This window comes from Gemmatimonadota bacterium (assembly GCA_040882465.1).
In the GTDB taxonomy this organism is placed as follows: domain Bacteria; phylum Gemmatimonadota; class Gemmatimonadetes; order Longimicrobiales; family Gaopeijiaceae; genus JBBEBG01.
Genome location: JBBEBG010000022.1, coordinates 3,027 through 108,015, shown reverse-complemented (window position 1 = coordinate 108,015; position 104,989 = coordinate 3,027). Strand labels below are relative to the sequence as shown.

Annotated in this window: 98 protein-coding genes, 1 tRNA gene and 1 riboswitch; of the genes, 78 read left to right on the top strand and 21 right to left on the bottom strand. The window is 66.5% G+C overall.

What is annotated here, in order from left to right; genetic code table 11:
- Window positions 1–11: 11 nt before the first annotated feature.
- From WEG36_07140 to WEG36_07115, 6 genes are all read right to left on the bottom strand, one after another.
- A complete protein-coding gene (locus WEG36_07140) occupies window positions 12–488 on the bottom strand; it encodes an ATP-binding protein (GenBank protein ID MEX1257374.1) in 477 nt (158 codons plus the stop codon).
- The gene (locus tag WEG36_07135; protein MEX1257373.1) at window positions 478–702 is read right to left on the bottom strand and encodes an ABC-three component system middle component 7; all 225 of its coding nucleotides are present in this window, start codon (window positions 700–702) and stop codon (window positions 478–480) included. The genes WEG36_07140 and WEG36_07135 overlap by 11 nt, the downstream gene beginning before the upstream one ends.
- Window positions 699–1,460 carry an ABC-three component system protein gene (locus WEG36_07130; protein MEX1257372.1) on the bottom strand — a complete coding sequence of 254 codons (762 nt, stop codon included), beginning with the start codon at window positions 1,458–1,460 and terminating at the stop codon, window positions 699–701. Before WEG36_07130 ends, WEG36_07135 begins: the two co-directional genes overlap by 4 nt.
- A gap of 702 nt (window positions 1,461–2,162) precedes the next feature.
- Window positions 2,163–2,738 (bottom strand): hypothetical protein, encoded by a 576-nt coding sequence (locus WEG36_07125; protein ID MEX1257371.1) that lies wholly within the window; start codon window positions 2,736–2,738, stop codon window positions 2,163–2,165.
- Between the two features lie 159 nt (window positions 2,739–2,897).
- Window positions 2,898–3,464, bottom strand: coding sequence for a hypothetical protein (locus WEG36_07120; protein ID MEX1257370.1), 567 nt, complete (start codon window positions 3,462–3,464; stop codon window positions 2,898–2,900).
- Window positions 3,465–3,713: 249 nt separating this feature from the next.
- Entirely contained in the window at window positions 3,714–4,094 is a 381-nt protein-coding gene (locus tag WEG36_07115; protein MEX1257369.1) for a helix-turn-helix transcriptional regulator, read from the bottom strand.
- 8 nt (window positions 4,095–4,102) lie between these two features.
- On the opposite strand from WEG36_07115, the gene WEG36_07110 reads away from it, so the two are divergent.
- Window positions 4,103–4,654, top strand: a complete 552-nt coding sequence (locus WEG36_07110; protein ID MEX1257368.1) for an ATP-binding protein — start codon at window positions 4,103–4,105, stop codon at window positions 4,652–4,654.
- A 132-nt stretch (window positions 4,655–4,786) separates the two neighbouring features.
- On the opposite strand, the gene WEG36_07105 is transcribed toward WEG36_07110, so the two are convergent.
- The 5 genes from WEG36_07105 to WEG36_07085 all read right to left on the bottom strand — a co-directional run bounded on the left by WEG36_07105 (window position 4,787) and on the right by WEG36_07085 (window position 6,874).
- Window positions 4,787–5,035 carry a type II toxin-antitoxin system HicA family toxin gene (locus WEG36_07105; protein ID MEX1257367.1) on the bottom strand — a complete coding sequence of 83 codons (249 nt, stop codon included), beginning with the start codon at window positions 5,033–5,035 and terminating at the stop codon, window positions 4,787–4,789.
- Window positions 5,032–5,268: a type II toxin-antitoxin system HicB family antitoxin gene (locus tag WEG36_07100; protein ID MEX1257366.1), complete on the bottom strand. Its 237-nt coding sequence runs from the start codon at window positions 5,266–5,268 to the stop codon at window positions 5,032–5,034. The genes WEG36_07105 and WEG36_07100 overlap by 4 nt, the downstream gene beginning before the upstream one ends.
- 223 nt (window positions 5,269–5,491) lie before the next feature.
- Entirely contained in the window at window positions 5,492–5,737 is a 246-nt protein-coding gene (locus WEG36_07095; protein MEX1257365.1) for a helix-turn-helix transcriptional regulator, read from the bottom strand.
- Between the two features lie 116 nt (window positions 5,738–5,853).
- Window positions 5,854–6,366, bottom strand: coding sequence for a hypothetical protein (locus tag WEG36_07090; protein MEX1257364.1), 513 nt, complete (start codon window positions 6,364–6,366; stop codon window positions 5,854–5,856).
- 16 nt (window positions 6,367–6,382) lie between these two features.
- The gene (locus tag WEG36_07085; protein ID MEX1257363.1) at window positions 6,383–6,874 is read right to left on the bottom strand and encodes a hypothetical protein; all 492 of its coding nucleotides are present in this window, start codon (window positions 6,872–6,874) and stop codon (window positions 6,383–6,385) included.
- Window positions 6,875–7,054: 180 nt separating this feature from the next.
- Here WEG36_07085 and WEG36_07080 point away from each other — a divergent pair, with 180 nt between their 5' ends.
- Both WEG36_07080 and WEG36_07075 read left to right on the top strand, forming a co-directional pair.
- Window positions 7,055–8,569, top strand: coding sequence for a hypothetical protein (locus tag WEG36_07080; GenBank protein MEX1257362.1), 1,515 nt, complete (start codon window positions 7,055–7,057; stop codon window positions 8,567–8,569).
- A 69-nt stretch (window positions 8,570–8,638) separates the two neighbouring features.
- A complete protein-coding gene (locus WEG36_07075) occupies window positions 8,639–10,039 on the top strand; it encodes an alpha/beta hydrolase (protein MEX1257361.1) in 1,401 nt (466 codons plus the stop codon).
- A 226-nt stretch (window positions 10,040–10,265) separates the two neighbouring features.
- Here WEG36_07075 and WEG36_07070 read toward each other — a convergent pair whose 3' ends face one another.
- The gene (locus tag WEG36_07070; GenBank protein ID MEX1257360.1) at window positions 10,266–10,715 is read right to left on the bottom strand and encodes a hypothetical protein; all 450 of its coding nucleotides are present in this window, start codon (window positions 10,713–10,715) and stop codon (window positions 10,266–10,268) included.
- Between the two features lie 248 nt (window positions 10,716–10,963).
- Window positions 10,964–13,123 (bottom strand): TonB-dependent receptor, encoded by a 2,160-nt coding sequence (locus WEG36_07065; GenBank protein MEX1257359.1) that lies wholly within the window; start codon window positions 13,121–13,123, stop codon window positions 10,964–10,966.
- A gap of 118 nt (window positions 13,124–13,241) precedes the next feature.
- Window positions 13,242–13,386, bottom strand: a riboswitch (cobalamin riboswitch).
- A gap of 185 nt (window positions 13,387–13,571) precedes the next feature.
- Here WEG36_07065 and thpR point away from each other — a divergent pair.
- From thpR to rseP, 15 genes are all read left to right on the top strand, one after another.
- Complete coding sequence (gene thpR, locus WEG36_07060; protein ID MEX1257358.1) at window positions 13,572–14,150, top strand: RNA 2',3'-cyclic phosphodiesterase; 579 nt, start codon at window positions 13,572–13,574, stop codon at window positions 14,148–14,150.
- A gap of 9 nt (window positions 14,151–14,159) precedes the next feature.
- Entirely contained in the window at window positions 14,160–14,795 is a 636-nt protein-coding gene (locus WEG36_07055; GenBank protein ID MEX1257357.1) for a hypothetical protein, read from the top strand.
- A gap of 3 nt (window positions 14,796–14,798) precedes the next feature.
- A complete protein-coding gene (locus tag WEG36_07050) occupies window positions 14,799–16,157 on the top strand; it encodes a sigma-54 dependent transcriptional regulator (protein ID MEX1257356.1) in 1,359 nt (452 codons plus the stop codon).
- Between the two features lie 166 nt (window positions 16,158–16,323).
- Window positions 16,324–17,127, top strand: coding sequence for a signal peptidase I (gene lepB, locus WEG36_07045; protein MEX1257355.1), 804 nt, complete (start codon window positions 16,324–16,326; stop codon window positions 17,125–17,127).
- Window positions 17,128–17,275: 148 nt separating this feature from the next.
- Window positions 17,276–18,130, top strand: a complete 855-nt coding sequence (locus tag WEG36_07040; protein ID MEX1257354.1) for a sigma-70 family RNA polymerase sigma factor — start codon at window positions 17,276–17,278, stop codon at window positions 18,128–18,130.
- A gap of 179 nt (window positions 18,131–18,309) precedes the next feature.
- Window positions 18,310–18,738 (top strand): 50S ribosomal protein L13, encoded by a 429-nt coding sequence (rplM, locus tag WEG36_07035; GenBank protein MEX1257353.1) that lies wholly within the window; start codon window positions 18,310–18,312, stop codon window positions 18,736–18,738.
- A 29-nt stretch (window positions 18,739–18,767) separates the two neighbouring features.
- Window positions 18,768–19,169, top strand: a complete 402-nt coding sequence (gene rpsI / locus WEG36_07030; GenBank protein ID MEX1257352.1) for a 30S ribosomal protein S9 — start codon at window positions 18,768–18,770, stop codon at window positions 19,167–19,169.
- 39 nt (window positions 19,170–19,208) lie between these two features.
- Window positions 19,209–20,132, top strand: a complete 924-nt coding sequence (rpsB, locus tag WEG36_07025) for a 30S ribosomal protein S2 (protein MEX1257351.1) — start codon at window positions 19,209–19,211, stop codon at window positions 20,130–20,132.
- Window positions 20,133–20,297: 165 nt separating this feature from the next.
- Complete coding sequence (gene tsf, locus WEG36_07020; protein MEX1257350.1) at window positions 20,298–20,894, top strand: translation elongation factor Ts; 597 nt, start codon at window positions 20,298–20,300, stop codon at window positions 20,892–20,894.
- Between the two features lie 70 nt (window positions 20,895–20,964).
- Window positions 20,965–21,690 (top strand): UMP kinase, encoded by a 726-nt coding sequence (gene pyrH / locus WEG36_07015; protein ID MEX1257349.1) that lies wholly within the window; start codon window positions 20,965–20,967, stop codon window positions 21,688–21,690.
- A gap of 10 nt (window positions 21,691–21,700) precedes the next feature.
- Window positions 21,701–22,252: a ribosome recycling factor gene (gene frr, locus WEG36_07010; protein MEX1257348.1), complete on the top strand. Its 552-nt coding sequence runs from the start codon at window positions 21,701–21,703 to the stop codon at window positions 22,250–22,252.
- A gap of 38 nt (window positions 22,253–22,290) precedes the next feature.
- Window positions 22,291–23,106 (top strand): polyprenyl diphosphate synthase, encoded by an 816-nt coding sequence (gene uppS, locus WEG36_07005; GenBank protein MEX1257347.1) that lies wholly within the window; start codon window positions 22,291–22,293, stop codon window positions 23,104–23,106.
- A 19-nt stretch (window positions 23,107–23,125) separates the two neighbouring features.
- Window positions 23,126–23,992, top strand: coding sequence for a phosphatidate cytidylyltransferase (locus WEG36_07000; protein ID MEX1257346.1), 867 nt, complete (start codon window positions 23,126–23,128; stop codon window positions 23,990–23,992).
- Entirely contained in the window at window positions 23,989–25,176 is a 1,188-nt protein-coding gene (gene dxr, locus WEG36_06995; GenBank protein ID MEX1257345.1) for a 1-deoxy-D-xylulose-5-phosphate reductoisomerase, read from the top strand. Before WEG36_07000 ends, dxr begins: the two co-directional genes overlap by 4 nt.
- Window positions 25,173–26,603: an RIP metalloprotease RseP gene (gene rseP / locus WEG36_06990; protein ID MEX1257344.1), complete on the top strand. Its 1,431-nt coding sequence runs from the start codon at window positions 25,173–25,175 to the stop codon at window positions 26,601–26,603. The genes dxr and rseP overlap by 4 nt, the downstream gene beginning before the upstream one ends.
- A gap of 70 nt (window positions 26,604–26,673) precedes the next feature.
- Here the strand turns inward: rseP and WEG36_06985 are convergent, their stop codons facing one another.
- The 4 genes from WEG36_06985 to WEG36_06970 are packed head-to-tail and all read right to left on the bottom strand — an operon-like array spanning window position 26,674 to window position 30,239.
- On the bottom strand, window positions 26,674–27,495 hold the full coding sequence (locus WEG36_06985) for an MBL fold metallo-hydrolase (GenBank protein MEX1257343.1): 822 nt from the start codon (window positions 27,493–27,495) through the stop codon (window positions 26,674–26,676).
- Window positions 27,492–28,772, bottom strand: a complete 1,281-nt coding sequence (locus WEG36_06980; protein MEX1257342.1) for a putative sugar nucleotidyl transferase — start codon at window positions 28,770–28,772, stop codon at window positions 27,492–27,494. Before WEG36_06980 ends, WEG36_06985 begins: the two co-directional genes overlap by 4 nt.
- Window positions 28,769–29,851, bottom strand: a complete 1,083-nt coding sequence (locus WEG36_06975) for a sugar phosphate nucleotidyltransferase (protein ID MEX1257341.1) — start codon at window positions 29,849–29,851, stop codon at window positions 28,769–28,771. Before WEG36_06975 ends, WEG36_06980 begins: the two co-directional genes overlap by 4 nt.
- Window positions 29,838–30,239, bottom strand: a complete 402-nt coding sequence (locus WEG36_06970; protein ID MEX1257340.1) for a response regulator — start codon at window positions 30,237–30,239, stop codon at window positions 29,838–29,840. The genes WEG36_06975 and WEG36_06970 overlap by 14 nt, the downstream gene beginning before the upstream one ends.
- A gap of 222 nt (window positions 30,240–30,461) precedes the next feature.
- Here WEG36_06970 and WEG36_06965 point away from each other — a divergent pair, with 222 nt between their 5' ends.
- From WEG36_06965 to gatB, 7 genes are read left to right on the top strand one after another with little or no spacing between them, the layout of a single operon-like run.
- The gene (locus WEG36_06965; protein MEX1257339.1) at window positions 30,462–31,022 is read left to right on the top strand and encodes a hypothetical protein; all 561 of its coding nucleotides are present in this window, start codon (window positions 30,462–30,464) and stop codon (window positions 31,020–31,022) included.
- A 19-nt stretch (window positions 31,023–31,041) separates the two neighbouring features.
- Complete coding sequence (gene serS / locus WEG36_06960; protein MEX1257338.1) at window positions 31,042–32,319, top strand: serine--tRNA ligase; 1,278 nt, start codon at window positions 31,042–31,044, stop codon at window positions 32,317–32,319.
- Window positions 32,320–32,337: 18 nt separating this feature from the next.
- Window positions 32,338–33,543 carry a HAMP domain-containing sensor histidine kinase gene (locus WEG36_06955; GenBank protein ID MEX1257337.1) on the top strand — a complete coding sequence of 402 codons (1,206 nt, stop codon included), beginning with the start codon at window positions 32,338–32,340 and terminating at the stop codon, window positions 33,541–33,543.
- The gene (locus WEG36_06950) at window positions 33,540–35,846 is read left to right on the top strand and encodes a UvrD-helicase domain-containing protein (GenBank protein MEX1257336.1); all 2,307 of its coding nucleotides are present in this window, start codon (window positions 33,540–33,542) and stop codon (window positions 35,844–35,846) included. Before WEG36_06955 ends, WEG36_06950 begins: the two co-directional genes overlap by 4 nt.
- A 10-nt stretch (window positions 35,847–35,856) precedes the next feature.
- Complete coding sequence (locus WEG36_06945; protein ID MEX1257335.1) at window positions 35,857–36,171, top strand: Asp-tRNA(Asn)/Glu-tRNA(Gln) amidotransferase subunit GatC; 315 nt, start codon at window positions 35,857–35,859, stop codon at window positions 36,169–36,171.
- Window positions 36,168–37,643: an Asp-tRNA(Asn)/Glu-tRNA(Gln) amidotransferase subunit GatA gene (gene gatA, locus WEG36_06940; GenBank protein MEX1257334.1), complete on the top strand. Its 1,476-nt coding sequence runs from the start codon at window positions 36,168–36,170 to the stop codon at window positions 37,641–37,643. Before WEG36_06945 ends, gatA begins: the two co-directional genes overlap by 4 nt.
- The gene (gene gatB, locus WEG36_06935; GenBank protein MEX1257333.1) at window positions 37,640–39,082 is read left to right on the top strand and encodes an Asp-tRNA(Asn)/Glu-tRNA(Gln) amidotransferase subunit GatB; all 1,443 of its coding nucleotides are present in this window, start codon (window positions 37,640–37,642) and stop codon (window positions 39,080–39,082) included. Before gatA ends, gatB begins: the two co-directional genes overlap by 4 nt.
- Here the strand turns inward: gatB and WEG36_06930 are convergent.
- On the bottom strand, window positions 39,009–39,581 hold the full coding sequence (locus tag WEG36_06930) for a hypothetical protein (protein MEX1257332.1): 573 nt from the start codon (window positions 39,579–39,581) through the stop codon (window positions 39,009–39,011). The genes gatB and WEG36_06930 overlap by 74 nt on opposite strands.
- Before the next feature lie 75 nt (window positions 39,582–39,656).
- On the opposite strand from WEG36_06930, the gene WEG36_06925 reads away from it, so the two are divergent.
- Window positions 39,657–39,986 carry a hypothetical protein gene (locus WEG36_06925; GenBank protein ID MEX1257331.1) on the top strand — a complete coding sequence of 110 codons (330 nt, stop codon included), beginning with the start codon at window positions 39,657–39,659 and terminating at the stop codon, window positions 39,984–39,986.
- Between the two features lie 77 nt (window positions 39,987–40,063).
- Here WEG36_06925 and WEG36_06920 read toward each other — a convergent pair whose 3' ends face one another.
- A complete protein-coding gene (locus WEG36_06920) occupies window positions 40,064–40,675 on the bottom strand; it encodes a hypothetical protein (GenBank protein MEX1257330.1) in 612 nt (203 codons plus the stop codon).
- Between the two features lie 207 nt (window positions 40,676–40,882).
- Here WEG36_06920 and murA point away from each other — a divergent pair, with 207 nt between their 5' ends.
- The 28 genes from murA (at window position 40,883) to WEG36_06780 (ending at window position 71,606) form a co-directional block, all read left to right on the top strand.
- Window positions 40,883–42,166 (top strand): UDP-N-acetylglucosamine 1-carboxyvinyltransferase, encoded by a 1,284-nt coding sequence (gene murA / locus WEG36_06915; GenBank protein MEX1257329.1) that lies wholly within the window; start codon window positions 40,883–40,885, stop codon window positions 42,164–42,166.
- Window positions 42,167–42,245: 79 nt separating this feature from the next.
- Window positions 42,246–42,824: a ribosome maturation factor RimP gene (gene rimP / locus WEG36_06910; protein ID MEX1257328.1), complete on the top strand. Its 579-nt coding sequence runs from the start codon at window positions 42,246–42,248 to the stop codon at window positions 42,822–42,824.
- Between the two features lie 28 nt (window positions 42,825–42,852).
- Window positions 42,853–44,277 carry a transcription termination factor NusA gene (gene nusA / locus WEG36_06905; protein MEX1257327.1) on the top strand — a complete coding sequence of 475 codons (1,425 nt, stop codon included), beginning with the start codon at window positions 42,853–42,855 and terminating at the stop codon, window positions 44,275–44,277.
- Window positions 44,252–44,620, top strand: a complete 369-nt coding sequence (locus tag WEG36_06900) for a ribosomal L7Ae/L30e/S12e/Gadd45 family protein (protein ID MEX1257326.1) — start codon at window positions 44,252–44,254, stop codon at window positions 44,618–44,620. Before nusA ends, WEG36_06900 begins: the two co-directional genes overlap by 26 nt.
- Window positions 44,621–44,631: 11 nt before the next feature.
- On the top strand, window positions 44,632–47,289 hold the full coding sequence (gene infB, locus WEG36_06895) for a translation initiation factor IF-2 (GenBank protein ID MEX1257325.1): 2,658 nt from the start codon (window positions 44,632–44,634) through the stop codon (window positions 47,287–47,289).
- Window positions 47,243–47,590: a DUF503 domain-containing protein gene (locus WEG36_06890; GenBank protein ID MEX1257324.1), complete on the top strand. Its 348-nt coding sequence runs from the start codon at window positions 47,243–47,245 to the stop codon at window positions 47,588–47,590. Before infB ends, WEG36_06890 begins: the two co-directional genes overlap by 47 nt.
- A gap of 48 nt (window positions 47,591–47,638) precedes the next feature.
- On the top strand, window positions 47,639–48,079 hold the full coding sequence (gene rbfA / locus WEG36_06885; protein ID MEX1257323.1) for a 30S ribosome-binding factor RbfA: 441 nt from the start codon (window positions 47,639–47,641) through the stop codon (window positions 48,077–48,079).
- A complete protein-coding gene (truB, locus tag WEG36_06880) occupies window positions 48,076–48,969 on the top strand; it encodes a tRNA pseudouridine(55) synthase TruB (GenBank protein MEX1257322.1) in 894 nt (297 codons plus the stop codon). The genes rbfA and truB overlap by 4 nt, the downstream gene beginning before the upstream one ends.
- Entirely contained in the window at window positions 48,966–49,937 is a 972-nt protein-coding gene (locus WEG36_06875) for a bifunctional riboflavin kinase/FAD synthetase (GenBank protein ID MEX1257321.1), read from the top strand. The genes truB and WEG36_06875 overlap by 4 nt, the downstream gene beginning before the upstream one ends.
- Before the next feature lie 16 nt (window positions 49,938–49,953).
- A complete protein-coding gene (locus WEG36_06870) occupies window positions 49,954–50,676 on the top strand; it encodes an LppX_LprAFG lipoprotein (protein MEX1257320.1) in 723 nt (240 codons plus the stop codon).
- Window positions 50,677–50,701: 25 nt separating this feature from the next.
- Window positions 50,702–52,276 carry an MFS transporter gene (locus WEG36_06865; protein MEX1257319.1) on the top strand — a complete coding sequence of 525 codons (1,575 nt, stop codon included), beginning with the start codon at window positions 50,702–50,704 and terminating at the stop codon, window positions 52,274–52,276.
- Between the two features lie 94 nt (window positions 52,277–52,370).
- Window positions 52,371–52,643, top strand: a complete 273-nt coding sequence (gene rpsO, locus WEG36_06860; protein ID MEX1257318.1) for a 30S ribosomal protein S15 — start codon at window positions 52,371–52,373, stop codon at window positions 52,641–52,643.
- 270 nt (window positions 52,644–52,913) lie between these two features.
- Window positions 52,914–55,052: a polyribonucleotide nucleotidyltransferase gene (pnp, locus tag WEG36_06855; protein MEX1257317.1), complete on the top strand. Its 2,139-nt coding sequence runs from the start codon at window positions 52,914–52,916 to the stop codon at window positions 55,050–55,052.
- 4 nt (window positions 55,053–55,056) lie between these two features.
- On the top strand, window positions 55,057–56,349 hold the full coding sequence (locus WEG36_06850) for a pitrilysin family protein (GenBank protein ID MEX1257316.1): 1,293 nt from the start codon (window positions 55,057–55,059) through the stop codon (window positions 56,347–56,349).
- Complete coding sequence (gene dut / locus WEG36_06845) at window positions 56,346–56,810, top strand: dUTP diphosphatase (GenBank protein MEX1257315.1); 465 nt, start codon at window positions 56,346–56,348, stop codon at window positions 56,808–56,810. Before WEG36_06850 ends, dut begins: the two co-directional genes overlap by 4 nt.
- A 200-nt stretch (window positions 56,811–57,010) precedes the next feature.
- Window positions 57,011–58,054, top strand: coding sequence for a rod shape-determining protein (locus WEG36_06840; protein ID MEX1257314.1), 1,044 nt, complete (start codon window positions 57,011–57,013; stop codon window positions 58,052–58,054).
- Window positions 58,055–58,112: 58 nt separating this feature from the next.
- The gene (mreC, locus tag WEG36_06835) at window positions 58,113–59,024 is read left to right on the top strand and encodes a rod shape-determining protein MreC (GenBank protein MEX1257313.1); all 912 of its coding nucleotides are present in this window, start codon (window positions 58,113–58,115) and stop codon (window positions 59,022–59,024) included.
- Window positions 59,021–59,509, top strand: coding sequence for a rod shape-determining protein MreD (gene mreD / locus WEG36_06830; protein ID MEX1257312.1), 489 nt, complete (start codon window positions 59,021–59,023; stop codon window positions 59,507–59,509). Before mreC ends, mreD begins: the two co-directional genes overlap by 4 nt.
- The gene (mrdA, locus tag WEG36_06825) at window positions 59,506–61,386 is read left to right on the top strand and encodes a penicillin-binding protein 2 (GenBank protein ID MEX1257311.1); all 1,881 of its coding nucleotides are present in this window, start codon (window positions 59,506–59,508) and stop codon (window positions 61,384–61,386) included. The genes mreD and mrdA overlap by 4 nt, the downstream gene beginning before the upstream one ends.
- Complete coding sequence (gene rodA / locus WEG36_06820) at window positions 61,383–62,618, top strand: rod shape-determining protein RodA (GenBank protein ID MEX1257310.1); 1,236 nt, start codon at window positions 61,383–61,385, stop codon at window positions 62,616–62,618. Before mrdA ends, rodA begins: the two co-directional genes overlap by 4 nt.
- 52 nt (window positions 62,619–62,670) lie before the next feature.
- Window positions 62,671–63,531: an acetyl-CoA carboxylase, carboxyltransferase subunit beta gene (gene accD / locus WEG36_06815; GenBank protein ID MEX1257309.1), complete on the top strand. Its 861-nt coding sequence runs from the start codon at window positions 62,671–62,673 to the stop codon at window positions 63,529–63,531.
- Between the two features lie 54 nt (window positions 63,532–63,585).
- Window positions 63,586–64,926, top strand: coding sequence for a folylpolyglutamate synthase/dihydrofolate synthase family protein (locus WEG36_06810; GenBank protein MEX1257308.1), 1,341 nt, complete (start codon window positions 63,586–63,588; stop codon window positions 64,924–64,926).
- A 9-nt stretch (window positions 64,927–64,935) separates the two neighbouring features.
- Complete coding sequence (gene hisS, locus WEG36_06805; GenBank protein MEX1257307.1) at window positions 64,936–66,246, top strand: histidine--tRNA ligase; 1,311 nt, start codon at window positions 64,936–64,938, stop codon at window positions 66,244–66,246.
- Window positions 66,239–66,517 (top strand): hypothetical protein, encoded by a 279-nt coding sequence (locus tag WEG36_06800; GenBank protein MEX1257306.1) that lies wholly within the window; start codon window positions 66,239–66,241, stop codon window positions 66,515–66,517. The genes hisS and WEG36_06800 overlap by 8 nt, the downstream gene beginning before the upstream one ends.
- An 18-nt stretch (window positions 66,518–66,535) precedes the next feature.
- Window positions 66,536–67,996, top strand: a complete 1,461-nt coding sequence (proS, locus tag WEG36_06795) for a proline--tRNA ligase (protein ID MEX1257305.1) — start codon at window positions 66,536–66,538, stop codon at window positions 67,994–67,996.
- Window positions 67,978–69,288 carry a diaminopimelate decarboxylase gene (lysA, locus tag WEG36_06790; protein ID MEX1257304.1) on the top strand — a complete coding sequence of 437 codons (1,311 nt, stop codon included), beginning with the start codon at window positions 67,978–67,980 and terminating at the stop codon, window positions 69,286–69,288. The genes proS and lysA overlap by 19 nt, the downstream gene beginning before the upstream one ends.
- 16 nt (window positions 69,289–69,304) lie before the next feature.
- Window positions 69,305–70,855 carry a glutamine-hydrolyzing GMP synthase gene (guaA, locus tag WEG36_06785; protein ID MEX1257303.1) on the top strand — a complete coding sequence of 517 codons (1,551 nt, stop codon included), beginning with the start codon at window positions 69,305–69,307 and terminating at the stop codon, window positions 70,853–70,855.
- 148 nt (window positions 70,856–71,003) lie between these two features.
- Complete coding sequence (locus WEG36_06780) at window positions 71,004–71,606, top strand: hypothetical protein (GenBank protein MEX1257302.1); 603 nt, start codon at window positions 71,004–71,006, stop codon at window positions 71,604–71,606.
- A 10-nt stretch (window positions 71,607–71,616) separates the two neighbouring features.
- Here the strand turns inward: WEG36_06780 and WEG36_06775 are convergent, their stop codons facing one another.
- On the bottom strand, window positions 71,617–71,868 hold the full coding sequence (locus WEG36_06775) for a hypothetical protein (GenBank protein ID MEX1257301.1): 252 nt from the start codon (window positions 71,866–71,868) through the stop codon (window positions 71,617–71,619).
- 393 nt (window positions 71,869–72,261) lie between these two features.
- On the opposite strand from WEG36_06775, the gene WEG36_06770 reads away from it, so the two are divergent.
- From WEG36_06770 to purH, 21 genes are all read left to right on the top strand, one after another.
- Window positions 72,262–74,802, top strand: coding sequence for a M14 family metallopeptidase (locus WEG36_06770; GenBank protein MEX1257300.1), 2,541 nt, complete (start codon window positions 72,262–72,264; stop codon window positions 74,800–74,802).
- A 61-nt stretch (window positions 74,803–74,863) separates the two neighbouring features.
- The gene (locus tag WEG36_06765) at window positions 74,864–76,327 is read left to right on the top strand and encodes a M48 family metalloprotease (protein MEX1257299.1); all 1,464 of its coding nucleotides are present in this window, start codon (window positions 74,864–74,866) and stop codon (window positions 76,325–76,327) included.
- A 20-nt stretch (window positions 76,328–76,347) separates the two neighbouring features.
- Window positions 76,348–78,969 carry an ATP-dependent chaperone ClpB gene (gene clpB / locus WEG36_06760; GenBank protein MEX1257298.1) on the top strand — a complete coding sequence of 874 codons (2,622 nt, stop codon included), beginning with the start codon at window positions 76,348–76,350 and terminating at the stop codon, window positions 78,967–78,969.
- Between the two features lie 68 nt (window positions 78,970–79,037).
- Window positions 79,038–79,649 carry a hypothetical protein gene (locus WEG36_06755; GenBank protein MEX1257297.1) on the top strand — a complete coding sequence of 204 codons (612 nt, stop codon included), beginning with the start codon at window positions 79,038–79,040 and terminating at the stop codon, window positions 79,647–79,649.
- Window positions 79,646–79,981 carry a thioredoxin gene (gene trxA / locus WEG36_06750; GenBank protein MEX1257296.1) on the top strand — a complete coding sequence of 112 codons (336 nt, stop codon included), beginning with the start codon at window positions 79,646–79,648 and terminating at the stop codon, window positions 79,979–79,981. Before WEG36_06755 ends, trxA begins: the two co-directional genes overlap by 4 nt.
- Window positions 79,982–80,149: 168 nt before the next feature.
- The gene (gene rsmI / locus WEG36_06745) at window positions 80,150–81,055 is read left to right on the top strand and encodes a 16S rRNA (cytidine(1402)-2'-O)-methyltransferase (GenBank protein MEX1257295.1); all 906 of its coding nucleotides are present in this window, start codon (window positions 80,150–80,152) and stop codon (window positions 81,053–81,055) included.
- Complete coding sequence (locus WEG36_06740; protein ID MEX1257294.1) at window positions 81,052–81,780, top strand: DUF4159 domain-containing protein; 729 nt, start codon at window positions 81,052–81,054, stop codon at window positions 81,778–81,780. The genes rsmI and WEG36_06740 overlap by 4 nt, the downstream gene beginning before the upstream one ends.
- Complete coding sequence (locus WEG36_06735) at window positions 81,777–85,121, top strand: hypothetical protein (GenBank protein ID MEX1257293.1); 3,345 nt, start codon at window positions 81,777–81,779, stop codon at window positions 85,119–85,121. Before WEG36_06740 ends, WEG36_06735 begins: the two co-directional genes overlap by 4 nt.
- Window positions 85,118–85,831, top strand: a complete 714-nt coding sequence (locus tag WEG36_06730; GenBank protein ID MEX1257292.1) for a hypothetical protein — start codon at window positions 85,118–85,120, stop codon at window positions 85,829–85,831. Before WEG36_06735 ends, WEG36_06730 begins: the two co-directional genes overlap by 4 nt.
- Complete coding sequence (locus tag WEG36_06725) at window positions 85,831–87,093, top strand: asparagine synthetase B (protein MEX1257291.1); 1,263 nt, start codon at window positions 85,831–85,833, stop codon at window positions 87,091–87,093. The genes WEG36_06730 and WEG36_06725 overlap by 1 nt, the downstream gene beginning before the upstream one ends.
- Window positions 87,094–87,176: 83 nt before the next feature.
- Complete coding sequence (locus WEG36_06720) at window positions 87,177–89,690, top strand: helicase C-terminal domain-containing protein (GenBank protein ID MEX1257290.1); 2,514 nt, start codon at window positions 87,177–87,179, stop codon at window positions 89,688–89,690.
- A 38-nt stretch (window positions 89,691–89,728) separates the two neighbouring features.
- Entirely contained in the window at window positions 89,729–90,013 is a 285-nt protein-coding gene (locus tag WEG36_06715; protein ID MEX1257289.1) for a hypothetical protein, read from the top strand.
- An 11-nt stretch (window positions 90,014–90,024) separates the two neighbouring features.
- Entirely contained in the window at window positions 90,025–90,696 is a 672-nt protein-coding gene (locus tag WEG36_06710; GenBank protein MEX1257288.1) for a fumarylacetoacetate hydrolase family protein, read from the top strand.
- A 78-nt stretch (window positions 90,697–90,774) separates the two neighbouring features.
- Complete coding sequence (locus WEG36_06705; GenBank protein MEX1257287.1) at window positions 90,775–91,620, top strand: hypothetical protein; 846 nt, start codon at window positions 90,775–90,777, stop codon at window positions 91,618–91,620.
- A 136-nt stretch (window positions 91,621–91,756) separates the two neighbouring features.
- Window positions 91,757–93,094 carry an HD domain-containing phosphohydrolase gene (locus tag WEG36_06700; protein ID MEX1257286.1) on the top strand — a complete coding sequence of 446 codons (1,338 nt, stop codon included), beginning with the start codon at window positions 91,757–91,759 and terminating at the stop codon, window positions 93,092–93,094.
- A 97-nt stretch (window positions 93,095–93,191) separates the two neighbouring features.
- Window positions 93,192–96,011: a valine--tRNA ligase gene (locus WEG36_06695; GenBank protein MEX1257285.1), complete on the top strand. Its 2,820-nt coding sequence runs from the start codon at window positions 93,192–93,194 to the stop codon at window positions 96,009–96,011.
- Window positions 96,008–97,222, top strand: coding sequence for an Ig-like domain-containing protein (locus WEG36_06690; GenBank protein ID MEX1257284.1), 1,215 nt, complete (start codon window positions 96,008–96,010; stop codon window positions 97,220–97,222). The genes WEG36_06695 and WEG36_06690 overlap by 4 nt, the downstream gene beginning before the upstream one ends.
- A 165-nt stretch (window positions 97,223–97,387) precedes the next feature.
- Window positions 97,388–97,720: an iron-sulfur cluster assembly accessory protein gene (locus tag WEG36_06685; GenBank protein ID MEX1257283.1), complete on the top strand. Its 333-nt coding sequence runs from the start codon at window positions 97,388–97,390 to the stop codon at window positions 97,718–97,720.
- Window positions 97,696–98,373, top strand: a complete 678-nt coding sequence (locus WEG36_06680) for an MBL fold metallo-hydrolase (protein MEX1257282.1) — start codon at window positions 97,696–97,698, stop codon at window positions 98,371–98,373. The genes WEG36_06685 and WEG36_06680 overlap by 25 nt, the downstream gene beginning before the upstream one ends.
- Window positions 98,370–99,032, top strand: coding sequence for a phosphoribosylglycinamide formyltransferase (gene purN, locus WEG36_06675; protein ID MEX1257281.1), 663 nt, complete (start codon window positions 98,370–98,372; stop codon window positions 99,030–99,032). The genes WEG36_06680 and purN overlap by 4 nt, the downstream gene beginning before the upstream one ends.
- Window positions 99,029–100,702: a bifunctional phosphoribosylaminoimidazolecarboxamide formyltransferase/IMP cyclohydrolase gene (gene purH, locus WEG36_06670; GenBank protein MEX1257280.1), complete on the top strand. Its 1,674-nt coding sequence runs from the start codon at window positions 99,029–99,031 to the stop codon at window positions 100,700–100,702. The genes purN and purH overlap by 4 nt, the downstream gene beginning before the upstream one ends.
- 6 nt (window positions 100,703–100,708) lie before the next feature.
- Here the strand turns inward: purH and WEG36_06665 are convergent, their stop codons facing one another.
- The gene (locus tag WEG36_06665; GenBank protein MEX1257279.1) at window positions 100,709–102,436 is read right to left on the bottom strand and encodes an NAD-binding protein; all 1,728 of its coding nucleotides are present in this window, start codon (window positions 102,434–102,436) and stop codon (window positions 100,709–100,711) included.
- Window positions 102,437–102,646: 210 nt separating this feature from the next.
- On the opposite strand from WEG36_06665, the gene WEG36_06660 reads away from it, so the two are divergent.
- From WEG36_06660 to WEG36_06650, 3 genes are all read left to right on the top strand, one after another.
- Window positions 102,647–102,730: transfer RNA gene (locus WEG36_06660), tRNA-Ser, on the top strand.
- A 140-nt stretch (window positions 102,731–102,870) separates the two neighbouring features.
- On the top strand, window positions 102,871–104,172 hold the full coding sequence (locus tag WEG36_06655) for an O-acetylhomoserine aminocarboxypropyltransferase/cysteine synthase (GenBank protein ID MEX1257278.1): 1,302 nt from the start codon (window positions 102,871–102,873) through the stop codon (window positions 104,170–104,172).
- 474 nt (window positions 104,173–104,646) lie between these two features.
- Window positions 104,647–104,937, top strand: coding sequence for a hypothetical protein (locus WEG36_06650; GenBank protein MEX1257277.1), 291 nt, complete (start codon window positions 104,647–104,649; stop codon window positions 104,935–104,937).
- Window positions 104,938–104,989 lie beyond the last annotated feature (52 nt).

Genomic DNA, 104,989 nt, shown 5'->3' with positions numbered 1-104,989 from the left:
GGGGGGTGGGGTCATGCTCGTGAGAACCCTGGGGTCATCCTCGTGAGAAGTGACATCACATCAAGATTCTCCTTGCCCCAAACCCGCGCGTAGAGGCCCACCAAAGCCCTGAACGAGAGCCCTTCCAACTCGATTCCGTAGTGAGCTCTCAGCAGGCCGGTATACTCATCCAGGGCTAGGACGGCTTCGGGCTGGAAATCTTCATCGCATCGATAGACATCGTCAGGCTCGAGAGTGCCTCGACGATAGCGCCTTTGGACACCATCGAAGTCAAACACGATGTCGTAGTGGTGATGTCCGAGCTCCTTGATCGCGTCCGCGTTATGCTCGACCAACGAGCTCCCTCCGAAGGCAAAGTCGATGACCATCAAGAGACTCGATTTGCCGATCGAGTTCGTCGCGTTGTCGTCGCCGAGGACAACGTTCAGGCCATCCGAGAATCGAATGGTATTCGTCCGGAAGCGCTCGCACCGGATCTCACGCAGCATACGACAGGAGTCCCTTTTCAAGATCGATGTCAATTCGGCCTAGCACATAGAGGACGTCTAACGCCAGCATGAACTGATCGAGATCCCGAACATCTCGCTCGACTCGGTGCAAGAGCTCCGAAATCGAAATGTCGTAGGGGCCTTGGGCCATAATAATGGGCGTCAGCGCCAGGGCCGATTCTTGGAGCGTCACGATCTTGTTGGGGGTGATCACTCAAAGACCTCGCAATTCTGGACGAAGAATGCGGCTACTGCTTCAGCCGCGTCGCGCGTGGCCGATGCTTCTTGGCGTGCCATCCAATCAACGACGCTTGCAAAGACCTCACCCTGTGTGAGGGCGATCGGCTTCTGGCTGAGGTAGAAGGTGCGAACCTGAGCGAAGATGAGCTCAGAACTCCCTGGGCTGTCCCGCTCCAGTTCCTTGAAATAGTTGCGGACACCCACGAAATAGTCGTTCACGGCATGCTGGATCTTCCGGCGAGTGGGCCCGGGCATCGTGTCATCCAGCTTCCGATCGACCTTCTGGGGATCGTAGTTCAGGTCGGTGTCGACCTCGCCCGTTAAGCTAACAGCGAGCCCAGCTAAGACTCGTCGAATCTCGACTTCGATGGGATATTCGATCTGGAGGTCACGCATTGCCGCCGCCCGGAGGAAATCCTCCTTCAGGTCCGCGAGTGTGACGTACTCCTCTAACGTCCGAGGCTTATCGAAACGACCATGGCAAGTCTTGCACAGAGGGATGAGGTTGTCTGGGTCGTTCGGATCCGTAGAGAGGCGGGGTGCCGTCTGCAGCTCCGCCTGTTCCAACAGCGTAGGGTTGAGCGGATAGATGTGGGCGGTGTCGTAGTCCTTGTAGCGGCGGCCCCTCTTCTTGTAAAAGAGCCGCTTGCTGCACAGAGGACACCTGCCTCCGACCTGTGTGAGCAACGCAAGTTCGTCCGCTGGTTTCAAGCCCTTGCGGTTTTTCGCCACCCTACCTCCTCGATCAGTCGCTGCGGACACTTCGTCCCGCGGCGATGCCAGGCAACGCCAGAGTTCGGACGACGCACAAAGAAGGCCATCCCGCAGCGGTGCTGAGCGCTCGCGTATTGATGGCAACGCAATGCGTCGTGAGTACTCCCAGCGTGCAAGGACGAAGTCGCTTATCGACACAACACGTAAGCTGCGCCCTGAGTGCCGAAGAATTCAGCGCGAGGGCCGACAGCGCCGACTTCACGCGCAAGTTGGCGCCGTCCCCCTAACGCGTCCGGGTCTGCGCAACGAGCGGAAACTGGAAGTCCGTCTAGTCTTTGTCTACATAGGTGTCCGGAACTCGTTCCCAGGTCGAACACTTGCGACCAACCGCGCGCTTGAAATCGCGGAATAGTTGGTGCGCGTCGGGTGTGCATCCTGGACAGGAATTCCCGACGGCATCCGCCAAGGCGCGCCGCATCTCGCTGGAGAGATGGTCAACGATGTCCTCAATTCTTACGCGAGCCACGAATCCACCTCCAATGAGTCTTTGAAGGGGTTGCATCAAGGTCACGCTAACGGCTCGGCGCGTAAGCTGCGCGCCTCAGTGCTGGAGGGATCATCTGACAAGCCCACCGCGCGAGCTTCCCGCGCCTGTTTATTAGCGCTCACCGCTCGAGAGAGGTCCTCCCACATGGAGAGACTCCCTTCCTACACCCGAAATCAGCTACTAATCCTAAGCTTTGCGATGCCGAAGTTGAGTTCGGCCTCAAGCTTTGGGACTCTCCTTGTTGGACGCGTCATGATACGGTTCAGATCGTAGCGCTCAAGGGAGTCGTCATCCTCCAGCTCACGGATCCAGAATCTAATCACCGCGGGGCCGCTCACCGCATAGCACAACACGAGATGGTTGTCTCGGATGTCAACAAATGGGTCTGCAGGGTGTTCGAATGGACGTTCCTTCGGTGCGGGGACGAAGCCCGCGGGGAGCGCAACGAAGAAGAGGACCGGCGAGTCGTCGGTCTTGGGTCGGAAGCCTTCTTCCACCAAGAACGCACCGGGATAGTCGTCAGCAGACGCTAAACACGACTCCCTGGGATAACCCGGGAGGCGTTCAAGCGGTTCACTGCTTAGGAGGTGGCCGCCCGCGTATGGATGCAGTCCAGGCGGCCTCGATCCGGGCTCCCAGGTCAAGAGGACCCGTTCTTGGCTAGTCGTCGAGTAAATCTCGCGAGTCGCCGTCACCCGGTCTTCGACACTCTTGTACCTCGATATGTAGGCGTAGGAGAAGAATCCCATCTGTCACCCCCTCAGGGTGGGATGCCAACTCTGCACCCCTCGTGTACCACGAGCTAGCCAACGTCTCGGCGCGTAAGCTGCGTGCCGGGGTCCTGAAAAGTTCAACCGCTAAGCCCACCGCGCCAGCTTCACGCGCCTATTAGACGCCCGCCCGGTGGGTCAGGATCCAGAATTCATTTGTCGCAGGACCGCTGCAGCTCGAGCCTTGGCGTCGGAGAGATCGGACCATTGCTCATTCGTCTTGAAGACCTCGTCTCTGGGTCGAAACGAGTATGTAAGGCAGCCGCCGCCAATGTCCACCAGCAATGGGTCTACCCTAGGCCAAGGTAGAGTGATCATGACCGGAGGAATGGTCACATCAAGAAGATGTCTCTCGAGCTGAATGATGGTCGGGTCCAATAGCAGGGCCATCGGCCCGTCACGAACGAGCGTCACGACATGATGCAGATAGCCGTCGAACGTCTCGGATCCGGTCTTGGCGATCATGGCGGGCGGCTCCAGGGCCCGGCCCTCTGCCATCTGTTGGATTGCCGACGCATTCGCGAACTCAAAGTCCACGCATAAGGGCTCGCTACGGACTCCGTACTCGTTGAACACGAGATCGATCACCCTGGACACGTAGATGCAGTGACCTGCATGGCCGGTCCGATTCATCTCGGCGAAGAGGGCGGGGAGAAGGCGGCGCGCGAGGGACTCCGCCCGGTTCAGGAGATGATTCACTCTCATGTCTCTGGGCGTGCTAACTGGTATTCGACGGACCCACATTGGCCCCCAGCGGGGCAGCGTCGTCACTATATGCATCCATCGAGTACGGGAGGCAATGCCGGCTGGACGCGGACGAGAGCAATGGAGAGTTGCGCACGCGACTCCAGCTCGGGGCCGGTGTCTGAATTGGAGTGGCCTACTTCTACGTCGATTGCGTGGCGGTTTGGCCCAACGCCGGACACGCGCGTCGTGATCAACTCAGGGCCAACTCTAGCCGCCGTCATTTCGTGGCTCGAAGCCGATGGTGGTAAATAGACCCTCGAGCCGCTTCAGGTTGCAAGGGTTGGGAAAGTGATTGCCGTGCTCCCAGCCACGGAGGGTGGACTCGTCGACTGCGAGGGTGTCTGCCAACCTGGCCTGAGAACGACCGGTCAATTGGCGAAGGACCTTCAGCCGGTCGGCAAGGGACGTACCTCCTTTCAGGGGCACATATCCGAGAAACTGAATGATCCCTGGCCAGTTCCGTAGGGCCGGCTCAGATCTTCGGATCTCCCAGTTCAGGACCGTTGTGAGATCCACTCCGATCGCCTCGGCGACCTCTCGCTGTAGGAGTCCCCGGTCCATCCGGACCTTCCGGATGTGCTCTCCCACCGTCCTCGGTGAGACGGGATAGCTCTTCGAGACCGGTTTCTGTCCTCTCAAGTGGACATGGCAATAGGGGAACGCAGGGGTGCCCCTGCGGCCACCTGGGCGATCCGCGCCACCCCTGCACCTGCGATCCCACCCAGGTGGCACGGTACCGGTCGCGGATCTCGGGGCCGCTCCGGGACCGGATGGATCTGCATCTGGACGTTCCGGCGATTCCCTACGCGGAGCTGGCCGGTCGCCCGGGAGGTGAATCGTCGCTCGCGATTCGGGAGCGGGTGACGCGAGCCAGGGAGCGGCAGCGGGAGCGGCACGGGGTGCGCCGGAACGGACGGGGGGCCTCGCTCCCGACCTGGAACGGGGCGTTGTCTCCGGCCGCGACGGCCCGGTGGTGCCGGCTGGATCGCGACGGCGCGCGGCTCATGGAGGACGCCGCGGACCGGCTCGGGCTCTCCGCGCGCGGAGTCCACCGCGTTCTCAAGGTGGCGCGGACGATCGCGGATCTCGAAGGGGCGGAACGGATCGCGGAGCCGCACTTGGCGGAGGCGATCCAGTATCGGGGGTGAGCGAGGGACCGACGAAGCTCAGGCTTGGACTATGGCACTCCAGAACAATTGCCTCCGGCAATCCCGGCGCGGTTCAATCTGCACGAAAAAACCACGCAGTTCATGCGTGGGTTTTTCCCATGCTCCGGTCCCTCAGCGCAGAAGTTCCAACCGACGAAGGTCTTCCTCGGTCCACCGGGCCTGAAGATCGATCATGCTTCGCAGCGTCCCGCGCCGAAAGGTGTCGGCGGAGTGGTGAAACGAAACTGTCACGCGGCGACCGTCGGAATGCTTGAAGTGCCGATGGCTTCCTTTCTGGCGAACGAGGGTGAAGCCGTCGGCGTGAAGTGCGGAGAGGATCTGGCGGGCGGTGAGGGTGGCGAGTTTGGAGTAATCGGTCATCCGACGTTGACGGCGACCGCCGGCTGCTCCGAGACCCTCGCATTCTCGGGCAACGACTCGCCGTCTTCGAGCAGATCCTCGATCACCATCTGAAGCACTTCCTGAAGGTTCTTCAGTGCCTCTTCACGAGTGTTGCCCCAAGCCGCGGCACCCTTCTCCTCCAACTCGGGCACGTACGCACGCCAGACATCTTCGTCCGGCTCCACGACGGCGTTGAATACATAGGATCGCATCGAATCTCCTCTTGGTGTTTTTGATAAGGTAAGCTTTCGCATGGGATTGGATCAATTTCTGGTCCCGCACTCATGCTTCCATATTTTTCGTAATTTTCGCACCTAGCCTTGACTGCTGAAGTCACTCCTCACAGAGAGGTACCGTTTGGGGCTCCTGTCCCCAAGCTGCCAGTGCCGGACCGATCACTCGCTCCACATGCTCTCTTAGGCGCTTGAGCGGCACTCACCTGTGGCACTCCCACCCCCAGATCGTCGATTCGTCTACGCCGAGCGCTCTGGCGACGGATGGCTGGGACCGGCCTGTCATTACCCGATAGGCGGTGAGCCGTTCTCCGAACGACTCAGGACGGGGCAGGGGAACGTATCCGAGGAACCGGATGATCCTCCGCCAGTGCCGAAGCGCCGGCTCAATCCTCCCCACCTCCCAGTTCGCCAGAGACTTGTCATCCACCCCGAGGATCTCGGCCACCTCCTACGAGGCCTCCATCCTGGAGGTGTGAAGCGACCACGGGGTGGATCAGACCACGTCACGAAGCGGTGCGAGACTCAGGTGACGAGCCTCGCTGCTTTCGCGAGGCCGGCTCCTCACTCCGAGAGCAGCTCCTCGAGGGCAAGACGCGTCTTAGGCGGCAGGAAGTCTTCATCAAGGTATTTCGTGACGATGGACATGGCGTCGTCTGCGCGGTCAATGTTCAGATAGCGGAGAAGGTATCGGACGTCGCCGAGATCCTGGAACTCTTCTGCCAGCCGCATCGCGGCGCACTTCATTGCGAGGAGGTACTCGGGACGAGCGACGAAAACGAGGAGGTTCGGAAGGTCCAGATAGGGCACGAAGTCCCCCTGCGAACCGAGATATCCCTTCACGGCATCGTTCAGCCAGCCGTCCGGCACTCCTGCTCGTCCGGCGACCCGAGCCGCAGCTTCGCGCACCTGCCTGGTCGGCCGGAAGTAGGCGTCCACGTCACGCGTCGCGGGCCGGGCATCCAGTGCCAAGCACATCACCGCGCCGCCCACCATGTACAGCTCGCCCCTGATCTCCTCCTCGGCGAGCTCTTCATTCAGCAGCCCGAGGAGCCGCTCGATATCAACTTTCGTCAACTTGGTTGAGCCCAACTTAGACGCGCGCCCCGACGGTCGAATCCACGAAGAGGTTGCGCCGCTTGAAGGGCACGGGTGAGGACTGCAGGAGATGAAGACGGAGGCTCCTCAACGGGGTCGTGAAATAGGGCTCATCCAGGCCCTCGACCTTGGCTGTCCAGGGCGGCGGAGGCTGATCCTTCTGGCCGGCCGCCACTTCGACCATCGCGGCCACATAGCTCAGAAGGAAAGGAGACAGCGTATTGGGGGGAATCTCCTCGACCGCGAGCCGGAACTCGATCGGGGCCAACTCTGAAAGGAAGTCGTTGAGCTCGGCGAGAGGGTATGCTCGGTCCCCTTCCTCCGAGAGGGCCTTCACGACTCCAGCGAACCGCCCTCTTGCGGGCGGTAGCGCGCGGGACATCACGAACGTGGATAGGTCCTGACCCGCGTCCTTCGCTCGTCGCTTGAGGTCCGCCTTCTCCCGCGGAGTGAGCCGAATCTGCAGGTGCCGCGACTTGATCGCCATACCTCAATATGTGAAGCCCGGAACTCGATGTAAATACATCGTCATGACATTTATGTGCTGCACGATGGGAACGCTCCCCAACCCCGATTGGGTCTCGCCGAGAGTCCGTTGAACCGTCCATCGTCGGACCACCGTGGCCGTGGATGGGAACGAGCCGGCCGGCTCAGACTAATAGTGATCGTGAACGGACGAATCCACCCATCCGCCGGCGCCGGTCTCTGGGCGCGCTTGATTTCGGCAGCGGTCGCCGGGCTCGCCTCAATCCTTTTAGTTGGCACGGCGGCGGGGCAGGACGTGGTCCGGGAGGTCCAGGTTCCGCTCGACGCCGCGGGACAGATCCTCGAGATCACCCCCGAGCTGCGGCGTGCCGCGGCACTCTTCCCGGAGGTCCAGGGGTTTCAGGGCGCCCGGCTTTTCCAGCAGGAGGACGGGACACTCGTGCTCGAGGTGAGCTGGCTGGAAGGACCACGCCTGGCCCGAGAGCGGCGCGTCCTTGCGGCCGCCGAGATCGAGTCGTTTCGGACCGGGCTCTCTTCCGCCATCGCGGAAGCCGATACCACACCGGCCTTTACCCGTGAGGGAAGGGGAGGGCTGGTGTGGGGGGCCACCGGGATCGGGCTCGCCTTTTATGGCTGGGCCGTCCCGCTCTCGCTAGATATAGACGATAGCCGCGGCGCGGTGGCTGCCTACCTTCTCACGGCCGCGTCGAGTTTCTACCTCCCTTATCGCCTGACGCGGGATCGTTCGGTTACGGATGCACACCGTTCGATGTCCCTCTGGGGCGCGACTCGGGGCGCCCTGTTCGGCGGTGCTCTGGGGTTCGCGATCACCGACCGCGGGGGCCCGCCCGAGTTCGGTGAAGACGAGGACGCCGATTGGCGGGTGCGCGTGGGCGCAGCGACGGTCGGGAGCATGGCCGGGGGTGTCCTGGGGTTCAAGGCGGTGGATTGGACCGGGATCGGCCAGGGCACGGCGGATCTCCGGGAGACCCTCTCCGACTTCTCGACCGCGGCCGGATTCGGGCTGTCCTACGTCATGGGGCTCTACGATGACGAAGAGACCCGGGATATCGAGGGGGGCATCGTTCACGAGGACCCGGACCTCCTACCCGCGAACCTCCTCGCGCTCGCGGTGGCGGGTGCCGGCATCGCCGGATCCCAAAGGGCGGGCCGCGACGGCCGCTACACCTCCGGGGACGTTCACGTCCTGCGGTCCTTCGGGCTCATGGGCGCACAGGCCCTTCTCCCCGTGGCGAATCTCCTGGATGAGGACGGGGAGAAAACTCATGTGGCGGCAGCGATCCTGGGGGCGGCTCCGGGACTCTTTTTCGGGGACCGCACGCTCCGCTCGCAGAACTTCTCCGGCGGGGATGGCCTCCTCGTGGCGGCGGGTCACCTCGCCGGAGGGCTCCTGGGGGCGGGACTCACCTACCTCGTGGATCCGGACACGGAGCGGGACGAATTGATCTACATGACCGCCACTGCGGCCGGCTCTGCCGCGGGACTAATCTTCACCTACCGCGCACTGGCCGACAGAGGGGGGGCGTCCGGTACCGCCCTTCGCCCAGGAAACGACTCCGGCGTTTCGAGGGGAGCCGAAGTCTCCGTCAATCCGCTGGGATTCCTCCCGCTCCTGACCGGCAGCGGCGGCGGCTCCTCCTCGGTTCGGAGCACGGTGCTAAGTATTCGCTGGTAGGACGTCCTGGGGCCCGTGTTCTGCGGGTCGCCGGAGGTCCGTTCGACCTCAGCCGTGGAGGCAACGCCGATGCGTTCGACACCGATTCCGTGCGGTTTCCGCCGCCGAGCCCTCGCCACGCTCCTTGCGCCCATGTTCCTCCTCGTGGCCTGCATCGAGCCCGGCCCGGTGCCGGAAGAGATCCCTCCCGCGCCACCGCGCCCGCACGACACGAGGACCTTCTCCATTCCGGACGGACAGGCCGCCTTCGAGCCCCTGGAAGGAGCCACGGCCTTCCACGGGGTCGGTGAGGGGATTCACGGACCGGCGAGCTACCGCATCGAGGTGCCCGAAAATTGGAACGGGGTGCTCGTGATGTACGCCCACGGCTACCGGGGCACGGGCGACCAGCTCACCGTCGGGAATCCCGCCCTACGTGGCTACCTCATCGACAATGGATTCGCCTGGGCCGCTTCGAGTTACAGCGCGAATTACTACGACGTCCGCGCCGGTGTCGAGGACACCAACGCCCTCGCCCTCGCCTTTCAGGAGATCACGGGGCACCCAGCACCGACCAAGTACTACATCACGGGGCATTCCATGGGGGGGCATGTGACGGGCGCCGCGATCGAAGAGGAGACGCTCGCGACGGCGCTCCACCGAGTTCGGTACGCAGGGGCCGTCCCGATGTGCGGCGTCATGGGAGACAACGAGCTCTACGACTATTTCCTCGCATACAACCTCGCGGCGCATCATCTGGCCGGCATGCCGGTCGCCACGTTCCCCATCCCGGACCACGAGGAAAAGCTTCCCGCGATCCGCGCGGCGCTCTGGGAGGACTATGCGGCGGATATGGCCGCGATGACCGATCAGGGGGAGCCGCTCTGGTATGCCCTCATGCATCTCTCCGGAGGGCCGCGTCCAATTTTCGAGGGCTCCTTCCCCAACTTCCAGGATCTCCTCCTCGGGTACGGGACGATGGACGGTGCGTGGCGAGGCGTGCTCTCGGGCGTCAGCGTGAATACGACCGGGATCGTCTATCAGCTCGACGCGGATCCCGCTCTGTCCGAAGCGGAGCGCGCCTTCAACGAGGCCATCTTCCGAGTGGAGGGTGACCTCGAGTCGGCCAATCCCATTCGCCCGGACGGGGTGCGCGCCCTCCCGATCGTCGCGGGCCGATTCGACATCCCTGTCGTGAGCATCCACACGCTCGGCGACCTCTTCGTCCCCTTCCGGGTGCAACAGCTCTATGCGGAGCGCGCGGCGGCCAACGGGAATGCGGACCGGCTCGTCCAGCGGGCGATCCGCGGCCCTGCACACTGCGGGTTCGACGTCCAGGAGGAGATCGCCGCCTTCGAGGCGATGGTGCACTGGGAGGAAGACGGCGTGCGTCCCACCGGGGACGACGTCCTAGATCCGGAGGTCGTCGCGGAGCCCCGCTACGGGTGCCAGTTCACGGTCGCGACCCGGCCCGGGCTCCCGGCCTGTTAGTGTCCCGTCCCAGAAGTTCGTAGAGCACCGAGGGTACCGATGCGCCGCGCCGGCAAGGCGCGACGACGAGGAGTAGCAGGGCTACTTCGAGGAGGAGCAACGCTGCCGGGGCGGATGCAGCGGCGCACGAGCCGAGCGACCACATGCGTTGGCACGACCTGAACGGGTCGCCGCGAGACGACGGCACACAGTGCCGTCAATGCCAACGAACTTCTGGGACGGGACACTAGGAAGCCCTCTGGAATACGATGATTACGGGGGTCCCGTCGATGTCCCCGGTGAGCGTCAGTGTAGATCCCGCGATCACATAAGTGAAGGTGGTCGCGTCTGAGGTCGTGGGGTCGATCGTGAACTGCGCGCTCGTGCTCGTGTAGGTTCCCAGCTGAGTGCAATTCGGCTCCTCATCTTCGCAGGCTCCGATGAGATCGTTTTGAATCTGTGGCGAGAAACTGCCGGTCGACCCGAAAACGATCGTCAGCGACATCCCCTCGCCGATGAAGTCCATTCCCGGCGCGTTGAAGCTCGTCGCATTCCAGGTGCCGACGAGCGTCGCGCCACTCGAGGAGGAGGGGGAGTCGTCGCACCCTGCGGCGACTCCGAGAAGGGCGGCCGACACGGCGAGCGTGCGGAGCTTCGACCCCCCGGGGACAACCGGTGGTGCTCGATCAGGGCGCACGGGTCGAATTTCGGGGTGAGATCCCGGTCAGGGCGCCACCTCGAATCCCGTGCACCGCACCACCGGAAGCGGGGGGTATTTCGGGAACCGGGGGTCATCGCGCGCCCGCAGACAAAAGATGAAGCGGCTTCCCCGCCCGCTCGTGACCTCTCTTCGGTGGACGCACGAAGCGCAAAGGCCGGTGGGGGCGGCCTCCCGGGAGGGACGAGCGCCCGCGTCGTCCCTCCCGGACGTATCGGAGACCGACATCACGGGACCTCTCGGTTCCCTCCCACTCGCACCCGCGCGCCGAGCCGGACGATCCTTCCCGGCGCGGGAAAACGCGCGATCCCCTCGTAGTCCTTGTCGAGCGCGTTCTCGACGCGAAGGAGGAGATGCGTTCCGGACGTCCCGGGGACGAGGAGCTCTCCGGTGAGGTCCAGGGTCGCGTACCCCGGAAGGGTGACTCGCTCGCCGAGAAAGGTCTCCGCGAAGTCCACGTCCACCCGGCCTCCCACGAAGTGGACGGTGGCCCCGAGCGTCGCGTCCTCGAGCGGGAGGCGCGCGGCGAGCGTTCCGGAGCGCTCCGGACGCCGAAGGAGCGCGGCGCCCGCGACGAACGTGGCGTTGCTCGCGAGCCCGGGGTCGAGAACCTGCGTGCTCAGGTGCGTGAAGGAGCCGGACAACTCGACCGGACCGACCGCGGCCTCCACTCCAATCTCGAGACCCTTCGCTTCGGCCGACCCGACGTTCGCGTAGTTGGGATCGGTCGGCCCTTCGGTCGCGGAGGTGAACTGGATGAGATCATGAAAGGTCTGGTCGAACCAGGTCGCCGAAAGCAAGGCCGGCCCGATCGCCTGCTCGACGCCGAGTTCCCAGCTCTCGATCCGTTCAGGGACGAGGTCGGGATTCCCGTTGTCACCGAAGCCGCTCCCGTAGTTCTCGCCGAAGGTGGGCTCTCGAAAGGCTCGTCCGACCGAGCCTCGCAGTCGTCCACCTTCCCAGCCAGTCCAGGAGAACCCGGCGCGAAAGGTCTCGAACCGGCCGAATGCCTCGTTGTCGTCGAGACGCCCCCCGAGCGTGGTATGCAGACCCGCGAGGGGTTCGGAATGGAGCTGGAGGTAAAGCGCCCGGTTGGAACGCTCGTATCCGGCAGCTGCCGAATACGGTCCGAACTCGCTGTCCGAGTCGTAGTCCGTCTCCCCTTGTGCCGACTCGATCGAGGCACCGAGGGTCGCGATGCTCTGGAGGGCGGTGGCGTTCAACTGAACGTCCGCGGACCGCCTAGTGATGTCCGCGACAAAGTAGGAATAAAAGATTCCGCTGATGTCGTCCGGACCGTCCTGCCCGTCGCGGTTTACGTGCCGGCGCTGGTTGATCCCCACTTGCGCTCGCACCTCGATCCAGTCGGCGAACCGGTGGCCCGCGTCCAACGCCGTGGTCCAGAAGCGCCGGTCGAAGGACTGGTTCTCGTCCACGACGTTGCCGGCGGAATCGGTCGGGTAATGGGATTCGCTGTCGCTGAACCGGGTGGCGATCAGGACATCTGTCGTTTCGCCGACCTCCCAAGCGAGACGCGCGTTCGCCGTGTAAAGGGAGCGCTCATTGTTCACCGGGTAGGCGCCCTCGGTCCCCGAGCGGCCCGCCCCGACCATATAGGAGAATGACCCCGAGGCTCCGCTCACGGTCGCAGCGAGATCGGAGAGCGTGTATTCACCGTCCGCGTGCCGCTGCTCTCCGATTCCCCCGACCGTCTCGATCTCGAGAGAAGGCCTCCCCCTTCCGCGCCGCGTGAAAATCTGGATGACCCCCGCGGCGGCGTCGGATCCGTAGAGGACGCTCCCGGACCCGCGCAACACTTCGATCCGCTCGACCTGGTCGAGCGACAGATCGGTGACGTCCACGGCGCCTCCCGCCTCGTTCACCGGAACTCCGTCTACGAGGATCCGCACGTAGTCGCTTTCCCCGCCGCGCAGGAAGATCGAGGTCTGCGCGCCGGCGGAGCCCGCCTGAACTACCATGAGGCCGGGCACCGTGCGCAGCGCGTCCGACAGCGTCCGAATTCCCTGTTCCCGAAGCCTCTCGCCGACGAGGACGGTGACCGAATTCGGGAGCGTCCTCCGGTCGAGCGCCGTGCGGGTCGCTGTCACGACCATCGCGCTGAGCTCGAAGGGATCGTCCGAAGGGGGTGTCGCCTCCACCTGTCCCCGCAGTTCCGGCGGAGCCACCAGCGCCAGGAGCAGGAGAAAGGAAGTGAGTCCGCACACGAGCGTGCGGACCGCTGAGTTCGTCTTTGATGTAATGCGGGACATGTCGGGCTCCTTGGGTGTGTGGTGCGCCTGGAAAGGAGGCCCCGACGGCACGACGAGGTCGAGGGCGATCCGGCGGCCTTCGCCGGCGCCCTCCGCGGTGGAACCGCGAGAAAGCATGGATCCGTGACAAAACAAACGGCCCGCCTCCCTCAGGGGGAACGGGCCGCGCGATCGTCCGATCCACGCACCCGCCTCCCCCTCCCTCGAAGGGTTGCTGTCGGGCGCGAATGGGACGGTCTCCTGGCTCGAGGCGGCGTCGCTCGCCTTCCCAGGGGTTCTCCCCCCAGTGGCAATTTGAGCGATCCTTTTTCAGTCCCCGGGACTACGTGGGGAGGGGCCTCTTACAGTGGCGGGGCCGCGCCGGACTCACACCGGCTTCCGAAGGCCCCATTCGCAAGACTCTGTTGTGAGGCCGAAGTTATGCGGGGGGTTCCCAAGGGTCAAGCAGATGAGCGGGCGGTGCCCGATGCCGGTTGTCCCTCTGGAAGGGAAGGGATAAGATCGTCCCGCTCTTGACAGGCCGCCAACATTAGAGCCAAGTCCCTCCCCCTCTCCACCCGGGTCCATGCGCCTCTTTATCGCCCTCAACCTTCCCTTGAAGGAGAAGCGCAAGATCCACAGTGCGGCGAAGCCCCTCCGCGAGGCAGGATACCCTTTCCGCTGGCTCGAGCCGGCGGACTTCCATCTGACGCTCAAGTTCCTGGGCGACGTGAGGAACGATGTCGTTCCCGTCGCCGAGCGTGTGGTCGAGCGGGTCGCCGCGGAGACGAAGGACTTCCCGCTTTCGATCAGTGGGTTCGGCGCCTTTCCCACGATTCGGAGGCCGCAGGTCATCTGGATCGGCGTCGAGCCGACTCCCGCGCTCCGTTGCCTCAAGCAGGACCTGGAATGGGGGCTCGCGAATCACGGCTTCGAAAGGGAAACCCGCGCCTTCCACCCTCACATCACCCTGGGCCGGGCGGACGAGGAGGAAGGGGCCGGCTCCTTTCGGGGCCTCGACGAGCTCTCGGCGGGACTGAGCTACAAAGGAAAGGTTCCCATGAAGACGGTGGATCTCATGCGGAGCCAGCTCGCGCGGCAGGGCACTCAATACACGGTCATCGGCGGAAGCCCGCTCAAGAGCAGCTCCCGCCGGAAGAGGTGACGCGGGGCGATGAAGCTCTTCGGCTGCCTCGCCAAGTTCGTCGGCTTCCTCTTCCTCGTCGCCATACTCGGCCTGGCGTGGCTCCGCTTCAGCGAGATGCGGAGCGACCAGGCGTCCGAAGGTGACATCCCGGCCTCCTCCGCGGCGAGCGCCGAGGTCGCGGCGCAGGTCGAGGCCCGCTTCGAGGACGCCATTCAGTCCCGCTCGGAAACGGTGGAGCTCACGGAAACCGAGTTGGCGAGTCTCCTCCAGCACGCATTTAATGAGGGGCTCCCCGGGGGGGTCGTCGCCACCGGCGTGACGCTGAGCGACGGCGAAGCCCGGATTCGGGGCCGGATCGCTCTTTCCCTCCTTCCTCCCATGACCTGGCTGGACCCCGTCCGCCGCATCCTTCCGGAGCAGGTCCCGGTCGAAATCCGCTGCGCGGTGCTCGCCGTCGAAGAGGGTGCGGCGGTCCTCCTCATTCGGGGATTCAGCGTGGCAGGAATTCCGGTTCCCCGGCGCGCCTATTCCGTCTTCCTCCCGGAGCTCGGGACGGGGGAGTCCGGCGACCTCCCACCGGAGGTGATTCGCGTGGCGCTTCCCGCGGAGGTCAGCTCCGTGCGCATCGCCGAGGACCGGGTGGTCGTCGGGGTCCCGCGGTAGGCCATGGCGCGGATCCTCATCGTAGACGACGAGGGACCCGTCCGCGAGGTCCTGCTCCAGCTCTTCGAGTTCGAAGGGCACGAGGTCCAGACCGAGCCGTCCGGGGCGGCCGCACTCCGAGCAGTCGAGCGCGAGGCCCCGGACGCCGTCTTCCTCGACGTGAAGATGCCCGGGATGGATGGGCTCGAAACGCTCGAACGGATGAGGGAGATCGCGCCCGGAACCCACGTGGTGATGATCTCCGGCCACGGAACGATCGACACGGCCGTCGAGGCGACGCGGCGGGGCGCCTTCGACTTTCTCGAGAAACCGCTCGACACCGACCGCATTCTCGTCACGCTCCGAAACGTCCTCGAGCTGCGAGGCCTCTCCGAGTCGGTCGCGAAGCTCCGCTCGGAGGTCGAGGCGCACCACGAGATCATCGGGAATTCTTACCAGATCCGGCAGGTTCTCGACCGCATCGAGAAGGTGGCCCCGACCGAAGCGCGTGTCCTCATCACTGGAGAAAACGGAACCGGAAAGGAGCTGGTGGCACGGGCGACGCACCGCCTTTCCAAGCGCGCGGGCCGTCCTTTTGTCGAAGTGAACTGCGCGGCCATCCCTGCGGAGCTGATCGAGTCCGAGCTCTTCGGGCACATGAAGGGGTCGTTCACGGGAGCCGTTCAGGATCGGGCCGGGAAGTTCGAGCAGGCGCATGGGGGGACGCTCTTCCTCGACGAGGTCGGCGATATGTCGCTCGCCGCGCAGGCGAAGGTGCTCAGGGCGCTCGAAGAGTCACGCGTCACGAGGGTCGGCGGGCAAAAGGCCCGCGAGGTGGACGTCCGGGTCATCGCCGCGACCAATAAGGACCTCGCTCGTGAAATCGAAGCGGGAAAGTTTCGCGACGACCTCTTCTACCGGTTGAACGTCGTCCCCATCCACGTTCCGCCGCTCCGGGAGCGCCGGGACGACATACCCATGCTCGTGCGCCACTTCGCCGATGTGATGCGCGCCCGCGACGGCCTTCCGGTGCGGGAGTTCACGCCCCAGGCGATCGCTCGCCTCCAGGAGCTCGAGTGGTCGGGCAACGTGCGGGAGCTCCGGAACACGGTCGAGCGCCTCCTTATCCTCGCGGGGGGGGAGAGGATTGGCCGCGAAGACCTGGACCTTCTCGTCACCGGGAGATCGAACGTCGAGCTCGGATTGGGACTCCTGGACTCGAAAACGTTCTCCGAGTTTAAGGAGCGCTCCGAGCGGCTCTTTCTTCTCCAGAAGCTTCGCGAGCACGATTGGAACGTCTCGGAGACGGCGCGCATTCTGGACATGCCGCGGTCGAACCTCTATAAGAAGATCGAGAGGTACGGACTTCGTAGGGAAGAGTGAGGGCCTCCGGTCGGGATGGGAAGTCGCGGCGGAAGGGGCACCGCGGCCCGGAACGTGCTGTCTCTCGATCGGGTAAGTGCAAGTGGTGCCTCGAACGAGTACGGTCCACCCGCGCCGCCGAGCTTGGGGGATGAGAGGGGACCGGTCACCGAAGCGAAGGACCCTCGTGAACGCAGGTCAGGATCCAATCGAAGGGGCCGATCCGGTCGGCACCGACGGGGACGACTCCGCGGCAGCTGTGCCCGACGCCACGCCCCCCTTTCGGCCCGCGACCGCGGGTGCGCGCGTCTGGTTCAGAAACGCCTTCGAACTGGTGCGGTCGATCGCACTCGTCCTCGTTCTCTTTTTCCTCGTCCGGGCCTTCATCGTCGAGGCCTTCAAGATTCCCACGTCCTCCATGGAAGGGACGCTTCTCGCCGGAGACTTCCTCCTCGTGAACAAGGCGGTCTACGGGGCGGAGATTCCGGGGACCCACATCACCCTTCCCGGGTTCGCGGAACCGGAGCGTGGGGACATCATCGTCTTCCATCCGCCGCACGATCCCGCCAAGCACTATGTGAAGCGTCTCGTGGGGCTCCCCGGCGATACGCTTCAGATGCGTGACAAGGCGCTCCTCGTGAATGGTGAGCCGCTGGTCGAGCCTTACGTCCGCCATCGGGATCCCGGCGGAGACGCGGTCCACCCCGGGATGGTCTGGCAGTCGCCATTCCTGCAGAAGGATGCGATCCCGGGGCGGTATCGGCCCTCCCGCGACAACTGGGGTCCGCTGATCGTCCCGCCCGACCGCTTCTTCGTCCTCGGGGACAATCGCGATAATTCCGAGGACTCCAGGTACTGGGGATTCATCACGCGCGAGAGCATCAAAGGACGGCCCTGGAGGGTGTATTATTCGACCGACCCGGCGCACCCCGGTGCCTTTTCCTGGCTCCGCGACGTGCGGTGGGATCGGATCGGCGGCCTCATCGAATAGCGCCGCCGGAACGGGTCACGAGTTCTCGTGGTGCGAAGTGTCGGTGGGGTGTTGCGCGATCCGCGAGTGATCCCGATCATGACGCTTCGATCCGGTTCGAATCGTCTCGGCCTCGGCAGTTTCGCTCCCTGACGGACGCAGGTGCCCCATGAGCTTTTCGTCTCGTCGAAGAGCTGGAAAGGATGGGTCCCTCGACCAGTACCTGAAGGAGATCAGCCAGTATCCGCTGATCGACCGGGAGGAGGAAGCGCGCCTGGCGGGCGGGATCCGCAAAGGCGATCCGGAGTCGCTCGACAAGCTCGTCCGCTCGAACCTCCGCTTCGTGGTTTCCGTCGCGAAGAAGTATCAGAACCAGGGCGTCCTCCTCCCCGACCTGATCAACGAGGGAAACGTCGGCCTCATCCGCGCGGCGCACAAATTCGACGAGACGAAGGGGATCAAGTTCATCTCGTACGCGGTCTGGTGGATCCGGCAGGCGATCCTCCAGGCGCTCGCCGAGCAGAGCAGGATCGTTCGTGTCCCTCTGAACCGGGCGGGGGCGCTCCACCGGATCGGCCGCCGCTCCTCGAGCCTCCTGCAGGAGCTCGGCCGCGAGCCCACGGTGGACGAGATCGCGCAGGAGCTCGAGCTCTCGAAGGAGGAAGTCGCCTCCACGCTCGCGATCTCGCAGTCGCACCTCTCGCTCGACGCGCCCCTGACGCCGGGAGAGGACAACCGTCTCCTCGACTACCTTCCCGACCAGTTCTCTCCCGACCCCGAGGACGAGGCGTATGAACACGCCCTCAAGAACACCGTGGACCAGGCCCTCGCCACTCTCAAGGAGCGGGAAGCGAAAGTCCTCCGCCTCTACTTCGGCCTGGACGAGCAGGAGCCGATGACGCTCGAGGAGATCGGGTCGCTCCTCGGCATCACCCGGGAGCGGGTTCGCCAGATCAAGGAGAAGGCCCTCGCCCGCCTCCGCCACGCCTCCCGGTCCCGCTTCCTCGAGACCTTCACCCGGTAAGGGGACGCCGAGGAGCCCTCACCATGGGCCCGGTCCGCGCCTTCCGCCCGCCTCCAACCCTCGCGAAACCCGTCGCCGGGACGCTTCCACGGCTCCTGCTACGGCGTTGACACCCCTAAACCGCGCCAATATCATTCAATGCTCTGTATTCAAGGGATGGGTGTAGACCGGGTGCCTGGATGAGAACGCACACTCCAAAAGCGCATGAAATCGACCGCCACTGGTGGGTCGTGGACGCGTCGGGGAAGACGCTCGGCCGCCTCGCGACCGAAGTGGCTCGCATTCTGCGCGGCAAGCATAAGCCGATTTACACCCCGCACCTCGACACTGGGGACTACGTCGTCCTGGTGAACGCGGAGAAGGTCCGTCTGACCGGAAAAAAAGCCGACCAGAAGACCTACTTCCGCCACTCGGGCTACATGGGGGGTGAACGCTTCATCCCCTTCCGGCGGATGATCGAGACGCACCCCGAGCGCGTGCTGGAGCTGGCCGTCAAGGGAATGCTTCCCAAAAACGCGCTCGGCCGCGAAATGCGGAAGAAGCTCAAGGTCTACCGGGGAGAAGAGCATCCCCACCAGGGGCAGAATCCGCAGCCCCTGGAGCTCTGACGGGTTTCCCCGAAGACGAACTGGCGAAGATGGCAGAAAAAACAAGCGAAGAATTGCGCGCGGTCGGACGCAGGAAGACGAGCACGGCGAGGGCGGTCCTCCGCCCGGGCACCGGCGAGTTCTCCGTGAACGGGCGGGAACTCCGGGCCTATTTCCCCCGGCTTCTCCATCGCAATAGGGCGGAAGAGGCGCTCAAGATCACGGGGCGGTATGGCCAGTTCGACGTCACCGTGAAGGTGCGCGGCGGCGGCATTTCCGGGCAGGCGGACGCGATTCGCCTGGCGGTCGCGCGCGCCGTCCTCGGTACCGATGAGGAGATCCGGCCGCTCCTCCGCAAACATGGCCTCCTCACCCGCGACTCCCGCAAAGTCGAACGGAAGAAGCCCGGCCGTCCCAAGGCCCGAAAGCGCTTCCAGTTCAGCAAGCGTTAACCTGCGAAGCGAGGCAGAGCGAATCCTTTGAGCGAATCCATGATCCCTGAGCCGCCACTCGTAGGGCTGAACGAACTTCTCGAGGCCGGTGTGCATTTCGGGCACCAGACTCGCCGTTGGAACCCGAAGATGAAGAAGTACATCTTCAGCGAGCGGAACGGGATTCACATCATTGACCTGCGGAAGACCCTCGACCGGCTCCGTGCCGCCGAAGTGGTCGTCCGGCGGGTCGTTCTCGCGGGTGACCGCGTCCTTTTCGTCTGTACGAAACCCCAGCTCCGGTCCATCATCGAGCAGGAGGCGCTGCGGTGCGGCGCTTTTTTCGTGACGGAGCGCTGGCTCGGCGGGATCCTGACGAACTTCCAGACGATCCGTCAACAGATCCGTCGCCTGAAGGAGCTTGAACGGGGTCAGGAAGAGAACGCGTTCGAGTTTTATACGAAGAAAGAACAGCTCCTGCTCGACCGTGAGCGGCTGAAGCTCGAGAAGTACTTCTCGGGCCTGAAGGACATGGGCCGCCTTCCCGGCGCGATTTTTGTCGTGGACGCAAAGCGCGAGGTGATCGCGGTCAGGGAAGCGAACCGCCTCGGAATTCCCGTCATCGCGATCGCGGATACGAATGCCGATCCGGACCATATCGACTATCCGATTCCCGGAAACGACGATGCGATCCGCTCGGTGGGGCTCATCACGAAGGCGATCGCGGATGCGATCCAGGTCACCCGGAGGGAGGTTCCCGAAGAAGATCGCCGGCGGGCCGACGAGGTCGAGGCGACCACCTATTCGACCGAAACGGGCGAAAAGGCAGCCGCGGTGGACGACACTTCGCAGCGCCGCGTGCGCCGCCGCCGCCGGCCGCGCCCGGAAGTGATCGAGCGCCTGAGGGGAGACGCGCCGGAGGGAGAGGGCTCACCCGGCGGAGAGGCGGGGTCCGGGACCGAGGGGGGAACGGACCTCGAATAGGAAAGTCCAGGGAGGGTGGATCTCCTCCCGAGCTCTCGGCCGGGACCGGACGGGAGTCGCGAGGCGGTAGCCGAATGGCGGCAGGGGGCCGAGATGGATCCGGATCCTCCTCCCCCGTCGCTGCCGCCTCTTTTCACGAACTCAAGATTTCGAGTGGCGAGTAAGATGAGTGTGACCGCAAGAGAGGTGAAGGCGCTCCGGGATCGCACCGGAGCCGGAATGATGGACTGCAAGAACGCCCTCGAGGAGACCGGCGGAGACGTCGAAGCCGCCATCGACCTCCTGCGCACCAAAGGCGCCGCGAAAGCCGCCAAGCGGGCGGGGAAGTCGGCGAATCAGGGAACGGTCGGCCACTATCTCCACCATGGCGGGCGGATCGGGGTCATGGTCGAACTCCGGTGCGAAACGGACTTCGTCGCGAGCACCGACGACTTCCAGGGACTCGCCCGCGATCTCGCGATGCATATCGCGGCCGCGCGACCGATGACCGTGCGCGCGGAGGAAGTCCCGCCCGAGGTCCTCGATCGCGAGCGGCAGATCTATCTCGAGCAGGTGCGCGCGGAGGGGAAACCGGAAAACATTCAGGAGAAGATCGTCGAGGGGAAGCTCCGGAAGTTCTTCGAAGAGGCGACGCTCCTGAAGCAGCCCTGGGTGAAGGATCCGGAGCGCACGATCGAGGACCTCCTGACAGAGCTCTCCGCCAAGACCGGAGAAAAAGTGGAGGTCGCTCGATTCGCGCGCTTCGAGATCGGCGAGGTATAGCCGATGGGACCGGTCGTGCCCCGATCGCGATCGCGAGACTCATGCACGACGCGCCGCTTGTGAGCCACCGATGAGCCTGATCGCTCCCGAACTGCGGTACCGCCGCGTCCTCCTCAAGCTCTCGGGGGAGGCGCTTGCGGGAGAAAAGGGTTTCGGAATTGACCCTCCCGTGGTGGACCGCCTCACCGACGAAGTCAAGGAAGTTCACGAGATGGGGGTGGCGCTCGGGCTCGTCGTCGGGGGAGGGAACATCGTCCGCGGCACCGTCGCCTCGCAGAGGGGGATGGACCGCGTGACCGCTGACTACATGGGGATGCTCGCGACCATCATCAACGCGATGGCGCTTCAGGACATGCTCGAACGGAAGGGCGTCGAGACCCGGGTCATGACGGCAATCCGGATGGAGGAGCTGGCGGAGCCGTACATCCGCCGGCGGGCGCTCCGCCATCTCGAGAAGGGGCGGGTGGTCTTGTTTGCGGGCGGGACCGGGAACCCTTACTTCTCCACGGATACCGCCGCGGTCCTGCGAGCGATCGAGATGGAATCGGATGTGATCATCAAGGCGACAAAGGTCGCGGGTGTGTATACCGCGGATCCGAACTCGAATCCGGACGCCACCTTTCTCCCCACCGTTTCCTTTCAGGAGGTCGTGGCGCGGGAGCTCGGCGTCATGGACGCACCGGCGGTGTCGCTCTGCAAGGAAAACGACCTCCCGATCATCGTGTTGAGCCTGAACCAGCGGGGTTCCATCGGCGCCGCGATCCGGGGCGAGGCGGTCGGGACCCTCGTATCGTGAAGAGGACGAGATGCCCACGATCGGAAATGTAAAAAAACACATGGACGACGCGCTGGACGCCGTGCGGCGGGAGTTCGCGACCATCCGGACCGGGAAGGCGACGCCGACGATCCTCGATACCGTCCGGGTGGAAGCCTACGGAGCGCAGCTTCCGCTGAACCAGGTCGCCACCGTTTCGACCCCCGAGGCTTCCCTGATTCTGGTCCAACCCTTCGACCGCTCGATCATCGCGATGATCGAAAAGGGGATTCACCAGGCGGACCTCGGTCTGAACCCGGCCAATGATGGCCAGGTCATTCGGATTCCGATCCCCCCGCTGAACGAGGAGCGCAGAAAGGAATACGTGAAGCTCCTCGGAAAGATGGCGGAGGAAGGGCGCATTTCGATCCGTCACGCGCGGCGGGAGGGGAACGATGCGGTGAAGCACAGGATGAAGGACGGGGACCTGTCGGACGACGAAGGACGCCGGACGACCGACGAAATACAGACGCTCACGGACCAGTACATCGCCAAGGTAGACGAGCTCTTGGCGTCCAAGGAGCGCGAGGTCATGACGGTCTAGCAGTTCGCCGAAGACCCGGGGGCGGCAGTCGGATCCCCGTGTCCTCCCTGGATTCCCGGTCCCATCTCTCGCTTTTGACACTCCCCTCCGCCGCGAACATCTTCCTCTTGATGAACGACGTTCCTTCCGATTCGGCTCCCGCCGACTGTCCCGCGCCCCGGCACGTCGCCGTCATCATGGACGGAAACGGGCGCTGGGCCGCCGATCGCGGACTTCCACGAATCGCGGGGCACCACGAGGGGATGAAGGTCGTGCGTGAGACGATCGAGGCGTCCATCGAGGCGGGGATCGAGATCCTCACTCTCTTCGCCTTCTCCACCGAAAACTGGCATCGTCCCGAAGAAGAGGTCCACGCCCTGATGGCCCTCCTCAAGATCTACGCGGAAAAAGAGCGGGAGGAACTCCGCGAGAGCGGCGTGGAGGTGCACGTGCTTGGTGACCTCCGGCCTCTCGACGACGGCGCGCGCGAGGCGGTCCGAATGATCGAGGAAGCGACACGCGGGGGGGATCGCCTTCGCCTGAACCTCATGATTTCTTATTCGGGGCGGGCCGAGATCCTCGAGGCGGCCCGCGCGCTCGCGCGTCGCGTCGAGTCGGGCGAGATCACCGTGGAGGAAATCGACCTGGAGAGTTTTTCCGCCGCGCTCTTCACGGACGGGCTCCCGGACCCGGACCTTCTGATCCGGACTTCCGGGGAGTTTCGCATCTCCAACTTCATGCTCTGGCAGCTCGCGTACGCAGAGATTTACATCACGCCCGTGCTCTGGCCCGACTTCACGCGCGACGACCTCTTCGGAGCGGTCGAGGAGTTCCGTCGGCGGGAGCGGCGCTTCGGCCGCGTGTCGCCTTCCTGACCGGCGCCCGGGACCACAAATGGCCGGATCCGATCTCGCGCGACGCCTGGGGGTCGCCGCCGTCGGCGTGCCCATCGGGATCGCGATCACCTATTTCGGTACTTGGCCCGTGGCCTCGGTGGTCGCCCTGTTGGCCGGCGCGGGCGCCCTCGAGATCTTTCATCTCGCGGCGGCCCGCGGATGGAGGCCCTTCACCTGGCTCGGCGTCCCCGCCGCCGCGCTCCTCGTCCTCGCCGCGGCCTGGGGAGACGGGATCGAAGGTTGGGCGGTATGGGGATGGGGCGTGATCCTCGTCCTGGCGCTGAGTGCTCTCGGGGGTGCGGTCTTCGTCCGGGGCTCGAACGGCGATCCGCTCCTGGCCGTGGCGATCACCCTCTTCGGGGCCGTGTACGTCGGCGCCACACTTTCGTTCGCCGTACATCTGCGGAACTTCCCGGCGACGGGGGGAGGGGAGCCGGGATGGGAAGGCGCCCTTCTCCTCGTCTTCCCCTTCGCGGTCACCTGGATCGGGGACACCTTCGCGTATCTCGCGGGGCACCGCTGGGGACGCCGGAAGCTCCTCCCGGCCGTCAGTCCGGCGAAGACGGTGGAGGGGGGAATCGGTGGGCTCGTCGGCGCGTCCGCGGGCGCGGCGCTTTTCACCTGGGTGTTCCTCCTCCCCTACACGGGACTGGGGCTCTCGGTGGTGGCGGCCGCGATTTTTGGACTCCTGATCGGCGCCGTCGCCCAGGTGGCCGACCTCGCCGAGTCGGTCCTCAAGCGGGAGGCCGGCGTGAAGGACTCGGGAGCGCTATTTCCGGGGCACGGCGGCGTCCTCGACCGGTTCGACGCGATCTTTTTTACCCTTCCCCTGACTTATCTCCTTCTGCCGCTTTTCATTCAGTGACCGACGGCGGGCGGATTCGTGTGGCCCTCCTGGGCTCCACCGGCTCGATCGGCGTCGCAGCGCTCCGCGTAATGGCCCGGCACCCCGACCGTTTTCAGGTCACCGTTCTGAGCGCCAACGCCTCCGTGCGCGACCTCGAGCGCCAGGTCCGGGAGCACCGCCCGGCCCGCGTCGTCGTTACCGACCAGGCTGCGTTCACGGGATGCTCCACGAATGGCGACGAGTGGGTGGGGGGAAGGGAAGCGCTCCTCGATGCCGTCGCGCGTCCGGATGTGGACGTCGTGGTGAACGCCCTCGTGGGATTCGCCGGGCTGGAGCCCTCGCTCCGTGCACTTGAGGCGGGGAAGCGGCTCGCGCTGGCGAACAAGGAATCGCTCGTGACCGGGGGCGCGCTGGTCCTCGAGGCCCTCCACCGAGGGGGCGGCGAGCTCGTTCCGGTGGATTCGGAGCACTCGGCCCTCTTCCAATGTCTGGGGGGTCGGCAAGGGACCGGAGTGGCACGCCTCGTGTTAACTGCTTCGGGGGGACCCTTTCGGGGGTGGACCGCGGGGCGGCTGGCCGAAGCACGACCCTCCGACGCGTTGCGCCACCCCACGTGGGAGATGGGGGCGAGAATCACGGTCGCTTCCGCCACGCTCGCGAACAAGGCGCTGGAAGTGATCGAAGCCCACTACCTCTTCCAGATGGCGTACCGGGATATCACGGTCGTCGTTCACCCTCAATCGGTCATCCACTCCATGGTCGAGTTCGTGGATGGATCCGTGATGGCACAAATGGGGTTTCCCACCATGGAGCTTCCAATTCTTTATGCCCTCACGCACCCGGACCGGATCTCCGATCCGGAGCTCCGGAGCTTCGATCCGGTTCGATCGTCGCCGCTCACTTTCGAGCGTGTGGACGACGAAGCGTTTCCGCTCTTCGGAATCGGTGTGAGGGCCGGGCGTGAAGGGGGAACGGCGCCAACGGTGTTCAATGCGGCGAACGAGATCGCGGTCGGGGCCTTCCTCGACGACCTCCTCTCCTTCCAGGGGATGACCGAAGTCGTGGGAGAAACGCTCGTCCGCGTTCCCTCCGCTCCCGTGCGGGACCTCCATGACGTCCTGGACGCGGACCGGACCGCCCGTCAGGTCGCGCGGGAGCTCGTCGAGCGCCAACTCCCCGCCGTGCCGGGATCCGACGGATGACTGTCATCCTCTCCACGATCGTCGTCCTGGGCGTGCTCATCTTCGTCCACGAGTTGGGACACTTTCTCGCGGCGCGCTCCGTCGGGATTCGGGTGGAGCGCTTCTCGGTCGGTCTCGGGCCCAAGGTCTTCGGATTCCGCCGCGGAGAGACGGAATACGTCATTAGCGCCATCCCCCTCGGCGGGTTCGTGAAAATGGGCGGGATGGACGACGAGGTCATGGAGGCGATCGAGGGAGGGAAAGAGGCCCAGCCCGCCGCCCCCGGGGGAGAAGATGGGGAAGCCGAGATGCCGGGCGGCCCAAGCGTCGAAGCGATGGCGCCGCGGTCCCGCGCGCCCCGACAGGGCGACTTCGACTCGAAATCCGTCCCCGCGCGCGCCTGGGTGATCTCCGCGGGCGTGGTGATGAATATGATTTTTGCGTTTCTCGCTTTTACGGTCGTCGCCGCCGGATGGGGACAGGCGGCACCGGACACTACCCGGGTTGCCGCGGTGCATTCGGAGTTCCTCCCCGCCGGCGCCGGCGGCCTCGCCGCGCTTCCCATCGGCGCGACGATCACGCGCATCGGAGATCGCCCGGTGGCCCACTGGGGGGATGTCCGCGATGCCGTTCTCGAATCCCCGGACGGGCCGGTCGCCTTCGTTTACTCGGGCCCTTCCGGAGAGCTGACGGCGGTGTTGACCGGCGCCGAGGCTCGCCAAGGGGTTCTCTCCGCGCTGGAGTACTGGACGGAGCCGGTGGTCCAGTCGGTCGGACGCGGGTCGCCGGCGGCCCAAGGGGGGATTCAGCCCGGGGACCGAATCGTCGCCGTGAACGGGGAGGAAATCAGTGCCTGGCCCGAGCTTCGATCGAAGGTCCAGGAGAATCTGGAGAGGGAGGTGGAGCTCACCCTGAATCGCGGCGGTGGCCTGCTCGTGCGGCTAGTGACCCCCTCCGCGGAGCAAGTGCCGGATCCCACCACGGGTGAAACGCGGGCGTTGGGTCTCGGCATTTCCGGCACCGGACCGGACTTCGTCTTCACTCGGGTCCCCCTCCTGGCCGCGGTACGAACCGGCTGGAGCGATACGGTCTTTGTCAGCACGGAAATCCTTCGGTTCCTCCGCGACCTCGTCACGGGGAGGATGTCGGCCCGGAACCTGGGGAGCATCGTCACCATCGGCGAGCTCTCCGGTCAGGCAGCGGCCGAGGGACTTCCGGTCTTCCTCCGATTTATGGCCCTCTTTTCGGTTAACCTCGCCATCCTGAACCTCCTCCCGATTCCGGTTCTCGACGGTGGGCACCTCCTCTTCCTCTCGATCGAAGCGGTCCGCGGGCGCCCCCTCTCCGTTCAGCAGAGGGTACGTTGGAGTCAGGTCGGCTTCGCCGTACTCATCGGGATCATGGCGCTCGCCCTCGGGAACGATTTCCTCCGCCTCCTCGGGCGGTAGGACGGAAGGGGCGAGGGCCCTCGGCCCCCGCACAGGTCCGGGGCGGCGCCCCGGAAAGCTCCAGAAGCGATCAGAGGAAGGAGAGCTGGCCCGCGCTCCGAGCGCGGCGCAGCTCCGCGACGTCCACGAAAGTCGTCGGTTCGTCCTGGCTCGCCACCTCCAGGAACCCCCTCCATCCCGCTTTCCCGAGGGCGCCCGCGACGGTGGCGTGTGCGATCTCGGGGCGGTTGCACTCCGCGGAGAGGTGTGCGAGAAAGAGGCCGGCGAGCTTCGGATGGAGCAGCTCGCAGGCGAAGCTCGCCGCCGCCCGGTTGGAGAGGTGTCCGTGGGAGGAGGCGATCCGTGCCTGAACCGTGGAAGGGTAGGGTCCCCGCCTCAGGAGCTCCTCGTCGTGATTCGCCTCGAGGACGAGGAAGTCGCATCCCGCGAGGGAGTGGCGAATCCCGGCGGTCGGGCGACCGAGGTCGGTCGCGATTCCGATGCGGGTTCCGCATCGCGTCCCCGTGACGGTGACGGCCACAGGGTCGGTGGCGTCGTGGACAGTGAGGAAGGGATCCACCCGGAGGTCGCCGATCGCGAAAGGGCGGCCGGGTTCGTATAGGTGGACGGTCTCTCCCCCACGGAGGAGCGAAGCGCAGGCGTCGCGTGTCCCCTGGGTCATGTAGAGAGGCGTCTGGAAGCGGCGCGCGAAGACACCGATCCCGCGCGTGTGATCCCCGTGTTCGTGTGTGACGACCACGCCGTCCACTCCCTCGGGCGCGATCCCGAGCCGCTCGAGGCGAATTGCCAACTCCCGTCCGCTGAGACCCGCGTCCACCAGGATGCAGGTATCCTGGCCGGCGACGAGGACCGCGTTTCCGCGGCTCCCGCTCCCGAGAAGGGCGATTCTCATCGCTCTTCCCGCTCTCTCTCCGGTGCGTGCACCGAGCCCCACGCGCGGGCGAGGAAGTCGCGCTCTCCGGCACCGAGGGCGATCCCGCGACGCCCCATGGCCCGTTCCACCGTCGCGAGGAAGGGCTCGAGGCGATAGGGGCCGAAGGCGTCCGCGGTCCCCCAGCCGAAGGGTGGGATCCACTTCCAGGGAAACCGGCCACCGTAGATGTTGCTTCCGGCGCCGACGATCGTCCCCGCGTTCAGGAAAGTGCCGATCCCGGTCTTCGCGTGATCGCCCATGAAGACCCCCAGCTTCAGGAGCCCCGTCTCGATTTCCCCCACGGGGGCGGCGACTCGGACCGGCCCGTAGTTGTTCTTGAGATCGGAGTTCGTCGTGAAAGCACCGAGGTTCACCCACCGCCCGAGGAGCGAGTGCCCGATATACCCGTCGTGCGACTTGTTCGCATAACCGAGAATGAGCGTAGCCGAAATCTCCCCGCGGAGGCGGCACACGGGTCCGCAGGCGAGCGACTCGAAAACGCCTCCGAGAAGTGTGCTCCCTTTTCCGATGAACGCCGGACCGCGAAGGGTCGTGAAGGAATGGAGATGAACCCTGTCACCGAGGTGGATCGGCCCCTCCCGGGTGTCGAGGACCACGAGCGGGTCGAGCACCACGCCTTCGCCCGCGGTGACTGTGTGCTCTCCCACGCGGTGAACCTGTGGAAGCTCGGGGAGGGGGCGCGCACGCCCATCAGCGCCGGTGATCCCGTGTGTGAGATCGAGGGAGATCCGCTCTGGGTTCGCCTCGAGGAGCGCCCAGGGAGTCTCGAGGAGGCTCCCCGGAAGTTGGAGAGCAGGAAAGGGTACCGCGGCGCCGTTCGTTCCTTCGAGGAGCTCTCGTCCGGGAAGGGGCGCTCCGGCCGGGAGAAGCCACCCCGCCGGGCGGTCTCCGACGAGGAGCCTGTGCCCCCCACCGGGCAGGGGGACGGGGAGCCCGAGGCTCGAGGCTCCCTCTCCGACAGCGGAGTCCACCGGCAAGTAACGGGACGCGAGGAGGATGCGCGGACCCGTCGTGGACATCGTCTCGCCGGCGGCGATCGGCGGCGCGTTTTCCTCCCTGAAGCCTTCGAGATCCTTCGGCGCGAGGTAGCCTGCCGCCGGGCCCCGGAAGGCCCTTTCGATCCGCTCCCGCAGAAGGAGGGTGCCGAAGAGGATTTCGCCGACGGGGCGCGTCAGCGAAAAAGGGTGCCACTCTCGCGACACGCCGTCCTCGAGGAGATAGAGCTCGGGCTTCATCCTTCCCCTCCCGCCGCTCCCTCGCGGAGCTCAGCCGGGAGTTCGGCGAGGAGCTCCTTGAGCCGGGGAGCCCGTTCACGGGAGGTGACCAGGGTCACTCCGCCCGAACGCACGACGACCAACCCTTCGACCCCGAAGAGGACGATCGGCCCGTCCTCCGCCCAGGCCACGGTCGTCCGTGTGTCGAGAGCATGCACGTCGCCATGGAAGGCGTTTCCCATCGGATCGAGGGTGAGGGTCCGCGTCAGCGCCTCCCACCCGCCGACGTCGTCCCAGGAGAAACTCGCCCGCAGTGCGCCGGCTCGGCCGCTGCGCGCCATGACGGCCTCATCCACGGAAATGGAGGGAACCTCGTCGAAGAATCGCCCGTCCTCGTTGCCGTCCAGGAGCTCGAGCCGGTCCCCGATCTCCGGGGCGTGCAGTCGGATCTCTTCGAGGAACCGCGCGACGGGAAAGATGAAGATCCCCGTATTCCAGAGGTAACCGCGGGCTATGTAGTCCCGCGCCGTCGCCTCGTCGGGCTTCTCCACGAAAGCGTCCAAGCGGAACGCCTCCGGTTCCCCGGCATTCGAGGCGAGCGGCGCGCCCGGGCGAAGGTATCCGTATCCGGTCTCCGGACGGTCTGGGGTGGCGGCGATCGTCAGAAGCAGGTCCTCCCGCGCCGCGAGGGAGGCGCCCCCTCGCACGTCGGAGAGAAAGGTCGCTTCGGGAAATACGACGTGGTCGGAGTGCAGGGACACCATCACTCCCTTCGGATCGACCCGGAGGATCCGGTGGGCCGCCCAGGCGAGCACCGGGGCCGTTCCGCGGGCGCGAGGTTCGATCCAGAGCTGCTCGGACGGGAAACCCGGAAGGGCGCTGAGGAAGGGGGCGGCAAGGTGCTCCCCCGCGAGGATCGCGGCGTGTTCGACGGGCGCGAGGGCCAACGCCCTCTCGACGGTCTCGACCAGGAGCGGGCGGTCCGAACGGCCAAGGGCAAGAAGGGGCTTCGGTCGCGAAGGGAGACTGGCGGGCCAAAAACGAGATCCGATTCCGCCCGCGAGGATCACGACGCGGAGGTGAGGATCACCTTCGGGCAAGGAGCTCATCCACGCGGTTCAGGAGTTTCTTCGGGCTGAAGGGCTTGGTGAGAAAGTCATCCGCACCGAGCGCGAAGGCGCGCTCCCGGTCGGCGTCCTGCCCTTTCGCCGTCAGGATGATGACCGGCGTGTCCTTTCTTCCGGGGAGTGAGCGCACTTCTGTCAGGACCTCGAGCCCCGTCGCGCCGGGCATCACGATATCGAGGAGGATCAAGTCGTAGTGGTCGTTCCCGCGGACCGCGGCGAGCGCAGCGGTCCCGTCGGCGACCGGATGCAGGTGAAATCCCCAGCCTTCGAGGAGGGTCACGAGGACCCGGCGGATGTGGGGTTCGTCTTCGGCCAGGAGAAGTCGAAGGGATCCGGCCGGAGGAAGCGACGATTCCGCCATAGGCGTCCCGGTCGGGGGTCGGACGGTCAATTCTTGCGACGATCTGCTCGGACGGAGCGTCCGTCCGGCTCCGTGAAGACGCGGGGCGGAACCTACTCGGCGAACGGTGTAAAGTCAAGAAATCCGGGGCTTTCCGGGGTTGACACCGTCTCTGGATTCCGGGTAGTCTTGTCGCTCCTCCCTGGACTTCGTTTCCCCCGACCCGCGGGAGCCCAGCCGGCTGTGAAGAACCGGTTCATCGGATGCCTTGTGGCCTTGGGCCTTCTCCTCGCCGCGTGCGAGGGAAACGACTTCTTGGTGCGGTGGGAAGAAAACCCGCTCGAGCAGGTTCTCTACTCGATCGATCGAGAGCCCGAGGGGGTTCTCCGCTCCACGGCCTTCAACATGCTGGAACGCCGCGGCGTGATCTTGGAGGACCCCAATGCGCAGGGCCGATGGGACTTCGCGCTCGACCGGGTGGATGGGACGATGGTGCTGGTCCCTCCCCAGGGGCTCGGTGTCATTTCGCGGGCCGCGATCGCCCCGATCCCCGGCACGGAGTTCGCGAATGTGATCGAAGCGCCCTCCGATACGCTCGTGTATTCGACGCGGGAGCCCGTTCCCGTGGCCCTCGGCACCGTCTATGTGATCCGTACCCACCAGCAACCGGGATTTTTCGGGCAGTTCTGCTTCTTTTTCGGAAAGATCGAACCGATCGAGATCGACCTAGCAGCCGGCACCCTTCGGTTCCTCCACGACGTGAGCCCGGACTGTAACAACCGTAGCCTCGTCCCGCCGGATTGAGGGGAGCGGCGACCCACTGATGCTGGATCTGAAAGCGATCCGCTCCGACCCCGACCGTATCCGCGAGGGGCTCGGTCGGCGGGGCGAGGCCGGCGGTGCCCAGGCCGTAGCCGAGATCCTGGCCCTGGACGGAGAAAGGCGGGAGGCCATCACCCGTGGGGATACCCTTCGCGCAGCGCGAAACGAAGCCTCCAAGGGGATCGCCGAGCTCAAGCGTGCCGGGCAGGACGCTTCGGAATTGATCGCCGAGATGCAGGAGGTCGCCGCCGAGATCGGAGCCCTGGAAAAGTCGGTCGCGGGGCACGAAGCCCGGATCGACGAGATCCTCCTCGGGATCCCGAACCTCCCTTCGGAGGAAGTAGCTTCGGGCGGTCCGGAAGCGAATGTGATCGTCCGGGAATGGGGAACGCCGCGGAAGCACCCCTTTCCCGCGCGGCCTCATTGGGAGATCGGTGAGGCTCTGGGAATTCTCGACCTCGAGCGCGGAGCGCGTGTTTCCGGCTCCGGTTTTCCCATCCTCCGTGGCCAGGGCGCCCGCTTACAGCGCGAGCTGATCAACTGGATGCTGAACCTGCATGTGCGCGAGCATGGCTACGAGGAGCTGAGGATCCCGTACCTCGTGACCCGGGAAACCCTCACAGGGACGGGTCAGCTTCCCAAGTTCGAAGAGGAGTCCTACGTCACCGCGCGGGACGACCTCTGGCTCATCCCGACGGCGGAGGTCCCGGTCACCAACCTCCATCGGGGGGAGCTCCTCTCGGCCGAGCGCCTTCCGATGCGGTACACGGCCTATTCTCCCTGCTTCCGCAGGGAGGCGGGGGCGGCCGGAAAAGACACGCGCGGCCTTCTCCGCGTGCATCAGTTCGATAAGGTCGAGCTCGTCCGTTACGAGCGCCCGGAGCGGAGCGGGGAAGCGCTGGAGGAGCTCACGCGGGAAGCCGAAGCAGTCCTCCAACACCTGGGACTCGCGTACCGCGTCGTCCGCCTCGCGGCGGGGGACCTGGGCTTCGCGGCGACCATGACCTACGACCTCGAGGTGTGGGCTCCGGGAGTCGAGCAGTGGCTCGAGGTGTCGAGCTGTTCGAATTGCGGGGACTTCCAGGCCCGGCGGGCCGACCTCCGCTTCCGCCCGGCTCCGGGCGAGAAGCCCGCGTTCGTGCATACGCTGAACGGATCCGCTCTCGCCCTCCCGCGACTCATGGTCGCTCTCCTCGAGACCTACCAGGAGGAAACGGGGGGCGTGACGATTCCCGATGCCCTCCGCGACCGGATGGGGCTCGAGCGGCTGGCGCCCTAGCCCGCGGCCGCCCCCGCCATGTCAAGCCAGCGGTGGTCCCTGGTTCTGGCGACGCTCTTCCTCGCCATCCTCGGCTGGTATCTCGCCTATTCGGAGCAACTCGTGCGCGCCTTCCGGGCGGAAACCGCCACGATGACCCGGATGTACTCCGAGGTCCAGGCGGGGCTCGCCGACCCGAGCGCATTCGGCCCGGAACAGGCGCTTACCCGGCTCCAGACGATCGTGGTGGGTTCGGGGGTGCCGCTCGTCCTGACGGGGCGAGGGGACACCGTGCTCTCCGCCGTGAATCTCCCCTTCGAATTCGACCTTGCGTCCCCGGAGGGACAGGCCCGGGTGCGAGAATACGCATCATCCCTCGACGCACGCCGCCCTCCCGTGGGCGACCCCGGGATCCAGCTCGTGCATTTCGGGGATCCCCCCGAGCTTCGCCGGCTGCGCTGGGTGCCATGGTTCCAGGTCGCCGGACTTCTCCTCACTCTCGTGACCGGGTGGCTCGTCATCCGCGCGCAGAGGGAGGCGGCGACGGACCGTGCCTGGACCGCGATGGCCCGCGAGCTCGCGCATCAGCTGGGGACGCCGATCTCTTCGCTCAAGGGCTGGCTCGAGGTTCTCGCGCTCCAGGACACCGAGCGCCCGGGTCCGGTGGATGAAAAGGAGATCGCGGCGGAAATCGGTACGGATGTGGAGCGGCTCGAGCGAGTGAGCCGGCGCTTCGAGCTGATCGGGCGACGGACTCCGCTCGAGCCCCTCGCGCTCGACGACGTCCTCAACGCCACCGAACGCTACCTCGCGGCCCGCATCCCGCGGCGCGGCCCCGAGATCCACCTCCGCGTCATGGCCGAGCCGAACCTTCCCCCCATCCAGGGAAACGACGTTCTCCTGACCTGGGCCCTCGAGAACGTCGTGAAGAATGCCCTCGATGCCCTCGCGGGCCGCGGAGGGAGTATCACGGTGCGGGCCTTTCCCGCGGATCCCGGTTGGGTCACCTTGCAGGTGCAGGATACGGGACCGGGTGTGGATCCGGAGATCCGCGAGCGGCTCTTCGAGCCGGGCGCGACGACGAAGTCCGGGGGATGGGGCGTAGGCCTCTCCCTCGCCCGCCGGATCGTGGAGCGGATCCACGGGGGGCGCATCGAGCTATTGGAGAGCGGGCCCGGTGGGTCCACCTTTCAGCTTCGCCTTCCGGTCCATCGAACCGATTCCGAATCTTCCACTCGCCGTTGACTTCCACGATCGACACTCCGCATCGGTCCCGCGAGGCGCTGAATCCAGAACAGGCCGCCGCCGTCGAGCACGTCGAGGGGCCACTCCTCGTTCTCGCCGGAGCCGGGTCGGGTAAGACGCGTGTGCTAACCATGCGCGTGACGCGCCTGATCCGGGATCACGGCGTCCGCCCGGACCGGATTCTCGCGGTCACCTTCACGAACAAGGCCGCGGGAGAAATGCGGGACCGAATCGAGGGGCTTCTCGGATCCGAACCGGCAGGGGCCTGGATCGGAACCTTCCACTCGATCGGCGCGCGGCTCCTCCGCCGGCACGCCGGCCTGCTGGGATGGAACCCAACCTTCACGATCTTCGACGCGGAAGAGAGCCTCCGGGAGATTCAACGTGTGATGGAGGCCGCGCAGGTGGATCCGAAGCGGTGGAATCCCAAAGCGGTGCGCGCCCTCATCAGCGACGCGAAGAACCAGCTCGTCTCGCCGGAGAAGTTCTCCCAGAGGCACGGCGAGGGGTTCGACCTTCTGGCACGCACCGTCGCCGGGATCTATCCGAAGTACCAGGCCTCGCTCCGCGAGCAAAACGCCTTCGACTTCGACGACCTGTTGGTGAAGCCCGTCGAGCTCTTCCAGACGCACCCCGACGTCCTCGCGCGTTATCAGGAGCGCTTCGCCTTCATCCTGGTGGACGAATACCAGGACACGAACCACGCACAATTCCGTTTCCTCGAGGCGCTCGCGCGCGGGCACCACAATCTCATGGTCGTCGGGGACGACGATCAGTCCATCTACGGATGGCGCGGCGCCGACATCCGAAACATCCTCGATTTCGAGACGACCTTTCCGGGGGCGGCGGTCGTCCGGCTCGAGCGGAACTACCGCTCCACGGGAACGATCCTCCGTGCGGCGAACGAGGTGATTGGGCGCAACACCCAGCGAAAGGCGAAAACCCTTCACACGGAGCGGGAGGAGGGGACGCGAATCGTCCTCGTGGAGACCCGCGACGAACGGGACGAGGCGGGGTGGATCGCGGACGAGGTCGAGATGCGTCTCCGCGCCGGCGAGCTGGATCGGTACCGCGATGCCGCCATCCTCTACCGGACGAACGCCCAGTCGCGGGCGCTCGAGGATGCGTTTCGGACTCGGGGCATTCCGTACCAGATCGTCGGCGGCGTGCGCTTTTACGAGCGGAGAGAAATTCAGGACGTTCTCGGCTATCTGCGCCTGATCTCGAATCCCCGCGACATGGCCGCCTTCGAGCGCGTCGTGAACGTTCCGCGCCGCGGGATCGGCCCCACGAGTCTGGGCCGCCTCAAGGAGTGGGCCGCGCAACGTGGGCTCTCGTACCTGGAGGCCGCCGCGATGGGAAGCGAAGTTCCCGATCTCCCCGCAGCGGCGGCGCGAGGCCTGGCGCTCTTCGCGCGCCTCGTGGCCGATTTCGCCGCCCGCGCGAAGCGCCTCGCGGTGGGGCCCCTGATCGAGGAGCTGGTGGAAGCGCTCGATCTCATGACGATCCTCCGTGCCGAGGGCCCGGAGGGGACGGACCGGATGGAGAATGTGAAAGAGCTGATCGCCGGCGCGATGGAGTTCGAGGCGGAGGTGGTCGAAGAGTGGGAAGGAGCTCCCCCGGAGCACTTCACCGAGCTCGATCTTTTCCTACAGCGGGTTGCGCTCGTCACCGACATTGACCGACACGACCCGGAGGGGGATGCGGTCACCCTGATGACGCTGCACAACGCAAAGGGGCTCGAGTACCCCTCCGTCACCATCGCCGGACTCGAGGAGGGACTATTTCCCCTCGCCCGCGCCTACGACGAGCCCGCCCAGCTCGAAGAGGAGCGCCGCCTCTTCTACGTCGGAATCACACGCGCGCGGGACCGACTTTGTATGACCTGGGCGCGGGAGCGGCGTCGCGCAGGGGGATACATGGCCGGGACCCTCTCGTCCTTCGTCGAGGACGTCCCGGAGGCGCTTCTCGACTCCCGGGTTTCGCCGCGGGTCCAACGGGAGGACGCCGCCTATCGAATGCGCGGCGACTCCTCTTACCGGACGCGCGAGCCCGATGCCTTCGGAAACGCTGCGCGCGCCTCCGCCCGGCGCGCCTCCGAGGAGAGGGGCTTCGACGAAGAGTTGAATCAGGACCTTCCCCATCTTCGACCCGGAGAGCGGGTGAGTCACGCCACTTTCGGGTCCGGGAAGGTCGTCGAGGTGGCCGGCTTCGGGGACGACGTCAAGGTGACCGTGGACTTCGAAACAGTGGGGAGGAAACGCCTTCTCGCTCGTTACGCGGGGCTCGAACGCGACTTCTGAGGAGGGGGCCATGGGTGTTTCGCAGGAAGATGTCCGAAAGATCGCCGAACTCGCGCGGCTGCATCCAGGCGAGTTGTCCGTGGCGCGCCTCACCGACGAGCTGAACGGGATCCTGGAGCACATCCGGAGCCTCGAAGAGGTGGACACTTCGGCCGTGGAGGGGTTCGAGCCGTGGCGCTCCGGCTCGCTCCCCTTCAGGGACCCGAAGCTGGGACCGGATCACCTCTCGGCGGGCGCGCCGGGCGATCGTGCCCCGGAGTGGGTGGACGGCTTCTTCGTCGTGCCGCGGCTTCCGGCCCTCGACGGGGGGGGAGGCGCGGCTTGAGCGAGTCCCCTGGCGTACGGGAGATCGTGGGGGCGGTCGGGACGGCCGGAGGTGATCCCCTCCGGTTCGCGAACGCAGCCCTCGATCGCGCACGCCGGGCGGAGTCGGAGGACACACCGCTGCATGCCTTTTTGGCCCTGGCCGATTCGGCGGCCATGGGCGGGGGCGCCGCGACAGGGGATGATCTCGATGGGGGCGGCCGTTCCGGAAAGGGCGGGCCGAAGGGGCCTCCTCTCCTCGCCGGAGTCCCTGTCGCCGTAAAGGACAATCTCTGCGCCTTCGACTTTCCCACGACCTGCGCCTCCCGAATTCTGGAGGGATACGTCTCCCCCTACGAAGCGACCGTCGTGCGGCGACTCCGCAGCGCGGGAGGAGTCATCGTGGGGAAAACCAACATGGACGAGTTCGCGATGGGGTCGTCCACGGAGAATTCCGGCTTCGGCCCCACCCGGAATCCTCGCGACCGTTCCCGGGTGCCCGGGGGAAGCTCCGGGGGGTCGGCCGCGGCCGTCGCAGCTGGAATCGTCCCCTGCGCTCTCGGTTCCGATACCGGGGGCTCGGTGCGCCAGCCCGCCTCCCTGTGCGGGGTGGTCGGGATCAAGCCCACGTACGGGCGGGTCAGCCGCTACGGCCTCGTCGCGTACGCATCTTCCCTGGACCAGGTCGGGACCATCGGGCGAACCGTCGAGGACGCGGCGCTCCTTCTCCAGGCCATTGCCGGTCACGATCCGCGGGACGCGACCTCCGCGCCCCTCCCCGTTCCCGATTTTCTCGGGGCGCGGGGGCGGGGCGTGCGCGGCCTCACCGTCGGCCTCCCTCGCGAGTATTTCGCGAAGGAGCTGGACCCTGCGGTTCAAAGGCTCTGCCGGGAGGCGCTCGGACGGTTGGAGGAGGCCGGCGCGGTCGTGCGAGAGGTCTCCCTCCCTCACACGAAGTTCGCGGTTCCCGCGTATTATATCCTCGCTCCCGCCGAGGCATCTTCGAATCTGGCCCGATTCGACGGCGTCCGGTATGGATCGCGGGCGCCGGGCGCCGACTCCGCCCGGGCGGTTTACGAGGAGACGCGCACGCGCGGCTTCGGCGCGGAGGTCGTGCGGCGCATCATGCTCGGGACGTTCGCGTTGTCCGCCGGCTACTACGAAGCGTATTACGGCCGCGCGCAGCGCGTGAGGTCCCTCGTGGCGAGCGACTTCGGCCGCGTCTGGGCGGAGGGAGTGGACCTCCTCTTCACTCCGACCTCGCCGACCCCCGCCTTTCCTCTCGGCGAGCGCACCGACGATCCGGTCTCGATGTACCTCTCCGACATCTTCACCGTGACCGCGAATCTCGCCGGAATTCCCGGCCTCTCTCTACCGGTCGGTGCGGTGGATGGGCTCCCGGTGGGTGGCCAGTTTCTCGCTCCCATGTGGGAAGAACCCAAGATGATCGGGGCCGCTCTCGCGCTGGAGTCCCTGCTCGAGGAGGCACGATGAGCGCAGGCGCCGGTGCGCTCGAGGCGGTCATCGGGCTGGAGGTCCACATCCAGCTTCGCACGGAGCGGAAGCTTTTCTGCGGGGACTCGACCCGCTTCGGCGACGCACCGAATACGAACGTCTGCCCCGTGTGCCTCGGGCTTCCGGGGGCCCTTCCCACGATGAATGGCCATGCGGTGACGCTCGCGGTGCGCGCCGCGCTCGCCTTCGATTGCGAGGTGCACGAGACGAGCGTCTTCGCCCGCAAGAACTACTTCTATCCGGATCTGCCGAAAGGATACCAGATCTCGCAGTTCGAACAGCCCCTCGCGACGACCGGCCAATTCCGCGTGCGCCTTCCCGACGGCGAAAAGGTCGTGAGGGTCCGGCGGATGCACATGGAAGAAGACGCAGGGAAATCGCTGCACGACCGCGTCCCTGGGGGCACCGCCGTGGACCTGAATCGCGCCGGCACGCCGCTCGTCGAAATGGTCTCCGAGCCGGACTTGCGCACGCCCGAAGAGGCGCGCGCCTACCTCCAGCAGGTCAAGCAGATCCTCGAGTACCTCGACGTCTCCGACTGCAATATGGAGGAGGGTTCGCTCCGCGTGGACGCGAACGTCTCGGTGAGACCCGTGGGCTCGCAGGCACTCGGCACCAAGACGGAGCTCAAGAACATGAACTCCTTTTCGGGCGTCGAGAAGGCGATCGCGGCGGAGGTGAGGCGCCAGTCCGAGATCGTCGCCGGGGGGGGAAGGGTCGAGCACATAACCCTCCTCTGGGACGACGCTCGCGGCGAAGTACGGCCGATGCGCTCGAAGGAGGAAAGCCACGACTACCGGTACTTCCCCGAGCCGGACCTTCCGCCGCTCGTTATCCCCGTAGCGGAGATCGAGGCGGCCCGCGGCGAACTCCCCGAGCTTCCCCACACACGCCGGGAACGCTTCGGGCGCGAATACGCACTCCCTACCTATGACGCGGAGGTTCTCACCTCCACGCGCGGGCTCGCGGACTACTTCGAGGCGGTCGCGCGTGCCGCGGACGATCCCAAGCAGGCCTCGAACTGGGTCATGGGGCCGCTTCTGGCCGCGCTGAAGGAGAGGGGCATCGAGGTAGGGTCATCGGTCGCCCCCGCGGCTCTCGCGGAGCTCATCGCCCTGGTTCGCGACGCGACGATCAGTCAGAACGTCGGGAAGGAGGTGCTCCGGAAAATGCTCGACTCCGGACGGAGCGCGAAGGAGATCGTGGAGGAGGAAGGGCTGGCGCAGGTGCGGGATGCCGGGCAGCTCGAAGGGTGGGTGGACGCGGTCCTTGCGGCCCACGCCGACGAAGTCGCGCGCTTCAGGACGGGCGAGAAAAAGCTTCAGGGCTTCTTCATGGGGGAAGTCATGAAGAGCTCTCGGGGGAAGGCCGACCCTGGGGAAGTGGCTCGGCTTCTCGCTCGGAAGCTGGCTCCGTGAGATTCCGGAGCCCGGGGACTTCGATCCCGCGGGCGCGTGGGACGTAGAGGAGGGGGGTGGAAGGGAGGGGGAAGAACTCTCTCGCGACCTCGTCGAGCTCGCGGGGGTCGAGCCGCCCGCCCTCTTCGCGCGCTTCCCGCCGCACCGCCTTCGAGAGCCTGAGATTCGCCTCGCCGATCGGATCGAGCCCCGCCGCCCGCGCCTGCCCCCCTTCGGCCAGGTAGTCCATCACGTAGTCGTACGAGAGCCTCAGGTATTCGTCCCGCATGTCGGTCGGCAAGTCGAAGCGCGACCGCCGCAGGATTCCTTCGAAGACCTGCTGCCATCGGGCGTCGTCCTGGAAAGCGATCATTCCTCGGAAGAGGCGGCGGTTGGTCTGGAAGGAGAAGAGAGTCCGCGAGAGGACGCGGTCGAAGAGCTCGTCGGCCTCGGAGTGGTCGTGGAAGAGGACGACGCGCCTCGCTTCCCACCCGAAGCGCTTTCCCAGGTGCACGTCCATCCGGTGTTCCCAGTACGTGTGCCCGACGGCGTCGGTGCCGCTCGTCAGGAGGAGACGCCTGGGAACGAAGTAGTTGTGCGCAATCGTGTCCGCCGCGAGGTGCGACAGATAGCCGAATCCAACGGCCCGGAGCGACTCGGAGTCTGCACTTTCGAGGATCTCCTCGCCGATGTGCCAGTGGTGGGAGTGCCGGCCGATCGGGGCGTATTTTTTGGCGAAGGAGATGTCCGCCGCGACGGAGCCGTAGAGGAATGGGAGGCGGTGCCGTTCGAGGAGGCTCTGGATCGCGGGCGGGAGAAGGTGGAGCGAAGAGAGGACCGCCTCACCGATGGCGATGTGGGTCGCGGGGCCCCACGCCCACGCTTGTTCCGGAGTGAGAAGGAGCCAGATCGCGGCCCAGACTAGCGACCCGAGAGCGAGGGAAAAGAACGCGGCGAACCCTCGGCGCGCCTCTCGATCGGGGTGCGGGGCTTCCCTCGCGCTCAGCTTTTGTTCTCCTCCCCGCCCGGGTTCCCTTCCCCCAGCCCCGGGTCGCCGGAGTGTGCGTCCACCGGGCGGCCCTCGAAGGGGTGGTCCCGGTCGTTGCCGGAGGGACGCGCGCGCCGACGGCGGGGGCGTTCTCCGGCGCCGAGCTTCCCCAGCCCAGCCCGTACGCCCCGGGCCGTCGCCGCGCCCTCGATGAAGGCATCCTCGGCCTCTCCCTGGACGACCTCGAGCAGCGCGTTGAAGTCCTCGATGCGCTCCTCCATGCGATCCGAAGCCTGGGTCAGCCGGTCCGAGAGTTGAGAGAACGAAGCGGAGAGGCGGGAGACCTCGCTCCGCAGGGTATCCGACATGGCTTCCACATTCGCGGCGGTTTTTCGCAGGCTCTCCACACCCGGGTCCACCGACACCTTGTGTCGGAACGATTCCAGGGACTTTCCCGCCGTTCGGACCTGGAAAAAGACGGCCACCAGGAGAAGCAAGACGGCGAAAAAGGTCGCGGCTACACAGCCGGCCGCGATGGCGAACAGGACGTCCACCGCATCCCGAGCGGCGACCGTGACGACCGTGTCCGGTGGTATCGCGACCTGGGGTGCGAGGAGGAGGGTCATGGTTTCAGAATAGCGGCCAGGGGTGAAAACGTTCCACTCCCCCGTGCTTTCCCGGAGGCTCGGGGGGACCGGCGCCTGCCGGTTGTACCGGCTCGGGTGCCCGGATAACTTCCGCGGACCCGGAGCGCAAGCGGGGTTGCGGGGGCGCGATCTCCCCCGCCGGCGTTGACCGGGAACACTAGACTCAGCTCGGAGCCGCCGCGTCCCATGTCCGTGTTCTTGGTCGAGGGAGGACACCGTCTCTCCGGGGAGATCCGGCCCACCGGCAACAAAAACGCGGCGCTCCCTTGCATTTCCGCGGCCCTTCTGACCGCCGAGCCGGTCACCCTCGAAAACGTGCCGCGGATCCGCGACGTAGAGACGCTCCTCGAGATGATCGCGTCGCTCGGTGCGTTCGTGGAGTGGGTCGGCCCGAATGCCGTGCGCATCGAGGCCCGCGACATCGAGAGCTCCACCCCGGACGCACGATTCGCGGAGCGGATCCGTGCCTCGATTCTCGCCGCCGGTCCCCTCCTCGCACGGATGGGGAGGGCATCGCTCGCACCCCCGGGGGGAGACGTGATCGGGAGGCGGCGTCTCGACACGCACTTTGTCGCCTTCCGCGGTCTGGGGGCGCAAGTGACCCTGGATTCGCACGGCTTCGAGGTCACGGGAAAGCTCAAGGGCGCCGATATCTTCCTGGACGAACCCTCCGTGACCGCGACGGAAAACGCGGTGATGGCGGCAGTCCTGGCGGAGGGGGAAACGCGTCTCAGAAACGCGGCCGCGGAGCCGCATGTTCAGGACCTTTGTGCCCTCCTTCAGGCGATGGGCGCCCATATCGAAGGCGTCGGCACCCACGTCCTCGAGATTGAAGGGGTCTCCCGGCTGGGAGGCGCGGACTATCACCTTCAGGCGGACCACATCGAAACGGGCTCCTTCATCGGGCTCGCGGCGGTGACCGGGAGCGTCCTCACCGTAAAGGATGCGCCGCTTCCGCACCTGGATTCGATTCTCCTCGCGTTCCAGAGGCTCGGCGTTGCATGCGAGGTATCGGGGAACGACCTCGTCGTCCATGGAGATCGGGACCGCGAGATCCGACACGACGCCTTCGGGCACCTGCCGAAAATCGACGACGGTCCTTGGCCCGCCTTCCCGGCGGACCTCACTTCGATCGCACTCGTGACCGCGACCCAATGCCGGGGTACGGTCCTGATCCACGAGAAAATGTTCGAGTCTCGGATGTACTTCACCGACAAGCTCGTCGCGATGGGGGCTCAGATCATTCTTTGCGACCCGCACCGGGCCGTGGTGGTCGGTCCGGCTCCCCTCCGGGCCGCTCCGCTGGAGAGCCCCGATATCCGCGCCGGCATGGCCATGCTTTTGGCGGCGCTGGCTGCCGAAGGGACGAGCCGAATCCAGAATATCCGGCAGATCGAGCGCGGTTATGAACGAATTGACGAGCGCCTGCGCGGCGTCGGGGCGAAGATTCAACGCATTGACGGGGGTTGAAAGGCGGACCCGATTCGCGTATCATAGTGTCCAATCACAGGCTGCCGTTCTGGCGGCTGTTTCGTGAGTGGGGGAGCGGGTGGCCCCCGCTTTTTTTTACCTCTGGTGTCCGGGTGGACGCCGGGAGAGGGCGGCGGGGAGCCGGGGAATGGGGCCGGTGGAACCGATTGCGGAGGTGGCGGACGGGCTCGATCGCCGAATCGAGGCGCTCGGGCTCGAGTTGGTAGAGGCCGAATGGGGGGGGACGCCGCGGCGGCCCCTTCTCCGCATTCGGGTGGACCTTCCGGCCTCGGAGCCGGGAAGGGGGGTGACGGTCGCGGATTGCGTCCGCGCGAGCAGGGCGCTCGAAGAGTGGCTCGACGGCCATCCGGCGGTGCCGGAGCGCTATGTGCTGGAGGTTTCGTCGCCGGGCGTGGAAAGGCCGCTCACGCGTGAGCGTGACTTTCGGCGCTTCGTGGGACGGGAGGTTCGCTTGCGCACGACGGGGCGAGCGTCCCCGCGCGCGCTCGAAGGGATGCTCGAGGGAGTGCACGAAGGAAGCGACGGGAAGGGCTTCGAGGTTGCCGTCCGCGAGGCCGGCGGTGGCCTCGTGCGTGTGCCGGGAAGCGAAATCGTTCGCGCCAACCTGGTCTTCCGCTGGGGCGACGCAGAAGAGTAGCGCGAATATCTGGGGAGGAGGGGATCACATGGCCAATGCCGGACAAATTGTCGCCGCCATTCGAGACATGGCCGCCACGAAGAGCCTCTCCAACGAGGAGATGAACGACCTCATCAGGGACGGGATCCTCGCCGGCCTCATTCGAATTCACGGTCCGAATGTGCGGGCAGAGATCGAGTTGGACGACGACAGCGGGGAGATTGACATCGTCGTGCTGAAGCGGGTCGTCGAGGTCGTAGAGGACCCGTCGGCCGAGATCTCGCTCGAAAAGGCCCGCTGGGACGACTCGACCTTCGAGGTCGGCGATGTCATGGAGATCCCGGTGGACTTCTCGGAGTTCGGTCGAAACGCGGTGATGGCGACGAAACAGCGCATCGTCCAGCGCGTGCGGGAAGGGGAGCGCGATCGGGTGCGGGAAGAGTTCGCGCACCGGGTCGGTGAACTCCTCTCCGGCGAGGTCCAGCAGATCGAACGCGGCAAGATCGTCGTGATGCTGAACCGGGCGCGCGACGCCGAGGCGATCATTCCCTGGAAAGACCAAAACCCGCGGGAGCGCTTCCGCCAGGGCGATCCGATCCGGGCCGTCCTCAAGAAGGTCGAGGAAACTCCGAAGGGGCCAAGGCTCATTCTCTCCCGCGCGGATCCACTTTTCGTGGAGGCGCTGTTCCGGCTCGAGGTGCCTGAGATTTACCAAGGAATCGTCGAGATCAAGGAGCGCGCCCGCGAGGTGGGTGGCCGCACGAAGATCGCCGTCTGGTCCCGCGACGAGTCTATTGACCCCGTCGGGGCATGCGTCGGGCTCAAGGGCTCCCGCGTCCAGGCCGTCGTCTCGGAGCTCGGGGGAGAGCGCATTGACATCGTTCCCTGGCACCCTGATCCGGAGGTTTTCGCGCGGCGAGCGCTCGCCCCGGCGCGGGTTTCCAAGGTGATCTCCGATTCGGAACGCCAGGTGATCACGGCCATCGTGGACGAGGATCAACTTTCGCTGGCGATCGGACGGAACGGCCAAAACGTGCGCTTGGCTTCCCAGCTCATTGGATGGCAGATCGACCTGTACGGGTCGCGGGAGTGGCTCGAGAGGGGGGCCGGCGCGGCGCTCTTCGGGCGGCGTCCCGAGGAGGAGAGCCTCGAAACTTCGGACTTCCCGCTCTCCGAGCTCACCCTCCCCGATGAAGCTCTGGCGGCCCTGAAAAGTGCCGGATATAGTACGTTTCTGGACATCATCGATCTTGAGGACGAGGACTTCCGCGGGATCGAGGGATTCCCGCCGGACGCGGTGGAGACGGTCGTTGGGATCATCGACGAGCTCACCGTCCTTGACGAACCGGCGGAGGAGGAAGCGGCGTCCAGCTTCGAAGGCGCCGAGCGTTCCGCCGCCGCCCTGGCGGAGTCCGCAGATCGCGCAGCCGACCAGAAGGAAGCGGGAGATGCCGAGGAGCCCCGGGGAGGCTGACGCCCTGGGGCTTTTGGGTCTTGCCCACAGGGCGGGAATGGTGGTGATGGGAGTCGCGGAGACGAGACGGGCACTCGGGGCGGGCGAATTGGCGCTTGTAGTCTTCGCCGGAGACGCCTCCCCGACGCAGTTGGAGAAGATCCAGGGGATGCTGCGGCACCGAACGGTGCCGGTGCGATGGATCTCCGGAAGGGCGACGCTCGGAAGGGCGCTCGGCGGCGGGCCGATCTCGGCCGCGGGGGTCAGGAGAAGCGGTTTTTCGGCGCGGCTCCTGGAGAGCCTTTCCCCGACGCCGCCGGGACCTGGGGAAGCCCGGGAATCCATCGAAGCGCAGGAGAAATAGAGGGAGCGGGCATGCGGGTCGTTGAGCTAGCCGATGAGCTGAAGGTCTCCTCCGAGGAGATCCTCGCCCTCCTGAGGGCGATGGGGATACCCGTGCCCGATGGGGACGCGCCCGTGAGTGACGCGGATGTCGCTCGCGTCCTCGCCCGTGTCGAGCGGGAACGCCGCGCCGGGAAGCGCGAGGCCTCCGCGGCCGTCCAGGCCGCTTTGGAGGAGTCCCAGGGGCCCGCGAAGCGCCGCCGTCGCCGAAAGGCCGAAGAAGACGTCGCGCCGCCGGAACTGGAAGCGCCCGCGGTCGAGGAAACGTCCATGTCGGACCTGGTCGAGGGGCCCCGCCGGGACGAAGCTCCTCAGGATGAGGCTGTGGAGGTCTCGGCGGCGGTCGGGCACGAAGCCGCCGTCGAGGCCGGGTCCGGATCCGAAGAGCCTGCGAAGGTTCCCGACGGGACGATCTCGGCCGAAATCGGAGAGCCGGCCGAGGCCGACGCGGAGGATGCCAAGCCCCGCCGGCGCCTGCGCATGCCGGAGATGAGCCCGCTCCCCGCCGCGGCCGATCGTGGGCCGGCGCGACGCGTCCGCGTGGAGCCGGTCCAACCCGAGCCCCCCGCCGTTCGCCCCACTCCGGCCGCCAGCGCGGGTCCGGGCGGGCAAGTGCGCATTCAGGCGGACGGGTTCACGCCGGACGGCCGCAAGAAGGTCAAGAAGAAGGGAAAGAAGCGCCAACGTGTCGATCAGGACGCCGTGCAGGACAACATCACGCGCGTCATGGCGGAGCTGAAGGGAGGGGGAAAGAAGCGCCGGAAGAAAGGCGCGGGCGGACCGACGCGTGAGGAGAGGGAGGCGCAGGAAGAGGAGGATCGCGTCGTGGCCGAGCAGGAAGCCAAGACGGTCAAGGTGAACGAGTTCCTCACCGTCGCCGAGCTCTCCGAGCTCATCGACGTTTCGTCGACCGAGCTGGTCGGCGCCGCATTCAAGAACCTCGGCCTTCCGGTCACGATCAATCAACGCCTCGACTTCGACCAGCTGGAGCTCCTCCTCGAAGCCTTCAATTTCCGAGCGGTTCGCGAGGAAGGTTACGCTGATGCCGAGGAGGGGGAAGAACTCGAGGAGGACGATCCGTCCGAGCTCGTCGCGCGTCCCCCGGTCGTCACGGTCATGGGACACGTAGACCACGGGAAGACACTCCTCCTCGACTCGATCCGGAAGACCAACGTCGTCGCCGCCGAGTCGGGTGGAATCACCCAGCACATCGGCGCCTACCACGTCGTGCTGGACGATGGGCGGACGATTTCTTTCCTCGACACTCCGGGTCACGCCGCCTTCACCGCGATGCGCGCCCGGGGTGCGGACGTGACGGACATCGTCGTTCTCGTGGTCGCGGCCGACGACTCGGTGATGCCCCAGACGGTGGAGGCGATCTCGCACGCGCGAAACGCGGGCGTCCCGATCGTCGTGGCGATCAACAAGGTGGATCTCCCCTCGGCCAACGCCATGAAGGTGAAGCAGGAGCTTCTCAAGCACGGCGTGACGCTGGAGGAATTCGGGGGCGACGTCCTCTCGGCCGAGGTTTCGGCGAAGTCGGGGAAGGGGATCGACGAGCTCCTCGAAAAGATCTTGTTACAGGCGGAGGTCCTCGAGCTCTCCGCGAATCCAGACCGCGATGCGACGGCGGCGGTCATCGAGGCGAAGCTGGACGTCGGGAAGGGACCGGTCGTCACCGTGCTCGTGATGCGGGGAACGCTCCGGGTGGGCGATGCCTTCGTCTGCGGGAAGTTCGACGGCCGCGTGCGGGCGATGCTCGACGAGCGGGGCAAGTCGTTGAAGGAAGCTCGTCCCGGGATTCCTGCTCTGGTGCTCGGCGTCGCAGGCGTTCCGCAGGCGGGGGACACGCTTCAGGTACTGGACGCGGTCCGCGCCGGGGAAGTGGCTCAGACCCGGCAGCGACTCGAACGGGAGAAGCAGCTCCGCATTCGTGAGCGTGGCGTGAAGCTCGGCGACCTAGCCCACTACATGCGCGAGGGTAAAGTCGTCACGCTCCCGATCGTCGTGAAAGCAGACGCGGACGGTTCGGTCCAGGCGGTTTCGGACTCGCTCGAGCAGCTTTCCACCCCGGAGGTCAAGGTCGAGATCATCCATCGCGGCGTCGGCGCGGTAAACGAGTCCGACGTCCTCCTCGCGGAGACGGCGGGCGCGATCATCATTTGCTTCCGGGTGCGTCCCGACGCCAACGCGAGAGTGCTCGCGGAACGGGACGGGGTGGAAATCCACCTCTACGACGTCATTTACGAGGCCGTGGACGACATCACCAAGGCGATGGAGGGACTTCTTTCTCCTGAAGAGCGCGAGAAGATCACGGGCGTGGCCGAGGTTCGGGAGCTCTTCCGGATTTCCAAGGTGGGGACGATTGCGGGGTGTTACGTCACTCACGGAACGATCGACCGGAAGGGGAAGGTCCGCATCATCCGCGACGGATCGGTGGTGTATACGGGCGACATTGTTTCGCTCAAGCGCTTCAAGGATGACGTGAAGGAAGTGCGGGAAGGATTCGAATGCGGAATCGGGATCGCGAACTTCAACGATCTCAAGGTCGGCGACCTGATCGAGTCGTTTATCGTAGAGGAGTTTGCCCGCACTCTCGCGACTGCAGGGTCGGCCGCCGGGAAGGGTTAGGAGCTTCCCCGGAATCCCCTCCACCGTCCTCGTACTGACCTGGGAGCTGCGAATCCCGGGGTGCCGTTCCCTCAAGGGAAAAAGGACCGTCGTTCGGTCGCTCAAAGACCGCCTTCGCCACGGGTTCAACGTCTCGGTTGCGGAGACGGGCTACCAGGACGAGCACGACCGCGCGGAGGTCACTGTCGCCCTGGTCGTTTCCGACGGGCACCTCGCCCAGTCCGTAGCGGACAAGATCGACCGGTTCGTCGTGGAGCGAAGTGGCGCGGTCGTATCGCGTTCCAAACGCGAGATCCTCTGACCCCGGGGCCGGCGGGCCCCCTCACATTCCACACCTTGGGGCCCCGCGATGGCGAACAGGCGACTTGCGAGGCTCAATGAGCAGATCCGCCGTGAGGTCTCCGAAATCTTGCGCACGGAGGTTCGAGACCCCCGCGTGGGGCTCCCCACGGTGACCGCGGTCAATGTAACGCCCGACCTCTGGATGGCGCGGATCTTCGTGCGTCCAGACCCCACGAAGACGGAGGGCGATCTCGAGGGCGTCCTCGAGGGACTCGACCACGCCGCCCCCTTCATCCGACGGGAACTGGGGAAGGTGCTACGGGCGCGCCGGGTGCCCGAGCTGCGCTTCGAACCGGATACCACGATGGAGACGGCCAGCCGCATCGAACGCATCCTGCAGGAGGTCCTTCCGCATGCGGCGGGGGAGCCGGACGAGACTTCGGGGGATGGCGAGGCCTCTTCGGCGGTGCCCGAGGTGGGCGATCCCGACGCCGAGGGCGAAGAGTGAAGGGTGCCCCGTTGGCGGATGGGCTCCTCCCTGTGGACAAGCCCATGGGCCTGACCTCCCACGATGTGGTTGCCTCCGCGAGGCGGGCCCTCGGCCTCCGCCGGATCGGGCACACCGGGACCCTCGACCCCTTCGCGTCGGGACTCCTCCTTCTCCTTCTCGGGACGACCACCCGGCTCGCCGAATACTTCGACGGATTCGCGAAGGAGTACCGCGCGACGGCGAGATTGGGGATATGCACGACCACGGACGACCGGGAAGGTGAAGTGGTCGCTGTCTCCGATGCCTGGGTGGATCTCGAGCCGGCGGTGATCGAGGAGACGATGGCCTCCTTTCGGCGAGAGATCGTGCAAGTCCCCCCCGCCTATTCCGCGAAGAAGGTGGGTGGACGCCCCGCGCATCGGCGCGTGCGGGCGGGCGAAACCGTCGAGCTCGCGGCCGTTTCCGTGACGATCCACGAAATCGTAATCGAGGAGCTGGCGCTCCCGGACGTGCGCTTTCGAGTGCGTTGCTCGACCGGAACGTACGTGCGTGCCCTCGCCCGGGATCTCGGCGAGCGTCTCGGGGTTGGAGCCCACCTCGTAGAGCTCCGGCGGCTCGCGATCGGACCGTTCCGCATCGAGGAAGCGCTTCCCTATGATCTCCTGGGGGACGCGGCCCGCGTCGCGGAGGCTTGGCTCCCGCCCCTCGGCGCTCTCGCGCACCTCACGCGGATCGACGTGGGTGACGAGGAGGCAGGGAAGCTCGCGATGGGCCAGGCGCTCGCGGCGGGCGAATATGGTGTCCCCGAGGAGGCTGGACCGATCGCCGTGGCCCGCGGCGACGCCCTCGTCGCGGTGGCCGAGCGCGACGGAGACCTGATTCGCCCGAAAAAGGTGTTCATCGCTTGAGCGAATCCGCGATCGACCTGACCCTTCCTCCTGGGCTTCCGGCTGATGGCCGGGGCACTGTGGCGACGGTCGGCACCTTCGACGGCGTGCATCGGGGTCACTGGGCCGTTCTCCTGGAGATCCAGGAACGCGCACGCGTCACGGGACGGCGCGCGGTCCTCCTCACCTTTCATCCCCATCCGCTCCGCATCGTCCGGCCGGAGGCGGCGCCGCGCCTCCTGACGACCCCGGTCGAGAAGAAGGAAATCCTCGCCGAAAGCGGCCTCGACTACGCGGTTTTCCTGAGCTTCACGCAGGCGCTTTCGCGTTACTCCCCCCGGCGCTTCGTCGAAGAAATCCTGGTGGGCCGCCTGGGAGTTGAAGAACTCGTGATCGGGTACGATCATGGGTTTGGGCGCGGTCGGTCCGGCGACGTGGACACGCTCCGGGAAATCGGGGATGAGCTGGGCTTCGAGGTCGCTGTGGTGGGACCGGTGGAGATGGGGGGCGGACCCATCTCGTCCAGTCGGATCCGGGACGCGGTCTCGGCGGGAGACATGGATGCCGCTCGAGAAGGGCTCGGCCGTCCCTATTCGATGCGCGGCTTCGTGGTGCATGGAGACAGGCGCGGACGGACGCTCGGTTTTCCGACCGCGAACCTCGAGATCGGGAGCCAGGAGAAGGCGCTTCCCCCGGCCGGGATCTATGCGGTTCGCGCCGCTTTCCGGGATGGCGTATTCTGCGGGGCACTTCATCTGGGCCCGCGGCCGACCTTCCGGGGATCGCCGCCCACGATCGAGCTCCATGTCCTGGACTTCGACCGAGACGTGTACGGAGAGGAAGTGCGGGTGGACCTGATCCGGTACTTGCGTCCCGTGGGCGCCTTCGAGTCGGCGCAGGCGCTCGTGCGCCAGATGGAGGCCGACGTGGCCGCCGCCCGGGAGGTTCTCGCTGCGGACCGCGGAACGGTGGAAGGTCCGGAGCGATAAGAGACCGATGCCCTCGATGAAAAAGACCCTTCCGTTGGAGACAACCTCCATGTTCATGCGGACCAAGATGCGGGCCACCTCTCTTCTCGCTTTCGCCCTCCTGGCCTCTTGCGGTGGGGACGGGGACGGAGGAGCGCCGGATCCGGCTGAGCTCGTTGCGTCATCCGCGGACCGAATGAGCGAGGTCAATTCCTTCGCCTTTCTTCTCGAGCACGAAAACGGAACCACGATGATCGTTGGAGGGCTCGCCATGGAGCGCGCTGAGGGGGAGATCGCAAACGGCGAGCGCCTCCGCGCCGACGTGATGGGAAGAACCGGCCCTCTCGCCGTCAATTTGCAGCTGATTATCGTGCCGGAGGGCGCATGGATGACGAACCCGCTCACTGGCGCGTGGACTCCCCAGGCGCTCAGCATCTCTGAGTTCTTCGATCCAGCGACGGGAGTGACCGCGGTCATTCGCGGGATCGGCACGCCGACTCTGACCGGGACCGAGGTCGTGGGGGGTGTCGAGACCCATATCGTCGACGGTAGTCTGGACTCTGGGGCGCTCGCCCTGCTCATCCCCGGCGTCCCTGCCGGCCGCCCCTTGACCGCGCGAACCTGGATCGGAAGCGAGGACCCTGTCGTGCACCGGATCGAGATCCGCGGCACGCTTGCCGACGGCGACGATTCGACGGTCGTTCGCCGCCTCACGCTCTCCCAGTTCGGCGCCACCTTCGAGATCACCGCGCCCCTTTGAGGCGACCTGTCGCGGGTAGGGGAGCGTGACCGACGGCTTCGCCGCCGCACGGATCAGGCGCGTCCCCGACTGGCTCCAGTCCGGGTGGCTCCTGCGGCGCGGCGTTGATCCGTCGCGAGGAAATCTTCTCCTCCTCCTGGTCGCCTGGGGCGTCTTCCACAGCGCGAACGACCAGACCTCCATCGTCGTCGTCCTCCCTGCCCTGATCACTGACGTGGGGCTCACGGTGGACCAGTTCTACCAGTCGTCCTGGGTCGTGAACGGCTACCTCCTCGGATACCTCGTCGCCCTTCCGATCGTAGGGAGGATCGCGGACGTCTACGGACTCGCGCGGATCTTTGCCGTGACCCTCTTGGTTTTCATGATCGGGAGCACGCTGGTCGCGTTGGCGCCCTCCTTCCCTTGGATCGTGACCGCCCGGGCGCTCCAGGCGGTTGGCGGGGGAGGGGTCGTCCCGGTCGCGATGGCGATCGTCGTAGATCAACTCCCACCGGAGCGCCGCCTCATGGGGCTCGGCGCGATCGCAGCCGCCACCGAGGCCGGGGCGCTCATCGGTCCGGCGTGGGGGGGGGTGATCACCGAGTGGTGGGGGTGGAGGGCCGTCTTCTGGGTGAACCTCCCCCTCGTCCTCCCGACGCTCATTGGCGCCTGGTGGCTCGCGACCGGAACGCGACGCGAGGGGCGCATTGATTGGGCGGGCGCGGCCCTCCTGGGACTCGCCCTCGCGGTCCTGACGTACGGGCTCGTGAACGACCCGATCTTTCCCAGGCCCCTTTCTTGGACGCTCGCGATCCTTGCGGTCGCTGCCGCCCTCGCAATGGGGTTCGTCCTCCACGAGCTCCGCCTGGAGGCACGAGGCGGGTACCCCATGGTGCGGCTCGGCGCCCTCAGCGAGCCGCGCACCGCCTGCGCGAACCTGACGATGTTTCTGGTTGGGGCGGGGCTCATCACCGCGCTCATGGGCGTTCCCCTTTTCGTGAACCTCGTCCTCGTCGAAGGCGCGCTCGAGGGCGGCCTCACCCTCATGCGGCTGACGATTGCGGTGCCGCTGGGCGCTCTCCTGGGAGGATGGCTCGGCGGCCGCATGGGCCTTCGCCCGACCGCCGTCGCCGGGTGTGTCCTCATCGCTGCGGGGTTCGCGGGGCTTCAGGGATGGGATGCGGAGCTCACCCAGCTCATGCGATCCGTCCCCCAACTCGTCGGCGGGCTCGGCTTCGGATTGGTGTTGGCGCCTTTGGGCGCGGCGGTCCTGCAGCGGGTCGCGGAGGAGGAGAGAGCGACCGCCGCCGCCTGGCTCACCCTGGCCCGGATGGCGGGAATGCTGGTGGGGGCGGCCCTCCTGACCTCCCACGGGCTGGGGCGCTTCTACGCGCGCGCCGGCGCCCTCGATTTTGGTTCACCAGAATTCCTGGATCTCGTTTCCGAGGCGCAGGTTGCGACTTTCCGGGAAGTGTTCATCACGGCGGGGATCGTCATGGGCATGGCCGCGCTCATCGCCATCGGAATCGGCGGGGGACGGCTCGAGAGACCCGCGGAGCTCTGGGGAATGCCTGCCAGGAGGGGAGGGTCCGGGGTTGTTGCCGATGAGGGATCGAGATAGTTTTCAAGGCTAATACGGCCTGAGGATTAGTGAACAACCACGCCCCGGCGGCGCCCGCCGACCGGTCGAAGAACCAGGGTAAACGAGCGACGTCATGTCCAGTGTGAGCGCCGAAGCACGGCAGAAGGTGGTCCAGAAGCATCAATCGCACGAGAACGACCGCGGCAGCACGGCGGTTCAGATCGCGCTTCTCACCCAGCGGATCGATCATCTGCGGGACCACTTCGAGAAACACAAGGCCGATCACCACTCCCGGCAGGGCCTCCTCAAGATGGTGGGGCGCAGGCGGCGCCTACTGGAGTATCTGAAGCGAACGGACCTCGACCATTACCGGCGCCTCATTGACGAGTTGGGGCTCCGGAAATAGGTGGAAGGCCGGAGACGCGGCGGCCCGGGGATCCCTGGTCGCCGCTTCTTCTTTGGCAGGTCTTCGTAGACCTGTGAGTGTTCCCGGACCGGACAGGTCGACCCGCACTGAAGCTGGACCCCCGGCGGACCCGAATGGGATCCCCCGGCGGAACGGCGGTCGCACCGATCCGGATCCGCGGAATCGTTGAAGCGAAGGCAAGGCGCGCGGGCGGAACACCCTCCGCATCCCGCGTACAACGATCACATGCGGTGAACGGAACGGAGAACAATGCAAAGAATTGAACGCGAGTTCGCGGGGCGCACGCTGACGCTCGAGACAGGGCGCCTCGCCAAGTTGGCCCACGGATCATGCCTGGTACAGTTCGGTGAGACGGTGGTGCTCTGCGCGGTGACCGTGCAGGACCGGCCGACCCACCTCCCCTTTTTCCCCATGACGGTGGAATACCGGGAGAAGAGTTACGCCGCGGGGAAGATCCCCGGAGGGTTCTTCAAGCGGGAGGGGCGCCTGGGCGAGAAGGAGACTCTCACCTGCCGCCTGATCGATCGCTCCCTGCGACCGCTCTTTCCCGACGGCTTCCTCTACGAAACACAGGTCGTTTGCACGGTGCTTTCGGCCGACCAGGAAAACGATGCGGATGTCCTGGCGCTCTTCGGTGCGTCGGCGGCTCTGAACATGTCCAAGATCCCCTTCCAGGTTCCCATCGCCGCCGTCCGGGTCGGGAGGGTTCGCGGAAACTGGATCCTCAATCCGACCTTCCAGCAGCTCGCCTATTCCGACGTGGACATCGTCGTGGCCGGCTCGGCGGACGCCCTGCTCATGGTCGAAGGAGGCGCCGTCGAAGTTCCCGAAGCCGAAGTGCTCGAGGGGCTCGAGGTCGCGCACGAGGGGATTCGCCAGCTCGTGAAGATCCAGGAGGAGTTGATCGCAGAGCGCCGCCAGCCCGATATGGCTTGGACTCCTCGCCTCCCGGACGCGAGCCTGGCGGCGCGCGTCGAGGACCTGGCCCGGTCGAGGGTGGCGGCTGCAATGGCGCTCCGCGAAAAGCAGGAGCGCAGTCAGGCGCTCGCGTCGGTGAAGGAAGATGTCGAGGAGCGCCTCCAGGACGAGCTCTCCGACGATGAGATGGAAAGCTCGCGCGACCAGGTCGGCGAGATTCTCCGAGGGATCGAGAAGTCGAGCATGCGAAACCGCATCCTCGACGAAGGAATCCGTGCGGACGGGCGCGAGCTGAGCACGGTCCGCGACATTTCCTGTGAGATCGGCCTCCTCCCGCGCACGCACGGCTCCGCACTCTTCACCCGCGGGCAGACGCAAGCCCTTTGTGTTGCGACCCTGGGGACGTCGCGCGACGAGCAGCGGATCGAGTCCATCGACCAGGCCCAAGAGATCACGAAGTCCTTCATGCTCCACTACAACTTTCCCCCCTTCAGCACGGGGGAAGCGAAGCCGATGCGCGGCACATCGCGTCGTGAGATCGGGCACGGGGCGCTCGCCGAGCGGGCGATCCAGCCCCTCCTCCCGTCGTACGACGACTTCCCCTATACGATTCGGATAGTCTCGGATGTCCTCGAGTCGAACGGCTCTTCCTCGATGGCCACGGTCTGCGGCTCGTCTCTCGCCCTCATGGGGGCGGGGGTGCCGGTGAGGGCCGCCTGCGCCGGGGTCGCGATGGGGCTTATCAAAGAGGGAGACCGCGTCGCTGTCCTGACCGACATTCTCGGACTCGAAGACGCCCTCGGAGACATGGACTTCAAGATCGCGGGGACCCGGAAGGGAGTCACCTCCATTCAGATGGACATCAAGGTGGACGGCCTCACTCGCGAGATCCTCCAGGAGGCCCTGGAACGCGCGAATACGGCGCGGATGCACATCCTCGACATCATGGACCAGACGATCGCGGAGCCGAGAGAGGAGCTTTCGCCTCACGCTCCGCGCATCACCTCCATCCAGGTGAATCCGGAGAAGCTCGGCGAGATCATCGGGCCCAAGGGGAAGACGATTCGCGCGATCCAGGACGAGACCGGCGCGAAGATCGAAATCGAGGACTCGGGGATCGTGAAGATCGCGGCGGTTTCCGGTGAGGCGGCGGCCCGGGCGCGCGAGATGATCGAGGCGATCGTGCAGGAGCCCGAGGTCGGGCGCGTCTATCAGGGACCGGTGAAGAACGTCACGACCTTCGGCGCCTTCATCGAGATCCTCCCCGGCGTCGAGGGGCTGTGTCATATCTCGGAGCTTCGCCAGGGGCGCACGGAGAATACGGAGGAGGTTTTGAGGCGCGGGATGGTCACGCGGGTCAAGCTTCTCTCTGTCGACGAGAAGGGGCGCCTCCGCCTCTCTCGGAAGGCCGCGATCGAGGAAGAAGGCTCCAAGGTCGAAGAGGTCGAGGCGGCTTCTTCCCGAGGCTGAGGCGATGCGCCGTTCCGGGGCCGGGGTGCGGAGCGCGGGTGAGGTGGTTCCGCATCCGGTCCGGGGCGAATTCCGGGAAACGCTCCTCCCCGGCGGGATCCGGATCCTCACCGAGCACATTCCGGGCGTGCGGTCGGTCAGCGCCGGCGTCTGGATCCGGCACGGGTCGGCACACGAAAGCGATGACCTCTCGGGGGTCAGTCACCTGCTCGAGCACCTCGTCTTCAAGGGGACGGAGTCCAGGAGCGCGCGTGACATCGCGCTCGCCCTGGAGCGGCTCGGGGGCTCCCTCGACGCCTTTACCTCGAAGGAGCACACTGCCTTCCAGGCGAAGGTGCTTCCCGAGCACCTTCCCATCGCGGTGGACGTCCTCGCGGACCTCGTCCTGAAGCCTCTTCTCCGCGAGGAGGATCTGGACCTCGAGCGCGAGGTCGTGCTGGAGGAGATCTCTACCGTTGAAGACACGCCCGACGACCTCGTCTTCGAGCTTCACGGAGAGGCGCTTTGGGGGAGCCATCCCTACGGCCGCTCCATTCTCGGGACGAGGGAGACGGTGGGAGGGATGGGCGTCGCGGCCCTCGCGGGGCTCCACCGTGAGAGGTACCTCCGGGGTCCCCTGGTCGTGGCAGCCGCGGGCTACCTCGAACACGAAAGCTTCGTGGAAGACGTGGCGAGGAGCTTCGGCACGAGGAACGATGCGGAGCTCCCTGGCATTCCCGACGTCGCACAGGACTTCCCGGGACGCGAGGTCCGGATTCCGCGCGAGGGCGCGCAGACACACCTCGTTTTCGGGGCGCGGACGCCGCCGCGCGCCGACCCCGTGCGTTACCCGCTGATCCTTCTCTCCGCCGCCTTCGGGGGTGGGATGGGGTCGCGCCTCTTCCAGAAGGTCAGGGAGGAGCTCGCGCTCGGGTACACGGTGTACTCCTTCCAGTCCTTCCACTCCCGTGCGGGGATCGCCGGTGTCTACGTCGGCACCCGTCCCGAGTGGGCGGACAAGGCCGCGGCCGCGGTGACCGAGGAGTACCGAAAGCTTGCCGTCGAAGGGCTCGGGGAATTGGAGTTTCGCGAGGTCAAGGATCAGGTGAAGGGACAGGTCATGCTCTCTCTCGAGTCCACGGGGTCCCGCCTCTTCCGGCTGGCGGGCTTTGCTCTCTACGACCAGCCGACGCTGACACTCGACGAGCTCCTGGCGACGATCGAGGGGGTGACGCGCGAGGAGGTCGCCGAGGTCGCGGCCCGCTTCTTCAGCCCGGATCGCCAGACGGTGGTTCGGCTCGGCCCGGGGGTCGCATGAGCGTCGGGCCCTCCGCGCCCCCGGCCGTCCGATTCCGGCGCCTTCCCCACAATCCGGACCTCCCCCTTCCATCCCGTGCCACCCCCGAGTCCGCCGGGTACGATATCCGCTCCGGGGAACCCGACTTCGTATTGGAGCCCGGAGAGCGGCGAGCCGTCTCGACCGGGCTCGAAATGGAGCTTTCCGCGGGAATCGAATGCCAGGTCCGCCCCCGGTCGGGGCTCGCCCTGCGGCACGGGATCACCTTGCCGAACTCTCCCGGAACGATCGACCCCGACTTCCGCGGAGAGGTGAAGGTGATCCTCCAGAATCTCGGGAAGGAACCGGTGCGGATCGGGCGGGGAGAGCGGATCGCCCAGCTCGTCTTCGCGCGTTTCGAGACGCCCGGAGTGGAAGAGGCGCCCTCCCTCTCGGCGAGCGAGCGCGGAAGTGGGGGGTTCGGGTCCACCGGAAGGGGGTAGCGCACCCCGGCCGCCATCCGTTTCCCCGGCGCGGCCCTTTACGGCCCAAAGCTTGCCGTCTGTAGGCTTTGACGGTACAATCGGGGGCATTCCAGGCGCTTTTTTCCGGATCCGCCGTTCTGGCGTACCTGACCTTCATTGGTGCCATCGTGATCGTAGGCGCGGCTGCCCTCCCACTTTCTTCAAAAGCCTGTTAGGCCGTGGCCTCGTTCACGAAATGGTTTAATTCCGGTTCCCTGGTTCCGGTGAACGATCTCGCCGTGGATCTGGGGACGGCGAACACCCTGGTTTACGTAAAGGGTGAGGGGATCGTCCTCAACGAACCCTCGGTGGTGGCCGTCGAGAAGAGCTCGCGAAGGATTCTCGGGATCGGGCTCGAAGCGAAGCGAATGCTCGGCCGAACCCCCGAAAACATCGAGGCGGTCCGTCCCCTCAAGGACGGCGTCATCGCCGACGTGGACGTGACGGAGATGATGCTCCGCCACTTTCTCAAGCAGGTCACCTCGAAACGAATCTTCCGTATCAAGCCGCGCGTGGTCGTGGGCGTTCCCTCGGGGATCACCGAGCTCGAGCGAAGGGCGGTCCGCTCCTCCGCGATGGCGGCCGGTGCAAAAGCTGTGTACATGGTCGCCGAACCCACCGCGGCAGCGATCGGCGTGGGGCTCCCGATCGAGACACCCACAGGAAACATGGTCATCGATATCGGAGGCGGGACGACCGAGATCGCGGTCATCGCGCTCTCAGGGATCGTCTCGAACACCTCGATCCGGGTCGGGGGGGACGAACTCGACGCCGCCATCGTGACCTTCCTACGCAAGAATTACAACCTCCTCATCGGAGAACCGACCGCCGAAGCGGTCAAGATTCAGATCGGTTCTGCCTACGACTTCGGGGAAGAGCGGACGATGGATGTGAAGGGCCGCGACCTCGTGAGCGGAATCCCCAAGACGGTGCGCGTCCATTCCGACGAGATTCGAGAGTGTACGCTCGAGCCGATCCAGGCGATCGTCGAAGCGGTCCGGCGCGCCCTCGAGATCACGCCTCCCGAGCTCGCGTCCGACATCGTGGACCGCGGCATCGTCATGACCGGAGGGGGCGCGATGATCCGAGGGCTCGACCGGCTACTTTCGGCCGAAACGAATCTTCCGATCCATGTGGATGAAGAGCCGCTGACGTGTGTTGTGCGGGGCGCCGGCCGAATCCTGGACGACCTTCAGAAGTACAGAAACGTGCTCGTTACCTGAGGGACGACGACTCAGACACTTCCAGTGACCTGTCGGGGCCGTGGGACCGGCCCGGTCCATGCCTCCATTCGAACCGGACAAGATCGAAGCCCGGGACCGACGGGCACTCGTCCTTCCCCTCGTCTTCGTCCTTCTTTCTTTTCTCCTCCTCGTTCTCCCGATGCCCGTGCAGCAGCGAATTTCCTCGGTCCTGAGGGGCTCCGTCCTTAGTCCCTTCATCTGGACGCAGGAGAGCCTGAATCAGGCGGGGGTCCGCGCGCAGGACCTTGCTGCGCTTCAGGCTCGTTTGGACTCCGCGGTGGCCGCCCTCGCGGAACATCGCACCCTCGGAGAGGAAAACGACCGGTTGCGCGGACTCCTCGAGCTCCAGGAGCGCGCGGGACCCGGCTTCATCGGCGCGAGTGCGCTTTATCCCGGGACGCCCGGCTCGGAGAGCATGTTTCTCATTGACGTCGGTGTGGCGGATGGCGTCCAGGTCAATGATCCGGTCGTTGTTACCGACGGGCTCGTCGGCTTGGTTCGGGAGGTGAATGCCCGGACCTCCACCGTCATGGATTGGACCCATCCGGACTTCCGCGTCAGCGTCATGACGGTGGATGGGGAGACCTTCGGCATCGTCGAGCCGCGGAGCGGCGATTTTCGGGAGGAGACCCGCCTCTTCATGTCTGTCCCTTACCACGAGCCGGTGGACTCCGATGTCCCGGTCGTGACGAGCGGGGGCCCCGGGCTTCTCTATCCGAGGGGTATTCTCGTCGGGAAGGTCTCCGGACTCGCCGAGTCGGAGGCCGGAGACGCCGGGTGGCGGCGGAGTTATTGGATCGAGCCGGCGGCCTACCCAGGGAACGCCACCCACGTTCTCGTCCTGACGGGGGCGACCCGGACCGAGGAGGGCGCGGCGCGCACCGAAACCCTCTGGGTGCCCCTCGACGCCGACTCCGCCGCGTCGGAGCCGCCGGAGGGTGAGCCTTGAAGCGCTCAACCCTCATCTGGGGAGTTGCGCTCAGCCTCGCCTTTCTGCATTTCCTTCTCCATGTGGGGTTCGGGCTCGGCGCGTGGGCGCCGGACCTTCTCACGGTAGGGCTCCTCATGCTCGCGCGTGAGGTGCGGATCGGCGTGGCCGCGGGGGTGGGTTTCGCCTTCGGACTCCTGGAGGATGCCTTCTCGATCCTCGCCTTCGGGGCGAACGCCGTGGCGCTGACCATCGTCGGGATCCTCGGGGCCCGGTCCCGCGACCTCTTCGTGGGGGAGTCGTTGACCTTTCTGGTGTCCTATCTCGGCCTCGGAACCTGGCTTCGCTTCGCCCTCCAGTGGCTGGTGGGAGGCGAAGGAGGCCCGCGTGCACCGGCCGCGCAAGTCCTCCTCGTCCAGGCGCCCGTGGCGGCCCTCTACGCCGCTGGGGTGGGAATCGTCCTTCTCCGAGCCACGGGCGCTTGGTCCGCGGACCGGGTCCGATGAAAACGGCCCACCCCACCGTTCGGCGGCACCGCGCGCGAGTCGCGACACTCGCGCTCCTCGCCCTCATGGGGATCCTCGCGGGCGCATTTTTTCGGGCTCAGGTCATTCGCGGCACGGCGTGGGCCCTCCAATCCGACTCGAATCGCCTGCGCGTGCTCCCGACTCCGGCGCCCCGAGGAACGATTTTCGACCGGTACGGCCGGGTCATCGCGGACAACATTCCAGGGTATTCGATTTCTCTGTTTCCCGCGCCGATCGACTCCATCCGCGCCACGCTCGTGCGGCTCCAACCCTTCCTCCGGCTCGAAGGGGATCGGCTGGAGGAGCTCGTTGCACAGGCGGAGGCCGATCGGCGGCAGCCACTTCTCGTGCTCCGCGACGCGGATTTCGAGGTCGTCGCGGCCCTCGAGGAGCGGCGGGCGGACTTCCCCGAGGCATTTCTGGAGGTTCGGCCGAAAAGGAGGTACATGGGCGGCCCCGCGCTCGGTCACGTCCTGGGGTACGTCGGAGAGATCTCGGGGGATGAGTTGGAAACCCCGCTTTTCGCGGAATACGAGCCCCGTATGATTGTCGGCAAGGATGGTCTGGAACGGCAGTACGAGGCCGGGCTCCAGGGGGAGCAGGGGGTCCGTTACGTCGAGGTGGACGCGGTGGGGAGGATCGTCGGTTCCTTCGAAGGACAAGCGGCGGCGCCAGCGGTCCCGGGCGAAGACCTCCACCTGAATTTGGACCTCGACCTCCAGGAGTTCATTCACCGAGTCTTCCCGGCGGGAGAGCGCGGTGCCGTCGTCGTGTTGAATATCGAGGATGGCGGGATTCTAGCGCTTTATTCGGCCCCCTCGTTCGACCCCAACGAGTTTGTGGGCGGGATTCCCGCATCGCTCTGGAACTCGCTCAACCAGGACCCGGACCGCCCTCTCTTCAACCGGGCGGTCGTCGGGCGGTACCCCCCAGCCTCGACCTGGAAGCTTGCGACCGGGATCGTTGGACTGGAGCTCGGCGTCCTTCACGAGGGGGAGGTGATGCCGGTTCCTTGCAACGGGTCGCTCACCGCGCTCGGAGTCAACCGTCTCTGCTGGAATGCGAATGGGCATGGCTACCAGGACCTGGCCGGCGCGATCGCGAACTCCTGCAACGTCTACTTTTATCAGGTGGGGATTCGGATCGGCCTCGAGCGCCTGGTCCAGGGCGGGTCTCGACTCGGATTCGGTGGGCTCTGTGGAGTGGACCTTCCCGCCGAGTCGCAGGGGGTCTTTCCCGAGGCGCTCACGTTCTGGGAAACCCGCTTCGGGTACCGCCCAGCCGCGAACGAGGTCATGCCCCTCTCCATCGGTCAGGGCCCGAACGACCAGACGCCCCTGCGGATGGCACAATTTTATGCCGCTCTAGGGCGGGACGATGGTGTCGCGCCGACTCCCCGCCTCGCCCGAGGGGTCGGTGACGAAGGTTCTCTTCCGCCCTGGGAGCTGCATACCGAACCCGAGTTCCTGCGAGCGCTCCGTCAGGGCCTGCGAGAGGTGACTGCGGCCGGCGGAACCGCTTTTCGTTCCTCTCTCGAACACTTCGATCTCCTCGGGAAAACCGGAACCGCGCAGCGCGCCGGCCAGGACCGTGCGGACGCATGGTTCCTCGGCCTCGCCGGACCCTGGGGGATGCTACCGGAGGTCGCGGTGGCGGTCATCGTGGAGGAGGGGGAGTCGGGCTCGCAGAGGGCCGCGCCCATCGGCGCGAAGGCGGTGGACTTCTATCTCCGCTACAAATACGGGATTCCCCAGGACTCCCTCCAGACGCTCGGCGAGCACCTCGATGCCGGAATTTCGCCGCCCTGGGCAGGGCGGGTCGCGGCCGATCCCGCCTCACCCGAGGAAGGCGGATGAGCCGGTACCGGAGGTGGGCACGCGATCCAGCCCTCGTGTCGATCGCACTCCTCCTCACCATTTTTGGGATCGCGATGATCTACTCGGCCGGCGTTCTCAACGTCCCGAGTTCGATCACAGAGGGTGCCTGGCTCCGTCAGCTCGCCTGGTTCGGTGCCTCGCTTCTCGCATTTACCGTCGTCACTCGTATCAAGACGGGTTGGATCGAGTGGACCGCACTTCCTGCCTACGTCCTTTCGCTCGTCCTGCTCGCCGCGACTCTCGCGATCGGAACCGGAGCCGGAACCGCGGAGGGGACGAGCAGTAGGATCGTATTCGGCGGCTTCGGCTTTCAGCCGTCGGAATTCGCGAAGATTGCCGGAATCCTCGGGCTGGCGCGCGTGCTTTCGACGCGGGACAACCCGCCCCGGAACTTGCGGGACCTCCTCGCGCCCTCCGCACTCGTGGCGGCGCCGCTCGCCCTGGTGGTCCTCCAACCGGACCTGGGCACCGCCCTCGCCTTCGTCGGCATCCTCTTCGCCGTGCTCTTCTGGGCGGGCGCGCCCCTCTTCCACCTCTTTTTGCTTGCCAGCCCCGGGTTCGCGCTGATCCTTTCTTTCGACACGCGCGTCTGGTCCGTCTACGTCGTCGGGCTCGCCTTCTTCCTGTATGTCTATCGGTACCGGCTCTACCTCGCCGAGTCCTTCGCCGTCCTCCTGGGAAACGTGGCGGCCGGAACGATCGCGTTCCCGCTCTGGAACACCCTTTCTCCCTATCAGCAGAACCGCCTCCTCGTCTTCCTGGATCCCACCACGGACCCGCGGGGCGCCGGGTGGAACCTGGTCCAGTCCAAGGTTGCGATCGGGAGCGGGGGCCTGTTCGGGAAGGGATTCACGGAGGGGACGCAGAAACGGCTCGACTTTCTCCCGGAACAACACACCGACTTCATCTTCAGCGTGGTCGGGGAGGAGCTCGGCTTTATCGGTGCCGTCCTCGCGATCGCCGCCTTCTCCTTTCTTCTTTACCGCCTGGTGCGCCTCGCGGAGAGGGCCGCGGATCCCTTTGCCGGCCTGGTCCTGTTCGGTATCTTCGGGGCCTGGACGGTCCACATCTTCGTGAATGTGGGAATGACCATCGGGGTCGTCCCCATCACCGGAATCCCTCTTCCCTTTGTGAGTTACGGAGGCACCTTCCTCCTCACCTGCTGGACCATGACCGCGCTTGCGGTGCGTTTGGGGGAGGAGGGCGGGTAGCCCTCGGAAGGGGAGGACGGACCGACCTCGATTCCCGGGAGGGCGCCACGCCATGGCCTGGTTCCGCAAAGAGAAAAAGCCGCTCACGGCGGAAACTCGCCGGGATCTCCCCGCGGACCTCTTCGACAAGTGTGACGGGTGCGGAGAGATTCTCTATCGGGAGAAACTCGCCCAGAACCTCCATGTCTGTCCGAAGTGCGGGTATCACTTCCGCGTGGGTCCGGAGCTATACCTCCAAATCCTTTCCGATCCCGGGAGTTTTCGTGAGACCGATCGGGAACTCCGGAGCGCTGATCCCCTCGGCTTCCATGATCTGAAGCCGTACCGCCAGCGGCTTGAAACGGCGGAAAAGGAGACGGGACGTGGAGACGCCGTTATCACGGGTGTCGCCGCGCTCGAAGCGATCCCGATCGCGCTCGCCGTGATGGATTTCGACTTCATCGGGGGCTCCATGGGTTCCGTCGTGGGTGAAAAGATTGCCCGCGTGGGGCGCCGCGCCCTGGACGAGGAACGTCCCCTCATCCTCGTCTCCGCCTCTGGCGGGGCGCGGATGATGGAGGGGATTTACTCCCTCATGCAGATGGCGAAAACCTCCGCCGTCCTCGCCCGCCTGCATGAAGCGGGGATTCCATTCGTCAGCATCCTTACGGACCCTACGACCGGGGGGGTCACGGCATCATTCGCGATGCTGGGGGACGTCAACATCGCCGAGCCGGGCGCCCTCATCGGATTCGCGGGACCGCGGGTGATCGAAGAGACGATCAAGCAGGAGCTCCCCGACGGGTTCCAGCGCGCCGAATTCCTCCTGGAGCACGGGATCGTGGACCTCGTCGTGGATCGGCGCGAGCTCCGCGTCACGACGACGCGTCTTCTCAGGCACATGTTCGCGCCCTCTTCGGACGGCGCGGGGTGACCTCGGGGAGCTCCCACCCAAAACGCGGGGCCGTGGGCGTGCAACTGGATGGCCGTGCAGAGTTTCCCTAAGAAAGCGCAGGACTTCGGGGGGCCGGAGGAGGACGCGCTCACCGCCCGGCTCTTTCCCCCACTTCCGGGGACGGTGAAGTGGGGGCTCGAGCGCACCGAGCGAATCCTCGCGGCGGTCGGGGATCCGCACCGATCCTACCCGACCCTTCACGTGGGCGGGACGAACGGGAAGGGTTCAGTGGCCCGGATCTGGGCGGAGATCCTCCGCGCCGCGGGACACCGCACCGCGCTTTATACTTCTCCCCACCTCGTCTCATTCCGCGAACGGATTCTCGTGAATGGGAGGCCCGTGCCGGACGACCTGCTCGTTTCGTGCGCGGATGAGTTGAGGCCCCACTTCGAGCGGGAGTCGCCCTCCTTCTTCGAGGCCGCGACCGCCCTCGCCTTCCTCGCCTTCGCTCGCGCCGGGGCGGAGATCGCCGTTGTCGAAGTCGGGCTTGGGGGAAGACTCGACGCGACGAACGTCATTGCCCCGCTCATGACCGCGGTCACGAACGTCTCGATGGACCACGGTGAGATGCTCGGTGCGACGGTCGTCGAAATCGCCCGCGAGAAGGCGGGGATCTTCAAGAGGGACGTTCCGGCCTTCACCGCGAGTGACGATCCCGCGGTCTTGGAAGTCTTGGAGGGGTCCGCGCAGGAAGTAGGCACGACCCTCCGCGGAGTCGTCGCCCCCTCGGGGCGCACGACGCTCGACGGTTCCCGCCTCCGCGTCGAAACGGAGCGTTGGGGCGGCTTGGAGCTTGCGTCGTCTCTCGTGGGCACCCACCAGATGCGCAACATCGCCCTGGCGGTCGGGACGCTCGAGGCGCTTCCCGCGGAGCTTTCCCTTCCGGAGTCCGCCGTCCGCGAGGGCGTTCTTCGCACGAGGGTCCCCGGCCGGTTTCAGATGGAGCGGGAAGGGGAGCTCCTCTGGGTCTTGGACGCCGCGCACAACCCGGGCGGGGCGGAGGCGCTCGCGCGGACTCTGGCATCGGTCTCCTTGCCCCGCCCCCGCGTGGCGCTTCTCGGTGTGCTTGCGGACAAGGATGGGGCCGGCATCCTCCAGGCGCTTTCCTCGAGCGCCGACCATTTCGTCCTCACCGTGCCCGAGTCCGCGCCGGTTCCACGGCGCTGGAATCCGGCCGAGGCGGCAGCCGCTCTTCCCCCCGGCCGGACGGTCGTCGTTCCCGACTTCGGGGAGGCCCTCGAGACGGTCTCGCGCCTCGCCGCCCCCTCCGGGACGATCGTCGTCGCGGGTTCCTCACACACGGTCGGAGACGCTATGAAGCGCCGCGGTTGGATCCCCGCGGAAGCCTTGCCCGGGTCCTTCGATTCCGGGTAGATTCGCGCCATGCCGAAGGCCAGAAATCTGGCGAAACTCCCGGGTTTTCGAGACTTTCCTCCCGAAGAGCTCGCCTTCCGAAATTTCTTGTTCGAGTCCTGGCGCCGGGTCTCCCGGCGCTACGGCTTTCTGGAGTATGACGGACCCCCGTTAGAGCCTCTCGAACTCTATACGCAGAAGAGCGGGGACGAGATCGTCGGCCAGCTCTATGACTTCGTGGACAAAGGAGATCGGCACGTCGCCCTCCGGCCGGAGATGACGCCTTCCCTCGCGCGCATCCTCGGCGAACGGAGCAAGGCGCTCCCGAAGCCGATCCGCTGGTTTAGTGTTCCGCAGCTTTTCCGTTACGAGCGCCAGCAGAGGGGGCGGCTTCGAGAACACTTTCAGTGGAACGTGGATCTCGTCGGCGAAGAAGGAGTCGAGGCGGATGCTGAGGTCCTCGCCGTCGCCCTCGCGGGGCTGCGGGAGCTCGGTCTTGGACCCTCGGACGTGCGGGCGCGGGTCTCCGACCGGGTTCTCCTCTCCGCGGTCCTCGAGAGCGCGGGTGTTCCGCCGGAGGCGTTGGGACGCGCCTTCGCCGTGGTCGACAAGATCGAGCGCGAGCCGGCCGATCGGACACTCGCACGGCTTCGGGACCCCGCGGAAGTCGGGGTCACGGAAGGGGAGGCACGACGCATTCTTGACCTCTTCGCGGCCCCTGGGCTCGATGCCGTGGCGGCTGCTTTTTCGGGCTCTACGGCGGTCGTCGAGCGCGCCGGTGAAGTCTGGCGCTTCCTCGCGATCCTCGACGATCTCGGGTTCGCGGAGTACGTGGAGTTCGACCTCTCCATCGTCCGCGGGCTCGCCTACTACACGGGGATCGTCTTCGAAATCTTCGACCGGAAGGGAGAGTTCCGCGCCATTTGCGGGGGAGGGCGGTACGACCGGCTCCTCGAGCTCGTGGGTGGCGATCCACTCCCGGCCGTGGGGTTCGGGATGGGCGATGTGGTCGTCGGCGAGATCCTTCATGAACGCGGTCTCGCGCCCCCGTACGCGCGCCACACGGACTACTTCATCGTGTCGGTGGACGAGGCCCAGGCTCCGCTCGCTCGGAAGATCGGCGGAGCGCTCCGCGCCGAGGGGCACACCGTCCTGTATCCGTTGAAGAACCAATCGGTGCGCAAGCAGTTTTCGGCGGCGGCCACAGAAGGTGCGCGCGAAGTCATCATCCTCGGGCCGGAAGAAGTCGGGCGCGGCGTCGCCGTCATTCGAAACATGGAAAGTGGTGGAGAACGGGAAGTGGCGCTGCGTCAGCTCGAGGAGGCGAAGCCGGGTGGCTGACGGGAACGAATTCGAAGGCACTCGGGAAGAGATGGACCGGGCGATTCGCCGCCTGAGGATTCTCGAAGTCGTGATCGGTCTGGCCGCGGTGGGGCTCGCCATCGGCGGCGGAGCGCTCGTGGCCTTCGTCCTCAGCTCCGGGACCGCGCTTCCATTCCGGCTCACCTGGGGCATCACATCGGTGATCCTCCTCGTCGTCCCCACGGCGATTTTTGTCGGGAAGGACCGCCTGAGCCGGCGCGCCGACTCGCGCGATTCGCATCACCCCTAACGACGGAACGAATCAGGCATGGCGGAGGACCGGGCCCTCACACCCAGGAGCGAGGATTTCAGCGCCTGGTACAACGAGGCGATCCTGCGGGCGGAGATGGCCGACTATTCCCCCGTGCGTGGGAGCATGGTGATCCGTCCTTGGGGATACGGGATCTGGGAACACATGCAGCGCGCCCTGGACGACATGTTCAAGGCGACCGGGCATGAAAACGCCTACTTCCCGCTTCTCATTCCCATGAGCTTCATCGAGAAGGAAAAGGAACACGTCGCGGGCTTCAAGCCCGAGCTCGCGGTGGTGACCCACGCCGGGGGGAAGGAGCTCGAAGAACCTCTCGTCATCCGCCCCACCTCCGAGACCATCATTTACGCGATGTACGCGAAGTGGGTGCAATCGTACCGGGATCTTCCGATCCTCATGAACCAGTGGGCGAACGTCATGCGGTGGGAGCTGCGAACCCGGCTCTTCCTCCGGACGGCGGAGTTCCTCTGGCAGGAGGGGCACACGGCGCACGCCACGGAGGCCGAGGCCGAAGAGGAGACACTCCGAATGCTCGGAGTTTACCGGACTTTCATGGAAGAGTGGATCGGAATGCCCGTGGTGACCGGCCTCAAGTCGGAGTCCGAAAAGTTCGCGGGCGCGGTCCGCACGTACAGCTGCGAAGCGATGATGCAGGACCGGCGCGCCCTCCAGGCGGGAACGTCGCACCACCTCGGTCAGAACTTCTCGCGTCAGTTCGACTTCACTTTCCAGAGCGAAGCCGGGGAAGAGGAATACGCCTGGAACACCTCGTGGGGGGTGTCCACCAGGCTCGTCGGCGCGATGGTCATGACGCACGGGGACGACCAGGGCGTCGTCGTTCCGCCGCGACTCGCGCCCGTGCAGGTCGTGATCGTCCCCATTCACAAGAAGGACGACGAACGTGGACCCGTGGTGGAGAAAGCGCACCAGCTCCGCGCGCGGCTCACCGAGAAGGGCGTAAGGGCGAAGGTGGACGACCGCGACCATCTGAATCCCGGCGCGAAGTATTACGAGTGGGAACGAAAAGGCGTCCCGTTCCGCATCGAAATCGGTCCCCGCGACCTCGTGAAGGAACAGGTGGTCCTCGTCAAGCGGGTCACGGGGGAAGGGGAGGACCGAAAGGCCTTTCTCGGCGAGGCCACGGCCGTCGAAGAGATGCCGTCGCGGCTCGATGCCTTCCAGCGGGAGCTTCTGGAGCGGGCTCTAGCCTTTCGCGAAGCGAACTCGCATCGCGGTGTGAAGAGCCTCGGAGAGCTGAAGGAGATCCTCGAGGGCCCGGGTGGCTTCGTCTATACCGGATGGAGCGGGGATCCCGCCGTCGAGGAACGGGTGAAGGAGGAGACGAAGGGGACGCTCAGGTGCATTCCGGGTCCGGAGTTTCGTTCCGCCAACACCCCGGATAAGTGCCTGGGCGGTAGTGAATCCAGGATGGAGGTGGTGTGGGCCAAAGCGTACTGAACGGGTTCGCTCGTGAAGGCGGGGTTCTCGCTTGCCGAGGGCTGTCGCTCGAGCGGACCGCCGCCGACTTCGGAACTCCGCTCTATGTGTATGACGTGGAGGGAATCGAGGCGCACGTCCGCCGCTTCCAGGAGGCTTTCCGGGCCGTTCCTTTCCTCCTCGCCTACGCGGTGAAAGCGAACGGTGCCCTCGCGCTTCTCAACCGGATCGCGGGTCTGGGCGCCGGTGCCGACATCGTCTCACTCGGCGAGCTTCGGCGGGCGATCCGAGCGGGGGTTCCGCCCGATCGCATCGTCTTCGCGGGAGTGGGAAAAACCGCCGAAGAGATGGAGGCCGGGCTCGACGCCGGCATCTTCGCCTTCCATGCGGAAAGCGCGGGGGAGCTGGACCTCCTCGCGGAGGTGGCGGGGCGCCGGGGGATGGCCGCGCCGGTGAGCCTTCGTGTGAATCCGGACGTTGACTCCCCCACGCCGCATGCCTACACGCGGACCGGCCATGCCGCGTCCAAGTTCGGAATTCCCCTCGGTGAGGCGGAGGCCCTTTACATCTCGCGGCGGGGCGATGCGCGGCTGGCCTTCCGCGGAATCGCCGTCCACATCGGATCGCAGATCGTGGACCTCGCCCCCTATCTCCGCGCGCTGGACACGGTGATCGGGCTGGTGGACCGGCTCGCCGAGGAGGGGATTCGCCTGGAGTACCTCGACCTCGGCGGGGGATTCGGCGTCGGGTACGACGGAGAGCCCAGCTTCGATCTCGACGCACTCGCGCAGGAAGTGGCCGCGCGCGTCGAGCCTCGCGGCCTGCGGCTAATCCTCGAGCCCGGGCGCGCAATCGTCGGTGAGGCGGGGATCCTTCTGACCCGGGTCCTCTACGTAAAGCGTTCGGGAGCGAAGACCTTCATCGTGACCGACGGAGGGATGACCGAGCTGCTACGCCCCTCGCACTATGGCGGATTCCACCGCATCGTTCCCGTTCGGGAGCGCGAAGGTGCGGCCGAGGTGATCGCCGACATCGTGGGTCCCATCTGCGAGACCGGGGACTTCCTCGCGCTCGACCGCCCGATCGCCCTCCCCGAGCCCGGCGACCTCCTCGCGGTGGAGACATCCGGCGCGTACGGCTTCGCGATGGCGTCGAACTACAACGCGCGCCGCCGCCCTGCCGAAGTAATGGTCGAGGCCGGAGGGGCCATCCTGATCCGGCGTCGCGAGTCCTTCGACGACCTCGTGCGTGGAGAAGAGATCCCGGCGCGTCGAGGTGAGACACAGGTGCCGAGCCCGGGGGAGAAACGATGAGCCCCGGCGCGAGCCGATGACCCAGACTCCCGACCGGGTGCTCATCCTCGACTACGGATCCCAGTTCACGCAGCTCATCGCGCGGCGGATTCGAGAAGAGCGAGTATTCTGCGAGATCCACCCGCCCACTCGACCGCTGGAGTGGATCAGGAGATGGCGGCCCAAAGGGATCATCCTCTCGGGGGGTCCCGCCTCGGTCTACGACGAAGGGGTGCCCACGCTCGATCCCGCGCTCCTCGACGAAGGGATCCCGATTCTCGGAATCTGTTACGGAATGCAGCTCATCGGGCATGTGCGAGGCGGAAAGGTCAATCCGGGCCCGCGCGAATACGGCCGGGCCGAGCTCCGCATCCTCGACCCCGATCTCCTCTTCCACGGTTTCTCGACGGAAGAGACGACCAGGGTCTGGTGTTCGCACGGCGACCATGTGGACGTCCCGCCGCCCGGTTACCGTGCTCTCGCCTCGACCTCGACCCTCCCGGTCGCGGCCTTTCGCGCCGAGGACCGCGAGATCTACGGCGTCCAATTCCACCCGGAAGTCGCGCACACGTCGAGAGGGGACGAGATCCTCTCGAATTTTCTCTTCCGCGTGGCCGGCTGCGCGCCGACCTGGACTCCAGGGGCGTTCGTGGACGAGTCCGTGGCGAGCATCCGGGAGCGCGCCGGCGATGCGCAGGTCATCTGCGGTCTCTCGGGCGGCGTGGACTCCTCGGTCGCCGCCGCCCTCGTGCACCGGGCGGTCGGTGACCGCCTCACCTGCATCTTCGTGGACAACGGGCTTCTCCGGAAAAACGAGCGCGAGGGGGTGGAGCGCGCCTTCCGCCTCCACATGGGAATCCCGCTCGTGGTGGTGGACGCCCGGGAGCGATTCCTGACGGCCCTCGCAGGAATCACCGATCCTGAGCGGAAGCGGAGGGCCATCGGAAACACCTTCATCGAAGTCTTCGCGCAGACCGCCCGCGAGGAGGGGAACGAGGCGAAATTCCTCGTTCAGGGAACTCTCTATCCCGACGTGATCGAGTCGGTTTCGACGGGCGGCCCTTCCGCCACGATCAAGACCCACCACAACGTCGGAGGGCTCCCCGAGCGGATGCCCTTCGAGCTCATCGAACCCCTCCGCGAGCTCTTCAAGGACGAGGTACGAAACGTGGGGCGTGAGCTCGGCCTCCCCGAGGAATTCGTGGGGCGCCATCCCTTCCCGGGACCGGGTCTCGCCATCCGCGTACTCGGCGAGGTGTCGGAGGAGCGGCTGGATGTCCTCCGCGAGGCGGACGCCATCTACCTGGACGAAATTCGGACGGCAGGCCTCTACGACGAGATCTGGCAGGCTTTCGCCGTACTCCTTCCGGTGCGCTCCGTCGGGGTGATGGGGGACGGCCGAACCTACGAAAACGTCGTCGCGCTTCGGGCGGTGACCTCCCGCGACGGGATGACCGCCGATTGGTTTCCATTCCCGCACGAAGTTCTCGGCCGCATCTCGACCCGGATCATCAACGAGGTGCGTGGCGTCAATCGCGTCACCTATGACGTCAGCTCGAAACCTCCCGCGACAATCGAGTGGGAGTGAGGAGGGGGTCGCCTGGATGGGCATCGCGCCGACCGGACCCCTTCTCCCACCCGGCTGAGCCGTACAACTTTGTAACGGGAGTGCCGGTCACGTCCGTACGCCCCGAGACCCGCGACCAGGACGGGCAAGACTCAAGGAGAGCGACGGGATGAAAAATTTACGGCTTGCCGTAGCGATGGGGTTGTTCGCCTTTCCCGCTGCTTTGCCCGCACAAGTCCCGTGGGATGCTCCCCTCATGGTGGGTCCGTCGACGCCCTCCGGTTGGGGGGTATTTTTGTCGGATCCGTCCGAAGGCTCGGGCATCGGCGTCTTCACGACCTGGCGCCCGGAAGATACCTTCGGCTTTCGGATGGGGCTCGCGGAAGACTTCAGCGATGACCTGGCGGTTTTTGGTGGGATGGACGTCAGCGGTGAACTCCTTCGCGTGACGGAGGACTTCCCCCTCGACGTGAGCTGGGTGGTGGGGGCGGGATTCGGAATCGGCGACTTCACGGTCCTGAGCTTCCCATTCGGCGCTTCCATCGGCCGGGAGCTCTTCGCGGATAACGTGCGGTTCACCCCTTACGTCACGCCGCGCGTCATTCTCGACGCCTACCTCGGCGACGATCGGCCCCGTGACGCTCTCGACCTCGAGTTCGCCTTCGACCTGGGGTTCGACGTGGCCTTCGAATCGGGGTGGACGATCCGGTTCGGCGGGTCGGTGGGCGACCGCGAAGCGCTCGCGATCGGAATCAACTTCCAGGTCTTCTGAGGCCCCTCCCCTAGGGGAGCGGCTCGGCGGGTTCCCCCTGGGGTTCCCCTTCCGGCGCCAAGTCAACGCCGAGTTCCTCCGCGATGCGGCGTTCGACCTCGCTCCAGAGTTCGCTCATCATGGGGACGTTGGCTCCATGGACGTCCGCGAACTGGCGCAGCTCCTCCTCTGAGACTCCATGCCGGCTCAGGATGCGGTCGCGCTGCTCCTGGGTGACGAGTCCCATCTGGGTGCGCACCGCCGCCGTGCGAAGCTCGACCATCGTCGCGATAAAACTCTCCCGGGGGATGGTTTCCTCGTCCCTAGAGGTAGGGATGCGGTGGTCGCAGCCGGCGAGGAGCGTCGCGCACGCAAGGAGGGCCGCTCCGTGCCGGAGGCGGACTGGGGTCGGGCGACACTGCGTACGCGACCGATTGGCGAGCATGGGAATCCTGCGGTTCGGGGTCGGGGTCCGGGCGCGGCGCCGGCGCGGCCCCTCACCGGCCCCGTTTATGGAGCGGAAGCTGAAAGGGGAGGGAAGGAGGGTCAACCCCGGGCCCTTGGACCGCACCTCCCGCGGGCGCTTGGGCCCGCCTTCCGGGAGCCGGGCCCGTTGCCCCCGGATCGCGTCCGGAAATACCTTGAGGGCCGTCTCCCCTCCATCCCGGCGAACACGATGAAGCCGACCCCGCGCGAGAGCCTCGTTCTCGCGACCCTGCTTTTCCTCCTTCCGTCCCTCGGAATGGCGCAGGCCGTACCGGCGCCCGAAGCAGTGCTCGGATACGAGGTGGGGGAGCGCTTCACCGACGCGGCCGGCGTGGAACGGTACATGCGCGCGCTCGCGGACGCATCGGACCGCGTGACCGTGGACAGCTACGGAACGACCTCGGAAGGACGGCCCCTCGTCCAGGTTCTTTTCGCCCTTCCCCGGCATCGCACGCGGCTCGACGAGATCCTGGGCATGAATCGAGAGCTCGCCGATCCGGAGACCTCGGAAGTTCGCGCCGCCGAGATCTCCGCTTCCAATCCCGCGATCGTTTATCTGACCTACGGCGTGCATGGAGACGAAAGCGCCTCCTCCGAGGCCGCGATCTGGACGGCGTACGATCTCGCGTCGGGAAGCGGGGCGCTCGCCGGCGTCCTCGATTCGGTCGTGGTCGTGATGGACCCGGTCGCGAACCCCGACGGCCGCGACCGCTACGTGAACTGGTTTCGTCAGGCGGCGCAGGCGCGCCCGAACCCCAACCCCGAGCTCCGCGAACGGAGGCAGCCTTGGCCCGGCGGAAGGTTCAACCACTACCTCTTCGACCTGAACCGGGACTGGGCGTGGCTCACCCAGATCGAGACCCGCGGACGTCTCGAGCGGTATCACCGGTACCTCCCGCAGGTCCACGTGGACTTTCACGAGATGGGTTCCGGGTCCACCTACTTCTTCTTTCCCGCCGCCGACCCCATCAACACGATCATTCCCTCGCACGTGCTCGAGTGGGGGGAGCGGTTCGGCCAGGCGAATGCGGCGGCGATGGACCGCGAAGGACTACTCTATTACACGGGGCAGAACTACGACCTTTTTTATCCCGGATACGGCGACTCCTGGCCGTCACTCCTCGGCGCCATCGGGATGACTTACGAGCAAGGGGGTGGCGGAGCGGCGGGAACCGAGATCGAGCGCCCGGACGGGTCCGTGCTGACTCTCCGCGACCGCGCGTTTGGTCATCGCACGACCGGGAACGCGACCCTCCGTGCCGCGGCGGATGGAAAAACCGACCTCCTCCTCGGCTTCGCCGCCCTTCACCGTGCCGTGGATTCGGGTCTCAGCGACGTCTACCTGATCCCCGGGCCGGATCCGAGCCGCGCCGAGGCCCTCGTGTCTCTCCTGCGTGAACAGGGCATCGAGGTCGAGCGGGCCGAAGAGGACGTCCCGGCCGAGTCGATCCCACACGTCGGTTTTCAGAGCCGGGAGGTCCTTCCTCTTGGGAGTTACCGGGTCCGGGCGCGTCAGCCGCGGGGACTTCTTGCGGGTGCGCTCCTCCGTCCGGACAACTCCCTCGACGCGAGCTCGGCCTACGACATCACGGCATGGGCGCTCCCCTACGCTTACGGGGTGGAGGCGCATAGCGCGCTCCGTCCGGCGGGCGGGAACTGGGCTCCGGTGGCGACGCGTTCCGAGTCCGCGCCCGGGGGCGCCGGGGCCGGAAGTTACGGTTCTCTCATGCCCCCCTCCTTCTCGAACGTCCCCGGGCTAATTCGTTTCCTGGAGGCGGAGGGACGCGTGGTGGCCCTCGCGGACACCTTTTCGGTGGCGGGCACCTCGTTCCCGAGGGGGACGCTCTTTTTTCCGCGGAGCCGAAATGAAGGGCTGGACGAGCGACTCGCGGCGGCCGGGCTCGCGGGGGTCGCGATCCCGATTTCTTCCGGACTCACCATCTCCGGCCCGGACCTGGGGACCGACGACGCCGCGCCTCTCACCCTCCCCCGGATCGGACTTCTCGGGGGAGAGGGGACATCTCCGACCGGCTTTGGGGCGCACTGGCACTTCTTGGAGAGAGTTCTGGACATTCCCTTCGACATCCTGGCTGTCGAAGGTCTCTCCGGAGTCGCGCTGGACGACTACGACGTAATCGTCGTCCCGCCCGGGAGCCCCGAAAGCGTCCTCGGGGAGTCCGGGATCGAGCGGCTCGACAGCTGGATCCGTGCCGGAGGGACGCTCGTCGCCGCAGGGGCCGCGGCCCGCGATCTCGCCGAGCCTCTCGCCGAAGTGGTGGAGCGCACCGAGCTCGAGGAGGAGGTGGACCCCGACCGGGACGAGCGCCTCGAGCGGGCGCTGCGAACACGAGAGGAGCGGGAGCTCGACCGGTGGAGGGAGGAGACTCCCGGGACGATCTTTCAGCTCACCCTCGATCCGGCCCATCCCCTCGCCTTCGGCGCGGATGCGGGGAGCCTCGCGGGGCGGTTCTTCGTCCTCTCTTCCGGGGTCGGGTTCGAGCCGGACGAGGCCTTCGAGTCTGTGGCCTATTTCCCGGAGGGGCTCGACCGGATCAGCGGCGTGGTCTCGGACGAGACGCTCGATCGCCTCGCGCGGAGCGCCTGGCTGGTCGAACGGACGCGGGGCTCCGGCAAGGTGATTCTCTTCGCGGACGACCCCCTCTTTCGCGGCTTCTGGTACTCCGGATTCCAGATCTTCGCCAACGCCATCCTGGTGGCGCCGGCCTTCTGACGAGTGCGGGGGGGCTGAGGCCGTTATGAACCCTCCCCTGCGGAACGGGTAGGAGAGACTCATGCGAGATATCACGCGCAGATTCCAGGGCTCCCTTGGGATAAAACGCCTCGCCGCTCCGCTGATCCTCTTTGCGGCCGCGGCGAGCTGCGCGATCAACCCGGTGACCGGGGAAAGACAGTTCGTCCTCATCAGCGAGTCGCAGGAAATCCAGATGGGGAGGGACGCGGATCCCCAGATCGCGGCTTCTTTGGGGCTCTACGAAGACGAAGGCCTCCAGCGCTACGTCCAGGAGCTGGGCAATCGGATGGCGCTCGCCTCCGAGCGCCCGAACCTCCCGTGGACCTTCCGGATCGTGGACGACGCGACCGTGAACGCGTTCGCGGTGCCGGGTGGATTCATTTACGTCACTCGCGGAATTCTCGCCCACTTCTCCTCGGAAGCCGAGCTCGCCGGCGTCCTCGGGCATGAGATCGGACACGTGACGGCCCGCCACTCGGTGAGCCAGATGAGCCGCACCCAGCTTGCGCAGCTCGGGCTCGGCGTCGGGACGATTCTGGCGCCGGATCTGGCCCCGTACGCGGATCTGGCCAGCACCGGCCTCGGCCTCCTCTTCCTCTCTTACGGCCGCGACGCCGAACGGCAAGCCGACGATCTCGGGCTTGGGTACATGACGCGCCAGGGTTACGACCCGCGCGAGATGGCCGCCACCTTCGGCATGTTGGCCGCCGCCTCCGGCGCCCAGGACGGCGAGCGAATCCCCGGTTTCCTCTCCACCCACCCCGATCCCCTTTCCCGGCGAGACGAGATCCTGCGCAGGATCTCGGCCGGCGAAGCCTCCGGCACGCGGGTCGAGCGCGAGAGTTACTTGCGGCGCATCGAAGGGATGATGTTCGGCGCGAATCCCCGCGAAGGATTTTTCCGCGAGAGCTCCTTCCTCCACCCCGACCTCGCGTTCCAGCTCGACTTCCCGGACGGGTGGCAGACCGTGAACCAGAAGATCGCGGTGCGAGGCCTGAGTGCCGAGTCGGACGCGGCAATCGTCCTCACGATCGCCGAAGCGGCTTCCGCCCGTGCCGGTCGCGATGCCTTCGCCGCCGAGCAGGGAATCACGACATCGAACTTGCGTGATGAGACACTGAACGGCCTGAGAAGCTCGCGCGCGAGCTTCGCGGCGAACACCGAAAGTGGGGTCCTCGTCGGCGAGGCCGCCTTCTACGAGCATCGCGGGCTGGTCTTCCTGATCCTCGGGTACGCGCCTGATGCACGCTGGCAGGCGCGCGCCGGGGTCGTGCGGGCGGCGCTCGATTCTTTCCGCCCGGTCACCGATGCCTCGGTCCTCGGCGTCCAGCCCGACCGGCTCGCGCTGGTGCGGACGGACCGTGCCATGACACTCGAGGAGTTCCACCAACGCTTTCCATCGCGGGTCCCGCTCGCGACCGTCGCAACGATCAATCACCTCGGGTCCGGGCAAACGATCCCCGCCGGAGCCCTCGTGAAGCGCGTCGTGGCGGGAACCCCTTGAGCGCCGGATAAGAAAGCCTGATGGCCGATTTCGAGAGGTTCACCGTCAAGGCCGGAGAGGCCGTCCAATCCGCGGCGCGCCTGGCCCGGGAGATGGGGCACCCGGAGATCGCGGGCGTCCACCTCCTGTCGGCGCTCCTCGCCAAGGAAGAGGGTATCGTTCGTCCGGTCCTCGAAAAATCCGGCGTTCGGGTCCCTCTCCTGCGCGACCGGCTGACCGACGCACTCGCGCGTTATGCCCGGGTCGAGGGAGGTGGCGAGGCCACCCTCGCCCGCGACCTCCGGCGGGCGCTCGAAGTGGCCGAAAAAGAGGCCGCGGCACTCGAAGACCAATACGTCTCCTCCGAGCACCTCCTCCTCGGCCTCATTCAGGAGAAAAACGACGCTGGTCGGGTGCTCAAGGAGACCGGGATCACCCGCGACCTCATCCTCCAGGCGCTGGAACAGGTGCGTGGATCACACCGCGTGACCGATCCGACCCCGGAGGAGAAATACCAGGCGCTCGAACGCTTCTCCAGAGACCTGACGTCGCTGGCCCGCGAGGGGAAGCTCGATCCGGTCATCGGGCGGGACGAGGAGGTGCGCCGGGTCATCAAGGTCCTCGGGCGCAGGACGAAGAACAATCCCGTCCTGATCGGGGAGCCGGGCGTCGGGAAGACCGCCATCGTGGAGGGGCTCGCCCAACGCATCGTGGCCGGCGACGTCCCCTCCTCCCTCGCCGAAAAGCGGCTGATCGCTCTCGACATCTCCGCCATGCTCGCTGGGGCGAAGTACCGGGGTGAGTTCGAAGAGCGAATGAAGGCGGTCCTCAAGGAGATCACGGAGTCGCAGGGGCGCTTCGTCGTCTTCATTGACGAACTCCACACGATTGTCGGCGCAGGCGCTGCGGAAGGGGCGGTGGATGCCGGGAACATGCTGAAGCCGATGCTGGCCCGCGGGGAGCTCCGACTTGTCGGTGCCACGACGCTCGACGAATACCGCAAGCACATCGAAAAAGACGCCGCGCTGGAGCGGCGCTTTCAACCGGTCTACGTCGCGCCCCCCTCCGTTGAGGATGCGATCGCCATTCTCCGCGGGCTCAAGGAGCGTTACGAGGTGCATCACGGCGTGCGGATCCTCGACGAGGCGCTCGTGGCGGCGGCGAAGCTCTCGGACCGGTACATCGGCGGGCGCTTCCTCCCCGATAAGGCGATCGATCTCGTGGACGAGGCTGCGAGCCGGCTTCGCATGGAGATCGAGTCGCTCCCTCAAGAGATCGACGAGGTGGAGCGCCGAATCATCCAGCTCGAGATCGAGCGACAGGCCCTCTCGGGAGAAGATGACCGCTCCGCGGTGGAGCGTCGGACCGCGATCGAGGCCGAGCTCGCCGAGTTGAAGGAAAAGAGCTCGGGGATGAAGGCGGAGTGGCAGGCCGAGAAGGAGGCGATCTCTAGGATTCAGAGTCTCAAGGAGCGCCTCGACGAGCTCCGCTCCGAGGTGGAGCGCGCGACCCGAACCGGGGATCTCGAGCGCGCCGCGGAGCTCCAATACGGCGAGATCCCCCGGGCGATGAAGGAGTCCGAAGCGGCCGCGGTGCGGTTGGGCGAGCTCCAGGTGGAGGGGAAGTTCCTCCGCGAAGAGGTCGCCGCCGACGACATCGCGGAAGTCGTGGGAGAGTGGACCGGAATCCCGGTTTCCCGCCTCCTGGAGTCGGAGCGGCAGCGTCTCACGCACCTGGAGGAGCTCCTGGGAGCGCGCGTGGTCGGCCAGGAGGAGGCGATTCGCGCTATCGCGAACGCGGTGCGCCGCGCGCGCGCTGGGCTCCAGGATCCGCATCGTCCGGTCGGCTCCTTCATCTTCCTCGGACCGACGGGAGTCGGAAAGACGGAAACGGCGCGCGCCCTCTCGGAATTCCTTTTCGACGATGAACGGGCGATGGTCCGCATAGACATGTCCGAATACATGGAGAAACACGCGGTCGCTCGCTTGATCGGTGCGCCTCCCGGATACGTCGGTTATGAAGAGGGCGGGCAACTCACCGAAGCGATCCGGCGTCGCCCCCACGCGGTGATCCTCTTCGACGAAATCGAGAAAGCTCACCACGACGTCTTCAACGTCCTCCTCCAGATCCTCGACGACGGCCGGCTCACCGACTCGCAAGGGCGCACCGTGGACTTCCGAAACGCCGTCGTCATCATGACCTCGAATATCGGGAGCCAATACATCCTCGAGCAGGCCGAGGCCGGCGCCGGCTGGGAGACCGTGGGCGAGCGGGTCCGGAAGGAGCTGCACCAACACTTCCGCCCCGAATTCCTGAATCGGGTGGATGACATCGTCGTCTTCCGCCCTCTGGGAAGGGAGGACCTCCGGCGAATAGTGGATCTCCAGCTCGAGCGTGTGGGAACGCTCGCGGCGGAGCTTGGGGTCACTCTTTTCGTCGAGGACCGGGTAAAGGATCTCCTGGGGGAAGAGGGCTTCGATCCGGTTTTTGGTGCCCGCCCCCTCAAGCGCGTGATCCAACAGCGCATCCAGAATCCGCTCGCCCTGAGGCTCCTGGAAGAGGAGCCTGGGGAGGAAGCGGTCGTGCGGGTCCTTCCACCCCTCCAGCCCGGAGGGGAGATTCGATTCGAATTCGGCCACGGGCGTGAGGCCGGGGCCGCTTGACGCCGATCGGGACCTCCTCGAAGTTCCGGCCGTCGCCCGGTCTGCCCTCCTCCGTCGCAGGGCCGCTCATGTCCCGGTTGCCGATGCTTTCCGCGCTGGCGCTCCTCGGGATCGCCGCCGGATGTGCGTCGGGTCCGCCCCTCTCCTCCACTCGCATGGCGGGGGTCGCTCCGATGCTTTCGGTGGAGCGATTCCTGCAGGCCGCGAACACGCGCGACCTCGAGGCGATGGCCCGGATTTTCGGAACCGCGGACGGGCCGATCGCGGACGCCACCGGGAATGGGTTCTCTTGCGCCTTCAAGCGAATCGGATCCTGGATCCGGATCGGGGATCCCTGCCTCTCCTGGAGCGAGATCGAGCTCCGGATGGATGCGATCGCGGCGATCCTCCGCCACGACGATTACCGCGTGCGCTCCGAGTCGTCGGTGGCGGGCCGCACCCGTCCCACGACGCGCATCGGAGTGGACCTGGTCCGGGCCGGCAACCAATACCCGGACGTTGGCTTCTTCGTGGTCCAGACGTCGGATGGCCGCTGGCTCGTGGAGCAGGCCGAACTCGAGAAGATGACGGCCTTCCGGGAACCTCCGAGGCTTCGCGGGAGTTTCCTTATTATGGCGGCCACGCGATCGGTTGTGAGGGCGCCACCGATTCAGGCCAACACAAGGAGAAGTGACGCATGACGCAGGGAACGAGCACGGTAACGGTGACCGACGACACTTTCGGCACGGCGGTAGAGGGCGCTGAAGGGCTGGTCCTAGTGGACTTCTGGGCCGCCTGGTGCGGTCCCTGCCGGATCGTCGGCCCCATCGTGGATGAGCTCGCGCTGGAATACGCGGATAAGGGCGTCGTGGTCGGAAAACTAGACGTGGACCAGAATCCGGGAACGGCCGTCCGGTTCGGTGTGCGCTCCATCCCCTCCATCCTCTTCTTCAAGAGCGGGAAACACGTGGACACCGTGGTCGGCGCGGTGCCGAAGCCCTATCTGGCGCGAAAGATCCAAGAGCACCTTTAGGGTAGTGGAGCAGGCGGCCCCGCGTCCGGGCGGCCCGCGCATTGTCGCGGCCGCCCGGCGTGGTGCGAGCCCGTTCCGCAACTCCCCCCGGCGGCGACACGTCTCCCCGATTGCGCGGGATTGCGGGCAGGATGTTATACCCCTCCGTTTCGGCCTATCTTCAGGGTCATGGGCACCCTGTACCTCGTCACCACCCCGATCGGGAATCTGGAGGACCTCTCCCCGCGCGCCGCGCGGATACTTGGAGAGGTCGAAACCGTGCTCGCCGAGGACACTCGCCGAACCGGAATCCTCCTTCGCCACCTTGGACTTTCGACGCCCCTACTCTCCCTTCACGCGCACAACGAAGAAGGGAGGGGGGACGAAGTGCTTCACCGCCTCCGGTCCGGGGCCGCCCTCGCCCTCGTTTCGGACGCCGGAACACCACTGGTTTCCGACCCGGGTGAGCGCCTCGTTCGGCGAGCCCTCGATGAGGGTCAGGAAGTGGTGCCGATCCCGGGTCCCTCGGCGATCCTCCACGCCCTGGTCGGCTCCGGGCTTCCCCCCGTCCCCTTCACCTTTCTCGGATTCCTTCCGCGTAAGGGGAAGGAGCGAGACGAGGCGCTGGACCGGGTCGCGCTGTCCCGAGAGACGGTCGTCTTCTTCGAATCCCCCGAGCGCACCGCGAGGACGTTGGCCGACCTCGAGGGTCGCTGCGGAGCGGGCCGGCGGGCCGCCGTGGCCCGGGAGCTCACCAAGCTCCACGAGGAATTCCGGCGCGGAACCCTCGAAGAGCTCGCCGGCTCCTACGCCACGAGTGAGGACCCGAAGGGCGAAGTGACCCTGGTCGTGGCCCCGGCCGAGGGGGACGGGGTATCCCAACGGGTGGACGAGGAGGCCGGACGCGTCCTGGCCGAGGCGCTCCTTCGGAGCGGGAGTTCTCCGAGCCGGGCGGCGCACGACCTTTCACGGAGGCTCGGAATCTCGCGGAACCGGGCGTATGCTTTGGTGCAGGAGTTGGTAGGAGAGGGCGTTTCAACCGGGGCACCTGTCGCCCCACACTCAGGGCTCGAAGCCGAGAGCGATTCAGATTGAGCTTGTTTTCCCTGGTGTTGGCGCTCCTTTTTGGAGGGGCGGGAGGACTGGATCGGCGGGCCGCGTCCGCGGCCGCGCCGGCCACCGCGCGGGTCATCGCGCCCGCGGCGGTGCCGCACCTTGCTCCCCTCGGTGTGGCCCGGCTCCAATACGGCGGCGGTGGCGATTGGTACGCGAATCCGTCCGCGCTTCCCAACCTCCTCGAAGCGGTCCGCCTGCGGACGGGGCTCCCCGTCGCCGATCGGGAGGTCGTGATCACCCCCCTGGATCCAGGACTTCGGGATCACCCCTTCCTCTTCCTGACTGGACACGGCGAGGTCGCCTTCGCGGCGGATGAGCGCCAAGCGCTCCGGAGCTACCTCGAGTCGGGCGGATTCCTCCTGGCCGACGACACGTACGGGCTGGACGAATCGTTTCGGCGGGAAATGGCGCTCCTCTTTCCCGACCGTCCCCTCACCGAGCTTCCGCCGGACCATCCCGTCTTCCACCTCTTCTACGAGCTCCCTGGCGGGCTTCCGAAGATTCACGAGCACACGGGAGCTCCCCCGCAGGCATTCGGCATCTTCCACGAGGGACGCCTCGTCGTCTTTTACTCCTTCGAATCGGATCTCGGGGACGGATGGGAGGATCCGCAGGTGCACGACAACCCTCCGGAGCTCCGTGAGGCCGCCCTCAGGATGGGCGTGAACCTGTTTCTCTACGCCGTGAGCAGGGCGGCTCCATGACCCACCCCTCGCTCCTCGGGATTCTCGCGCAGATCCGCGCGACACTCCGCAGGCGGGCGGGGGCCGCGTTGGCCTGCACCGCGGCCGGCATCGTGGGACTCGTGCTCGTCCTGGCCTGGTTCCTTGCGGGGACCGATGGCTGGACACCAGGCACCCCGATTCCCCTCCTCCTCCTCCTCGGTGGCGGGATCGCGCTGGCCGGGATCGGACTCCTCGTCTTTTCTCGCCTCGCGCGGTGGACCGGCGAGGCCGGGATCTCGGGGGAAATCGAACGCTCGGCCCACCTCCCCGACGGCTCGGTGCGCGCACAGGCCGAGCTCCTCACCGCGCTCCCGCGGGGCGTCTCAGGGCCCCTCGCGAGAGCCGGGGAGGGCGTGCTCCTCTCGCGGCTGCAAGGAAGCGTGGGGCAGCTCGCGGGCGAGCCGGGGCGTATCGTCGGACGCTGGCTCCGGGTCGCCGGAGTCACTTCCGTGGTCGCGGTCGTCATCGTTGCCGCCCTGGTGGCGCTGACGCCCGATCGCACGAGAATGGCCTGGGCCGGTCTCACGACCCCCGCGGCGCTCCTTCGGCCACCGCCGCTCGCGCCACTCGAGCTCCGCCCGGGTGACGCCCGCCTCCCGCGGGGTGAGGCGCCCCGCGTCGAGATCGTGGCAGACGGGCGGGATTCCGTCACGCTGCATTGGCAGGAAGTCGGTGCCCTCGTCGAGTCCCGTACCCTTCCCGTCGGGGGCGGCGCCGCAACCGCGGACCTCCCGCCCCTCGAATCGGAGACGCGGTACTGGGCCACGGCGGTGGACGGGGCTCAGACGGGGGAGTTTCTCCTCACCCCGGTGGATCCCTCTCTCGTGGCCGACCTTCTGATCGAGGTCTTTTATCCACCGCACACCCGGCTTGCCTCGGAGCTCGTCCGCGGCGCTCCGGAGTCGCTCCTCCTTCCCGAGGGGACCACCCTCTCGATCACGGGGAGCGTCGAAGGCTCGGGAGGCGAAGTCTCCCTCGTCGGGGAGGGCGACGCGGTGGCCGTTCGTCTTGCCGTGGAGGGGAATCGCTTCACGGGGCGCTGGCGGCCACTCCGCTCGGAGCGTTTGGAATGGGTGGTGAGCGGGGGAAGGGAAGGTGCGCTTCTCCCGCCCCCGCTCGACATCGAAATCGTCCCTGACGCGACGCCCGCCATCGCCTTCCCTGTCCCCGGCGCCGATGGAGTGCTTCCCCTCTCCCTTCGCCTCCCGATCCTCGTCGAGGCGACGGACGACTACGGGGTCGCCTGGATCGAGCTCGAGTCCATGCTCCGGGGCTCCGACGGAACGACGCGGGAGCCGGTTCGCGATCGGGTGGAGACGGGGGAGCGACCCACGGTGACGCTCCGCTCGGTCCTCGACTTCAACGCCTGGGGGATTCTCCCAGGCGAAGAAATTCAACTCCGCGCGCGAGCCGCCGACAACGCGCCGTCGCCCCACATCGTGGAGAGCGCCTGGATCACCCTCAGGATGCCCGCGGAGTCGGAGCTCCGGGAGCTCGCACGCGTGCAGATTGACGAGGCGGCCTCGCGGACGGAGGAGCTTCTCGACCGGGCCGCCCGCGAAGCTGCCGAGATCCACTCCCTGCAGCGGGAGGAGGAGCTCCAGCGCGCGCGGGCCAATCCATCCACACCGCGGGACCAATTCGAGCAGCGAGAGGAGCTCACCCAGGCGCTCGAACGGCAGTCCACCCTCGCGCAGGACACGGATGAGGTCCGGGAGAGGCTCGAGGAGTTACGCGAAGCCCTCGCGGAAGAGGCGGAAGAGGAGGAAGGAGCCGAGTCCTCCCTCCAGGAGCGGATCGAGGAGCTCGAGAAGCTCCTGGAGGAGGTCCTCGGGCCCGAAGGGCGGGAGCGCCTCGAAGAGCTTCTGGAGCGCCTTCGCCAGGGGGAGATGCCTCAGACTCCCGGCCAGATCCTCGACGAAATCGCCCAGCGCCAGGAAGAGATGCAGAGCCGGCTCGAACAGGCGCTCGAGCGGCTGCGCCGGAGCGCGCTCGAGGAATCCATGAGGGCGACGGAGGAGGAGATCCAGTCCCTCATGGAAACGCAGGCGGAGGTGGCGGATAGCCTCGCCGCGGGACAGGGATCGGAGACGCAGGAGGAGTTGGCGCGCCGCACGGAGTCGGTCGAGGATCGCGTCGCCCAGCTCGAGGAGAGGCTGAGAACCGGGGGAGACGAGGCGCCGGCGGATCGAGCAGAACAGGCCAACCGGGAGATGGCGGCGGCGCGGGAGGCGATGGAGGAGGCCGCCCGCCAGAACCGGCAGGGAAACGACTCTCAGGCCCGCGAAGAAGCCCAGCGCGCCGCGGAGGAGCTCCAGAGCGCGCTCCAGGAGCTTCAGGAAGCCCGCGAGGACTTCGGCGACGATCTCCAGGCCGCGATGGAGGAGGCGCTTCGGCGCGGAGCGCACAACGCCCTTTCCCTCGCGCGGCGCCAGGGGGAGCTTCGAGAGGAATTCCCCAACGCCGGACCAAACCGGCGCGGAGAGTTCGAGGGAGACGAGGTCGCGCTCCTCGAGGGGCTGAGAAATCTGGCGAACGAGCTCGCCGCCGCCACACTCCAAAATCCCGCGCTCGGAGGCGCCATCTCCCTGGCGGCGGGACGTGCGACGGAAGCCGCGGAACGCGCGATCGACGGGCTCCGCGGGAGCCCTTCGGTCCAGCCCGCGACCGATGCCGCGGCCGGGAATATCCAGGCCGCACTTCAGGATATGGCTCTCCTCGCCCTTTCGGGGGCGGGACAGCAGAGTGGGGGATCCCCCGCCGAGGCGGGCGCTTCGGCCGAGGAGATTCTCGCCCAGATGGAAGCACTCGCCCAGGCGCAGCAGTCCATCAACCGGGATTCACGCGCGCTCGGTCAGGATCCGGGGACGGACGGGCGCACGGCCCGGCTCGAAGAACTGGCGCGCACGCAGGAGTCCATCGCGAGCTCGCTCGGGGACCTCTCCCGCGAGCCGGGAGCCGGCCAGATTCCCGGGAGCCTCGAAGCACTCGCTGAGGAAGCTCAGCAGATTGCCGAGGAGTTGAATGGGGGACGAATCGACGGGACGACGCTGGACCGTCAGGACCACTTCCTCGACCGGCTCCTCTCGGCGGGACGCACGCTCGAGCGCGACGGTCCGACCGAGGAGCGCGAGGGAACCACGGCGGGAGCGGTGGAACGGCGCATCGTCTCGCCGCTCCCGGACTATCTCCTCGAGGTTCTCGCCCTCCCGATTCCCGCGCCCTCGGAGTTGGATGCCCTCACACCCGGCCAGCGGCGCCTCGTCCTCGACTACTTCGAGAGGGTGAACAGGCGTCAGGCGGCGGAGGGGAATCCATGACTCTCGCTCCGGGGCGGGCGTGCCTCACTCTCCTCGTCCTCCTCGCCGTGCCGGGTGCGCCGGCCGCGTCGGGAGAGGGGCCGGTCCCGGCGACGTACCCCCCGCCATTCTCCGCGGCCGACACCATCTCCAACCTGGCGGAGATCGTCCAGTGGGCCGGCCCCGGTGGCGATCCTGCGAAAGCGAGCGAGGAGATCCGCGCGATCGTCGCGGACCGGGAGCCCCTCGAGGCCACGAGTTGGGTGCATCTGCTCGCCCTTCTCGGCCGCATCACGCCGGCGTCTGCGCCCCTGGCGGTCCGGGCGGTCGCGTACGCGGACGCGGGAGACGAACCGGCAGCGGTCGAGGTGATCGTGGACGGAGTGGACGCCGCTCCGGAGGACGATCGCGGCTCCCTGCTCGCTCTGGCGGCGCTCCTTTCCGAAGCGGCCGATCCGACGCGGGCCGCCGAGTTACGCGTACGTGTGATGGACGAGGCTCCGGAAGCGATCGAGATCCCCGAGATCAGGCTTCGGCACGCCCGCTGGCTCCTCAGCATCGACGCGCGGCGCGCGGAAGGGTTCCGCCTTGTCGAGGATCTGATCGTGGATGGCCCAGACCACCCGATCGCGCCGGAGGCGCGTCGCCTTCTCCAGATCGAGCGGGCCCGCGACCAGGGGCGTCCCGTCCTCCCTTCGACCTCGGGTCCGCCGGTCCCGAATCGCCGCTGATGACCGTTTTTTCCCGGATCTGCGCGTTCCTGCTCCTGGCGTGGGCCTCGTTCGTTTCCCCGCTGGGGGCGCAGCACCTCCTCGTCCCGATGGACGCCGCGCAGTCGAACCACCTGAAGGCGTATGGGCTGACCTACTGGCTTCTCAGCCAGGGGGAGTCCGCGGAGTGGCTCCTCAATTACCGGGCCGGCTCCTTCCTCCTTCCGGACCTGGCTCAGGTGCGCCGCGAAGCCGCACTCCGAGGGGTTCACTTCGAGGCGGTGAACGGAGAGGAGCTCGAGCGGATTCGCGGCATCATCCAGGCGGGGAACATGGAGTCGGTTCCCCTCGAGACGGCACCGAAGATCGCCGTTTACACGCCCCCGAACGCGACGCCGTGGGACGATGCGGTCACGATGGCGCTCACCTACGCGGACATCCCCTACGAGACGATCTGGGATCCGGAGGTCCTCACGGGGGGACTCGAGGAGTACGAGTGGCTTCACCTGCATCACGAAGACTTCACGGGCCAGTATTCGAAGTTCTACCTGAGTTACCAGGACGCCGCCTGGCTTCAGGAGGAAGTCGCCCGGAACCGCGAGGTGGCGGACCGCTTCCGATTTTCGGACGTTCCCGCCCTCAAGAGAGCGGTCGCCGAGGAGATCCGGGCGTACGTCGAGGGAGGAGGCTTCTTGTTCGCGATGTGCTCCGCGACGGAGACCCTCGACCTTTCGCTCGCGAGCCACGCGACCGACATCACGGCGAGTTACGCGAACGGGAGGCCGCCGGATGCGAACGCGAACGAGCGGATGGACTGGCAGTCCGCGCTCGCGTTCACGGCCGCGCGCGTGGAGCTTTCACCCTCGGTCAACTCCTTTTCGGACATTGACTACCACCAGGTGAACACGAACCGGAGAGAGCGCCTCGGGTATTTCACTCTCTTCGAGTTCTCAGCGAAGATCGACCCCGTGCCGACGATGCTGGTTCAGAATCATGAGGCACTGATCCCCGACTTCTACGGGCTCACGACTTCCTTCCGGCGCTCCCGCCTCAAGCCTTCGATCACGGTGCTCGCGGAGGAGGGAAGCTGGGCGAAGTACATCCACGGTTCTTATGGCGCGGGAACCTTCACCTTTTACGGCGGTCACGATCCAGAGGACCCCGAACACCAGATCGGGGACCCGCCGACGAATCTCGACCTGCACCCCGGTTCGCCGGGGTATCGTCTGATCCTGAACAACGTCCTCTTTCCCGCGGCGCGGCCTCGCCCCCTCCGGACCTGACCACTTCCGGCCACCCCCTCAGCCTCGATCCCAGCGCGGCCCGGACGATCCGTCAGGAAATCGAAAAGGCCGGAGGGCGAGAGGTGTGCTTCGTCGCCCGCGTCACTTCCCAGAGGACCATCGTCGAGCCCCGCGCGGTGGCCCGTGGAAACCATCAGGCCGTCCTCGCGGCGGCCCGTGACACCGAGCCCGGTGAAATCGTTCTCCACAACCACCCGTCGGGCGTTCTCGAGCCTTCCGAGGCCGATCTGGTCCTCGCCGCACGGGTCTATGAGGAGGGGCTCGGGACCGGGATCGTGGACAACGCCGCGCGTGCCCTGTACGTCGTGGTGGAGCCGCCGGCCCCCCGCCATCGGGCCCGCCTCGATCCAGACGACGTAGAGCGCATCCTTTCGCCCGATGGCCCCCTGGCGGCGCGTTTTCCGGGTTATGAAGACCGGCCGGCACAGCGGGAGATGCTCAGGGAAGTCGTGGCGCGTTACAACGAGGGGGGGATCGCCGTCGTCGAGGCGGGAACCGGGACGGGGAAATCCCTCGCCTACCTCCTTCCGGCCGCGCTCTGGGCGCTCCGCAACGGGGAGCGGACCGTGATCTCGACGAATACGATCAACCTTCAGGAGCAGCTCGTCGGGAAGGATCTCCCCCTGGTCCGCGACCTTCTCGGCGAGGATCTCCGGTGGGCGCTCGTGAAGGGAAGGGGCAACTATGTCTCGATCCGGCGCCTCCTCCTCGCCGCACAAGCAGCTCCCACCCTGTTCGAGGAGGACCGCGGCTCCGAGCTGGAGGCGCTCGTGGCCTGGAGCCGGACGACGGAGGACGGCTCTCTCTCCGATCTCTCCGTCCAGCTTTCCGAGGAAGTCTGGGAAGAGGTCCGGTCGGACGGCGACATCTGCATGGGCGCGCGATGTCCGCACTTCCAGGCCTGTTTCTACCAGAAATCGCGCCGGGTCGCGAGCGCGGCGGAGCTCCTCGTGGCGAATCACGCGCTCCTCCTCGCCGACGTGTCGCTCCGCCGGGCCTCCGACAACTGGGCTCAACCGGCCGTCCTCCCCGCATACCGCCACGTGGTGCTCGACGAGGGGCACAACGTCGAGGATGCCGCGACGTCCCATCTCGGGGCCGAGGTGACACGTTCGGGGCTTTTCCGCGCGCTCGATCGCCTCGATCGCAATGGGAAAGGGGTCCTCCTCGCGGTCGAGGAGGGGCTCACGACCGCGCCGCCGGATGGGGAGGCGGGCCGGATCCTGGAGCGGGTGGAGGGCCGGCTCCGTCCGGCGGTGACTCGCGCCCGCGAAGCGCTCGCGGCCTTTTTCGACGCCCTCGAGCCACACGTCCCCGACGCCGAGGAGGAGCCCCTCCGCCTCGGACGCGGCGATCCTCGCGATCCTTCGGAGAGCGCGGCCGTCATCGAGCTTCTGGACCGATTGACCGCGAATTTCTCGAGGCTTCGCCGTGAGCTCGAGGGGGTGCGGGTCGGGATCGAGGAGGACGAGACGCTCGCGGATCGATTCGAAGGGCGTCTCCTCGACCTCCACGCCGTCGAGCGGCGCATCGAGTCCGGCGAGCGGGGGCTCACCCTCGTCCTCGATCCGAGAGAGGGGGCGACCCTATTCGTGCGTTGGATCGAGGGGCGCGGCCGTCCCGGGGCCCCCTTCCGCAACGTCCTCCTCGCGGCGGCTCCGGTGGAGCCGGGGGAGCTCCTCCGGACCTCGCTCTTCGAGCAGGTGGAGACCGCGATCGTGACCTCGGCCACCCTCGCCGTCGGCGGGTCGGACTTTCGCTTCGTTCGGGGCCGTCTCGGCCTCGAATCCCCCGTGGAGTCGGCCGAGCGAGCGGCGGCGGCGCGGCGCGGGCCCGAGTTGGCCTTCGGTGACGTCGCAGTGCTCCCATCCGGGATGGACGAAGAGGTGCCGCTCCATGTGACGGAGACTCTTCTCACCTCCCCCTTCGACTATGCCGCGCAAACCGTTTTTTGCGTCCCCACGGACCTTCCGGCGCACGACTCGGGCCTTCCCTTTCAGGAAGCGACGGCGCGTGTCGTCCTGGACCTCGCGGCGATCACCGGAGGGGGGATTTTTGTCCTCTTCACCTCACACCGCGCGCTCCGCACCGTCGCCCGCCTGGCTCGCGAGGCGGGGATCGAGAGCCGCTTTCCGCTCTTCGTTCACGGGGAGGCGCCGCGGTTTCGCCTCCTCCGCGACTTCGTCCGGTCCGAGCGGGGTGTCCTCCTGGGCACTTCGTCCTTCTGGGAAGGGGTGGACGTCCCGGGGGAGCCCCTCCGCGGACTCGTCCTCCAGAAAATCCCCTTCCGGGTTCCCACCGAACCGATCACACAAGCGCGCATGGAGGCGATTGAAGGACGTGGCGGGAGCTCCTTCCACTCCTACCTCCTCCCTCTGGCGGCGCTCCGGCTGAAGCAGGGCTTCGGGCGGCTCATTCGGTCTCGCGAGGACCGCGGCGGTGTGGTCCTCCTCGATTCCAGGATCCTCACGCGCAGCTACGGCCGGGTTCTGCGCCGCGCCCTTCCCGCCTCGCCCCTTGCGAAGGGTCCCTGGGAGGAGCTCCGCCGAGGACTCTCTCGCTTCTACGGCGAATAGCCGCGGGGCGGTTGCTTCCGGGGTCTCAGGGGGTAGATTTGGCGGAGCTTCCCGTCCGGCCCCGCTTCGGCGCCGCCGAATTCGGGGTCGTCCTCACTCCCGAACGCTTCATCTCACCCATGACCAAGCTTGCCGGACTCGCAGTCGGGATCGTCTGGATCGGCTTCGCCTTCCTCTCCTACCGCAATTCGTCCGCCGGATGGGCCGAGGGTCACTCGGACATCGGTTTCTGGTGGTCGGTGATCGCGGCATTTCTCGCGATCGCGGCGACCGTCGCCCTTGTGGGGACCGTGCGGCACCGCCACTCCGGTCCGAAGAAGTAGCGCCGGCGACCATGGCGATTCCTCTCGATCCCCCCCCGACGAAGATCGTCTGCGTCGGGAAAAACTATGCCGATCACGCGAAGGAGCTCGGCGGAACGGTTCCGAGCGAGCCGCTCATCTTCCTCAAGCCGGTGTCCGCCCTCCTCGCGGACGGCGACACCATCCTGGTCCCCCCGGGCGTGGGACGGGTGGACTTCGAAGGAGAGGTGGCGATTCAGATCGGGAAACGCGCGTCGGGGGTCCACCAGAGCGAGGCCCTCGCATTCGTCTCCGGAGTCCTTCCTCTGAACGACGTCACCGCGCGAGACCTCCAAAATCGGGACGGCCAGTGGACGCGGGCGAAGGGGTTCGACACCTTCTGCCCGGTCGGCAAGGTTGTCCCCCTCGACGGACTCGATCTGGCGGCGCTCCGCGTCCAGACGCGCGTCAATGGGGAGCTCAAGCAGGACGCGCCCTTCGCGGACGCGGTCTTTTCCGTGCCGGCGCTCGTCGCCCACATCTCCCGGATCATGACGCTCGAGCCGGGAGACCTCATCGCGACGGGGACCCCGGCGGGGATTGGACCGATCGTCCCCTGGGACGAGGTCGAGGTGACCGTGGTTGGCGTAGGGACCGTGAAGAATCCCGTGCGTGCGGCTCCCGGCGAGCCGTGGCCCTACTCGGTCGGAGGGGGCGCCGGCTGAAGGGGAGCTAGGCGCCAAGCTTCGCGCGGGAACGCCTTTCGCGCGGAACTGCCCTTCCCAGGAGGGTTAGAATCCACGATGACCCCCTCCGGTCCCCGGTCCCGGTCGTACTCCCCCCACCCGCCCTCTCCCAAAACGAGGGAAAGCCGCGCCGTTCGAATTGGGCTCATCGCCTCCGCGATCCTCCACCTCGTCCTGCTCGCGCTTTACCCGGCACTCACCGGAGTCCCGGCGGGGCAATTCCAGGTGACCAGCACGCCGCCCGAAAGGTCCGCGATCCGTGGGATCGAGTTGATCGAGCTCAGCGAGGTCGTCCCGAACGATCCCGCCCTCGTGGTGCGGCCCCCTCTTCCCGAGGAATCGCCACCTCCAGAGTCCGCGCCCGTGGATCGTCCGGTGGCAGAAGCGCCCGCCGCCGAGGAATCGCCTTCCGACGCGGAAGTGGAACCCGCGGAGGTGGAGGCGGAGCTCACGATCGCGGGGCGGCTCCAGCCGCGCCTCGGGGACCTGCGGGTCTGGGCTCCGATTCCGTCTGAATACACCGAGCTCACGGAGGTCGAGCAGGCCGAGATCATCCTCCTCGGGATGCTCCAGAGCTGGAACGACTCGATGGCCGTGGCCGAGGCGCTTTCCGAACAGGCTCGCGATTGGACCTACACCGATTCCTCGGGGCGGCGCTGGGGGCTCGGTTCCGGCCGACTCTATCTCGGGGATTTTTCGATTCCACTTCCGGCATTCGAATTCGCGCCCGGCCTGATCGAGGACCGGCTCGATGCCGGGTGGATCGCCGGAGACCTCGCGCGCGGCGCGGCATCGGCCGCCCTCCGGGAAACGTGGTCGGACCGTGCCCGGATCATCCGTGAGCGGATGGAGGCCGAGAGGAATCGGTCCCGCGCGCGCGCGGACGAAGGCGGCGGCGACTGACGGATCTCCATCGGTGGCGCTTTCGGGTGCCGCGACGCCAGCCTTGCGTATTCCCTCCGGTCCTCAAATGTTTCCCCATTCCTGACGCGACTCGCGGGTGGTGAATGCCCGCGCCCCCGAAGGGCATGGAGGCTCGGTGGACCAGACGGTCTCGATCGAGGGCCGAACATTCTACCAGGGCCTCCTCGAGGCCATGGCGCAGGGAATGGGGTCGGCGAAGGACTACCTCGTCGAACACAGCCCCCGGTCCGCAGTGCTCGCCCATGCGCTTGGCGCTCGGGTCGGGATGGACGACCACGAGCTCGCCGAGCTCTTCTTCGGCGCCGTCCTCGCGGACCTCGGGATGATCGGCCTGGTCGAGGACGCGTGGGAACAGCCGGTTCTGGTCCTCCCCCCCCGCGCGAGAGATGAGGTCCAGAGCCATCCCCTGAGAAGCGCGGCCGGGGCCAGCGCGATTCCGTACCTCGGCGGCTCGGAACGGCTGATTCGCCACCATCACGAATGGTGGGACGGCTCCGGGTATCCCTTCAATCTCCACGGGGAGGAGATTCCGCTGGGTGCGCGAATTCTCCGCCTTGCGGATACCGTGACCGCGCTCGGGGAGCCCCGGCCGCAACGCCCGGCTCTCTCGCAAGAGGAGATCCGCGAGACGGTCAGGGCCGGAGCCGGGAAAGAATTCGATCCCAAGCTGGCGAAGCTTTGGCTCGAATTGGACGCGGCCGGCGAGCTGGAACCCTACCAGCGTCTGGAGTACGGCATGCTCCGAACCCACGCGGTGGAGGCCCTCGTCCCGCGGGAAGTTCCCGTGACTTCTGCGGGCGTTCTTCTCGAGCTCTTTTCTTCCCTGATCGACGCGAAGGATCCTTACACGGGGGGACACTCCCGCCGCGTGGCCCGGCTCGCCGGCACGATGATGGATGTGCTCGGGCACGGTCAGGACCTGCAGACTCATGCGCGGGTAGCCGGTTACCTCCACGACCTGGGGAAGCTCTCCGTTCCCTCGAGGATCCTTCGAAAGCCCGATCGCCTCGCGCCGGATGAGAACGACCGCGTGCGCGAACACGCGCGGGATGGGGCCCGTCTCCTCGAAGAGATTCCCGCGCTCCGTGCTTTCGCCCCGGCCTGCCGCTACCACCACGAGCATTGGGACGGGGGCGGCTATTCCGAAGGGATCGGTGGTGAGGACATCCCTCTCGTCGCGAGGGTCCTCGGAATCTGCGACGCTTACGACGCGATGACGTCCACGCGCGCTTATCGCCCGGCCCTGACGCACGAGACGGCCATCACTGAGATCCGCACCTATCGAAAGATCCAGTTCGGTCCTCAGGAAGCGGACGCCTTTCTCTCCCTTCCATCGAGCCTGTTCGAAACCCTCGAGAGTGACGATGTGCGAGATTTCGATCTCCTTGCCGGCGCGCTTCACGCCTCCCACGCCGAACATGTAGAGGGAGGGCGCGGGAACAATCCTCAGTAGCGCTCCATCGAACGGGCCCGGCGCGCCCGTGGCGGCGCGACGGGGAACCCCTCAGCTTCACCGGCGTACCCGCGAAAACGCCGTTCCCTGATGCGGGATGGGCCGATCCCCGCACCTTTGCTTCTTCAGCGACCATCCAGCGTACTCGAGCGTGGCCGAAGCCCTCCCCACCCGTCTGGAACCGAGCTCCATCGAACCGCCCCTTTACGCCCGGGCGCGGGAGCGTGGGGCGTTCCATGTCCCGGCGTCGAGGGTCATCGAGGAGCACGCCGAACCGTACGTGATCGTCATCCCACCCCCCAACGTGACGGCCATCCTGCACATGGGCCATGGCCTGAACAACACGATCCAGGACGTGTTGATCCGCTGGCGGCGGATGCAGGGGCGCGCCTCCCTTTGGGTGCCGGGAACCGACCACGCCGGGATCGCCACCCAAAACGCGGTGGAGCGCGTACTCGCGGCCGAAGGGAAGTCCCGCCACGACCTGGGGCGCGAGGCGTTCGTGGCCCGCGTTTGGGAGTTCGTGGAGAAGACGGGGGGGACGATCCTGGACCAACTCGGGGCGATCGGTGCGAGCTGCGACTGGGAACGCACGCGTTTTACGCTCGAGCCGCAGCTCTCCCGGGCCGTCCGCGAAGTTTTCGTCCGCCTGTATGAGAAGGGGCTCATTTACCGCGGCGAATACATCATCAACTGGTGCCCCCGATGCCTCACCGCGCTCTCCAATGAAGAAGCGGAGGGGACAGAGGTGGAGGGGGCGCTCCATCGGCTGCGGTATCCGATCGCGCGTGAGTCGTGGGAAGCGGCCGCGGCGGCCGCGGCGGCGGGCGCGATGGCCGTGGGACGCACCGATGCCGGGGGTTGGACCCTAACCGTTTCCACGACCCGTCCCGAAACGATGCTGGGTGATACCGGGGTCGCCGTCCACCCCGAGGACGCGCGGTACGCGCCCCTCGTCGGCGCCAAGGTCGTCCTCCCGCTCGCCGAACGGGAGATCCCCGTCGTGGCCGACGCATGGGTGGATCCGGAGTTTGGAACCGGAATGGTCAAGGTCACCCCGGCGCACGACCCGAACGACTTCGAGATCGCCAAGCGCACCGGCCTTGCCTTCGTAAACGTTCTCACCCCGGATGCCTTTACGAACGATGCGGTCCCTGAACCGTTCCGGGGGCTCGACCGGTTCGAGGCCCGCACGGCCATCGTGCATGCCCTGGAGGAGGCCGGCCTTTACGGGGGTGCCGAACCCCACCGCCACTCCATCCCGCACTGCTACAGGTGCGATACGGTGGTGGAGCCGCGCCTCTCGGACCAGTGGTTCGTGCGGATGAAGCCCCTCGCCGAGCCGGCCCTCCGGGCCTCGCGCGAAGGAGACATCACCTTCCATCCGGACCGCTGGACCAAGGTTTACGAGGAATGGCTCGCGAACATCCGCGACTGGTGCATCTCGCGCCAGCTCTGGTGGGGCCACCGCATCCCGGTCTGGACCTGCAGGGCGGAAGGGTGCGGGGAGGCCATGGCCCTGCGTGAAGATCCTTCGGTCTGTCCGGCCTGCGGCTCCGCCGAGCTCGAGCAGGATCCCGATGTGCTCGACACCTGGTTCAGCTCCTGGCTCTGGCCCTTTTCCGTCTTCGGCTGGCCCGACGAGAGCGACGACCTCGAGGCCTTTTATCCCGGGCACACGCTCGTGACGGCTCCCGAGATCCTCTTCTTCTGGGTCGCGCGAATGATCATGGCCGGGTACGAGTTCAAGGGGGAGGCCCCCTTCCGGGACATTTTTCTCCATGGGACGGTGCGCGACGCCAAGGGGCGGAAGATGTCCAAGTCCCTCGGGAACGGGATCGACCCCCTCGCGGTCGTGGACCGCTTCGGCGCCGACGCGCTCCGTTACACGGTTCTCTCAATGTGCGGCGCCGGCACGGACATCCACCTCGACCACGAGGATCTCCAGGCCGCCTTCGCCCCCGGGCGAAACTTCGCGAACAAGCTCTGGAACGCGGGTCGCTTCACCCTCATGTCCGTGGGAGAGGATGCTGTCCTCCCCCTCACGGCCGTGGAAGCGCAACTGGAGGCGGCGGACCGCTGGATCCTTTCGAGGCTCTCCCGCACGACCCGGGAGATGACGGACGGGCTCGAGAGATTCCGGCTGCACGAAGCGGTCGAGCGCGGGCACCACTTCTTCTGGGGGGACTTCGCGGACTGGTACCTCGAGCTGGCCAAGGGACGCCTGCGGGGCGAAGAGGGCGAAGAGAGCCGTGCAGTCGCGCGCGCCGTCCTCGTGCATGTCTTCGATGGGGTGCTTCGCCTGCTGCACCCCCTCGTCCCCTTCGTCACGGAATTTCTCTGGGATCGGATTCCCTGGCCGGATGGGGCCGAGCGGCCCGAGTCCCTCCTCGTGGCGCCCTGGCCGAGCCCGCGCGCGGAGCTCGAGAATGCCGAAGCCGAAGCGTACATGGGCCATTTCCAGGAGATGATCACGGCCATCCGCAGCCTTCGGAAGGAATATGGAGTGGGGGAGGGCGCCCGGGTCTCTCTCGTCCTCACCGGCGTGGCTCCGGCGAGGCGAGGGGCGATCGAGAGCGAGAAGGTCCGGCTCGATCAACTCGCGCGGGTTGGACAACTCGACTTCGCGGAGGTGCCGCCCCGTGGCGCCGGCGCGACCGCTGTCCTGCGCGACGGGACCGAACTCTTTCTCCGCCTGGACGGCCTCGTGGATCTCGACAGGGAACGGAGCCGGCTCCGCGAAGAAATCCGAAGGCTCGAGGGCCAGCTCTCGGGGACGGAGGCGAAGCTCTCGAACGAAAACTTCGTGTCCCGGGCTCCCGAAGCCGTGGTCGAGAAGGAACGCGAAAAAGCTTCCACTTACCGGGACCAGCGCGACAAGCTGCGCGTGAAGCTCACCACGCTGGAGGTGAAGTGAGTCCGGACAGGGAAACGCTCCGGACCTGCGTCGCCGCGGCATTCCTCGTCGCGGGGACGGTCGCCGTGTCCGGGTGCGCCCGCACGAGCGGCCAGATCGGCGGAGAGGTTCCCGAAACGCCCCTCCAGATCACCTCCACCAATCCGGAGCCCTTTTCGACCGTCGACCCCTTCGACGGGCCCGTCCGGATCCGATTCCAGCGGGGGCTGAGCGAGCGGCCTGTTCGGGGCTCCCCCGTCGAAGCGGTAGTGGTCTCGCCGCAGGCCGGGCCCCTTCAGGTGACCTCCGGCGGCGGAGGGATCGAAATCTCGATGGAAGGCGGATTCCTGGAGCGGACGGTCTACCGGATCACCGTCCTTCCCCGATTCCGGGACCGGTACGACAATGTGATGACCGGGGCCTTCGATCTGATTTTTTCGACGGGTCCCGAGCTGGAACCGAACTTCCTCGCCGGGATCGTCACGGATCGTATCTCCGGGGCGGCGGCGGACGGGGCCCGCGTGGACCTCGTCCCGGCCGAAGGGGGGACGCCCAGCTCGACCCTGTCGGACTCCACGGGCGTGTTCGCCCTCCCGCATCTCCCGGCAGGGCGTTATGCGGTCGTCGCCTACGAGGACCAAAATCGGAACCGCGAGCCCGATTTCGCCGAGCCGCAAGCCTCCTTCGAGGTGGGGATGAATCGGGGGGACACCCTCGTGGTTCCCGAGCTCATGCTTCTCTCTCCGGACACCTCCGCCGCGGTTTTGGAAGCCGTGGCGATCCAGGACTCGTTGACGCTGCGCCTGACCTTCGACGATTACCTGAGCCTTTCCGACCTGGGGACGGCGGAAGCCCTCCTCAACCGGGAAGGGGCGAACGCGCCGGAAGTCGTGGAGATTCTGGGCGTCGCCCTCTGGCGGGTGCGCCAGGCCGATCCCGACGCGCCTCCCCCCCCGGACGCCGTCCGGCCGGCGCGAGACCTCGCGATCGTCCTGTCCCGCCCCCTCCTTCCGGAGGTGACGTACGGCGTCGCGGTCCAGGGAGTGGTGAACCTGAACGGGGTTCCCGGGGGAGGAGGAGAAGGGGAAGTGACCGGGCCGCCGGCGGCGCCCGCCCCGCCGGCAGACCCACTTCCCGGAGGCCCCATTCCGGGGGGTGTTCCTCCCACCGACCCGCTTCCCGGAGACACCCTCCCGGCCGGCCTCCCCCCCGCGGATCCGCTCCCCGGTTGACCGCCTCCAGCCGCCCTGAATAGCTTTCAGCCACAGGGCCGTACACTAGGCCGCAAGAGGTGCCCGCCGGTGAACCCACACCCGCGGATGGGGTACCAAATGAATGGGACATCGTCCCCGTTGGACCCGCTAAGAGTCCCCGTTCCGGGGCGGAGTGTGGATGAGATGAAGATTCAGCTTTCCGACGCGGCCTTCGCCAAGGTCCAGTCGTTCATTGAGGACCAGGCGGTGGGTGGGGGCGCGGGGCTCCGCGTCGCCGTGCTCCCGGGGGGGTGCTCAGGTTTTCAGTACGGGCTGAACATCGAGGATTCGCCCGAGGAAGACGACGAGATTCTCGATCTGGAGGAGGGAGTCCGCGTTTTCGTGGATCCTTTCAGCGCTCAGTATCTCGAGGGCATTGAGATCGATTACGTGACTTCCATGATGGGATCGGGGTTCACCTTCAAGAATCCCGTCGCCACCGGTGGTTGCGGGTGCGGAAGCTCGTTCACGATCTGATCCGCGCCCTCCCTTTCACCGGCGGGGCCCTCGCCCAAACCGGTTATCTCCTTCGCTGTACGGCTTCCGGCCGCGTGGCCCTCGTGGATCCCGGGGCGACGGCGTCCATCATGATCCGCACAATCCAGGAGGCGGGGGAAGAGGTCGAGGCCGTCTATCTCACGCACGCTCACGTGGACCACGTCGAGGGGGTGGAGGTGGTCCGCGCCTTCACCGATGCTCCCATCTATCTCCATCCCGAAGCGCGGCTCTTTTACGATCATGCCCCCGAGATCGCCGATCGGGTCGGACTCGGTCCGCTCGCCCCACTTCCGCCTCCCGACCGGGACCTCGTGCCGGGTGAAGCCGTCCGGGTTGGGGAGGGCGTGCTTGAGGTTCGCTTTACCCCGGGACATGCGCCGGGTCACGTGATCTTTTACTCCGCGCACGACGGATTCGCTCTCGTCGGAGACGTGATCTTCGCGGGGACGGTCGGGCGCACCGACCTTCCAGGCGGGGATTTCTTGAGGCTCATGCGCTCGATCCGCGAGGAAGTCCTCACGCTGCCGGACGAGACGCGCCTCCTCCCGGGGCACGGACCAGAGACGACGGTCGCGCGGGAGCGGATGGGGAACCCCTTCCTCATCTCGCAGGCTCCGGGCAGCTTCGCGTGAAGCTCCGAGCCGCCGTCTTTGCGTCGGGACGGGGCTCCAATTTCCAGGCTCTCTTGGACCATGCTTCAGCCTCCGCGCAGTCCTTGTGGGAGGTCGTCCTTCTGGTCGTCGACCGGCCGGGGGCGGGCGCCCTGAATCTCGCCCCTGGGAGGGGAATTCCGGGCATCGTCATCATGCCTTCCGAGGATCCGGCCACCTTTCCGGATCGAATCCTCACGCAACTCGAGGGGGTCCGGACCGACTTCGTTCTCCTGGCTGGGTATCTACGGCTCATGCCGCGGGCGGTCGTGGAGCGTTTTCGCGGGAAAATGTTGAACCTCCATCCGGCGCTCCTTCCCGGTTTCGGCGGGAAGGGGATGTACGGAGCCCGTGTCCACCAGGCCGTTCTCGCATCCGGCACCCGGATCTCAGGGGCCACGATCCACTTCGTGGATGAGGAATACGATCGGGGTCGGATTCTGGCGCAGTGGCCCGTACCGGTCCTTTCCGACGATACTCCCGATTCGCTGTACGCTCGAATTCAGGAAGTCGAACACGTCCTTTATCCCGCGGCCGTGGATCTTCTCGCGCGCTCGATTGTGGACGGCGTCGAACCTTCGGCGATCCCCACGATCGGCCGGCACTTTCATCTCTCCGACCAACGACCAACTCCGAAATGACAGTCCCTCGCCGCGCGCTCCTCTCCGTCTGGGACAAGACGGGGATCGAAGACTTTGCCCGCTCCCTTTCCGAGATGGGCTTCGAGATTCTCTCCACCGGAGGAACCGCGAAGGCGCTCCGCGAAGCGGGCTTGGCGGTTCTGGACGTTTCCGAAGTGACGGGACACCCCGAGATCATGGGGGGTCGGGTGAAGACGCTCCACCCGGCGATCCATGGAGGAATTCTCGCGCGCCGCGATGTCGCCGGAGATATGGAGGCCCTCGAGGCGCAGGGGTACCGACCGATCGATGTCGTCGCCGTGAATCTCTATCCGTTCCGGGAGACGATCGCCGCTGGAGGGGTTCCCGTCGCGGCCGCCATGAAGCAGGTGGACATCGGGGGCCCGACGATGATCCGGGCCGCGGCGAAAAATCACGCCCACGTCTGGGTTGTCGTGGACCCCGCGGATTATGCGCGTGTCGTCGCCGCCCTCGAGGGGGAGGCCTTCGGTCCGGGTCTCCGCCGCGAGCTGGCGGCCAAGGTCTTCCGCCACACTTCAGCGTACGACGAGGCGATCACCCGTTACCTCTCCGAAGACGACACGACCTTCCCCGAGATGCTCACACCGGCCTTCCGGAAAGTCTCTTCCTTGCGCTACGGCGAAAACCCCGATCAGGAGGCGGCTTTTTACGCCGTGGAGGGAGAGGAACGGCAGGGGATCGCGTCGCTGACCCAGCATCACGGAAAGGAGCTCTCCTATAACAACCTTCTCGACATCGACGGCGCCCTTCTGGCGCTCTCTCCCTTCGCGTTTTCGCCCCGTCCCGCCGTGGCGATCGTCAAACACACGACGCCCTGCGGCCTCGGGGTGGGCGAGTCCGCGGCCGATGCCTTCGCGCGGGCGCTCCGGACCGACCCGACCAGCGCCTTCGGATCGGTCATTGCCTTCAACCGCACGGTGGACCGAGCCGCGGCCGAGGCGATCGGGGATCTCTTCGCCGAGTGCCTTGTCGCTCCCGACTTCTCGGATGAGGCCATGGAGATCCTCTCCCGGAGAAAAAACGTGCGCATCCTGACCTTTCCCGAGCAGGGGGGAGAGCTGGACGTGCCTCGGGGCGCGGAGGAGGCCCTCGCCGCCTTCGAGTCACGTTTCGCGGGGGACGAACCGGCCCGCCGCGCCGCGCGTTTCCTCGCCGAGCATGGGCGCCAGCCCGAGCCGGTGACGGCGCGCGGGATCTATGGCGGGCTCCTGCTCCAGTCCTCGCCCACGCCCCCCTTCCTGGGAGCGGAGGACTCCGTCTGGAGGGTCGTAACCAAGAGGAGACCCACAGACGAGGAGATGAACGACCTCGAATTCGCTTGGGCGGCGGTCTATGGGATCAAGTCGAACGCGATTCTCCTCGCGCGGGACGGGGCCACCCTCGGGATCGGTGCGGGCCAGATGTCCCGGGTGGACTCTTCGCGCCTCGCGGTGCAAAAGGCCGCCGACGCCGGGCTAGAACTGGCGGGAGCCGTCCTCGCGTCCGACGCCTTTTTTCCGTTCCGGGACGCGGTGGATGCGGCGGTCGCGGCGGGAGTCCGGGCGATCGTGCAACCGGGCGGATCCGTGCGGGACGAGGAGGTGATCGGGGCGGCGGACGAGGCGGGCATCGCCATGGTCTTCACGGGACGGCGCCTCTTCCGGCACTGAGTTCGCTTAGTTCGCCCCGGCTCCGGAGCCCAGTCCGTACTCCTTCGAAAACTCGAAGTGTTGCTCGGGCGTGCCGATCATGTAGAGCCGGGAGCCCGGCTGTAACACGTCGCCGGCGCGCGGGGCGGGCATGAGTCGTCCCTCAGCTTCGACCGCCACCACGTTCAGACCTGTGCGGGCCCGGATCGCCGACTCGGCGAGAGTCGCGCCGGCGAGGGCGCTCGGAAGCGCCTCCTCGAAGAGCTCGACTCCCTCCCCGAGGAGCACGAGCGTCCGCTCGCGAGCGAGCGAGATGATTGCCTCCATCCCCAGGGCCGCGTACGAAAGGACGAGATCGGCGCCTGCCCGTAGGATCGAGGCGACATTCCGCTCGTGGGTCACACGGCTCACGATTCGAAGCGACGGATTGAGCCGTCGGCAATAAACCGCGAGGAATACGTTCATCGCGTCGTCGTTCGTCGTCAGGAGGATCGCGGGCGCCTCCTCGATCCCGGCTTCGTGGAGCACCTCTCGACTCGACGCGTCCCCGACGATCATCCGGTCGGGAAGCCCGGACCATCGCGCCGCCAGATCGGGCTTTCTCTCCACGATGTGGACGGGCACCCCCTGGGCCTTGAGCCGGCGCGTCGCGGCGCGTCCGACCTTTCCGCCGCCGAGGACGATCACCGGATTCCAGTTCGTATCGTAAATGAAAAGGAATTCGTCCAGATCCTCCAGCTGCTCCGCGGTCCCGATGATGACCGGGAGGCAGTGCTCCGTGAGGAGATACTTCGGATGGGATGGAACGAGCTTTCCTCTGTCCCAGACGGCCACGATGTTGATCCCGAGCAACTCCCTGATGGACGTTTCCTCGATCCGCTTCCCCGCGAGCGGGGTGTTCAGGACCGGGAACTCGCCGATGACGAGGTCCCGGAACCGGCCGATTTCATGGACCTGCGCCCGGCCCGCGTTGATGCGGCTCGCGAGCCGCTCGCCGAGTTGTCGCCACAGGGGGAAGACGTGCGTGGCGCCGGCGAGCTGCAAGACGTCAATCGTGTCCTCGGTGGAGGCGACTGCCGCGATGGGCACCGTCGCCGACACCTCCCGTACCGTGAGAATCACGTTGGTGTTCGAGATGTCGTCCGCATTCACCACGACCAGTTTCGCCCGGTCGGCGCCCACGCCGCGGAAGGTCTCGACAGCATCGAGCGGTCCCGTCACGATGCGGAGCCCGTCGGCATGGCGTCGGCTCGCACGCTCGGGGTCCGGATCGAGGATCACGTAGGGGATCTTGTGGAGGTCGAGCTGCTCGATGACGCTCTCGGCCACCGAGTCGTAGTCACACAGAATGACGTGGTCCCGAATCTCGCCGGGGAGGGAGCGGGGGGCGCGCAGGCGGAGCTGAGCCTGGAGCCAGGGCGCGTAGAGGTAAGTAATGAAGGCGAAAGGGAGGACGACGAGAAGGAGGATCACCCCCGAGAAGAGCACGAGGATGCTGAAGGCACGGCCGAGGTCGGTGTGGAAGGTGATGTCCCCGAATCCCAGCGTGGACATCGTGACGAGCGTCCAATAAACACCCGAGAACCAGGTGTGCTCCTGTCCTTCCGCGCGCGACATGATGACGTGGAAGAGGATGCTGTAGAGGGCGATGACCGCGACGAGAAGGATGAGGTACTTCGCCAGCGCCCGCAGATTTCGGCGAACCTCGGGCTCCCGATAAAAGAGCGCGAGTTGGGTGCCGAGGGTCTTGATCACGAATGCGTCGCCTGGACGGAAAATGGTTTGGCGAGGGGGATCCTCGAGGCCCGTCGCGCAGGACGGAGACGGACGTGGGGTTCATCCGGTCGTGAGAGGCGGAAGCAAGGTATCGAGGGCCACGAGAGCCAGCAAGAAAGTCCAAATGCCGGGCCGTTGACGGCGCGGCCGCGAATCCATTTCGCTTCCTGAAATGGTATCTTTCCCGTTGGAGGGGTGGCAGAATGGCTAATGCACCGGTCTTGAAAACCGGCGCCCCAAAAGGGCTTGTGGGTTCGAGTCCCACCCCCTCCGTGAGTTCCCAGGCCGTCATTGACCAAATCGTTGCGGAGGCGCCCTTAGAGAGGGGTTCCCCCTAGACTTGAAGTCCTCCGTGCGCTACCCTCGCCAACCCGCCGGGCCCCAATGGCTTCACAAAATGAGGAACTGCAGCCATGAGCACTCCTCCCCTGAATCTGAGCACCCTCTGTCTCCACGCCGGCCAGGTCCCCGACGCCGGCACGGGGGCGCGCGCCGTTCCGATCTACCAGACGACCTCCTACGTCTTCAAGAGCACGGACCACGCCGCGAACCTTTTCGCGCTCAAGGAATTCGGGAACATCTACACGCGGATCATGAATCCGACCACCGATGTCCTCGAGCAACGAATCGCGCAGATCGAGGGGGGGAGCGGGGCACTCGCCGTCGCTTCGGGTCAGGCCGCCGAGGTGTTGGCGATTCTGGCCATCACGCAGGTCGGCGACGAGATCGTCTCGGCCAACAATCTCTATGGCGGAACCTACCAGCTCTTCCATTACACGATGCCGAAGTTGGGGCGCACCGTGAAGTTCGTGGACTCCAAGAATCCGGAGGCATTCCGGAAGGCGATCACTCCCAAGACGCGTGCGATCTACGCCGAGACGGTCGGAAATCCAAAGCTCGACGTGCCGGACTTCGAGGCGCTGGCGAAGGTCGCACACGAGGCGGGAGTCCCCCTCGTGGTGGACAACACCGTGGGGGTCGGCCTGGTGCGCCCCTTCGATTACGGCGCGGACATCATCGCGAGCTCGGCCACCAAATACATCGGAGGGCACGGGACCTCGATCGGGGGGGTGATTGTCGACGGAGGAAAATTCGCCTGGAACAACGGGAAATTCCCGGAGTTCACCGAGCCGGATCCCAGCTATCACGGGCTGGTATTCTGGGATGTTTTTGGCGACTTCCCGGGCCTCGGAAATGTGGCCTTCATCATCAAGACCCGGGTCCAACTGCTTCGGGACCTGGGTCCGGCAATGAGTCCGTTTAATGCCTTTCTCTTTCTCCAGGGGCTTGAAACTCTTCCCCTGCGCCAGACCAGGCATTCGGAGAATGCACTCGAGGTGGCGCGGTTCCTGAAGGGGCACCAACTTGTCGAGTGGGTGACTTACCCGGGTCTCACGGACGACCCCAATCACGCCGTCGCGTCTCGCTACATGAAGCGGGGATTCGGGGGTCTGGTGGGCTTCGGGATCAAGGGCGGATTGGAAGCAGGGAAGCGATTCATCAACTCGGTCCAGCTTTTCTCCCACCTGGCGAACATCGGTGACGCCAAGAGCCTCGTGATCCACCCGGCGTCCACTACGCACCAGCAGCTGACGCCGGAAGAGCAAGCGGAGACCGGGACAACCCCGGACTATGTGCGGCTCTCGATCGGGCTCGAGGACGTGGGGGACATCAAGGCGGATATCGAGCAGGCGCTCCAGAAGTCGCAGGGCTGAGCGAGACCTCCCGCTTCCGACCCTCCCGGCGGTGGGTTCGCGAATTCTTCGCGTCCCGGGGTCCGCATCCCACCTCCCTGTAGGAGTCTCCTCTCGAGCCACTCCCCCGTACCCCGTGAAGGCCGGGGGATAACCTCCCCCAGTGCGCGGAAGAGGTTCTCACCGAACGAAATACAGGGCGGCATGAAATCGTGGCACGGGACTGGCCTTAGGACGTCTTCGCGCAGGACCTGAATCCAGTCATGCTGATGCGCGGCCGGCGCGGCTCCGCATCTGGCCATAAGAGGTGAGAAAGCGATGAATGTCCCTGGAGGTGGCGCGGCCGGCTGCATCTTGCTGACCCTGGCAGCAGGCTGTTCGTCGGCAATCCCCGGCGAGAGGAGTGCGGTACCCGGCGCGATCGTTCCCTTTTCCGAATCCTCGCGACGATCGGCAGCGAGCCCCGAGATTCTCGTAGAGAATGAATGGACCACGGTGGCCCGCGTGTTCTTGGTCGTGCCCGGCGGGAGTGAGGTGCGCCTCGGGCGGGTCGAGGCGCGGCAGGCCGGGACGTTTCGAATTCCCTTGGGATGGACCACTGGAATGGTCCAGCTCGTCGCGCGCCCGAACGCCGTGTGGAATGCGGCCGGATCCTACCAATCCGAGCCCTTTGCACCCGTGCTGGGAATGGACCTCGTTTGGACCCTGAGGGATCGCCCTGCGGCAAGCGTGAACTCCCAGGAGTACTCTCCCGTCAGAGTCGTCGGATGCGGAAGAGCCTGTTGAAGGGACTCGGACTGGCGCGCACAAGTCAGAGGGGGTGGGATCTGACGATCCC

Bases quoted from the DNA above. Each gene is read 5' to 3' on its own strand.
- WEG36_07140 (MEX1257374.1), bottom strand. From the start codon at position 488: ATGCTGCGTGAGATCCGGTGCGAGCGCTTCCGGACGAATACCATTCGA.
- WEG36_07125 (MEX1257371.1), bottom strand. From the start codon at position 2,738: ATGGGATTCTTCTCCTACGCCTACATATCGAGGTACAAGAGTGTCGAA.
- WEG36_07120 (MEX1257370.1), bottom strand. From the start codon at position 3,464: ATGAGAGTGAATCATCTCCTGAACCGGGCGGAGTCCCTCGCGCGCCGC.
- WEG36_07105 (MEX1257367.1), bottom strand. From the start codon at position 5,035: ATGACCGATTACTCCAAACTCGCCACCCTCACCGCCCGCCAGATCCTC.
- WEG36_07100 (MEX1257366.1), bottom strand. From the start codon at position 5,268: ATGCGATCCTATGTATTCAACGCCGTCGTGGAGCCGGACGAAGATGTC.
- WEG36_07085 (MEX1257363.1), bottom strand. From the start codon at position 6,874: ATGGCGATCAAGTCGCGGCACCTGCAGATTCGGCTCACTCCGCGGGAG.
- WEG36_07075 (MEX1257361.1), top strand. From the start codon at position 8,639: ATGCGTTCGACACCGATTCCGTGCGGTTTCCGCCGCCGAGCCCTCGCC.
- WEG36_07065 (MEX1257359.1), bottom strand. From the start codon at position 13,123: ATGCTTTCTCGCGGTTCCACCGCGGAGGGCGCCGGCGAAGGCCGCCGG.
- thpR (MEX1257358.1), top strand. From the start codon at position 13,572: ATGCGCCTCTTTATCGCCCTCAACCTTCCCTTGAAGGAGAAGCGCAAG.
- WEG36_07055 (MEX1257357.1), top strand. From the start codon at position 14,160: ATGAAGCTCTTCGGCTGCCTCGCCAAGTTCGTCGGCTTCCTCTTCCTC.
- WEG36_07050 (MEX1257356.1), top strand. From the start codon at position 14,799: ATGGCGCGGATCCTCATCGTAGACGACGAGGGACCCGTCCGCGAGGTC.
- WEG36_07040 (MEX1257354.1), top strand. From the start codon at position 17,276: ATGAGCTTTTCGTCTCGTCGAAGAGCTGGAAAGGATGGGTCCCTCGAC.
- rplM (MEX1257353.1), top strand. From the start codon at position 18,310: ATGAGAACGCACACTCCAAAAGCGCATGAAATCGACCGCCACTGGTGG.
- rpsI (MEX1257352.1), top strand. From the start codon at position 18,768: ATGGCAGAAAAAACAAGCGAAGAATTGCGCGCGGTCGGACGCAGGAAG.
- rpsB (MEX1257351.1), top strand. From the start codon at position 19,209: ATGATCCCTGAGCCGCCACTCGTAGGGCTGAACGAACTTCTCGAGGCC.
- tsf (MEX1257350.1), top strand. From the start codon at position 20,298: ATGAGTGTGACCGCAAGAGAGGTGAAGGCGCTCCGGGATCGCACCGGA.
- pyrH (MEX1257349.1), top strand. From the start codon at position 20,965: ATGAGCCTGATCGCTCCCGAACTGCGGTACCGCCGCGTCCTCCTCAAG.
- frr (MEX1257348.1), top strand. From the start codon at position 21,701: ATGCCCACGATCGGAAATGTAAAAAAACACATGGACGACGCGCTGGAC.
- WEG36_07000 (MEX1257346.1), top strand. From the start codon at position 23,126: ATGGCCGGATCCGATCTCGCGCGACGCCTGGGGGTCGCCGCCGTCGGC.
- rseP (MEX1257344.1), top strand. From the start codon at position 25,173: ATGACTGTCATCCTCTCCACGATCGTCGTCCTGGGCGTGCTCATCTTC.
- WEG36_06985 (MEX1257343.1), bottom strand. From the start codon at position 27,495: ATGAGAATCGCCCTTCTCGGGAGCGGGAGCCGCGGAAACGCGGTCCTC.
- WEG36_06980 (MEX1257342.1), bottom strand. From the start codon at position 28,772: ATGAAGCCCGAGCTCTATCTCCTCGAGGACGGCGTGTCGCGAGAGTGG.
- WEG36_06970 (MEX1257340.1), bottom strand. From the start codon at position 30,239: ATGGCGGAATCGTCGCTTCCTCCGGCCGGATCCCTTCGACTTCTCCTG.
- serS (MEX1257338.1), top strand. From the start codon at position 31,042: ATGCTGGATCTGAAAGCGATCCGCTCCGACCCCGACCGTATCCGCGAG.
- WEG36_06955 (MEX1257337.1), top strand. From the start codon at position 32,338: ATGTCAAGCCAGCGGTGGTCCCTGGTTCTGGCGACGCTCTTCCTCGCC.
- WEG36_06945 (MEX1257335.1), top strand. From the start codon at position 35,857: ATGGGTGTTTCGCAGGAAGATGTCCGAAAGATCGCCGAACTCGCGCGG.
- gatB (MEX1257333.1), top strand. From the start codon at position 37,640: ATGAGCGCAGGCGCCGGTGCGCTCGAGGCGGTCATCGGGCTGGAGGTC.
- WEG36_06930 (MEX1257332.1), bottom strand. From the start codon at position 39,581: ATGGACGTGCACCTGGGAAAGCGCTTCGGGTGGGAAGCGAGGCGCGTC.
- WEG36_06920 (MEX1257330.1), bottom strand. From the start codon at position 40,675: ATGACCCTCCTCCTCGCACCCCAGGTCGCGATACCACCGGACACGGTC.
- murA (MEX1257329.1), top strand. From the start codon at position 40,883: ATGTCCGTGTTCTTGGTCGAGGGAGGACACCGTCTCTCCGGGGAGATC.
- nusA (MEX1257327.1), top strand. From the start codon at position 42,853: ATGGCCAATGCCGGACAAATTGTCGCCGCCATTCGAGACATGGCCGCC.
- WEG36_06900 (MEX1257326.1), top strand. From the start codon at position 44,252: ATGCCGAGGAGCCCCGGGGAGGCTGACGCCCTGGGGCTTTTGGGTCTT.
- infB (MEX1257325.1), top strand. From the start codon at position 44,632: ATGCGGGTCGTTGAGCTAGCCGATGAGCTGAAGGTCTCCTCCGAGGAG.
- rbfA (MEX1257323.1), top strand. From the start codon at position 47,639: ATGGCGAACAGGCGACTTGCGAGGCTCAATGAGCAGATCCGCCGTGAG.
- WEG36_06870 (MEX1257320.1), top strand. From the start codon at position 49,954: ATGAAAAAGACCCTTCCGTTGGAGACAACCTCCATGTTCATGCGGACC.
- rpsO (MEX1257318.1), top strand. From the start codon at position 52,371: ATGTCCAGTGTGAGCGCCGAAGCACGGCAGAAGGTGGTCCAGAAGCAT.
- pnp (MEX1257317.1), top strand. From the start codon at position 52,914: ATGCAAAGAATTGAACGCGAGTTCGCGGGGCGCACGCTGACGCTCGAG.
- WEG36_06850 (MEX1257316.1), top strand. From the start codon at position 55,057: ATGCGCCGTTCCGGGGCCGGGGTGCGGAGCGCGGGTGAGGTGGTTCCG.
- dut (MEX1257315.1), top strand. From the start codon at position 56,346: ATGAGCGTCGGGCCCTCCGCGCCCCCGGCCGTCCGATTCCGGCGCCTT.
- mreC (MEX1257313.1), top strand. From the start codon at position 58,113: ATGCCTCCATTCGAACCGGACAAGATCGAAGCCCGGGACCGACGGGCA.
- mrdA (MEX1257311.1), top strand. From the start codon at position 59,506: ATGAAAACGGCCCACCCCACCGTTCGGCGGCACCGCGCGCGAGTCGCG.
- rodA (MEX1257310.1), top strand. From the start codon at position 61,383: ATGAGCCGGTACCGGAGGTGGGCACGCGATCCAGCCCTCGTGTCGATC.
- accD (MEX1257309.1), top strand. From the start codon at position 62,671: ATGGCCTGGTTCCGCAAAGAGAAAAAGCCGCTCACGGCGGAAACTCGC.
- hisS (MEX1257307.1), top strand. From the start codon at position 64,936: ATGCCGAAGGCCAGAAATCTGGCGAAACTCCCGGGTTTTCGAGACTTT.
- proS (MEX1257305.1), top strand. From the start codon at position 66,536: ATGGCGGAGGACCGGGCCCTCACACCCAGGAGCGAGGATTTCAGCGCC.
- guaA (MEX1257303.1), top strand. From the start codon at position 69,305: ATGACCCAGACTCCCGACCGGGTGCTCATCCTCGACTACGGATCCCAG.
- WEG36_06780 (MEX1257302.1), top strand. From the start codon at position 71,004: ATGAAAAATTTACGGCTTGCCGTAGCGATGGGGTTGTTCGCCTTTCCC.
- WEG36_06775 (MEX1257301.1), bottom strand. From the start codon at position 71,868: ATGGTCGAGCTTCGCACGGCGGCGGTGCGCACCCAGATGGGACTCGTC.
- WEG36_06770 (MEX1257300.1), top strand. From the start codon at position 72,262: ATGAAGCCGACCCCGCGCGAGAGCCTCGTTCTCGCGACCCTGCTTTTC.
- WEG36_06765 (MEX1257299.1), top strand. From the start codon at position 74,864: ATGCGAGATATCACGCGCAGATTCCAGGGCTCCCTTGGGATAAAACGC.
- clpB (MEX1257298.1), top strand. From the start codon at position 76,348: ATGGCCGATTTCGAGAGGTTCACCGTCAAGGCCGGAGAGGCCGTCCAA.
- WEG36_06755 (MEX1257297.1), top strand. From the start codon at position 79,038: ATGTCCCGGTTGCCGATGCTTTCCGCGCTGGCGCTCCTCGGGATCGCC.
- trxA (MEX1257296.1), top strand. From the start codon at position 79,646: ATGACGCAGGGAACGAGCACGGTAACGGTGACCGACGACACTTTCGGC.
- rsmI (MEX1257295.1), top strand. From the start codon at position 80,150: ATGGGCACCCTGTACCTCGTCACCACCCCGATCGGGAATCTGGAGGAC.
- WEG36_06735 (MEX1257293.1), top strand. From the start codon at position 81,777: ATGACCCACCCCTCGCTCCTCGGGATTCTCGCGCAGATCCGCGCGACA.
- WEG36_06730 (MEX1257292.1), top strand. From the start codon at position 85,118: ATGACTCTCGCTCCGGGGCGGGCGTGCCTCACTCTCCTCGTCCTCCTC.
- WEG36_06725 (MEX1257291.1), top strand. From the start codon at position 85,831: ATGACCGTTTTTTCCCGGATCTGCGCGTTCCTGCTCCTGGCGTGGGCC.
- WEG36_06710 (MEX1257288.1), top strand. From the start codon at position 90,025: ATGGCGATTCCTCTCGATCCCCCCCCGACGAAGATCGTCTGCGTCGGG.
- WEG36_06705 (MEX1257287.1), top strand. From the start codon at position 90,775: ATGACCCCCTCCGGTCCCCGGTCCCGGTCGTACTCCCCCCACCCGCCC.
- WEG36_06695 (MEX1257285.1), top strand. From the start codon at position 93,192: ATGGGCCGATCCCCGCACCTTTGCTTCTTCAGCGACCATCCAGCGTAC.
- WEG36_06685 (MEX1257283.1), top strand. From the start codon at position 97,388: ATGAAGATTCAGCTTTCCGACGCGGCCTTCGCCAAGGTCCAGTCGTTC.
- purH (MEX1257280.1), top strand. From the start codon at position 99,029: ATGACAGTCCCTCGCCGCGCGCTCCTCTCCGTCTGGGACAAGACGGGG.
- WEG36_06655 (MEX1257278.1), top strand. From the start codon at position 102,871: ATGAGCACTCCTCCCCTGAATCTGAGCACCCTCTGTCTCCACGCCGGC.